Here is a 115,343-nt window from a genome sequence, read left to right as displayed (position 1 = left end):
CTTCTGTTTATCTGCTTCCTCAGGGAGGCGAAAAAGAACCTGAAGTGATCGCGAAGGCCATAGAAGAACAAAAGATCACAGCTATGCATTTTGTGCCTTCAATGCTCCATGCATTTTTAGAACATATAAAATATCGCTCTGTACCGATTAAGACAAACAGACTCAAGCGAGTGTTTTCTGGGGGAGAACAGCTGGGGACCCATCTTGTCTCCCGATTTTACGAGTTGCTTCCAAATGTTTCAATAACCAATTCCTATGGGCCAACGGAAGCAACCGTAGAAGCTGCATTCTTTGATTGTCCGCCGCAAGAAAAACTTGAACAGATTCCAATTGGAAAACCTGTTCATCATGTCAGATTATATATCCTGAATCAGAATCAGCGGATGCTGCCTGTTGGATGTATCGGTGAACTGTACATTGCCGGAGCGGGTGTTGCCAGAGGTTATTTGAATCGGCCGGCATTAACGGAGGAGCGTTTTCTTGAAGACCCGTTTTACCCGGGTGAACGCATGTACAAAACAGGGGATGTGGCGCGCTGGCTCCCTGACGGGAATATTGAATTCCTCGGGCGCACGGATGATCAGGTAAAAATCCGCGGCTACCGGATTGAGCCGGGAGAAATTGAAGCGGCACTAAGAAGCATAGAAGGAGTAAGAGAGGCGGCCGTTACCGTACGGACAGACAGCGGGGAGCCGGAATTATGCGCTTATGTAGAAGGGCTCCAAAGAAACGAAGTGCGGGCACAGCTTCAGAGACTGTTGCCGGGCTACATGGTCCCAGCCTATATGATAGAGATGGAACAGTGGCCGGTTACACCAAGCGGAAAACTTGACCGAAACGCCCTGCCAGTTCCTGGTGGAGCGGCAGATGCGGAGACCTACACGGCGCCGAGAAACGTGACTGAGATGAAGCTTTCTCAGCTGTGGGAGGACGTGCTGAAAAATGGACCTGTCGGGATTCACGACAACTTTTTTGACCGCGGGGGACATTCCTTAAAAGCAACCGCGCTTGTCTCACGGATCGCCAAAGAATTCGATGTACAGGTGCCGCTAAAAGATGTGTTTTCCCATCCGACGGTAGAAGGACTGGCTACTGTTATCCGTGAAGGAACGGACAGTCCATATGAAGCGATTAAGCCCGCTGAAAAACAGGAAACCTATCCGGTTTCCTCTGCCCAAAAGCGGATTTATGTCCTTCAGCAGCTGGAGGACGGAGGGACAGGCTACAATATGCCGGCTGTGTTAGAGCTCGAAGGGAAGCTCAACCCTGAAAGGATGGACAGAGCTTTCCAAGAGCTGATCAAGCGCCACGAGTCGCTTCGAACCGCCTTCGAACAGGACGCAGGAGGCGATCCGGTGCAGCGCATCCATGACGAGGTGCCGTTTACGTTACAGACTACAGTTCTCGGCGCACGAACCGAACAGGAGGCCGCAGCCGCATTTATCAAACCGTTTGATCTCAGCCAAGCGCCGCTGTTCCGTGCCCAAATCGTAAAGGTATCAGATGAGCGGCACCTGTTGCTGGTTGATATGCATCACATCATTTCAGACGGTGTTTCCGTCAACATTCTGATTCGGGAATTCGGCGAGCTGTACAATAATCGGAAGCTTCCGGAACTGCGCATTCAATATAAAGATTATGCCGTATGGCAAGAAGGATTCAAAACAGGAGACGCGTACAAAACGCAAGAGGCGTACTGGCTGAAGCAGCTCGAGGGCGAGCTGCCTGTGTTGGATCTCCCCGCTGATCATGCCCGCCCGCCGGTGCGAAGCTTCGCTGGTGACAAGGTCTCATTTACGCTGGATCAAGAGGTTGCATCAGGCCTTCACAAGCTGGCACGAGAAAACGGAAGCACACTGTACATGGTGCTCCTTGCGGCTTACACCGCGTTCTTGTCACGCTTAAGCGGACAGGAGGATATCATCGTCGGCTCGCCAATCGCCGGCCGGCCGCACAAGGATCTTGAGACGATACTCGGCATGTTTGTGAACACGCTGGCGCTTCGGACGCGCCCGGAGGGCGGGAAGCTATTCGTACAGTATTTGCAGGAAGTGCGTGAGACAGCATTGGAAGCCTTTGAGCATCAGGATTACCCGTTCGAAGAACTTGTCGATAAGCTTGAATTGACACGGGATATGAGCCGGAATCCAGTGTTTGATGCGATGTTAGTTGTTCAAAATAATGATTACGAGCCATTGCATCTTCATGATTTGCAAATGAAGCCGGCACAAGTTTCTCATCTCGTTTCTAAATTCGATTTGACACTACAGGCATCTGAGGGCGACGGAAACATTCATTTCCTTTTTGAATATTCAACCGCATTGTTCGAGAAAACCACCATTGAACGCTGGGCATCGCATTTAACAAATGTACTTAGCATCATCGGCAAAAACCCGGAGGTGACACTCAACCATATCGACATCCTGACCCAAGAAGAGCGGCACCAGCTGCTTAATGAGTTTAACACCAGGCAAGCGAATCAATACGGAGTTCAAACAATCAGTCAATTGTTTGAGCAGCAAGCTGCACGAACACCAAAAGCTTCTGCACTTGTCAGCGGAGACAAAACACTGACGTATCAAGAATTGGACGAGTGGTCCAATGGAATCGCACGTGCATTGCGCAACAGAGGTGTTAAGCCGGACACACCAGTAGGCATCATGATGCATCGTTCGTTCAGTATGATAGCAGCCATACTTGGTGTGTGGAAAGCAGGCGGCTGTTACGTTCCCATTGATCCTGAATACCCGAAAGAACGGAAACGCTATATCCTCAGCGACAGCGGAACGAAACTGCTGATGACAATAAATGAAGCGGATCTGGGAGTACTTGCTGACTTTGAAGGAGAGATCTTGACGATAGAAAGCGTAGAGGCAGACGACAAATCGCCGCTGCCGCAAATGTCGTCTGCCCATCATTTGGCTTATATCATTTATACCTCTGGAACGACGGGCCGTCCAAAAGGGGTAATGGTCGAGCATAAAGGTATTGCTAACACTCTTCAGTGGCGGCGAAACGCTTATGCATTCAACGAGACAGATACCATTCTGCAGCTCTTTTCTTTCTCATTTGACGGCTTTATAACTAGTATGTTTACACCGCTTTTGTCAGGTGCAAAAGCCGTTTTGCTTCATGAAGAGGAAGCGAAGGATATTCTAGCCATTAAGCATCAGCTGTCTCGTCAACGGATTACACATATGATTATTGTGCCTGTTTTATATCGAGCCCTTTTGGACATAGTGCAGCCGGAAGATGTAAAGACACTTAGAGTCGTCACACTGGCGGGAGAAGCGGCTGACCGCGAATTGATCGACCGCAGCTTAGCTATATGTCCGCATACCGAACTCGCCAACGAATATGGACCGACAGAAAACAGCGTGGCGACTACCGTCATGAGACATATGGAAAAGCAGGCATACGTAAGCATCGGCCAGCCGATTGACGGGACTCAAGTGCTGATTTTAAATAGCAATCATCAGCTTCAGCCAATCGGTGTTGCGGGAGAGCTTTGTATAGCAGGCACAGGGCTTGCAAGAGGGTACGTCAATCTTCCAGAACTGACAGAGAGAGCATTCACGCAGAATCCATTTAAACCCGAAACACGAATGTACCGAACAGGAGACGCCGCCAGATGGATGGCCGACGGTACACTCGAATATCTCGGAAGAATCGATGATCAAGTCAAAATCAGAGGATACCGTGTAGAAACGAAAGAAATTGAATCGGTCATCCGGTGTATAAATGGTGTAAAAGACGCCGCAGTAGTTGCTCATGAAACAGCGTCAGGACAAACCGAATTAAGTGCTTATGTGGTGACAAAACCAGAGTTGAGCACAAATGCTGTACGCTCAGAATTACAAAACAAGCTGCCGGTGTTTATGCACCCTGCGTTTATTGAAAAACTGGACTCACTTCCATTGTCACCAAACGGCAAGCTGGATCGCGGAGCACTTCCAAAACCTGTATACAACCACGAAGGTGAACGTCCATTCCTCCCGCCAGCCAGCAAAATGGAGCAAATACTGGCAGATATATGGAAAGAAGTACTGGGGGCAGAAAAGATCGGAACAGCTGATTCGTTCTTTGAACTTGGCGGAGATTCAATCAAAGCGTTACAGGTATCTGCGCGGCTTCACCGGATAGGCAAGCAAATGGCAGTGAAAGATTTGTTTAGCCATCCGACCATTCAAGAATTGGCAGCTTATATCCGTGATTCAGATACAAGTTCCAGCCAAGCTGCGGTTGAGGGAGACGTACAATGGTCGCCTGTTCAAAAATGGTTTCTTTCTCAAGATATAAAAGAAAAACACCATTTTAATCAGTCCGTAATGCTGCATCGAAGCACCACTGTACAAGAAGACGCACTGCGAAAAACGTTAAAAGCAATAACGTGTCATCATGATGCGCTGCGAATGGTGTTTACACAGAATGAACAAGGAAAGTGGGATCAGTATAATCGGCCGCTCAGTCATTCGGACGACGCGTTGTACGGCCTTCAGATGATTGATTTATGCACTGATGGAAATAGACCGTATGAACCTCTTATCAAGCGCCATGTACTTGATATTCAGCAGAAAATGGATTTGAAGAATGGTCCGCTGCTGCAAGCCGGTCTTTTCCACACAATTGACGGTGATTTCTTATTTTTATCTGCTCATCACCTCGTCGTTGACGGCATCTCATGGCGGGTTCTGCTTGAAGATTTGGCTTTAGGGTATCGCCAAGCTGCTGGCGGGGAGGATATCAAACTGCCGCCTAAAACAAGCTCATTTAAAGCGTATGCGAAAAAGCTCTCTGACTACGCTGAAAGCCAGCAGCTAATGAAACAGCTCAAGTATTGGCGCGAAGCCGAAGAGTATCAAACAGAGGCATTGCCTTTTGATCAAATCGATGGAACTAGAGCACACGAGGGACAACGGTCCACAATTTCGTTTACCTTAAACGATAAAGAGACAGCAGCACTCTTAAAAGACGCCAACAGCGCATATAACACTGATACGCAGGACATGCTGCTCGCTTCTGTCATTCTTGCGCTGCGCCATTGGACCAATCAATCCGCCTTCAAACTATCATTAGAGGGCCACGGGCGAGAGGATGTATTAAAAGGAATAGATGTGAGCCGGACGATTGGATGGTTTACCGCCATTTATCCGTTATTGATTAAACTGAACGCAGACTTGCCAGATTCGGAAGAAAGCATGGTTCATGTGCTAAAAACAACAAAAGATACACTGAGACGTGTACCTGACAAAGGATTCGGCTACGGTGTCATCAAATATTTGACGCCTCCTGGCAAAAAAGACATCAATTTCACAGGTGCACCAGAAATCAGCTTTAATTATCTTGGTCAATTTGAAAGCGGCCGCTCAGCTGAAGTACCTGAGGAGGACGCCTTCTCATTCTCTCCGCTTGGTGCCGGAGGTGATATCAGCACAACATGGAACCGTGAACAGTCGCTGGATATCAGCGCAATCGCTGCAGAAGGAAAATTGACTGTCAATATGACTTATGACAATGCCCGCTTTCAGCGCAAAACCATTGAACAGCTTAGCGAAACATGCCGTCAATTTTTATTACAGCTGATCGAACACTGCCAGAACAAAAGAGAAACAGAAAAGACGATCAGTGATTTTGATGATCAAGAACTAACCGAGGACGCGCTGCAAGAGATTGCTGATATGCTCAGTTTTCACTAATAAAACCGTGAAGAAAGGTGCAGACACTATGGATAACATCAAAAAAATCAAGAACATTTATCCTCTGAGTCATATGCAGGAGGGAATGCTGTTTCATTCCTTCCTCCGTAAAGAGGAGGGGGCGTATGTCGAGCAGTCGCTCTTCACCATTAAAGGAAGCCTCAGCTATGACTGGTTCCAGCGCAGCATTCAAGCCATTATCGACCGCCATGATATTTTCAGAACCGTGTTTTTGCCGCACGTCCCGCATTTGTCGGGACCTCGGCAAGTCGTGATGACAGAACGTGAATTCCATTTGTACAGCGAAGACATTTCCCATCTGCCAACAAACGACCAGAATGAGTATATTGAACGCTTTAAAGAGAAGGACAAGCAAAAAGGCTTTGATCTGCAAAAAGACATGCTGATGCGGATTTCTCTGTTCAAAACAGCTGAAGATGAGCATGTCTGTCTTTGGAGTCACCATCACATTTTAATGGACGGATGGTGCCTAGGTATCGTTATGCAGGAATTTATGCAAATTTATCAATCGATTCATGCAGGAAAACCGCTTTCATTAGACCCTGTCCGTCCGTACAGCACCTATATTTCATGGCTGACAAACCGAGACAAAGAAAAAGCAGCGGCCTACTGGGATACCTATTTAAAAAACTACAGCGCTCCATCACCTCTGCCTCGTGTGTCTGATAAAGAAACAAAAGAAGGTTATCACCGTGAAGATTTGATATTTTCATTAAATAAACCACTGACAGACAAGCTGAAAGAGACTGCCAAACAACACGGCGTCACGCTCGCTACCCTTATTCAGGCAGTCTGGGGTGTGATGCTGCAGCAATATAACCGCACAGACGACGTTGTGTTTGGCGCAGTTGTATCAGGAAGACCGTCAGAAATCCCAGGCGTGGAGCAAATGATAGGGTTGTTTATCAATACCATACCGATTCGAATTAAAACACACCAAGACGAAACGTTTCACGAGCTGCTCATACGCTGCCAGAAAGAAATGCTGGAAGCTGAGCCGTTTACCTGCCAGCCTTTATTTGATATTCAGGCAAACACCGCATTAAAACAGGAACTGATTGATCACATTATCGTCTTTGAAAACTATCCGTTACAGCAGAAAATCGCCGATTCCGCTGATCAAACTGATTCACCGCTGCAAATCGATCAAGTTCAAGTATCCGAGCAATCAGGATATAACTTTAATCTTGTCGTTGCTCCTGGCGAAGAGCTTGTCATCAAGTTCAGCTATAATGCATTCGTTTACGATGCTGCCTGGATCAGCTGTATCAAGAGGCAATTTACGCAAGCGCTTAGCACAGCTGCACAGCACCCTCATATGCCAATTGCTGATTTTTCTTTTCTTGATGCAACAGAAAAAGAGCAGATTGTCACACAGTTCAACAATACAAAAACGGAGTATCCAAAGAATCATACAATTATCGATTTATTTCGCGAACAAGCAGAAAAGACGCCAGACCATACCGCACTTGTGTATGGCAATATGTCTATTTCGTATAAAGAGCTTGATAAACGCTCTAATGCGCTCGCCAGAGAGTTAATTCAAAAGGGATTTCGGAAAAACGAGACAGCCGGAATATTGGCTGCACATTCTCCCGAATTCATGATCAGTGTGCTTGCCGTATTAAAAGCAGGGGGAGCATACCTCCCGCTTGATGCGGAGCTTCCGCTTGAACGAGTCAGCTTTATGCTTGAGGAAACGCAAGCAAAAATGCTGATTGTTCAAAAGGGATTGGAGCAAAACGCTACGTTCTCAGGAACATGTATCATTTCAGATGCGCAGGGATTGATGGAAGAGAACGATTTCCCTATTAATATCAGCTCCAGCCCGGATGATCTTGCGTACATCATGTATACCTCAGGATCAACAGGCCGGCCGAAAGGGGTCATGATCACGAATCGCAATGTCGTGTCCCTTGTCAGAAACAGCAATTACACGTCTGCGTCCGGTGATGACCGGTTTATTATGACTGGATCTATCAGCTTTGACGCCGTCACCTTTGAAATGTTCGGGGCACTTTTAAATGGCGCAAGCCTTCATATCATTGATAAATCGACAATGCTGACACCTGATCAGTTTGGAGCGTATTTGCTTGAAAATGACATTACAGTGCTATTTTTAACGACAGCTCTTTTTAATCAGCTGGCACAGGTACGAGCTGACATGTTTCGCGGACTCTATACGTTATATGTCGGAGGAGAAGCACTCTCTCCTGCTCTGATGAATGCTGTCAGACACGCCTGTCCAGATCTCGCGCTTCATAATATTTACGGGCCTACGGAAAACACGACTTTTTCAACCTTTTTTGAAATAAAGAGAGACTATGCGGGGCCGATTCCGATTGGAAAACCAATCAGCAATAGCACCGCTTACATCTTAGATACAAAAGGACGTCTTTTGCCAATAGGCGTTCCCGGCGAGCTTTGTGTTGGCGGTGATGGGGTCGCTAAAGGCTATTTGAACAGAGATGACCTGACAAATACTGTTTTTTCTCCTCATCCTTTCTTGCCTGGAGAAAGAATATACCGTACCGGTGATTTGGCGCGCTGGCTGCCTGATGGAAACTTAGAATACATCAGCAGAATTGACAGGCAAATGAAAATCCGCGGAAAACGAATTGAGCCTGCCGAAATAGAAGCGCGCCTGTTAGAAATGGAAGGCGTTCAAGAAGCAGCAGTGACATTGAGAGAAAAAGATGGAGAGGCGCAGCTGTACACTCATTACGTCGGTGATCACAAAAAAACAGATACGGATTTTCGCGCCGATTTGGCGCGTGTGCTTCCAGACTATATGATCCCGCAGCACTGGGTGCGTGTGGAGCGGATGCCGCTTACCGGAAACGGAAAAATAGACCGCAGCGCGCTGCCTATTCCAGAAAATAAGCCTGCCAAACGACAGAACATCATATTGCCAAGAAACTTGGTTGAAGAAGAATTGGCGAACATTTGGAAGCAAGTCCTCGGTGTTAACACAATCAGTATTGATGATGACTTCTTTGCTATTGGCGGACATTCACTAAGAGCACTGCAAGTCATACATACACTAAAACATCAGCAGAACATTGACATACCGATTGATTTCTTGTTCGAACATCCGACAATCGCTCAGCTTGCCGAAAAACTTTATTCTAAACAGCTGACAGCAGCAAATGAACAGCATGTGATCAAACTGAACCAGCACGGCGCGCAAAATCTTTTCTGCTTCCCGCCGATATCGGGATTTGGCATTTATTTTAAAGACCTTGCTTTATTGCTGAATGAGAAGGCAGCCGTATACGGGTTTCACTTTATTGAACAAGACACCCGCATTGAACAATATGTTAATTGCATGACGGACATACAGCCTGAGGGCCCATACGTTTTATTAGGCTACTCTGCAGGCGGAAACCTGGCTTTTGAAGTGGCACAGGCTATGGAGCGCAAAGGATTAGAAGTCAGCGACTTCATTATCGTGGACGCTTATCTAAAAGAACAGCCTTTGCCTATCGATACCGGTAATGACGAATCTGCAGCATATCTGCCTGAAGCAGTCAGAGAAAAGGTGATGAAGAAAAAAAGAAACTATCAGGAATATTGGGCACAATTGCTGAATGAAGGGCACATCAAAGCAAGCATTCATTTCATCGAAGCTGGAATCCATCCCGAAACCAGCAAGAATACAGGCTTAACGAAATGGGAAGGCGCCTGCGGAAACTATAGTGAGTACACGGGTTTTGGCGCTCATAAAGACATGCTGGAAGGAACATATGCTGAAAAGAATGCTGACATCATCCTCGACATTTTAGAAAAGATCACTTCAAATAAAGCAATCCCGCACAAACAATAGAGCGGATTCGCGGACAGAGGCATTCTCTGTCCGCTTCTTTTTGTATCAAAGAATGGATCGATGACACTAGGGAATGATAACATCATCCTTTTTCTTGGAGGCTTGTCATGGATCATCTATCTTTTCTTACGTTTATCATGCTGATTCTAGCCAGTTACAGGCTGACACATTTGATTGTATTCGACAAAATCACAGAATTTATCCGAAAACCTTTTATGAAAAAGAAAAGGATTGTTGATCAAAACGGGCATGTAGATGAAAAAAGCGTGCCGGCTTCTAACTTTGGATACATGCTCAATTGCTACTGGTGTGCCGGTGTTTGGTGTGCCATCTTGATCGGACTTGGCTATCTATTTTTGCCTCGTATTGCAATACCGCTGATCTTTATTTTAGCCATTGCCGGAGCACAAGCGATCCTTGAAACGGCTGTCGGTGTCGGCGTAAAACTTATTGACGTGTTAAAAAGTCTGCAAACCATGATGAATGATAAAAAGTCCTAAAAGCGGTTCACAACATGCTTTAGGACTTTTTTCGTTTATTTAGTGAGATAGACATTCTGTTAATCACCCTTTTATAGCCCGGGAATACCGTAATAGCGAATAGTGAAAGTGATGTAATGGGGGAGAAGAAACAGAATGAAGGTTTGCCAAAAGTCGATTGTCCGTTTCCTTGTCAGCTTGATCATCGGAACGTTTGTCATTTCCGTTCCGTTTATGGCCAATGCGCAGTCTGACAGGGAGCTGAGAGCCGTATGGATTGCTTCCGTATTAAATATTGATTGGCCGTCCAAAAAAGGGTTAACTGTGAAAGAGCAAAAACAGGAGTATATCAAACTGCTGGACGATGTGCAGAAAATGGGAATGAATGCCGTTATTGTTCAGATTAAACCGACGGCTGATGCCTTTTATCCGTCAGCTTACGGGCCTTGGTCGGAATACTTAACCGGTGTCCAAGGGAAGGACCCGGGCTATGATCCTCTTGCATTTATGATTGAAGAAACCCATAAACGAAATTTGGAATTTCACGCGTGGTTTAACCCTTACCGTATTACAATGAATCATACAGATCTTAATAAATTGTCTGAGAGTCACCCGGCAAGAAAACATCCAGATTGGGTTGCCGCCTACGGAAACCAGCTGTATTATCATCCAGGCATTCCAGAAGCGAGAGATTTTATCGTCAAAGGCATTGAAGAAGTCGTAAAACATTATGATATCGATGCTGTTCATATGGATGATTATTTTTACCCTTATAAAATAGCAGGACAGGAATTTCCTGATCAAGCACAGTATGAACAATACGGAAAAGACGCTTTTTCTAATATCGATGACTGGCGGCGGGACAATGTGAACCAGCTTGTCAAACAAATCAACCAAACAATTAAAGCTGCAAAACCGTATGTCAAATTCGGCATCAGTCCCTTTGGAGTATGGAGAAACGCCGCAGATGACCCGACCGGATCGAATACAAAAGCAGGCGTCAGAAATTATGACGATCTATATGCAGACACAAGGCATTGGATCCAAGAAGGCGACATCGATTATATTGCTCCGCAAATTTATTGGAGTATCGGCTTTAACGCAGCGGCTTACGACGTGCTGGCTGATTGGTGGAGCAATGAAGTCAAAAATAGGCCTGTTCACTTATATATTGGCCAGGCAGCATATAAAATCAATAACAATTTTGATCCGCCTTGGTCCGACCCTGAGGAATATGTGCGGCAAATCACTTTGAACCGCCAGCTTGAACTGGTGAAAGGAAGCATGCATTTCAGCCTCAAGGACCTCAACAAAAATCCGCTTGGCATCAAAGAAAGGCTCAGCACTGATCTTTACAGCAAGCCTGCACTGGTTCCGCAAATGCCTTGGCTGGACAGTACCGCCCCAAAAAAACCGAAGCTTACGAAAGTCACCGAAGACAAAAACGGCAATCTTCTGCAGATTAAAGATCACCCATCAAATCAAAAAACGAAAGAAACAGCCTATTATGCGATATACAGAGCCGAAGGGAAAAAGCAGAGAACATTGCTGGCAACGCAAAGAAAAACACATGAGCAGCAAACCTTCTTAGATAACACGGCAGATCCCAACAAGAAATATACGTATTATGTCACTTCAGCAGACCGGCTTCATAACGAAAGCAAAGCTTCCAAACGAACAACAAAATAAGAAATGAGAAGGACGGCTTTCTAAGTCGTCTTTTTTAGTGATTTTGGAGACAGGAAACGATGGTAAACCGCTGTATTTTTTTAAAAAACAAAGGTGAGATTCACATGAATATGGAGGCGGTGTTTGGACATTTTCCATTATTGGAATCTGAGAAACTAGTACTAAGTAAAATCGAAGAGAAACACGTACAGGACGTGTTTTACGTTTTCATTTCTAGTCTGGTTAGGTGCCACATTATTTTTTGTGCTGTTCGGAGATGCTGTGTTGACTGATCCGGCTGAAGAAGCCTTTTTGCCGAACTTTCTTCTCTTGGGAGCGGGCACTGCTCTAGTTTTATGCCTTGTGTTCTTTCTCTATCAAAAACTCGATCAATCACAGTTCGCGGTGATCAAGCTATATATGGGGATCAGCGGTCGGTTTATTGATGGATACGATTTCCCTTTGGAATCTTCCCCTCATCTTCCCGGCTTTATCAAAGGGCCAAGTTATTGCGTTTACGATATGGATGGTATGCGCCTACTGCATGTATTTGCTCATCCCGCTGATATTATCACATAAAAAATGATTCAGTTTTAATTTTCAGACTTTTCTTGTCAGGGAATGATTATAGAACTCGCCTAATAGGATGTTACAAAGATGTGAAGGAGGAAACGATGTGAATTTTGAGCTGACAAAAGAACAACAAATGGTGCGTGAAATGGTAAAAGATTTTGCGAAAAAAGAAATTGCTCCTCACGCTGAACATGTAGATCAAACAGGCGAGTTCCCGATGCATACATTTAAAAAAATGGGTGAACTCGGTCTGATGGGTATTCCATTTCCAGAAGAATACGGCGGATCTGGCGGTGATACGATTTCATATGCCTTAGCGGTTGAAGAAGTCGGCAAAGCCTGCGGCAGTACTGGATTAAGCTATGCTGCAGCGGTCTCGCTAGGCGCAAGCCCTCTTTACTACTTCGGAACAGAAGAGCAAAAACAGACGCATTTGACGCCGCTGGCTTCAGGCACAGCACTCGGATCATTCGGCCTGACGGAGCCAAATGCCGGCTCAGATGCAGGAGGCACTCAAACAAAAGCGATTTCAAATGGTGACGAGTATGTAATCAACGGCGAAAAGTGCTGGATCACTAATGCAAGCTACGCACGCACAGTTATTGTAACCGCCGTAACAGGCAAAAACAAAGACGGAAAAAACATCATCTCCGCATTAATCGTGCCAACTGACACACCAGGACTTACGATTACGAGCCCGTACGATAAAATGGGCGTCCGCGGTTCGAATACAGCGGAAATTTTGCTTGAGGATGTAAGAGTGCCTGCGGCCAACTTACTTGGCGATCCAACAAAAGGGTTTAAACAGTTTCTATATACGCTGGACGGAGGGCGAATCTCCATCGCTGCTCTTGCAGTCGGCATTGCCCAAGCGGCCCTTGATGCATCATTGGCATATGCGAAAGAACGAAAGCAGTTTGGACAGCCGATTTCTTCCTTTCAAGCGATTCAATTTAAGCTTGCTGACATGGCGATGGAAATTGATCTGGCACGGCAAATGGTGTTAAAAGCCGCCTGGCTGAAAGACCATAACCACCCGTTCACCAAAGAAGCGGCGTACGCCAAGCTATTCGCATCTGAAATGGCGACAAGAGCTTGCAATCAAGCCATTCAAATCCATGGAGGTTCAGGCTATATGAAAGAGTATGGGGTGGAACGGATGCTACGGGACGCAAAATTAATGGAAATCGGTGAAGGCACATCTGAAATTCAGCGTCTCGTGATCGCCAGACAGCTTTTAAAATAAAAATGTAAACGCTTTCCTATCATTAAGAAAGGAGGAACAATGAATGGCTGAACTCATCCATTCCACAATCGGCAGGCTGCTGGAACAAACAGCTGATGCGTATCCCGATCGAGATGCTGTTGTGTATCCAGACCGAAATATCCGCTATACGTACGCCCAATTTGACAGTCTGTGCCGTCAAACCGCTAAAGGTCTTATGCGGATGGGGATTGGAAAAGGAGACCACGTCGCCATATGGGCTTCTAATATCCCTGAATGGCTTGCCGTCCAGTTCGCAACTGCGAAGATCGGAGCCGTGCTCGTAACCGTCAATACCAATTATCAAGCACACGAGCTGGACTACTTGTTAAAGCAATCGGATGCCGCCGCGCTTATTATCATGGATTCATACAGGGGCACTTCTTATCCAGACATCGTGAGCAGTTTAATTCCAGAACTGCAAGAAGCAAAGCCCGGCCAACTGAAATCTGAACGCTATCCCTTTTTAAAAACGCTAATCTATATTGGCAATAAACGGTTGCCTGGCATGTATCATTGGGACGATACAGAGAGATTGGCGAAAACAGTGACAGATGCTGAGCTTGAAGAGAGAATGAACAGCCTGGATAAAGACGATGTGATTAATATGCAATACACATCAGGAACGACAGGGTTTCCAAAAGGCGTGATGCTGACCCATTTCAATGTCATCAATAACGCTGCTAATATCGCTGAATGTATGGCTTTAACCTCTCAAGACCGCATGTGTATCCCGGTTCCGTTTTTTCACTGCTTTGGATGCGTCCTTGGGGTTTTGGCATGTGTATCCGTCGGGGCAGCCATGATACCCGTGCAAGAATTTGATCCCGTTACCGTCCTTAAAACGGTAGAAAAAGAGAAATGCACAGCGCTCCATGGTGTGCCTACCATGTTTATCGCCGAGCTGCATCATCCGGATTTTGATGCATATGATCTATCGACGCTCCGAACAGGAATCATGGCCGGCTCTCCCTGCCCAAGTGAAGTGATGAAAGCTGTGATTGAAAGAATGGGCATGAAAGACATTACGATCGCCTATGGACAAACCGAAGCCTCGCCAGTCATTACGCAAACGAGAGCAAATGATTCCTTCATAAGAAGAGTCGAAACAACCGGCCGCGCCCTGCCACATACTGAGGTGAAAATTGTAGAACCTGGGACATGTCAAGAAGTTCAAAGAGGCATGCAGGGAGAACTGTGCACCCGTGGCTATCACGTCATGAAAGGCTATTATAAAGACAAAGATGCGACCAGAAAAGCAATCAATCATGACGGATGGCTGTTTACCGGAGATCTTGCTGTCATGGACGAAGACGGGTACTGCCGCATCACCGGAAGATTAAAAGATATGCTCATCAGAGGCGGCGAGAACATTTATCCGCGGGAAATTGAAGAATTTTTATACCGGCATCCCGCTATTTTAGATGTACAGGTCGTTGGTGTGCCTGACGCCAAATTCGGGGAGGAAGCTGCAGCCTGGATTAAACTGAAAGACGGTAAAAGCGTTTCACCTGATGAGCTTAAAGCCTATTGCAAAGGGAAAATCGCCCGCCACAAAATTCCGCGTTATGTTATTTTTACGGATGACTATCCGATGACGGCCTCAGGCAAAATTCAAAAATATAAACTGCGAGAAAAAACGATTGAAATGTTCAACCTATCATCAAGTCAATGAGGTGAAATCATGTTTACAAAAGTACTGATCGCCAACCGCGGAGAAATTGCAATGAGAATTATCCGAACATGCAGCCGTCTCGGCATTAAAACGGTCGCGGTTTATTCAGAAGCAGACAAGGACGCGCTCCATACAAAAGCCGCTACAGAGGCTTATTTGATCGGAGAATCGAGAGTCAGTGAAAGTTATTTAAATATAGAGAGAATCATAAAGACGGCGAAAAAAGCAAATGCCGACGCGATCCACCCGGGATATGGATTGTTATCAGAAAACAGCCGGTTCGCTGAACGCTGCAAGCAAGAAAACATCGTGTTTATCGGACCTTCCCCTGATATCATCGCAAAGATGGGCAGCAAAATTGAAGCGCGAAAAGCAATGGAGGCTGCAGGTGTCCCTGTGGTGCCGGGCGTTTCTGAATCCCTCGGAGATATAGAGGCAGCCTGCCGCACCGCAAGTCAAATCGGCTATCCTGTCATGCTGAAAGCTTCAGCGGGCGGAGGCGGCATCGGAATGCAGCGTGTTGAAAATGAAGAAGCATTAAAAAAAGCGTACGAGGGAAACAAAAAGCGCGCAGCAGATTTTTTCGGTGACGGGTCTATGTATATAGAAAAAGTTATTGAACATGCGCGCCACATCGAGGTTCAGCTTTTGGCCGATCAACACGGCCATACAGTACATCTGTTTGAACGTGATTGCTCTGTTCAGAGGCGCCACCAAAAAGTCATTGAAGAAGCACCGTCTCCATTTGTAGACGATGAACTAAGAATGAAGATCGGTCAAACAGCGGTAAAAGCAGCGAAGGCAATCGGCTATACGAACGCAGGCACCATCGAATTTATAGTTGACCAGAAACAAAATTTTTATTTCCTCGAAATGAATACGAGACTGCAAGTTGAACACCCCGTGACTGAAGAAATAACAGGCCTGGACTTAGTTGAGCAGCAGCTGCGGATTGCTGCGGGCCATACACTCACATTCTCCCAAAAAGACATCAAACGGAACGGGCATGCGATAGAGGTTCGAATATACGCGGAAGATCCCAAGACCTTCTTCCCGTCACCAGGTACGATCACTGCGTTTTCACTTCCTGACCAAAAAGGAGTCAGACACGAATGTGCGGTAGCAAAAGACAGCACCGTTACCCCTTTTTATGACCCGATGATCGCTAAGATGATTGTCAAAGGCCAAACCAGAACAGAAGCAATTGAAAAACTAGAGACAGCGCTTCGCGACTATCGTGTAGAGGGAATCAAAACAAACCTTCCGCTTCTCATACAGGCTGCGGCAACAAAGGCATTTAAAGAAGGGGATGTCACGACTGACTTTTTGAAACAACACCTATAAAGGAGGCAGTTGTCATGACGGTTAGCATACAAATGGCAGGAAACCTGTGGAAAGTCCACGTCAAAGCCGGCGACCAAATCGAAAAGGGCCAGGAGGTAGCCATTTTGGAATCGATGAAAATGGAAATCCCGATCGTTGCAGATAGAAGCGGAATCGTAAAAGAAGTCAAAAAAAAGGAAGGCGACTTTGTAAATGAAGGAGACGTACTGCTCGAACTGAGCAATTCCACTCAATAATTTGGAGGAAGACCATGCCATATCCTAAAAAAGTGACAATCAAAGAAGTCGGCCCGCGTGATGGCTTACAAAACGAGCCCGTTTGGATCGCAACAGAGGATAAAATAACCTGGATCAACCAGCTTTCCCGGACAGGGCTGTCGTATATTGAAATCACATCCTTCGTTCACCCGAAATGGATTCCGGCGCTTCGAGATGCTATCGATGTAGCAAAAGGCATCGACCGTTTAAAAGGGGTAACGTACGCGGCACTTGTCCCGAATCAAAGAGGACTGGAGAATGCACTTGAAGGAGGCATTAACGAGGCTTGCGTTTTTATGTCCGCCAGCGAGACGCACAACAGAAAAAACATCAATAAATCCACTTCTGAATCCCTTCATATACTCAAACAAGTAAACAACGACGCACAAAAAGCAAACCTCACAACAAGAGCCTACCTCTCGACTGTTTTCGGCTGTCCGTACGAAAAAGATGTCCCCATTGAACAAGTCATTCGCCTTTCAGAAGCTCTATTTGAATTTGGGATTTCTGAACTGTCGCTTGGAGATACGATTGGAGCGGCTAATCCCGCCCAAGTGGAAACTGTACTTGAAGCTCTTTTGGCACGATTCCCGGCTAATCAAATTGCCCTGCATTTTCATGATACGAGAGGAACCGCTCTGGCCAACATGGTCACAGCACTCCAAATGGGCATCACGGTGTTCGACGGCTCGGCAGGCGGGCTTGGGGGATGCCCATATGCGCCAGGTTCATCAGGAAACGCCGCAACTGAGGATATCGTGTACATGCTTGAACAGATGGATATCAAAACAAATGTAAAGCTCGAAAAACTGCTATCTGCGGCCAAATGGATTGAAGAAAAAATGGGCAAACCGCTGCCGAGCAGAAATTTACAGGTGTTTAAATCATCTTGATAAAAGGGAGGACGCATACAATGGGAGATTCTATTCTTTTTACTGTTAAAAATGAACATATTGCGTTGATCACCTTAAACAGGCCTCAGGCAGCAAATGCTCTTTCAGCGGAAATGCTTAGAAACCTGCAAATGATTATCCAGGAAATTGAATTTAACTCAAACATCCGTTGCGTCATCCTCACAGGCACCGGTGAAAAAGCGTTTTGTGCAGGGGCAGACCTAAAGGAACGGATAAAACTGAAAGAAGATCAGGTTCTGGAAAGTGTATCTCTCATTCAAAGAACGGCGGCTTTACTTGATGCCTTGCCGCAGCCGGTCATAGCTGCGATAAATGGAAGCGCATTAGGCGGCGGACTAGAATTGGCATTGGCATGCGACCTTCGAATCGCAACTGAATCAGCTGTGCTGGGACTTCCGGAAACAGGGTTAGCTATTATCCCGGGCGCTGGAGGGACCCAAAGGCTGCCCCGGCTGATTGGCAGAGGAAAAGCAAAAGAATTCATTTATACAGGCAGACGCGTGACCGCACACGAAGCAAAAGAAATCGGTCTTGTAGAGCATGTCACGGCTCCTTGTGACCTTATGCCAAAAGCAGAGGAACTGGCCGCAGCCATTTCTGCCAACGGACCGATCGCTGTCCGTCAGGCTAAATTTGCAATCAATAAAGGATTGGAGACAGATCTCGCTACAGGCCTTGCGATTGAACAAAAAGCGTATGAACAAACCATCCCGACAAAAGACAGGAGAGAAGGGCTTCAGGCCTTTCAAGAAAAAAGACGGGCCGTATACAAGGGAATATAAAAGGGAGGCAATGCTGATGGATTATGAAAAGGAACGAACAGAACGGGCTGAACGGATTCGAAAAGGCGGAGCGGAAAAGTATCATCAAAGCAATCGGGAAAAAGGCAAGCTCTTTGTCAGAGAGCGACTTTCCCTTCTCTTTGACGATGACATTGAGCTAGAAGACGCTTTTTTTGCGGAATGTATGTCAGACGGGCTTCCCGCTGACGGAGTTGTAACCGCTATCGGCAAAATCGGCGTCCAAACTGTTTGCGTCATGGCGAATGATTCAACAGTGAAAGCGGGGTCATGGGGGGCTAAAACAGTTGAAAAAATCATCAGAATTCAAGAAACCGCCGAAAAATTAAACTGTCCGCTCATTTATTTAGTCGATTCGGCAGGCGCCCGAATTACCGACCAAATCAATGTCTTTCCAGGGAGACGCGGTGCAGGAAGAATTTTTTACAATCAAGTCAAATTATCGGGACGCATTCCGCAAATCTGTCTGCTTTTCGGACCATCTGCAGCAGGTGGCGCTTATATTCCGGCCTTCTGTGATATCGTCGTTATGGTAGACGGTAACGCCTCCATGTATTTAGGCTCGCCAAGGATGGCGGAAATGGTTATTGGCGAAAAAGTGTCTCTTGAAGAAATGGGTGGCGCCCGTATGCATTGCTCAATCTCCGGCTGCGGAGATATTCTTGCAGAAACTGAAGAAGAAGCCATACAGCTGGCGCGGGCTTATTTGTCTTACTTTCCGGCAAATTTTCAAGAAAAAGCGCCCATTCATAAGAAACGCCCGCCAAAACACTTCGACACTCCGCTTGCCGACGTCATTCCGCAAAATCAAAACGCACCTTTTGATATGCATGAGCTGATTGAGCGGGTCATAGATGAAGACTCATTTTTTGAGATCAAAGCCTTATTTGCACCGGAATTATTGACGGGCCTCGCACGAATCCACGGACAGCCTATCGGCATTGTTGCAAACCAGCCGAAGGTAAAAGGAGGCGTCTTATTCCACGATTCAGCAGACAAAGCGGCTAAGTTCATTACCTTATGTGACGCTTTTCATATCCCATTGCTGTTCTTAGCCGATATCCCCGGTTTTATGATTGGCACAAAAGTAGAACAGGCTGGGATTATCAGACACGGAGCGAAAATGATTTCTGCGATGTCGGAGGCAACTGTTCCAAAACTCTCTGTCATTGTCCGAAAAGCTTACGGGGCGGGGTTGTATGCAATGGCAGGGCCGGCATTTGAACCGGATTGCTGTCTAGCGCTCCCAACCGCCCAAATCGCCGTCATGGGCCCTGAGGCAGCTGTAAACGCTGTCTACGCTAAAAAAATCGCCGAGCTGCCAGAAGAAGAGAGAGCCGCATTTATCAGCAGCAAACGGGAGGAATACAAAGAGGACATCAATATCTACCGTCTGGCTTCAGAAATGATCATTGATGCTGTTATCCCAGCCAATTCGCTGCGTGATGAGCTGGCCAAACGGCTCAAGGCATACATGACAAAGGAAATGACATTTACCAATCGAAAGCATCCGGTTTATCCAGTGTAAAAGCAAGAACTTAGGAGCGCAAAAAAAGCGCTCCTTTATATATTTACAATAACAACATTATGTAAACTAATTACCATTGCATAAAACGCTTGGTTTTTTAGAATAGTAAATAAAGGCTGCCGCACCTCTAGCGGCAATTGTCAGTTTATCATAAAAAGGGGCCCACATTATGTATCATTTATATTCACATAACGACTTGGACGGAGTAGGATGCGGAATCGTAGCAAAATTGGCGTTCGGAAAAGACGTAGAGGTCCGGTATAACTCTGTCAACGGCTTAAACGCACAGGTGCAGTACTTTTTAGAAAAAGCGAAGGAGAGCAACAGACAGGACGCGTTATTCATCACCGATCTCGCCGTCAATGAAGAAAACGAAGAGAGATTGAATGAGTATGTTCATGCAGGGGGCAAAGTGAAGCTCATTGACCATCATAAAACAGCCCTTCATTTGAATGAGCATGAATGGGGATTTGTCCAGGTGGAATACGATGATGGAAGGCTCACATCCGCGACATCGCTTTTATATGGCTATCTCGTTGAAAATGGCTTCATGAAACCGACAAACGCCTTAGATCAATTCACAGAGCTCGTCCGCCAATACGATACATGGGAGTGGGAGCGGTACGATCAAAAACAGGCGAAGCGGCTTAATGATCTTTTCTTTTTGCTGTCAATCGATGAATTTGAAGCAAAAATGATCCAGCGCCTTTCCGCGCATGACGAATTTTTCTTCGATGATTTTGAAGAAAAACTGCTTGATTTAGAAGACGAAAAAATCGAGCGCTACCTCCGCAGAAAGAAAAGGGAAATGGTACAAACCTTTGTTCACGAACACTGTGTAGGCATCGTTCACGCTGAATCGTACCATTCAGAGCTGGGGAACAGGCTAGGGAAAGATAACCCGCACCTCGATTACATTGCGATTTTGAGCATGGGGTCAAAACGAGTCAGTCTCCGCACCATTCATGATCACATCGATGTGTCAGAAATCGCCGGCCGATATGGCGGCGGAGGGCATGCAAAAGCGTCCGGCTGTTCAATAACCGATGAAGTATTCGAGTTGTTTGTAGCTGAAGCTTTCCGCATTGATCCTGTACGGCCGGATGCTTTCCGTAACATCTATAATCTAAAGGGATCTGCGAATGGATCATTATATGAAAATCGAGCACAAATGAGATTTTTTCTTTTCCCTTTAGACAACGAATGGAATATTCAAATTAACGGAGAAACCCAAGACGAAACATTCGCAGCGTTTGAAGAGGCAGAATGGTTTATTAAGAGAAATTATGCCGCATCGCTCGTGCGGGATGAAGTGTTTGTCGCATTTTTAGCGGAGAATCTGAAGCTGGCAAATCAACATCGCAAGTAAAAAAATATGCATAGGGGAGCGTCAGTCACCCCCTATGCATATCTGCTAGCTATCGTTTAAATATGGCTGTACGTTTCTTAATCACAAAATAAAGGGCTATCACGACAACAGCCAATATCATAATCGGTGTTGTATAAGTGCCCGCTATATTCTCAACATCATCCCACTGGCTTCCTAGCTGTATGCCTAAATAAACAAACAGAATAGACCATGGAATGATAGCAAGCACAGTCAGTACCACAAATTTGAGAAAAGGCATTCTGGCAATACCTGCCGGAATGGATATGGCATGTCTGACAACCGGTATAAAACGAGCCGAGAAGACAACTCCGGCGCCGTATTTCTGAAACCAGTTTTCCGACATGTCGATATGATGCTTTTTAATCAATAAATACTTCCCGTATTTGTCCAGAAATGGCCTGCCGCCATAGCGACCGATCCAGTAAATAAAGATCTGGGCAATGGTACCCCCGATAACACCCGCAATAATTGCGCCAATAAATCCAATCGTGCCTTCCGATACCATATAGCCGCCATAAGCTAATACAATCTCACTCGGAATGATTTCAATCATTAACCCAATCGCAATACCCGCATATCCCATGTTCGTCAGCCATGTTAAAATTTCGCTTATCAAACTGCCCACATTCTTCACAACCTGTCCTAATCTTTTTCACTATTATATGACTGATTGACGAGCAAGATGGTTACAATTTTTTTACCGCAGCATTTCTTTCGTTTCCCGTTTGATCACATCTTCTAAATAGGCCAAAAGCTGAGATCTCATTTCGGAACGCATTAAGCCGATTTCGGTGCTCGCTTTAAAACAGCCTAGCTTATCGCCAATGTCATATCGATTTCCTTCCAGCAGCCGGGCGTGGATCGGCTCCTTACGGCAAACCTCACGAAGCGCATCTGTCAGCTGTATTTCGTTGCCCGCGCCTCTGCCAATTGTCTTCAAAACGGAGAAGATCGAAGAATTCAGCACATAACGTCCCATTACTGCGATTTCCGAAGGTGCTTCTTCAGGAGAAGGCTTTTCCACTAAATCGTTCACTTCATATACATGCCCTTGAGACCCTGATGTATTTATAATACCATATTTGCTGACATCCTCAGGGAGAACTGACTGTACACCGACAACCTCTGTGCCATAAACGTCATATACATCCATTAATTGCCGAAGAGCCGGTGTTTCAGACACCATAATATCATCACCTAAGAGAACAGCAAAAGGCTCATCTCCGATAAAATGCTCCGCACACAGCACCGCATGGCCTAATCCGAGCGGTTCTTTCTGGCGGATGTAATGAATGTTGGCCAAATCGGCAATCTGCTGCATTTCCTTAAGTGTCTCCGTCTTGCCTTTTTCCCGGAGATTGAATTCCAATTCCGCCGACCGATCAAAATGATCTTCAATCGAGCGTTTGTTTCTCCCTGTAATAATCAGTATATCTTCAATTCCTGACTCTGCGGCCTCTTCTACAATATATTGGATTGCTGGTTTGTCGACGATTGGGAGCATTTCTTTAGGCTGCGCCTTTGTCGCCGGCAGAAATCTCGTTCCTAAACCCGCTGCGGGTATAACCGCTTTTCTCACTTTTTTTCTCATTCATCTTCACTCCTGATCCTGTATGTTTTTCTGCGAATCTCCAAATACCCAGATTCGGTTTCCGATAAAATTCATCATCATTCCGCCGATAGTGGCGGCGAGCTTACTCACCAAAAGCGAGCAGCCGCAATTTTGAAACAAATAAAGCAGCAAAAAGGTGATCCCCGACGCGGCAATATTAATCATGAGAAAACGCACGATCTCTTTCCCGTCAGCCTTACGTTTCACACAAAACGTCCAATTCCGGTTCCACACATAGCTGTTGGCGATACCTGCAGTATAGGAGCAGATCTGCGCCGGCAGATAAGAGACATGACAAGCGGTAAGAAGAAAGAAGACACCAAAATCTATCAGCGTATTGCCGACGCCTACGGTGCAAAAACGGCCTAAGGTCTTTATTTTTTCTTTCAGCGTAACGGACCTCCCTTCATAAAAGATGCGAGTGGCAGTCATATTTGTTGATATGGATTACTATAGCGGACAGTGTTGAATAAACAATTAATAAAATATGAACAAAACATGAAAAAGCGGGTATACCGCTCAATAGTCTTATACTCTTGAAAAAAACAGCCGCATTGAACGGCTGTTTTTTGTGTCTGAAAACATACAAATATAAACGGAGTGTTAGCCCCATCTTATCAATGAATAAATGTATCCAGTTCCTTTGTAGAATCGAACACTAACTCCTCCAAAAGTTTCTATACACAATTTTTTTAATGATGTAGGATGTTAGATAAAGGGATATCTTGGATAATGATGTAATCTCCGTTCAATGTGATTAGTGGGAGGCCATGAACAATCCTGTCTTTTTATTTTCTGGACAATGGTCGCTAGGAATGGGGAAGTTTTTTTGAACAATTTTGAAGGAGTGGTGCGATCTCCTCGAAGAAAAGAGAGAATGGAGACACATGAAGATGAGCTTTCAGAACAACTGGGAACATTGCTAAACAGCTTCCGGCTACTTTATGCGTGCAATCTTCGTGACCTGTTGTCATCAAATTCCAAAAGAAAATCCCCCATTTTAAGGAAAAAGGAGGATGTGAAGTGATGAGGAAAAAGTGTAGCGTATGTTTATGGATTCTAGTTTTATTATTGAGCTGCTTATCTGGGAAGTCTGCGTATGCTGCCACAAGTACTACAATTGCAAAACATATAGGGAATTCAAACCCGCTTATCGACCATCATTTAGGAGCAGATCCGATTGCGCTGACCTATAACGGAAGAGTCTACATTTATATGTCAAGTGATGACTATGAATATAATAGCAACGGAACGATTAAAGATAATTCATTTGCCAATTTGAATAGAGTATTCGTCATATCTTCAGCGGATATGGTGAACTGGACAGACCACGGAGCCATTCCGGTAGCAGGTGCCAATGGAGCTAATGGAGGCCGTGGAATTGCAAAATGGGCAGGTGCATCCTGGGCACCGTCAATCGCAGTTAAAAAAATTAATGGCAAGGATAAATTCTTCCTTTATTTCGCAAACAGCGGCGGAGGTATCGGGGTTCTCACCGCAGACAGCCCGATTGGTCCATGGACCGACCCAATCGGAAAACCGCTCGTAACGCCAAGTACGCCAGGAATGTCAGGTGTTGTATGGCTTTTTGATCCGGCAGTATTTGTAGATGACGACGGAACCGGTTACCTATATGCCGGCGGAGGCGTTCCTGGCGGTTCAAATCCAACGCAGGCACAATGGGCCAATCCTAAAACGGCTAGAGTCATAAAATTGGGATCTGATATGACGAGTGTTGTTGGAAGTGCATCTACAATTGATGCGCCTTTCATGTTTGAAGATTCGGGATTGCACAAGTATAACGGAACATATTATTACTCCTATTGCATCAATTTCGGCGGCACACATCCGGCCGATAAACCCCCGGGTGAGATCGGCTACATGACCAGTTCAAGTCCCATGGGCCCCTTTACATATAGAGGGCACTTCCTGAAAAATCCGGGTGCATTTTTCGGAGGTGGCGGAAACAACCATCATGCTGTTTTCAATTTTAAAAACGAGTGGTATGTGGTGTACCACGCGCAAACTGTCAGTTCCGCTCTGTTCGGGGCCGGCAAAGGATACCGTTCTCCCCATATTAATAAGCTGGTGCATAACCCAGATGGATCCATCCAAGAGGTAGCAGCAAATTATGCAGGTGTAACACAGCGTTCCAATTTGAATCCTTATAACCGGGTAGAAGCTGAAACGTTTGCTTGGAATGGACGCATTTTGACAGAGAAGTCCACGGCACCCGGCGGGCCAGTAAATAATCAACATGTAACAAGCATTCAAAATGGAGACTGGATTGCTGTAGGAAATTCAGACTTTGGAGCGGGCGGTGCCAGGACATTTAAAGCAAATGTAGCATCCACTATAGGCGGGAAAATAGAAGTGCGCCTCGACAGTGCTGATGGTAAGCTTGTTGGAACCCTAAATGTACCTTCCACAGGTGGAGCGCAAACGTGGAGGGAAATAGAAACTGCGGTAAGCGGGGCAACCGGCGTGCACAAAGTATTCTTTGTATTTACCGGAACAGGTACAGGAAACTTGCTTAATTTCGATTACTGGCAGTTTACGCAACGATAGCACGGATAATGGGACCGTTTAAAAACAGACGGGTTGATGCACCGGCCAACATACCGGAGCAGCCCGCCATTATGGATATGCCGGTCAGATTTTCTAATACAGTAAAAGACACATTACGAAGGAGAGGAATAAATGATTCCACGCATTAAAAAAACAATTTGTGTATTATTAGTATGTTTCACTATGTTGCCAGTCATGTTAGGGCCAGGCGCTACTGAAGTTTTGGCAGCAAGTGATGTAACAGTTAATGTATCTGCAGAGAAACAAGTGATTCGCGGTTTTGGAGGGATGAATCATCCCGCTTGGGCTGGGGATCTTACAGCAGCTCAAAGAGAAACTGCTTTTGGCAATGGACAGAACCAGTTAGGATTTTCAATCTTAAGAATTCATGTAGATGAAAATCGAAATAATTGGTATAAAGAGGTGGAGACTGCAAAGAGTGCGGTCAAACATGGAGCAATTGTTTTTGCTTCTCCTTGGAATCCTCCAAGTGATATGGTTGAGACCTTTAATCGTAATGGTGACACATCGGCTAAACGGCTGAAATACAACAAGTACGCAGCATACGCGCAGCATCTTAACGATTTTGTTACCTTCATGAAGAATAATGGTGTGAATCTTTACGCGATTTCGGTCCAAAACGAGCCTGATTACGCTCACGAGTGGACGTGGTGGACGCCGCAAGAAATACTTCGCTTTATGAGAGAAAACGCCGGCTCGATCAATGCCCGCGTCATTGCGCCTGAGTCATTTCAATACTTGAAGAATTTGTCGGACCCGATCTTGAACGATCCGCAGGCTCTTGCCAATATGGATATTCTCGGAACCCACCTGTACGGCACCCAGGTCAGCCAATTCCCTTATCCTCTTTTCAAACAAAAAGGAGCGGGGAAGGACCTTTGGATGACGGAAGTATACTATCCGAACAGTGATAACAACTCGGCGGATCGATGGCCCGAGGCATTGGATGTTTCACAACATATTCACAATGCGATGGTAGAGGGGGACTTTCAAGCTTATGTATGGTGGTACATCCGAAGATCATATGGACCTATGAAAGAAGATGGTACGATCAGCAAACGCGGCTACAATATGGCTCATTTCTCAAAGTTTGTGCGTCCCGGCTATGTAAGAATTGATGCAACGAAAAACCCTAATGCGAACGTTTACGTATCAGCCTATAAAGGTGACAACAAGGTCGTTATTGTAGCCATCAATAAAAGCAACACAGGAGTCAACCAAAACTTTGTTTTGCAGAATGGATCTGCTTCAAACGTATCTAGATGGATCACGAGCAGCAGCAGCAATCTACAACCTGGAACGAATCTCACTGTATCAGGCAATCATTTTTGGGCTCATCTTCCAGCTCAAAGCGTGACAACATTTGTTGTAAATCGTTAAGAGCACAAAGACACACATAAATAATAGAGTGTCTGAATTGGCGATTTTCCGATTGGGAAATCGCTTTTTTATTTTGTTGCTGAATTACAGGAAGAAGAAAGGATGTACATAAAAACAGCAAAGCTTTATTCTTCATCTTTTCTAGTTTACATAATATATATTCTAGGAAGTAAAGAAAATAAATAAATTCCCGTCTCAATATAAAAGTATACTTAAGTTAGTGAGACAGAAATTAAAATTTTTCTGCTGAATGACAAATCAAAAAAATGGCGTTGTCAATCCATAATAAACGGCTTCTAAATCCTCCAGCGTCATATCGCCATATGCGCATTTGATAACAGAATCAGCAAACACATCATAGTCATAATCTGTAGAAAATCCTTGCTGCAGCTGTTTTTCGTAAACTTCGATCTGATCTTTTTGATGCTGGATGTCTTTTTCCTTACCTGGATAGTCGGGACCATTTATCATATTACTCATTTTTTTATACAGCACCATATACTGTTTCAGTATTTCATCCACAACGCAAACCTCCTATTAGATGATAAAAACGGACATCGTTACTGATGTCCGCCAAAAAAAAGCTTAACTAATTTGGTTCTGTTCCCCAAATCAGTTTTCCTTGATCATATAATGTGATTTTTTTCGTTGTTTTAAACGTATTTGATTTGAAAAAGGAATAATCGCCGCTTTGTGCATAATTGCTCCAGTCATCATTGTGAAGACGGAGCTGAATATTCCCTGTGCTTGCTCCCGGTGCCAACGTTCCGTTTTTAAATCCAAGTTCCAGATAGGTATCTGCACCTTGCTTTGGTTTATGCAACGTCACAAACTTGTGTGTCACATTGCCGCATCCAATCTGCGCGTAGTCACAGTCAACGTTTTGGCCTTTGTTTTTCGCTTTATACCAGTAACGGGCAGTGACATCTTTTAAATCAACCGTGGTACTGCCGTTATTTTTTATTTGAAGCTGCGGACGGATTTGGTTGCTGTTCATACTCCCATCCCCTGCTCTGTATTGTACAGAAATACCGTTTTCCTGTGTGGGTTTATCTTTTGCTGGCGTTTCAGGAATGTCCTTCGTCGAATCTTTGGTGCCGAGAATGTTTTCTCTAACGAATGTTCCTGAAGCAGATAAATCTGACAACTGCCAGCCGCCTGTTTTAGATGCCCCCGGCTTTAAAGCTGAGGATGATTCCTGTTTATCAGAAAGATTCCAGTTCACCCAGCTAATGGTCTTGCTATCGAGATATTTCAGCCATTCCCGCGATTGATCAAGGAATACACCGCCATTTCCGGAAGCATCACTTGTCCCCCATTCTGTCACAAAAATAGGCGCTCCTTTGCTGAGTGCATAGTTTGCTTTATCCCGTAAAAACTGGCCGTGTGTGCCGGCATAAAAATGAAGTGCGTACATAACGTTTGCATCTTTTAGCTGGTCATCGGCTGCATCATTCACATCCTGGCTCCATGTACCGGTTCCGACAATGATGATGTTGTCTGGATCATTTTTGCGGATAACGGAAATCACTTCTTCCGCATAGGGTTTAATATCACGCTTCCAGTTCACATCACCGTTTGGTTCGTTTGCAATTTCATAAATGACGTTTGGCGTGTTTCCGTAAAGACTTGACATTTCCTTGAAGAATTCTTTTGCCTTCTCTTTATTTTGGTTTGGGTTACCGTCATTTAAGATATGCCAGTCAATGATGACATATATCCCAAGCTCTTTTGCCGCTTCAACCGCTTCTTTTACTTTATTTTTCACGGACGGGTTGTCAATATAACCGCCATCTGCCGTATACATCGCTGCACGGAAAACGGTGATACCCCAATCGTCCCTCAGCCATTTTAAGCTGTCTTTATTGACATATTCTCCATACCATTGCAATCCGTGTGAACTGATCCCCTTCAGCTGTACCGCTTTACCGTCTCGGTTAACGAGCTGTGTACCTTTTATGCTAAGCTGGCCATTCTTGGCTACTGGCGTTTTTGTCCCTGCTGCTGATGCCGGCGAAGCCAGCATGCCGCCCATTGTCAATAACGTAATCAATAAACACGTAATAAAAATCGAGATTGACCGTTTCATATCTGATCTTTTCCTCCTTCGCATCATTTTGGCTCTACACTTCTTATGAGCACGAACTCATTGTAAAAATCTTTCTCATGATTGTCTATCAACCTAATTTCTTGTTTTTGGGAGGTTTAAAAGCCTGTCAATTTGCTCTACCTCCAATGAATAAGACACACATGACACATATAGAACAAAGAAAACTGGACTGAATTGGGACTTTACACGTCATTTTTCATTCGAGTCGAAAAATTAAATTTATTTCCAATAATGAAAAAGCTGCATTCAACTATTGAATGCAGCTTTGTTTTATATTTATATTATGCTTCTTGCTTCTCATCTTCCCATGTTTCAGCGTTTTTCAGCCCTGGGATGTTTTTCGCTTTAAACACAGGATCAAGTCCTTGCTTACGCTGTTTCGCGTAATCTTTATACACTTTGTAAGCAACGTTTGACAGCAGCGTAATCACAATTAAGTTGATCAGCGCCATGATACCCATAAAGAGGTCCGCCATATCCCAAACGATTTGGAAGCCTGATAAAGATCCATACACAACCATAGCAATTACAGCGATACGGTAAATGTTCAGCCATGTTTTGCTTGTTTTAATAAATTCAATGTTTGTCTCGCCATAATAATAGTTGCCGACAACTGAACTGAATGCAAACAAGAACATTGCGACTGCGATGAAAGTCGGCGCCCAGCCTCCAATATGATGGTTAAGAGCAGCCTGTGTTACTTGGATGCCGTCGCCTTTTGGTGTTACACTGTACAGCAAAATAATAAATGCTGTGGACGTACATATGATAAATGTATCGAAAAATACACCTAATGTTTGAATAAAGCCTTGCTTTGCCGGATGGGATACATGAGCCGTCGCAGCCGCGTTTGGTGCGCTCCCCATTCCTGCTTCGTTTGAAAAAAGTCCGCGTTGCGCACCGATAACGATGATGCCGCCTATTCCGCCGCCGACGACTTGTTCAAAACCTAAAGCATTTTTAACAATTGTAGCGATAACGCCAGGGAAAGCCGTAATATTCGTGATGACAACAAATAAAGCGATAAGAATATAAATGCCTGCCATAACCGGCACAATTAGCTGTGAAACAGCGACAACACGTTTTAAACCGCCGAAAATGATAAACGCAGTTAAAACCGCCAGAACTATGGCTACAACTATTTTATTCACATGGAATGCGCCATCCAATGCTCCAGCAATTGTATTTGTTTGAACAGCGTTAAAAATCAAGCCGAATGAGACGGTAATTAAGATTGCAAAAACGATGCCAAGCCATCTGGCACCAAGACCCTTTTGAATATAGTAGGCCGGCCCTCCGCGGAAATCCTCCCCGTCTCTCACCTTATAAAGCTGCGCTAACGTACTCTCAACAAAGCTTGAAGCCATGCCTACTGCAGCCACTACCCACATCCAAAATACAGCGCCTGGTCCGCCTGTCGCAATTGCTAAGGCTACACCAGTCAAATTCCCTGTGCCGACTCGGGATGCGGCCGAAATAAAGAATGCCTGCATAGATGAAACACCTTTATTTCCTTCCGGCTTCTCCCCTACTATTCTGAACATTTCAATAAAATAACGGAATTGGATAAAACCAAAACGTATGGTAAAAAATAATCCAAGCCCTATTAAAATATAAAATAGGTATTTCCAGATGAAATCACTTGGAATATTAATCAAACTATTGAAAAAAGACTCCATATTTACCTCCCGTTTTCATCAATTCAATACGAATTCGATTTTGATGTTAGATTTTTTAACATAACGAGTTTTATTATATCACAATATGACGAATTAGGAAGTTTTTTCGAGAAGAATATTGTCGTAGCCAGATGTTACTCTGTCGACCCCTTCTCTATTATTTTCCTACGAATAAAAACATTCCTTGCAAGCTGGCTTTTATAAAAGAGTGCCCTATTAACAATGTAATCATTTCTTCCCATTCTCTTGCCTTTCTCTTTGATTTAGCACATAAATAAAGTAATAAACCCTAAACAACAAACATATCATTTAAAATATGTTTTTATTCACACCATAAACCGGGTATACATACGCTAATAAAAGAAGTTTTCTCTTTCAAAAACTCTTTCAAAAATAAGCAAAAAGATATATACTTAACAAAGTTAAATTTATTTTTAAATTTAATAAATCAGGTTTACTTTTAGGATGGATTGGGGTATTATTATAAAAATATTCAGTAATATTAAAGGAGGGGGGAGATCATTTGAAAAAAGTAACGATATTGAAAGCATCCATCTTATTCTTGGCGATTGCCAGTTTTCATTTGTTCTCAATTCCCCACGCCTTTGATATCGGCCATCATTATAAAGCCGTAGCCGACCAGCAGGAAATGCATGAGATGAAAGCCGGCCAAAATGCTGATGATGAGAAGAAATCCATCACAGGGGCATTTACGCTGACCGCTTTATGGGCAATGGCTGTTCTGCTGCTGACCGCTGAAAGCAAAAGTACGGGATACTCCCGCAGACGTCAGCGGAAAAAAAGCTTTATACTGGCCAAATTTTATCAATCGTCTTATTTCGGCAAACTTCATGTTCAACATCACCCGATTATGTAACGAAAATATGAGGAGGCTGTTAAACATGTTGTTTATCTTAAGAATGGTGATTTTAGGCTTATTTTCTTTCACAGCGCTGAATTTATTTGTATGGCAGGGGATTGAAGTCATTCATGCTGTAACAGATCTATTCACCAACCATGAAAGCTGATAAAAAACAAACGAAACCCGCTCATATAGTATGAGCGGGTTTTTTATTATTGTTCTGTATGAAGGCGCCAAACAGCTGTAACCTTGCCTGATTCCTCTTCATCAAAAAAGAAAGAGCCATTGCTGTATCTGTCGTTTGTCCGCAACTCTTTTGCCTGCAGTTCTTTTCTGTCGCCTTTTTCTGTTTCTGCCATTAGTCGCTGTTCAAGACCGCAAGCGAACAGTGCTACAACTCGGTGAGGATTCTTTTTCAGTTCCCTTAGCATTACGACACCGCGTTTTGCGCGGGATGTCTTCTCGAACTCAGAAAGACTCATGCGTTTTACCGCTCCCCGCTGTGTGAACAAGACAATTGAATCAGATTGCTGAAGGATCTCACCGGAGACAACAAAGTCATCCTCTTTTAAGTTAATCCCTTTGACACCTGCCGCACGTGCGCCAACTACATTCACTTCGTCTTCTCCAAACCATAGACCGTACCCTAAGTGAGTGGCCATAAAGATCTGGCTTTCCCCATTTGTTACATGTACATCAATCAGTTCATCTTCACCCTTCAGATTTAAGGCCACAAGCGCCTTAGAATAACGCTGTGCTTTATAATGGGTGAGCTCTGTCTTTTTCACCATCCCGTTTTTCGTAAAGAATAGAAGATATGCCGACGGATCAAATTCTTTTATCGGTATGGCCTTTACAATCGTTTCATCACGGTCAATAGTGATCAGATTTGAAAAATGCTGGCCCATGTCCTTCCATCTGATATCAGGCAGCTGGTGAACAGGACAATAGATGTAGCTCCCTTTGTTCGTAAAGAGCAGCAGCACGTCTGTCGTATTCATTTCAAACTGATGCAGCATCCTGTCCGTATCTTTCATTCCGAAGTCCTGTCCGTTGGAAGCGGCAAATGAGCGCTGGCTCGTCCGTTTTAGGTAACCATCCTTCGTAACGGTTACATATACATCCTCAGATGCAACCATGACTTCGAGATTGATTTTAATTTCTTCAATTTTTTCTTCAATCACGGAGCGTCTCGTATCTGCATATTTCTTTTTCAGTGCTTTTAAGCTGTTTGTAATCACTTTTAGCAGTTTTTTATCATTGCTCAGAATAGATTCGAGCTCTTCAATTTTTTTACCGAGCTCTTCTGCCTCTTCCTTAAGCGCTGTGATATCGGTATTGGTTAAACGATATAGCTGCAATGACACGATGGCTTCAGCCTGAGGCTCTGTAAATTCATATTTCGCGATCAAATTGTTTTTAGCGTCACGTTTATCGCTAGAAGAACGGATTGTTGCAATCACTTCATCCAAAATAGACAAAGCTTTCATGAGCCCTTCTACGATATGATGTCTGTCTTTTGCTTTTTGAAGCTCGTAAACGGACCGGTTTGTGACAACTTCCTTTTGGTGTCCGATATATGCATCCAAAATAGACGGCAGGCTCATCAGCATCGGACGGCGGTTATGGATAGCCACCATATTGAAGTTATATGTGATCTGCAAATCAGTATTTTTATATAAGAAATTCAAAATGCCTTTGGCATCAGCTTCTTTTTTCAGTTCAATGACCACTCTCAGCCCTGTTCGATCCGTTTCATCACGAACCTCTGAGATGCCTTCAACCTTTTTATCAATACGGAACTCGTCCATTTTTTTTACAAGGTTTGCTTTATTTACTTCAAATGGAATTTCAGTAATGACAATTTGTTCTCGTCCGCCTCTGATTGTTTCAATTTCAGCCTTTCCGCGAATAATGATTTTTCCTTTTCCGGTTTCGTAAGCTTTTCTTATCCCGTCAATGCCCTGAATAATACCGCCTGTCGGAAAATCAGGCCCTTTAATGACTTCCATGAGTTCATCAACAGAGCAAGATGGCATTTGAATACGCTTAATGACAGCATCAATGACTTCTCCCAGATGATGAGGGGGAATGTCGGTCGCGTATCCTGCTGAAATACCGGTAGATCCGTTGACCAATAGGTTAGGAAACATCGCCGGGAGTACGACAGGCTCCTTGCTTGTGTCATCGAAGTTCGGCACAAATTCAACCGTGTTTTTGTCAATATCCCGAAGAAGCTCAGATGCAATCGGAGATAATCGTGCCTCTGTATAACGCATGGCTGCCGGGGGATCTCCGTCGATACTTCCATTGTTTCCATGCATTTCGATTAACACATTACGAACTTTCCAATCCTGGCTCATCCGCACCATTGCTTCATAAACCGAGCTGTCACCGTGCGGATGATAGTTACCGATGACGTTACCGACCGTTTTGGCCGCTTTTCTGAAGTTTTTATCAAACGTGTTTCCATCTGTATGCATTGCATACAGAATTCTGCGCTGTACCGGCTTTAATCCGTCTCTCGCATCGGGCAGCGCCCTGTCTTGAATAATATATTTACTGTAGCGTCCAAAACGGTCGCCGATCACCTCTTCTAATGGTAAATCATGAAATAATTCTGGCTGTGACAATCATTAAACCTCCTCAGCGACCGATAAGTTTTCATTTTCTAAAATATTGCTTTCTTCATCTAAGCCGAAAGCGACGTTTTTCTCAATCCACTTTCTGCGCGGCTCTACTTTGTCTCCCATTAACGTCGTCACACGTCTCTCTACACGTGCCGCATCGTCAATTTTGACCCTAACAAGTGTGCGGGACTCCGGATTCATCGTCGTTTCCCACAGCTGGTCTGCGTTCATCTCTCCAAGACCCTTATATCGTTGAATGGTATAGCCTTTGCCGACTTTTTTCAGGACATCACCCATCTCTTCATCAGACCATGCATATTCAATGATTTCCTTCTTCCCGCTTCCTTTACTGACCTTATATAAAGGTGGCAGCGCAATGAACACCTTGCCATGCTCAATGAGCGGTTTCATATAGCGATAGAAAAAGGTAAGAAGCAGCACTTGAATATGGGCGCCGTCAGTATCGGCATCAGTCATAATGATGATTTTGTCGTAGTTGATGTCATCGATTGAGAAATCTGCCCCGACTCCCCCGCCGATCGCATGAATGATCGTATTGATCTCTTCATTTTTAAAGATATCAGCAAGCTTAGCTTTTTCTGTATTAATGACTTTACCGCGTAAAGGCAGAACCGCCTGGAATCTGCGGTCTCGTCCCTGCTTGGCTGACCCGCCTGCTGAATCTCCCTCAACGAGATACAATTCATTTTTTGCCGGGTTTCTTGAACCCGCAGGCGTCAGCTTTCCGCTTAAAGTCGCTTCTGATTTTTTTCGTTTTTTGCCGCTTCTTGCTTCTTCACGGGCTTTGCGTGCCGCTTCGCGCGCCTGGCTCGCCTTGATTGCTTTTTTGACAAGAAGCGTTGCGGTGTCCCGATTTTCCTCTAAAAAGTAAGCAAGCTGCTCTGAAACAATCGCATCCACCGCTGATCTTGCTTCACTGGTACCGAGCTTTCCTTTTGTTTGTCCCTCAAATTGAAGAAGCTCCTCAGGTATGCGGACAGAAATAATGGCTGAAAGCCCTTCCCTTATATCGGTGCCTTCAAGGTTCTTATCCTTTTCTTTCAGCAAAGCCACTTTTCGCGCATATTCATTAAAAGCACGCGTCATCGCAGTTTTTGCACCTGACTCATGTGTCCCGCCGTCTTTTGTTCTGACATTGTTGACAAACGACAAAATATTTTCAGAATAACCATCGTTAAACTGGAACGCAAAGTCCACTTCTATAGAATGATGCTCACCCTCAAACGAGACCACTTCAGACAAGACGTCTTTTTCTTCATTTAAATAAGCAACAAACGCTTCTATGCCGTTTTCATAATAAAAGACCTCATGCTGGTCATTGCGTTCATCAATCAACTCAATTTTCAATCCTTTTAACAAAAACGCAGACTCTCTTAAGCGCTCAGAGAGCGTTTCAAAATTATAAGTGGTTGTGCTGAACATCGTTGGATCTGGCTTAAAGTGTGTAAGAGTTCCCGTCTTTTTTGTTTTGCCGATCTTTTCGAGAGATGTAACCGGTTTTCCTCCATTTTCAAATCGCTGCTGATAGACAAAACCGTCCCGCTCAATGGTAACCGTCAGCCATTCAGATAAAGCATTCACGACTGATGCACCAACTCCGTGGAGCCCGCCGCTTGTCTTATAGCCGCCTTGGCCGAATTTTCCTCCGGCATGAAGCACCGTTAAAATCACTTCAGGGGTTGGTTTGCCGAGCTTATGCATTCCGGTCGGCATGCCGCGGCCTCTATCCTGTACAGAAATACTATTGTCTTTATGTATTTTGACGATTATGTGATCTCCATGGCCGGCAAGCACCTCGTCGACAGAGTTATCTACAATTTCATAAACCAAGTGGTGCAAACCCCGCGCGTCAGTAGAGCCAATATACATACCCGGCCTTTTCCTGACAGCCTCAAGGCCTTCGAGCACCTGTATGGCATCTTCGTTGTAATCAAATTGCTGTTTTCTAGCCAAACGTACAAACCCCTTTCAAAAACTAACATTGTCTTTCTCTTTTCAGTGTTACACATCATTTGTATATAAGATATTTTTTATAAACCTCGCCTCGAGCCAGTACTGCCTTGGACTCCTCATTATAACCAATATGTTTGCAATCGCAACATAGAGCTAACGAATCAGTTCTTCTCAAAACATCGGCTAGTGCTGTTTTTACACTATGAGAACGTATGTTTGTTTATTATATATAAAGCAGCAGACCTTCGCAAATCGAACGGCCGAAACCCAGCTGGACAAGGTATTCAAAAAAAGCTGTTCAAGCTTTATTGTATCTGTTTCACCGTAATACGCAAACAATATCTTAAAATTAAAAAGCAAAAATCCTTGAATTTACAAGGATTTTTGCAGTTCTGCACCTATTTTGTTACAGCGTGTGCCACTTTTATGCACAGATCCATGATAACCGTTCTGCCTTTTTCTTTTAGCATCTGGTATGCTTCCTCATTAACTAGCCCTTGCTGTGCCCAAAATACTGGCGCATCTGTCTCTAAAAACTCTTCCGCCACTCCAGGAAGCTGTTCTGAGCGCCGGAATACATTTACGATGTCAATCGGACCGTCTATCTCTTTTAAAGATGAAACGGCTTTGACACCTAGCGCCTCATCAATTGTAGGGTTCACAGGGATAATTTCATAACCCGCGTCCTGCATTGCTTTTGAAACCATATGTGACGTTCTATCCGGACGGTCTGAAAGCCCTACTACCGCTATACGTTTGCTTCTTTGAAGAATCTCTTTAATTTCCGCTTTAGAAGGGTTTTGCATCGTGTGTCACTCCTTTTTCACTTATTTTACACGATCAAAACAGGAGAAATCAAAATATGATGCATGTTTGATTAGATTTGTAAGCAAACTTTACAAAAAAACTTATCATCAGATCATGACATCTCATGTTAAAATAAAAAGAAGGGAATTTGAAAAAGGAGAAATGTAGATGTTAATTGCTTTATTGATTATTTTGGCCTACTTGATAGGCAGCATTCCATCTGGCTTAATTGTGGGCAAGCTTGCCAAGGGAATTGATATTCGGGAGCACGGAAGCGGCAACTTAGGCGCTACCAATGCATTCCGTACATTGGGTGTAAAAGCTGGTTCGGTCGTCATAGCCGGAGATATTTTGAAAGGGACACTGGCAACTGCATTGCCTTTTCTCATGCATGTTGATATTCACCCGCTTCTTGCAGGAGTCTTTGCGGTTTTAGGCCACGTGTTTCCCATCTTCGCCAAATTTAAAGGCGGTAAAGCCGTGGCGACATCAGGAGGCGTTTTGCTGTTTTACGCACCCCTGTTATTTATCACGATGGTTGCGGTATTCTTCATCTTTTTATACTTGACTAAATTTGTTTCTCTCTCATCGATGTTAACAGGGATCTATACTGTTATATATAGTTTCTTTGTCCATGATACGTATTTATTGATTGTCGTTACCCTGCTCACTATTTTTGTGATATACAGACACCGAGCGAACATTAAACGAATTATCAATAAAACAGAACCTAAAGTAAAATGGCTATAAGCTTAAAAAACTTCTCTTTTGACACAGAATAGCCTAATACGTTTATAATAGAGAAAATTCAAATGAAGAACAAAGGGGTGTTCTGTTATGAATATGACAATTAACGAAGACGCATTGAACTGGTATAAAGAAGAACTCGATTTGGAAAGCGGAGACCAGGTTCGCTTTTTCGTCCGTTATGGAGGCTGCAGCAACGTTCAAAAGGGTTTTTCTCTCGGTGTAGCGAAAGATGCCCCACAAGAGGCTGGAGTCACTGCAGAAGCTGATGGTATTACCTTCTTTATTGAAGAAAGTGATTTATGGTACTTTGATAACCACGACCTTCTTGTCAGCTATTCAGAAGACGCTGATGAACCGGTTTTTGAATACCAATAAAAAAGAACGCACTTCATGTGCGTTCTTTTTTTACAAATGAAATCGTATAAGATGATCGGTTAGGTTTTCTTGTTCCAAAACATATTTTTGTGTTTCACCCAGCAGATCAAAGTGGGGAAATTCACTTTTCTTATGGATCCATTCTTTTTTTAACCCGTACGCCGCTCCCCACTGAACCAGCTTATCAATGTCTGCACAACCGGCTTTTGTTACAGTCCTTGCTCCCGGAAATCGGTCATCCAGCCAGTAATGTGTTAAAAATGCGATTTCTCCTCTTTTCACAGCTTGTTTCCACCGGTTAAGTTCCTCCCGTTTCACACCAAACGCCATATCCCGTTCACTTCCCTATTTTTTGGCCTTTTCATATGCTGTGTGCCAATCAGGAAAAGCTTTGCGGAATTGAATTGGCTTAAAGCTTTCTTTATCCACACAAATATGAGATGAGGTGGCTTTGATGGAAAGCTCACCGGCCGGATTATAAATGTGATAACCATAGACGGTTTTAAAGCCGTTATATTCCTCTATCCATGTATGTACAACCGCGGTTTCTCCGTAATGAAGCGGCTTTTTATAGGAAATATTGATATCAACGACTGGGGACAGAACGCCTTTTTTTTCCATATCACTATATAAAAAGCCTAAGTCCTTAATCAAGGCCGTTCTGCCGACCTCCATCCACACAAGATAATTTGCGTGATAGACAATCCCCATTTGATCTGTTTCTGCATAACGCACTTCTATTTCTTTTTTTGATACATGCAAGATTACTCTGCTCCCTTAACGTCAATTTAGCCCCATTTTACCATAATCAAATCAGAAAGAAAAAAACCAGGTTTCCCTGGTTTTTTAAGAACGGTATCCGTTTTGTCTCGCTGCAGATTCGTCCTGTATTTCATTACGAAACGCTTCAATGCTCTGTTCGCGCCTTGCATTTTTTTCTTTGATACGCTGTTTATCTTCTCCTGAAGCAAACTCCATTGATGCTTCTGCTTCTTCTATATTTTCAATTGTATTTTGAACCATATCCTGCAATTTTTCCACATTGTCAGAACGATCATCAGGATTAGGCTGCTGATATTGATTTTGGTTCTTTGTCATTCGGATGTACCTCCTAGAAATAAACTCGAATTTTCGCTACTCGCCTTTTGTCTGCATGATAATCGGCCGCTGTCCTGAAGTATCATGCATTTTTTCCCCTTTATTGGCTTTATATTTTACAGGCTTTGTACCCAAGTGGCTTGGAGCATATTGAGGCTGACCGTTTTTCTTGTTGTTTCCCATGTTTATCCCTCCTCAACAGATAGGTTTCTCAAAAGGAGGGGTAAACATGAATACAAATTAAAGGTTATTTTTGCTTAAATCGCTGTTCAAGCTTTTCCTCAAGCTGATTTAAATACTCTGTATTGGTCATCAGCTCTTTTTTGTTTTCCATGACGAGCTCATGAAAAGAACGTTTTCTCATCTTCTTCACGCTTCTCACCTCCGCATATTCTTTTATTTTTTCCAATTCTGAAAACTTGTAAGCATATCTGAGCATAAAAAAAACTGAATCTAATCAAGATCCAGTTTTTGTTCCATTTCTTTTTTTGTCATGGTGCCAACGTGTATGTCTTGGATAACACCTTTTTCATCTAAGATATATGTCGTTGGATATGACATCACGTTATAGTCAGCATTGATCCCTTTTTTATCAATCAGAATGGGGAATGTTAAATCATACGTATCAGCAAACGCTCTGACCTGTTTCTCACTTTTCTCAGCTGAAGTGAAATTTACCGCAACAACCGCAAGTTTGTCGGCGTACTCTTTTTGCAGCTTTTCCATCGCAGGCATTTCCTGACGGCACGGTTTACACCAAGTTGCCCAAAAATTGAGCAGCACTTTTTTGCCTTTTGCATCCTGTAAAGAGCTTTTCTTCCCTGACAGCGTTTTCAAAGAAAAATCAGGTGCTTGTTGCCCCTCTTGAATTCCGACTTCTTTTTTGCTGTATGTTTGATATAAATTCCATCCCGTATAACCGGCAAGCATGATAAGCAGGATCCCTGCGAGCCATTTTTTCAGCATATGCCACCTCCGCAGCACATTGTGTCATAAAAAGAAGAGAAAGCGAAATGCCTTCTCTTCCTATTGATTCATCAGGACTGCTTCATTTTTTCACGAAGCACCATTTGAAGGATGCCGCCATGGCGGTAGTAATCAATTTCAACTTCACTATCAAAGCGGACGACTGCTTCAAAAGTTGTTACATTGCCGTCTTCATTGATTGCTCTTACAGTCACAAGGTCACGAGGACGAACTGTTTCATCAACATCTACCTCGATGACTTCTTTACCCGTTAAGCCGAGCGTATCCGCATTTTCACCTTGTTTAAACTGAAGCGGCAGCACACCCATGAATACAAGGTTGCTTCTGTGGATTCTTTCAAAGCTCTCTGCAATGACCGTTCTGATGCCGAGAAGGTTTGTTCCTTTTGCAGCCCAGTCACGTGAAGATCCCATACCATAGTCTTTTCCTGCTAATACGACAAGACCGGTTTTATCTTCTTTGTATTTCATGCATGCATCATAGATGGATGTTACTTCACCAGTCGGCCAGTACGTCGTAAATCCGCCTTCTGTACCCGGTGCGATTTGGTTTTTGATGCGAATGTTGGCAAATGTTCCTCTCATCATGACTTCATGGTTTCCACGGCGGGAGCCGTAGGAGTTAAAGTCACGAGGTGAAACACCTTTTTCTTGCAAATACTTTCCGGCAGGCGTATCTTTTCCGATTGCCCCCGCAGGAGAAATATGGTCAGTTGTGACTGAATCGCCGAATTTACCGACAACTCGCAAACCTTTTAATGGTTCAACCTTGCCTGGCTCAACAGACATTTCTTCGAAGAATGGCGGGTTTTGAATGTAAGTTGACTCGCTATCCCATTTATATAATGCTTCATCTGTTGTTTCAATTTCGTTCCAGCGCTTGTTGTCATCAAATACTGTTTCATACTCTTTGCGGAATAGCTCTGGCGTAACAGTTTGCTTAACAAGTGCATTGATTTCGTCCATTGACGGCCAAATATCATTAAAGTATACGTTTTGACCATCCTTGCCCACACCGATTGGATCGGTTTTCAAGTTAATGTTTACCGTTCCAGCCAGCGCATATGCCACAACAAGCGGCGGTGAAGCAAGATAGTTGCCTTTAACAAGCGGGTGAATACGTCCTTCAAAGTTACGGTTTCCGGAAAGGACAGACGTAATCAGAAGATCATTTTTCGCAACCGCTTCTTCGATTTCCGGTGAAAGCGGACCTGAGTTCCCGATACATGTTGTACAGCCGTACCCAACGAGGTTAAAGCCAAGCTCTTTCATGTATGGAAGAAGGCCTGAATTCACAAGATATCCTGTAACAACTTTAGAACCCGGTGCAAGTGACGTTTTCACGTAATTAGGCACCTTAAGCCCTAACTCAACCGCTTTTTTCGCTACCAGTCCGGCGCCGATCAGAACGTATGGGTTTGATGTATTTGTACAGCTTGTAATCGCAGCAATGGCTATCGCACCCGTTTTCATAACTGTTTCTTCGCCGTTAAGGAGTTTAAACTTAATTTCTTTATTTTCTTCCTCAGCATTTAAACCGAATCCTTGGTTACCTGCAGGGCTGACTAATTGCTTTTTAAACGTTTCCTGCATAGCAGATAGCGGGATCAAATCCTGAGGACGCTTTGGACCCGATAAGTTTGCTTCAATTTGAGACAGGTCAATTTCAACCACATCAGTAAATTGAGGGTCTTCCGCATCTGGAGTGTAGAACAAGCCATTGCTTCTGCAGTATGCTTCAACAACATCAATATGTTCAGGATCACGGCCAGTGAGGCGCAGGTAGTTAAGCGCTTCTTCATCTACTGGGAAGAATCCGCATGTAGCACCGTATTCCGGAGCCATATTCGCAATTGTTGCGCGATCTGCAAGCGGCAGTTCAGCAATTCCCGGTCCGAAGAATTCAACAAATTTACCGACAACGCCTTTTTCACGCAGCACTTGTGTTACTTTTAACGCCAAGTCAGTAGCTGTTGTTCCGTTTGGAAGCTTGCCGACAAGTTTCGCGCCGATTACCTCTGGAACTGGGAAGTAAGAAGGCTGTCCAAGCATTCCCGCTTCAGCTTCAATTCCACCGACACCCCAGCCGAGAACACCGATACCGTTAATCATTGTTGTGTGTGAGTCTGTTCCGACAAGCGTATCAGGATACGTTACAAGCTCGCCGTCTTCTTCAATGGCATGGACAACACTTGCCAAGAACTCAAGGTTGACCTGGTGCACAATACCTGTTGCAGGCGGCACTGCCTGATAATTATTAAACGCTTTCTTTGCCCAGCTTAAAAATTTGTAGCGCTCTGCATTTCTTTCGAATTCCAAGTCCATATTTACTGCTAATGCATCTTCTGTACCCGCTTTATCTACCTGTACAGAGTGGTCGATAACGAGATCAACAGGAATTTCAGGGTTGATTTTATCAGGATCTCCGCCGACAGCTGCCATTGCTTTACGCAGTGAAGCCAGATCTACTACTGCCGGAACCCCTGTGAAGTCTTGTAAAATAACTCGAGACGGTTTGAACGGAACGTCGATATCCTTTAATTCGGCAGTTCCCCATTTTGCCAAATTTTCCACGTGTTCTTTTTTGATAACGAAGCCGTCAACTTGACGCAATACTGATTCTAAAAGAACTTTGATGGAATAAGGAAGCTTCGAAACCTTTCCTATACCTGAATCTTCTAACGCTTTTAAAGAGTAGTAATGATATGTTTTCCCATTTGTAGTAAACGTTTTTCTCGCTTGGAAAACGTCTTTTGCTGCAGTTTTTTGCTCGTTTGCCATTCTCCAAAATCCCCCTTCAGATCAGATCATTCTCAGATGAACATTACATTCCATCACAATTTTCTCACAATTTCATATTAAAACAAAATCATACATAAGTAAATATCAATGTTTTTATTAAATACAATAAGTTCGACTTATGAGAAAAAATGTACCGGTAATTTTTACTGTTTACGCTCTCTCATATAACACAATAAAAGAAGCCATATTATGATTGAGGTGATAATGATGGTCAAAAGAAAAGCGAATCACGTCATTAACGGAATGAATGACGCAAAAAGCCAAGGCAAAGGCGCCGGCTATATTGAAAACGACCAGCTTGTACTGACTGAAGCAGAACGCCAAAATAACAAAAAAAGAAAAACCAATCAATAACACCGAACTCTTTTAAGGAGGTTCTCATTTTATGACCAATAAGAATACAAGTAAAGATATGCATAAAAACGCTCCTAAAGGACACAATCCCGGCCAACCCGAGCCTCTAAGCGGAAGCAAAAAAGTAAAAAACCGAAACCATACAAGACAAAAGCACAACTCAAGCCATGATATGTAAGAAAAGCAGACCTTAGTGTCTGTTTTTTTATGCGTTCACCCATTTATAATCCACCGCATATGATGTAAAGCAAGGTTGATATGTGGAGGAATGCTTCCATGGACCATTCAAAACGCAACGATGCAAATGATTTCGATAGTATGGATGAATGGCTTCGGCAATTTTTTGAAGACCCCTTCGCCTGGTACGACGAAACATTGCCTATTGATTTATATGAAACAAGTCAGCAGTATATTATAGAAGCGGATCTGACTTTTTTACAGCCTACACAAGTAACAGTTACCCTTTCTGGATGCGAGTTCATCTTAACTGTCAAATCGTCAGGACAGACTTTTGAAAAACAAATGATGCTTCCTTTTTATTTTAATGACAAAAACATTCAAGCCGAATGCGAAAATCAAATACTCACAGTCGCCGTCAATAAAGAAACAGAAGATGGCTCTTCTTTTTCTCTTCAATTTCCTCTCAGCTAAACATAAAAAGTCACTTTCATCCCCTATTATGAAAGTGACTTTTTTTCCGTCCATTTATCGTCAAATACCCTCTAGTGACTCTCCCATGGCCAAATAGCAGATTCACTATACAATAGAATATGATCTACTATCTCTTTTGACTAGACGTCTATCACTTTTTTCTATTCTTTTTTTTACTGTGTTCTTCTAATCTCTCTTCGTATACAATATGGTTAGAATAAGGGGGAATGATTGATGCTGGAAGGATGGTTTTTATGGTTTATTCTGTTTTGGGTGATCATGATGGTAGTCTTATTATCAATCGGCGGTTTTTTCATGTTTCGAAAGTTTTTAAAGCGTTTACCAAAAGAGGACGGCAGATCAGAGCTTGATTGGCAGGATTACTATATTGAAAACAGCAGACATTTATGGAACGATGAAAACAAACAGTTTCTAGATGAATTGACTGCGCCGGTGCCAGAGCTGTTCAGAGATGCAGCAAAAGCTAAAATCGCAGGCAAAATCGGTGAGCTTGCAATAAAAGAAAAGGTAGCAAAGATTGATCAGCAACTTATGATCAAAGGCTATATTCTCGCAACTCCTAAAAGAGACCATACCTTCTTAAAAAGGCATCTGCGGGACAAAAAAATCGATTTGGAACCTTATCAGACCCTTCTCAAATAAAAAACCTTTCCTGAAAAGAGGAAAGGTTTTTTAATTCATTTGAATATTAGATGACTGTAGCTCGTTATGAAGTTTTCGATATGATAAATACATGGCGATTCTCCAAGGCACAATCATACCGAAAGCCAGAATCCAAAACATTCCGCTCAGTGCACCATAATCAATTGATGTGCTCAAGATCGATTTCATCACGATTCTGATCACCAAAAGACCGACTAATATAAAAACAAATGCTTTAGAGCGTTTCATGTAAATTTCATTATTTTTAATTTCGAACTTAGAAGTTTTGATTAGAAAAATAGAGAAAATCACACCTAAAGTGAATGCTTCCAAAAACTCTGCACCAGTTACCCAAAATACCGGAAATAAAAACATTAACGCTCCCGTACTCATAAAAATCGGCGGAAGAATGATTTTTTTTGGTGAAACAGGCTTGTCAGAGGACTTTATTCTGACCACCATCACAGCTACAGCCATTAACACAGCAATAATCGATGAAACTATAATCATCATACTTATCATTCCTTTGTTTCTCGGAGTGTTGATACTATATACTATACTCCAAAACAATAAAAAAAACCATTTTGAAAAGAAATGACTTTAATGTCCCATAACGCGGCTTACAGCTTCCAGCACTTTTGTTTCCTCAAACGGCTTAACAATAAAATCCTTTGCCCCCAGCTCAATTGCTTCCGTTACAATTCTTTGCTGGCGCATGGCGGTGCACATGATGACCTTCGCTTTAGGATCAAAGGTTAAGATATCACGAAGCGCTTTTATGCCGTTTTTCACCGGCATTGTAATATCCATTGTCACAAGGTCCGGGCGCAGTTTTTTATACAGGTCCGCTGCTTGTTCACCGTCCGCCGCTTCGCCTGCGATTATGTAATTTGCCTCTTCCAAGATCTCTCTGATTTTCACTCTCATGAACTTGGCGTCGTCTACAACTAAAACTCTTGTCATATTCCCCTCCAACAATCGATTTCCACAGATAATAGTCTTATTGTACCAAAAACAAAAGGATTAGTAGTAGTACGAAAGTAATTTACCGTCAAAAACCAGTAAAGCCTCCAAAAAGATCTGACAGCAAAATAATGATCAGGCTCATCCAATTAAAGAATAACAGCACACCAATCACAATCATCAAAACGCCGCCAGCTTTCATAATGAAAAGCTGGTTCTTCCTTATCCACTTCAGCTTTGTGATAAAAAAAGACAATAAAAGAAACGGTACCGCAAAACCGAGTACATATAACATCATGTATGGCACCGCTGAGCCCGGATTGGTGCCTGCAAGTGTGATAACAGCAGCTAATATCGGACCGGTACATGGTGTCCATCCAGCTGCAAATGCCATTCCGATTAAGACCGACCCTAAAAACCCGCTTGGTTTATGCTTAAAATGGATTCTCCGCTCTTTCATCATAGCCTCAGGCCGGAACACACCGAGTGTAATGAAACCGAACAAAATAATAAGCAACGCGCCAATATGCCGAATCGCATCGTGATAATCCCTAAACAGGCTGCCAATAAAAGATGTTCCATAGCCTAAAGCAATAAAAATGACTGAAAAGCCAAGCAAAAAACACAAAGTATGAAACAAGCTTCTTTTCTGCAGCAGCAGCTTTTCAGTTTTTACATCGTCCATGCTGACCCCTGTAATATATGACAAAAAAGCTGGGTAAAGCGGCAGGCAGCAAGGCGAAATAAAGGATAAAAACCCCGCTCCGAATGTCAAAAAATAATTCACGTCTCCCATGTCATCATCCCTTCATGATTTGACATTCCTTCAAGTTATGACAAAATCATTTCATTTTTTTAACACTTTCACTTGAAGGATTTCTATTTTCAGAAAAAACTTATATAATTTAATTTGACATTGAGACATTATACTCCTTCTCATTTGAAAATTAGTATAAATATGGATATAATATAAACATTCACTTTGAAGATCTAATGTATGAAAGGATACATCCCTGTGATTAGAGAGCATCTATTAAAAGAAATTGAAAAAAAAAGAGCAGAGCTGCTGCAAATTGTCATGGCGAACGGAATGACATCTCATATTACGATAGAGCTCAGTCAGGAGCTTGACCATCTTCTCATACAATATCAAAAGCAGCGCCTTCGAGCAGTAGCGGGTGATGAATGATTGCAAAATAAAAAACCCGTATAAGGGTTTTTTATTTTATAACCATGTTTCTCTATATCATAATCTTTACGTATTATTTCGTTTGATTATTCATGGCTTTCATCATTTGATTGATTTTCTTTTGAGAAGGTTTCATTCCCATTTGCATCATCATCATGCGTAACATTTGTTCATTAATAGGCGGATTCTTTTTCAGGTAGCTCATCATATATTTACGAGCAATAAAAAACCCGAGTGCAACACCTATGAGCAATGCAACAACGCCCACTAGGATGCCAACCCATAAAGTCATTTTATTTCCTCCTTCATGTTGTCTAGTTTAAAGTGTACTAAACCAAAAGCTATTATACAACATTTACATCTCTTTTTCTTCGGTTTTAGACAAAATTTCTTTCTTTCACCGGATTTAGCCATCCGTAACGCTTCGAATTGAAATCCATTGCTAAAAAGCAAGGGCTTACTTTTCTTAACACTTCAAAGAATATCGTTTCTGCCTCGTAATCTCCCGAAGCCACAATTTCTATCATGTGCTCCTTCATCATAAACGTCGCGTGGCCTTTTGCTTTCGGCAAAGCTATTCTATAAATATAATCCAGCTGCCTGTAATCCGTCTTGTTTAAATTCATTTTTAACCGCTGATGCATATGTAAAATCGGGATTGGTTGTGTAATATATTGAATCTGTTTCTCTGTCATTTCATACTGCTGCTTTTCAAGGCTTGTCCAATGATAGTCTTGAAACAGCTCAAACATAACCGATTCCCGGCCGAAATAGTGATTGGCAAATTCCTCTTTGATCAGGTACGTATAGTAGTGACGTTCCATCTTTTCATCCCCTTTTCCAGCAGCATTTCATTTGCTCTCTATTATACAAAAGAAGAAAAGAAAGAATTGTCTATTACTGTTAAACAGCCAATACTATTTTTGTCGGATAAACAAGAAAAAGAGGATGATTTGACTCATCCTCTTTCAAAAGCTTACTTATTGATTAATGCCTTAACTCGATTCACTACGTTCGGAACTGAGAAGCCGTATTCGTTAATGATGGTTTCACCTGGAGCAGATGCACCGAATCGGTCTATGCCGAGAACGTCACCTTCAAGCCCTGTGTATTTGCCCCATCCAAATGATGAGCCCATTTCAATTGCAAGACGTTTTTTCACATCTGCAGGAAGGACTTCGTTTTTGTATTCATCAGATTGTTTCTCAAAACGGTCCATTGAAGGCATGCTGACAACAGAAACATCGATATTTTCTTTTGCCAATTCAGCCTGCGCTTCAATTGCAAGACCTACCTCGGATCCGGAGGCAATGAGAAGAGCGTCAGGTGTTTCGTTTTTAGATTTAGAAACGACATATGCACCTTTTTCTACTCCTGCCAATGCTTCTTCAGCTGTTTGATCGATGGTAGGAAGGTTTTGACGTGTAAGCACTAGCGCTGTTGGGTGGTCAGTGCTTTGCACTGCAAGCTTCCATGCTGCTGCTGTCTCATTGCCGTCTGCTGGACGGATCAAAGAAAGGTTAGGCATCGCACGGAGTGAAGCAAGCTGTTCAACAGGCTCGTGCGTCGGACCGTCTTCACCAACCGCAATACTGTCATGTGTGAAGACATATGTCACAGGAAGGCCCATTAACGCTGCAAGGCGAATCGCAGGACGCAGGTAATCAGAGAAGACAAAGAAAGTTCCGCCGAATACACGAAGACCGCCATGAAGCGCCATACCGTTTAAGGCTGCACCCATCGCAAATTCACGTACACCAAACCAGAAGTTTTTGCCTGAGTAATCAACCGCTGTAAAATCACCGGCATTTTTAATAGTCGTTTTGTTCGATCCCGCTAGGTCAGCAGAACCTCCGACAAAGAAAGGAATTTTTTTCGCAAGTCCGTTGAGAACTTCACCGGAAGATGCACGGGATGCCAGGCTGCTTCCTTTTTCATACACAGGAACCTCTTGATCCCAGTCCTTCGGAAGCTCTCCTTTGATTGCCAGTTCAAGCTGTTCAGCAAGTTCAGGATAAACTTCTTTATATTTAGCGAATTGAGCATTCCATTCTTGTTCTTTTTTCTCACCTGATTCTTTAACAGCTGCAGCGAAATGCTCATAAACTTCTGACGGAACGTAGAAGTCTTCTTCATATGTCCACGCGTAAGCTTCTTTTGTTAATTTGCTTTCCTCTTTACCAAGCGGCGCACCGTGAACACCGGATGTACCGGCACGGTTAGGTGAACCGAATCCGATTGTCGTTTTCACTTCAATTAATGTAGGTTTCTTTTCATTTTGGCGTGCTTTTTCGATAGCCGCTGTTAATTCTTCAATATTGTTTCCATCCTCAACATAAAGAACTTCCCAATTCATTGCTTCAAAACGCTGTTTCACGTTTTCAGAGAATGAACGGTCGAGGTCTCCATCAAGAGAGATGTCATTAGAATCGTATAGTACGATCAGACGGCCAAGCTGAAGATGGCCTGCGAGTGAAGCGGCTTCAGAAGAAATACCTTCCATTAAATCACCATCACCGCAAATACTGTATGTATAATGATCGACTACGTTAAATGAATCGCGGTTGTATGTTTCCGCTAAATGGCGTTCAGCAATTGCCATACCGACTGCCATGGCAATTCCTTGGCCAAGCGGACCTGTTGTAGCATCAACACCGGCAGTATGTCCGAATTCCGGATGTCCTGGTGTTTTGCTGCCCCACTGGCGGAATCCCTTAAGATCTTCAATACTAAGATCAAACCCGCTTAAATGAAGCATGCTGTATAATAGTGCTGACCCGTGTCCAGCAGATAAAACAAAACGGTCACGGTTAAACCAGCCAGGGTTTGCCGGACTTACGTTCATAAATTTTGTCCACAGCGTGTATGCCATTGGAGCGGCTCCCATCGGCATCCCTGGGTGACCAGAATTTGCTTTTTCAATAGCGTCTATTGACAGTGTGCGAATGGTAGCAACTGATTTCTTTTCAATTGTATCCATAAAAATCCCCTTCCTTATGTGTTGTACCCTTACATCATAAATGTCTGACGACTTTTTCTCAACTGTTTCAGCTTAAATTTGAGAGAAACTTGTTGAATTTTGTCACATAAGAGTTTTGATTATAGTATATGCAAAAGAGGAATACGATATTGCCGTATTCCTCTTATATTAGTGAAGTTTGTTATTTCTTTGTTCTCTTTTTAGCTTTTCTGGTGTTACATCATTGCCTTCTGGGTCAATGATTTTCACGCTTTTTAACGTGTTCTTCATAGAAGAACGAAAACCTTTCAAATACTCTTGACGGAGCTTTTGCTGTTCGGCTTTTTCTTCTTCTGTAATAACGCCAGCTTTAGCTTTGGCAGCAAGTTCATTAATTCTGGCAATTTTCGCGTTTGAAATCATGTTAAACTCCTTTATTGCATTTTGTCTATATAGTACTAGATCAAAAAAAGTTTTACAACTGATTCACTCTGCTGTCTCTTCATTCTCTATGTATTCCTGAAAACGCCGGTGAACGGTTGCTTTAGAGACATCATAGCCAAACCCTCTTAGAGTAGCCGCGATTTCAGCAAACGTCAGTTTATTCGCTCTCAGGCGGACGATCTCAGAGATTGGCACCTCTATTTTTTCTTTTCCACTGTTCTCATGTTGGTTTTTTAAGTTTTTTTGCGGTTTAAAACCGTTTTTTACTGCACGTTTCATTCCCCGTCTGATTTTCATGTTGTGAATCTTTCGCTGATACTCTTCCACAATGCTGACGATTTCCAAGACCATTGAGTCAGCCTCCGATAACTCCAGTTCACCTCTATGAGCCGTTGTATAGACTTTCACACCTTCTCTATAAATACAATGAAGCAGTGCGATTTTTGCGTTTCCCCGTCCGAGCCTTGTCTCATCCTGAACCAAAATGACATCAATTCCAGCGTTCTTAATCTCATCAAGCAGCTCAAATACACCATCCCGATCCATTTCATATCCGCTGGCTTTTTCTGAAATCACTTTGACCACTTCCATGCCGTTCTCCGCTGCAATGGCCGTAAGCTCCTCCTCCTGCCGCTTTAATGACGTTTCCTGCTGTTCTTTATTTGTGCTTACACGGGCATAAATGAGTGCTTTCATTTTATCTCTCTTTCCTCTCTATTTTACAGTTGCTAATTCATATGCATCCTGATGCTTCTTTTTCAATGGGATCACTAACTCATCACCCGGCTGGATATCAGAGGTTTGAAGTTGATTTTTATCAGCTACCCATTCAATAAAATCATTTTTGTTTATCTTTTTTGTATCTGCTACCTGATCAGCAATTGACCAGAGTGTGTCGCCTTGCTGGACTTCTATTTTAACATACTGATTAAGCTCTTGGCCGCTGCTTGTATATGACAGCATAAGGATAACCGCGCTCAAAATCACTGTGAACAGACCGACAAAAATAATAGATTCTTTACTCATGATCATAACCTCCAACAGGAATGTTTGTTCGCATTTTTATAATTTCAGTATATACGAACAAACGTTTCTGTCAATTGTTTTTTCGAACCTATGTTTGTACTGTAAGGAAAATCATGCTATAATCTTCTTAAAATCGACGTTTTGAGGTGCGAAAAATGACGAAGCTATCAAAAAGGCAACTTGATATCCTCCGTTTTATTAAAGCAGAGGTTAAATCAAAAGGATATCCGCCTTCCGTGAGAGAGATCGGAGAGGCTGTCGGGCTTGCGTCCAGCTCTACTGTCCACGGCCATTTGGCCCGCTTGGAAACAAAAGGGCTGATCAGACGGGATCCGACAAAACCAAGAGCAATAGAAATTCTTGATGAAGAAGTAGACATTCCGCAAAGCCAGGTCGTTAATGTACCGGTCATCGGGAAAGTCACGGCGGGATCTCCTATTACAGCAGTAGAAAATATTGAAGAATATTTTCCGCTCCCAGACCGCATGGTTCCTCCAGACGAGCATGTATTTATGCTGGAGATTATGGGAGACAGTATGATAGATGCTGGTATTCTCGATAAGGACTATGTCATCGTTAAACAGCAAAACACAGCGAACAATGGGGAAATTGTAGTTGCGATGACAGAAGATGATGAAGCAACTGTAAAACGATTCTATAAAGAGGATACCCACATTCGCTTGCAGCCTGAGAACCCAACGATGGAACCTATCATTTTGCAGAATGTCAGCATTCTAGGGAAAGTGATTGGCGTGTTCAGAACCGTCCATTAATCTATTAATCTATCAGATGAATGAAATAACCCCCTTTTCCTTTACGGAGAGGGGGTTTGTTGTTCAAAAAAAGCAGGCTCGCCCTGACTTTTGGGTGCGAGCCTGAATAGGAGGAAAAAGAACATCATGTTTACACCATAATTATCCACCAAAAGATTGTTGAAGTCAAGAAATTTTCTTTCCTTCAGGAAACTTTTATCAAAATATGAACATTTAAAATATTAGACGCCATCTTCTTAAAAACGTTTCATTTTTTAGGTCGTGGAAGGATACGGTTTCATATTTCTTAAGGGGCGAAGCAATTGAAATATACTGAAAATTTAGTACATAGTTTAATTAGTTCAACATTCTGATAAAACAGCTCGCTTTCTTCATATAAAATGTAATATGTATTTCAATTTCACCTTCACCCAATCACTTGTGCAGTTCAAAAGATATGGCATCGTTGAACAAGTCGGGTAGAAACCTTCCCCAAACATAAAGTCTCCACCAACACCCTTCTTTAAATTTAACCTTATATGAAATATGGTTGTGATATCAAAAGTTTCATCATAAAAAGTGCATATGCGTTTTTTCTTGTTTGTAATATCGAAGCCTGTCTTGAAGGGTTCCGGTATGAAATTCAAATTTGTGGCCGTCAGGGTCGGTAAAATAAATTGATTTTCGATCGCGTTCATCTCGTTCTCTGCCAGGCAGAATATTGACATGAAGTCTTTTTAATTTAGCTGATACCTCCTCAAATTCATGATCTTCAATTGTAAAAGCAATATGGGTATAAGAAAGCTTAATGTCATTTCTCGGGATGTCTGGTTCTTCATTAAGCGCTAGCCAGATGCCGTTCATGTCAAAATATGCAGTTGTTCTTCCCTTTACCAAAAGCTTTGCATCAAACACTTTTTGATAAAAATCAATCGATGTATCCAAATGCGAAACTGAAAATAGCAAGTGATTGATTCCTTTTATCTCCACAAATCATTCCCCCCCCTTGATAGCTGATCATCCACATATACGACTTTTTTCATAAGAAAGTTTCATACAGCTGAAAAAAAATACCAGTGTAAACAAAAACGGACTGTTTAAAATAGTAACATGACCATTATGAATGGTTTTGAATTGCATTATTTATCATTTGTTTACGCCCAAGAATTTTCTTCAAAAAATAACAATTTAGGTGGTCAAATGAAACATATCATTGCGCTTGCTTCAAAGATTGCTTTCACTCTCGCCCTTTTATATGTGATTTTGGACAGAGTCTATCACGCATCCTTTTTAAGTGTGATGTTTATTGCACTTTTCTTAGGTTTTGTTTCCTATCTTTCTGGTGACATGCTCGTCTTACCCAGAACAAACAATATTACAGCTTCATTGGCTGACTTTGGCCTTTCATTCGTTATTCTTTGGGTATTTGTTTTAACCCAAACAAGAAACGATTTCTCACCATTTGGAGCGGCTCTCCTTTCCGCTGCCTGTCTTACTGTTTTTGAATACTTTTTTCATCGGTATTTACTGAAAAATGTGCTTGATGAAAATTTCCGAAATGAACTGTCAACGAGAGATAACGCGTTGCAGTATCAAACGGAAGCCGCGGACGAGCTGTTTCCCGAAACGAAAGAGAAACATAAGGAATAGGAGGCTGTCTTATCGCCTCCTATTTTTCAGTAGCTATTTTTGAGAAAACGGAACATCACTTCTGTAAACTCATAAAACCTCTCATTTTGAGTAACAGCTCTGCTTTTTAAAGAAAAGATGCCGAACAAAGACTTTCTAAAGCCTGTGCTCATTTCTATCTGGATACTTAAACCTGTTTTTGATTTATTTGCAATGTTATTCGGACTAACGCCCGCATGCGGATGGTCTATATTGAGCAATACAGCAGGAAAACCGGCATGCTGCAATTTCTCAACTAAATCTGCCGCTCTTACGCGATCTGTACCGCCGACTTCGATCTGCTGATCTTCTTCTGCGTACCCATGTAATGAAATGACATATTCATGATTTCCCGTCATTTTAAGGGCCCGAGGTTCATCAAAGTGCGTGCTCGTAATGTGCAGGACTGAGTTTCCTGCCGATTTTAAGCCTTCAAATAAATACATCGAGTACTCTTTGCTGAGCTCTCTCGCTACTTCACTTGTCCCGCCTTCAATACCTCCTCCGTGAATGGCTAAAACAAGAACAGGGCTTCCGGTTTCTTTCGTAACAACGCCGTAATCAGAAGGATCTTCATTGCTTTTTAATTCCTCAAAATTCTGATATACATCTTCAGCATAAATTGAAGAAATCGGAGTAAACACCATAAAAATCAACAATAATTTTACAATTTTAATAGTTGATGGAAAACGTTTGGCTATGTTACAATCAACATGCTTCAAGGAATGGAGCAAACGGCGGAGCAGGGATACTTTGGCCGGTTTCATCTACTCCGCCTCTAAGTCCAAATCAACAGGATGTAGGTCTCTTTGAGGCTTTAGCACGAATTCTCTCGTCCTCCTTGTTAAATTTTTGTTAAATTCACAATATTATATACCATTAGCCCGGGCGCTGTTCTTCTCATTTTTGAATTTATGAAAAGTAAGCTGGCACCACCTCTCCCATTTCCATACAAAACAAAAATGCACCTGCCCTTTGGCCTGTGCATTTTTTATTTTCTCTTCATTCTTCGTTTTTTTGCTTGATTTAATTTCATGATGTTTTTTTCAATTTTTCTTATGTTTCGCCTTTGCGGGATTGTTTTCATTTCATAATAAACAGAAATAAACCCGCTTACTGTCACTGCTGCAATATAAAGGACGCGCTGTTTGATCATCCGGTCAGCGTGTCCATGATCATTCGCTTCTTTTTCCAGTCTTTCGATCACAGCTTTATCAAACAGCTGATCGACATACACTTGTTTCATTCCCACTGCAAACCCCGCAGCCAGCCAAAGAATCAGAAATAAACTGATATAAAACACCATAAACCCTTCCTTTCCTGTCTTGATGCGGTGCAGAATTTTGAAATGCAGCAACTGGCAGACGAAGCTTCTTCTTTGTGTTAGGTTCTTTCAATAGGCTGGTTAATATGTGTAATGCTGTAATGAACAGTTAGAAATTTTAATCCAAACAGCCACATATGATGAACAGCGGTTAATTTGTTGTCATGTGCAGCTTCTATCAGAAAGGTTTCAGATAAAGGAAGCGGACAAGTTCCCGCTCTTGTTTGCAGATAAATCCCCTCATCCCCCGCTCTGCTTTTTCTCCGGCTGCTTGTTAAAACCAGCTTCTCCTGATGATGATATGGTTTTAAAACACCTGTCATGCTGCTGAATGGAAGCGGTAAAGAAATATTCATATACCCCTCTCCATTTGAACGATACACTGAATAAAGAGCGGTAAAAATGGTTTCGTTTTTTTCATTTGTTCTAATCCAGGCACGTACTCTTTCCCTTCCGTCTTTTTTCGAATGAACACCTTTTATCTTGCTGTACATCCTATACCAGTCAGGGTTCGTCGAAAGATGTATTTGGCCGATTCTTCTGCTGAACCATTCGTAAATAATTGCAAGCGGCCGAAACCACGTGCTCCATGTTACTTTTGCTTTAATATTGTATTCGATGGTTTGTTCATAAAACGAAAGAATGAGCGGCGCCAGTTTTTCTGGTGAAAAATCTTTTGAACGCAGGCTGCCCATATCATCCACAAGTCCGCTGTACCGAGCGTTATTTTCAGCTTGAATGTTAGCTAAAAATTCTTCTCCAATCTTTCTTTTTCCGTAGATACGGCTGAATGTCTTTACACTGTCTGCATCAAAAGGTTTCGCATCCTCTATTCTCCACCCTATGAGAGCGGGCAAGATAACACCAAACGCGTTGACAAAACCGTGAATCCAAATCATCTGATTGATGGTCAATGTAACTTCTTGCCGAAAGACACCAAATGAATAAATCATCGAGAAAGCAATCGTTATCATTAAAACAGCGGAAGAAAGCCGAATAAGAAATGTCCCCGTCTTGGTGCGAAAAGCTGCCGTGAACACCAAAAATGCATGAAGATAAATCGCCGCCATATAAATGCTAACCGCAATGACATCAAGTGTTTTTGAATATGTGATGCCCAGTGCGATAAGAAGGGGCGAAAGCAAAATCACCCATGTTATCCAACTGTACAACATCCGATGTTTTCTAATGGTTCTGCCGAGTAAACCGTTGAAGATCGGGATCAGAAAAGCAGAATAGTGAAAGTGGACAGCAGTCAGCAAAATGATGAGAGGGCCAAATTGCATGATCTGCAAATGGGCAGCATAAGCAAAAAACCAAAATCCTCCTCCCGCCAAATAAATAAGGCCGAACAAAACTGATGTCTCTTCGATTCTATGTATCTTTGTTTCCCAAAGGCGGAGGATCGCATACAATGCAATAAAAACTGTGTACATCCACCAGATAAGTGCGAAACCCCCAACCTCCGTCACTAGAGCCAGCACCGCAAAGAATGCGGCTGCCGGATACCACTGGATTAGCCCATATTCCATAAACTGAGCAGCACGAACCGGAGATTGACGAAAAACAAAAGGAAAAATTCCCGGCACGAAAAATAGAATGGATAACAAAACGAGTGCCTCTGCCACTGAAATATCCGGTGCTTCTGCTGCAAGAAATCCAATAAAACAAAGCGCACTGACTATGCCATTTCGTTTCATGATTCTCTCTCTTCCTCCTGAAACGTTCCTTTATAAAAGAAAAGAGTGCCAAGAATTGTATTTTGCACATGCACTTCAATGGTGAAACAATTCTTTTTTTCATCAAACGTTTCGCAAACTACGGATGTACCGGTCAGCCATTTCGGCAGCGGGATTCTTTTTCCGCATATTAATAGCCATTGCTTTCCCGATGTGATCGTAAGAGAGCCGTCATGAGATGCCTCGAACGTCAAAACAGACAGCAGCAGATGAGGTTTGCCGAAGAAATCAAGTATTCTATTTTCTTTCTCGTCATATATCATTAACGCATCAAAGAAACGTTTTTTGCCTTTAAAGAAAAATGTACGATTCCATTCTATTCCTGTATGTTGCGATTTCAAAAGACAAGTTCTATTTTGTATTGTAAATGGAATGTCTTTGCCTCTTTCTGAAAAGAAGCATCTGAAAAAAACACCCAGCTTTAACAGCATTCTAACCAGAAAAGAGCCTCCGCTTATTTCTGACATCGTTCCCGTCCCGCTGAATGTATGAGACCCGTCTAATTGGTACCGTTTCCGCAGCTTGGGATGCAGCAAATGATAGTTAATAATTGATTTTTCATAAATCGAACTCACAATGTCACTTCTTTCTCTTTCGTTTTGTGCGCCTGGCACTGGGGAGCTGCAGGCTAAGAGCGCCGCTTGCAGCAGAAAACACACTCAACAGAACCCACATGAATATTTCAGAACCTAGACAAGCAAACCCAGCAAAAATACAAGCCTGGACACCATGAATGATCCATTTTCTTTTTAAAGGAAGCAGCCATAAAATAGCTAAGCCTATCTCCGCTGTTCCTGCCAATATGCTTGTCTTAACACCTGCAAAGCCTTGATAGAACCAAAACAGGCTGAAAAACAGACACATGAACACATAGATGATAGCAGATCGAATGAAGCGCTTCGGATGTTTATTTTGCTCTACCCAAAGCCTTAATGCATCAAAGCTCCAGGCAGTCGCCCAGCCAAGCAGCGGCCGAAATAATAAACGATCAATCCATCTTCCCAGCAGTCCGTAGGCTGTTTTGTATTGGTACTGTGTTAAAAACGTCATTTTCCCATTTTCTCTCTGTATATACTTCCAGTAGCCGCTTCCATGCCGAATCAAAGATAATGGATGATCAGAGCCAAAAGCCAGTGAAGAAGACCTTTCAGATGAACATTTGTTGAAAACACCGACGGTTTCTCCTGTACCTGACACCTTTAATCCAAAGCCTACCCTTGTTTCGTAAAGAAACTTCTGTTTTTCGCATGGCTGACTATTCAAATGCGTAATATTTGAAAACCGGAGATCCCATTCCTTATGCAGTGATGGGTTTTGTGTATATTCCCAGAGTGTATCCAGATCAGATTTCATTTCGATTTCTACATAAATCGGTTTCTGCCTCACAGCCCCTTCTCCCTTCTATTTCAAGCAATTCCTATATTAGCATATTGGTCGATTCGAAAAGGAAAAGTGTATATCTCTCCAAAAAAAGTATCTTTATCCTAAAAAATGCATAAAAAGAGAAGAGAGGTTTCCTTCTCTTCCTTGGGATTCATTACTGAGTTTTAACCGTGCCGAAATGAGTAATTGTGATGTTCACACTGTATGTGATGTCGGCTTTACTGAAGGTGTCATCCCAGTTATTTTTCACCCTTTTCCATAAGTGAGGATATGTAAGTCTAAAAGATTCATCAAAACCCGCAACATCTGCTTTATAATCATGCTGAATTTTTTTTAATACCTGACCAACTATTTTCTTTACCTCGTTTTCAATAGTCGTTTCGAGACGATCTATAAACTGGGTGTCCAACGCCTCTTTTGTGTTCCAGTTTTCAACCAAATCGCCTTCTGATTCAATATCGACATGGAATGAAATATCTTTCCCTTTTACGATTGGCTGAATTTTGCTTTTGATTTTATTGATATCGTACGCTAATGTCTGTTGGCTCTTTTTATCATGGCTTTTGACAACTCCGCCTTTCCCTTCTCCTCTAATCCATGTAATCCCCTCAGTTTCATATTCATTTAAAGTGCCGATCATTTTTTTCGATTTTCCGTTGATTACAGCTGCTCCGGAATACTTGACCGCTCCATTGGCCGCAACCACATTTTGCAGTAAAAAGCTGCTGCCAGAATGCAGTTTTCCAATTAGTTTCGCGAGTGTCATAGGGGGAAGAATTCTGGAAACTTTATGTTCATTTTCACCTAATCCAATCAGCCGAAATGCCGGAATTTCTCCGTTCTCTTTCAGCTGGAGAGCGTCTCTTGCTTCCCCTTTAGCAGATAAAACAAGACAGCTCAGCCTGATTTCATTATCACGAAAAAATTGATCCAGCATTTCGTCGATTGGAAATGTGTGCAGCACATCTTCACTCATGACAACAACTTTTAAATGCGGGCTAAACACTTCTCGGTCCCGTCTTAATGCAACCTCACTTCCGATCTGCTGTAATGAATCCCCTGTTTCACTTATATTAATGTACGCTTTTTGCGCTCCTTGTCCGCTACCGCCTCCCCCGCTTGTGCCCGCGCCTGCCGCTTTTTCATTAACAAATTGATAGGTCAGCGTAATGTTGTCTTTTTTCGGATAGCTCCCGCCCTCTTCTTTTAACTCTTTTTCAGTGTTCGTTTCTTTTCCTTTATCAATTGCGATAGCGAATGTGAGACCCAGATCTTCTATTTCCCGACTGCTCCAGCATCCTGTTACGCAAATCATCAGCAGACATACTATGACCATAGCAGGCAATTGACGTTTTAGTTTACTTTTCACCTCTTTTCCTCCATTTCGAAATGACTAACAGCAAAATCGGCAAAGCGCCAAATATATACAAAGCGATATGACTGACCGTATCGCCTAATATAAAGACGTCATTTTCATTTTTCGGCATGCAAGAGAGGATATATATAACAGGAAGCAGCCCAAACATACATGAAAGGGGTTTCTTTTTAAAAACTTGTGAGACTCCCAGGGAAGCTGCATAAAAAGTGATAATAAACGTGGCAAAAAGCTGCATAATCCAAATCACAAGCAGAAATGATTCAAACCGTTCAAATATTAAACCAGGTATTTCAAAACTTCTCATCAGGTCAAGCCCCGGCCATGTTCTCGTCACAACTCCCTCAACTGATAGTGCACCGATGACCATAATCATCGTAATCATATAAAAACTGGTCACAACGCCTGTCCCGATCACAACTGCTTTCACCGCATTTTTCGGCTTTTTCATAAATGCTACTAAAATGAACATAATTTCTGAACATGTAAATGAAAGGTTCGTTGTCTTTACACCTCTAAGAACCGGCATGATTCCATCACCTAATACAGGGCGCAAATTGTTGATCTCAAATATGCCTAAACTCATGAGGGCTATCGTTAAAAAGATGATGACCGTAATCGGAAAAATCATTTCAAAAAGCCGTGCAATCGGATCTAGGCCTTGTGTAATTGAATAAAGCCCAATCCAAAGAACTGTCATAATGATGGCCCAAGAAGGTGTCCCTTCGAGGAGAAAAAAATCCACGATTTCGGACATGACTCTGACTTCAAATGCACCGAGTGCCAGAAAATAAGTAATAAAAACAATACTGATCAGATGCCCGAGCCATTTTCCTACAATATGTCGGGAGTATTCATAAAAGGTCTCCTTAGGATACTGCTGGCTTAATTTAGCTATCATCATCCCGGCTATTACCGCTAGGACCCCGCCTAATAAAACTGAAATCCATCCATCAGGAGATTGTGTTTGTTCTGTTACTGTCCGAGGGAGCGTAAGAACTCCGGCAGCAAGCATATAATTAATGATGATAATCGTTGCCTGAGCGGTTGTGATTTTACTGGTTGGGCTGAACATGAGACTTTATCACCATCCTGTCGAGTTCATCACTTCACCCGTTTTGTATTATCTGTATTCATCAATTTAGGCCGGCGCTTCATGACTAAAAGAGGCATTCTGATAACAAAGTCTTTCCAATCTTTTAAGTGATAGGGCACTGCCGGACTTGCGTATGGCACACCAAAGCTCTTTAGCTTTACGACATGGCTGCTTAGCAGCAGATAATACATAATGACTCCAAACAATCCAAACACCGCCGCACAAAACATCGCGCCAAACCGAAGCATCCGAAGTGCTATACCTGTGCTATAATGCGGGATGGCAAATGAAGAAATTGCTGTGAGCGCAACAACAATGACCATGATTGGACTGACAATCCCCGCCTGCACAGCTGCTTCCCCGATGATTAATCCGCCAACTATGCCTATTGCGGGTCCAATTGGTTTTGGCAAACGAAGCCCCGCCTCTCTTAAAATTTCAATCGCGACTTCCATAAATAAGGCTTCAATCAGAGATGGGAACGGAACACCTTGGCGCGTCCCGGAAATTGAAATCGCCAGCTTGGTCGGAATTAACCCAGGATGAAAAGAAATAAATGATATATATAAAGCGGGTGCGAATAACGTTATCATTGCTGCGATGAACCTCAGCAATCTGATGAGCGAGCTCGGGAACCACCGTTCATAATAATCTTCAGGCGATTGAAGCATCATGCTGAAAGTGACTGGAACAATCAAAGCAAACGGAGTGCCGTCAAGCAGAATGGCTACTCTTCCTTCCATTAATCCGCTTATGACGCGATCAGGACGTTCTGTACTCTGTACTTGCGGGAACGGGCTCAAATAATTATCCTCAATTAACTGTTCAACGTAACCTGACTCCGGCAAATGATCGATCTCAATCCCTCTCACTCTTTTTCTTACTTCCTCGACTACTTTTGGATCTGCAATGTCATTCATATAAGCGATGATTAAATCCTTTTTTAATCGTGTTCCTACTTCAAATCTCTGCAATGTTAATTGATCATTTTTTCCTTGCTGTCTCAAAAGAGCTGTATTCGTACTCAACTCTTCTGTAAAGCCTGTGCGCGGTCCTCTGACAAGCGCTTCTGAAAGCGGCTCCTCGATACTTCGATTTTGTTTTTTTACAGTTCCCAGAAGAAAGGCCTGCGGTATTCCATCGATGAGAAGCGCTGTCGAACCCATGAACACATTCAACACGATATCACTGATTTTCTCTGATTCTATGACATCACCGATTGATATGATTTGATTTTTTATCTGTTTCGAAGTTAAAGTACCTTTGCCGGATTGAGAAATTTCATCGCTTACCTGATTAGGTTGATTCATGACTAACACTGATAGACCTTTATTAATCAATTCCTGATCAGACAGTCCTTCAACAAAGATCAATGCCGCTTTTACATGTAAATGAGTGATTTCAAACTCACGGAAGTGAACGTCCCCGTTATGTCCTATTTTTCTTTTTACATGTTCTAAATCGTATCCGATGTTACCGGTTAACACATCCTGATCCTTTTCAGCTGTTGAATGATCTGATTTATGCTGCTTCTGTGTTTTGTACTGATTGCTCCGCCACCTCATCATTGCACCTTCTTATACATGAATCCAAGTAAACACTTTATAGATTGCATATGGAACGAGAAATACTACTAACGCTTGAAACCACACATTCCAGTCAGTAAGTGTTGATATCATGTTATCCATCTGTCAGTTCCCCTCTCTCTAATAGGATTATTTTTCCCGTATACCTATTTTTTATGTTCGTCTTTTTTCTCAATAAAAAAGCATGATGAACATTTCATCATGCTTTTAAAGAAATCAACCTGACCATTTTGCATTATTAAACACAAAATGAGCCTTTTAGCAGTCTGGGATAAACTAAAATTCCAGCTTGAAGCTTTCTGCCTGATCTGAAACTTCCACAGGAATCCCCATTATCGTTTTCGGTTTGGAAACGTAAACAAAGCGCATTTCTTCCTCTAATTGCTGAAACACTTTTTCACTAACTATAATTCTGGCCGGCTTCCCTGGACTGTTATCAATGGCTGCTTTGATTTTTCCAAGCATAAAAAACCTCCTGTTTTAGAAAATGGCACATTTACTATTAAAACAAAAATCGCAAAATAAATTGGCTGAACAGGAATTCCGGTTCAAACATAACAGTTGCGGCTGAGCAAACAAGAATGAACGAAATGACAATATACACATCTCTCTCTTTTTCGTGCATGCAGAATTCTCCCATTCACAGATCAGACTGGCGACTGACACGCTGTTCAACAGCAGCTCTAGCATAAATAATGCACGCTATGGACATGATCTTATTAGTTATTATATGATTGAATTGAAAAAACATCATATGTCAAGAGGTAAACGAAATGGCTCAAAACAACGAAAATGCATTACCGGATATTACAAAAAGCATTACTCTGGAGGCTCCCATTCAGAAAGTCTGGGAGACAGTCTCTACTTCAGAAGGCATTGCCAAGTGGTTTATGCCCAATGACTTTCAGCTCAAAGAAGGACAAGAATTTCACTTACAATCGCCGTTTGGGCCGTCCCCTTGTAAAGTTTTGGCTGTTCAAGCTCCAACTGAACTTTCTTTTGAATGGGATACAGAAGGATGGGTCGTTACCTTTCAATTAGAAGACTTGGGGGAAAAGACAGGGTTTACCCTTATTCACAGCGGCTGGAAAGAGCCGAATGAAGTGATCGGCAAAGCAAACGAGAAAAGCTCCGTCGTTCGCGGTAAGATGGATGGCGGCTGGACTGGCATTGTAAATGAACGGCTTCGTAAGGCTGTCGAAGAATAAAAAAGAGAGAGGTATCTCTCTTTTTTGTTTTTTTCCAAGGGTTATACTTCACAATTTGAGTCCATCAATCATAAAACGTAACAGTTTTAGATTTACCAGAGTAATCGGTAACAAAGAACTCGGCCTTGTTATTGCTCCCATCTACAAATTTTCCAATACTGCCAAAGGTGTGGCATTCTCCGGGTGAAAAATAGTTTGCCCCTACATAATCATCAGGATTGTCACCGGGATCATCCTCATATAAGTGCAGTGAAACAGAAAAAGGAGTGCTTCCTGAAAGGCACACTCTAAAATCTCCTCCGGTCGAGTATACCGTCGGACTTGAGTAAGTATATGTGTAAGTCCCCAACTTATCCCACTCTCCAGCCCCCGCAGTTCCGGCTTTTTCTGCTTGTGCCGTTAATGGAAAAACCGCAGCCAACCCTAAAACAGACAAAAATCCAACTACCTTAGTGAATCTCATCAGCTACACCACTCCTCTATGTCAATGATAGCCGCAGATACGTTTGTATCATTTCCGGCAGAGCTACATAATTGATCCAGCCTGCCTCCTGCTTCTTAGGCAGGTGGCATTGGACATTATATTCAGCAGCAGCCGTTTTATGAATCCGTCTTTGTGCTGGTTTTAAAATGTTCAAAATAAATGCATTCCCATTTGTACTGCTATCTCTTATAATTTGTTTAAAAGGTTGTACTTCAATCAGGGGGAAAAGGATATGGAATTAAGCTTCACAAAAATACTCGTTATTTTGTTTGTGGGTTTTTTAGTATTTGGGCCTGATAAACTGCCGGCGCTTGGCCGTGCAGCAGGAAAAGCCTTATCAGAATTTAAACAAGCAACAAGCGGACTGACTCAGGATATCAGAAAAAATGACTCAGAAAACAAAGAAGATAAACAAATGTAGGATAAATCGTTTGGGCCGATGAAAAATCGGCTCTTTATTTTGATTTGTTTTTGTGTCATCTGTCTTTTTCTATCATTTGGACAGCCCTTTTTTCCTTCTATGATTTTAACTGTCCAAGCCGCAAAATCTACTCGCCGTATAATAAAGCGTAGTAAAAATAAAGGAGGAGTATATATGGGTTATTACAAAAAATACAAAGAAGAGTATTATACGGTCAAAAAAACGTATTATAAGAAGTATTACGAATATGATAAAAAATATTATGACTGTGATTACGACAAAAAATATGACGACTATGATAAAAAATATTATGATCACGATAAAAAAGACTATGATTATGTTGTAGAGTATAAAAAGCATAAAAAACACTACTAAACGCCATTAACATCTCCTCGTTTTTACTTTCCCCCGGCTATTGCCGGGTCTTTTTTGTTTGTGCACTATATGTATATTTCTGAAGCTTCCCTTTCTATGAAAACCTTGGTGACTGAATCTGAAAAAGAATAGTGAATATTTAGTACATAGTTTAGTTAGTTCATAAGTGAGCGCATTCAGTTTATTGCAGTTACAAAGAAACTTTTATAAACTCTTTGTGGATCATACATAAAAGGAGAGGTTTTTTGTATAGAAACATCGTATTTTATCTCATTTTACTTTGTCTATTTATATCAGTTGTCATGAAAAGCTTTGAGGTGATAAGCACAATAGCCAATGTTATCTGCTTTGTTTTCGTATTGCTGTATTTTAAAGATGAAATGAAAACATACTCACGTAAAGCGTTAGCAATCCTAAGTATTTGTTTTCTTTTCTTAGTCGGTATCTGTGCTTTTATCATTTTACAAGGACAGACATTGATGAAACGTCACCTCTTTTTTACAGGCTTGGAAACGATAGCGGGCATTCTTTTAATAATCGTTTCTTTAAGCATTTGTACTTTTATTTTGGGGAAAATTTCAAATCGGCTAAAACGATTGTGATCTCATTCTTTCCTCTGATAAAGGTATATAGCTTTCAGATTGGAGAAGCGTTTCGTCCCTTACATCACTCAAAATGAAATATTTTGTTTATTTATATACATCAATCCAGTTCCAAAATAAGGTATAATAAATGACGAAATCACTATCAAAAGGGGGAATTTGAGTGAAAAAAATATTGATTGCAAGTGCAGTAGGAACAGCCATTCTTTTCGGAACACTTCCATCAGTTATACCAGGTTTACCCGCGGCAGACGCTCAAGTCGCAAAAGCAGCATCCCAGCTGCCTAACGGAATCGGCGGCCGTGTCTACCTGAACAGTACGGGCGCCATTTTTACAGCTAAAATCACGCTTCCTGAAACTGTCAAAAACAACGACTCGGTCTCTACTCCCTATATTTATTCTGGCTTTAGAGCAACAAGCGGAACTGAAGCCGATATCGGGCTTCAGTACAGCAAACAATACAACGTCTGGAAGCCCCTCATGAAGGTTGGATCCAAAAATGAAGAAACGTACATCGAAGGAAAAGACAAATTCACATACAATAAAGGCTTCCGCCCTGGAAGCACAGTCCAAATGACAATCTATAAAAACTTAAACGGCAATACGCGCATGACCCTTTGGGGAACGAACAATGACGGCTACACCGGACGGATTATCACAGAAATTCAAGGAACCAACATCGGTACGATTTCAAAATGGAAAACACTTGCTACCGCGGCTGTTTCGTATGAAAGCCAGCGTGATGCGATCAAAGCAACCTTTTCGACATCTTTTAACAACATCACAATCGACAATAAAGCCGTCACTCCTGTAATAGATACACAGGATTTCGCAAAGGTTTCTGTTGCCGGAAATAACGTTACGATCTCTGTTCATAAATAAACGAAGCAGCAAAAAGCCGCCAGCATTGTCTGGCGGTTTTATAATTAATTTTCCATCTCCATAAAAAACCGTGTCGGAATCCACTCCCTATATAGATTTACGAACATCAATCTTTTCATTTTTAAGTTGAATTTTAGCCAGGGACCAAAAAGTTTCATAATAAAAACAAATAACCTAGAACTGCACAAAGTAATTGTATTCATTGCACGATGCTGGTCTTTTAAGGTGAAATATTTATATGTTAATATTAGGTTTACAATTAAGCTATTCAAGTGTTTAAAAAACCTAGAAAGGTTGATGAAAATGAACCTTTATTTAGTTATAGCTCTTGTTATTTCAGTTTTTTTTAATGTGATCTTATGTATCCAGTTAATAAAATACAAAACCAATCGATCCACTAATATAAATTGGAAAGAAAGGATGGGACTCAACAATCCTTTTACAGCTATAGTATGGGCTTTTCTTTTCATTACAATTTTCTTGAGCCTTATGATATTAATAGGAGGAATTAACACCTTATAAAACCAATGGCCTTTTCATATCGTTCGTTTAATTTTTCAGACCACGCAATCGTTGTTCACTTGTACTAAGAGAACCCAACGCTTCTAACAATCCTTTTGTTTCGCGTTGGGCTCCAATTTTGTTTACTATTTGTTTATAGAAATATGAAGAAGAAATTTCTTCATTTTTAGCCTAATGCCAGCTTATATTCTGAAAAATAACAATAAAAAGGCAGCATTAAACCGCTACCTCAAATAAAAGCTTGTCCCCATGTTTATAGTTGATTAATTTGAAATCATCAATGGTAAAGTTATAAAAATCTTTCACTTCAGGATTGATCCATAGTTCAGGTGCTTCAAACTGTTCTCTTTCCATTTGAATTTTCAAATTGTCTATATGACGTGTGTACACATGGCAATCCCCAATGTTAAAGATATATTCACCAAGCTCATAACCAGTCACTTGAGCAATCATGCGCTGCAACACATTGTACTGGAATACATTGAATGGATTCCCCAACGCCATATCATTGCTCCGTGCTCTTACCTCGAGGTGGAGCTTACCTTGCTTCACATACCATTGAGTTTCGTATACACATGGCGTTAAGGTCATTGCGTCTAAATCATCAGGATTCCACAGCATTGTAATGTGTCTGCGTGAAGACGGATTGTTTTGCAATTGATGAAGAAGATAATCAACCTGATCCACTTTTTCTCCATTTAGACTTCTGTTTTTCTTCCCCAGCTGAAATCCATATGCATGTCCGATGGTTCCGTCTTCTTGTTTCCACTGATCCCAAATATGTACGCCCATCTTGTTTAAATCATTAACATCATTAGATTTCAGCTGCCAAATCCAGAGCAACTCTTTAATGGCTGTTTTCCAGGCAACCTTTTTTGTCGTTAAAATCGGAACCTCTGAGTTGTCGAATCTCATTTGCTTACTCATTACACTTAGAGTATGTGCCGGTGTTCCATCTGAGTCCCACTTGGTTCTTACATCAAACTCTTCGTCTGAGATTCCATTATTGATGATATCCTTTATAATTGAATTGTATTGTTTATCGAATTGCGTCATGACTATTCATATCCTTCTTTCATTTTCAGTTGCTAAGCATAATTTATTACGAATGCAATATTATCGCAAATACTAAGCACTCGCAGATAAAATGAGATTCTTATTCCAATCACTGTGTGTTTGAAGAGGAGTTAATCCCCCCTCTTTTACACCTGTATTTCTCCATAACATAGTCTGTCACATAGCTCATAGTTACCGCCAGTTTGGTACATACACCGTTGATAACATTGTTGAGGATTATAAGAAATGGTTTGATATTGCGGCACATAAAAATTCAAATAGTCAGGTGTTTGTGTATACCAAATTGGAAATTGTCTAAACACATTAAATCCTCCAATAGCTTTTTCTGATTTAATGCATTGTATTTTACCTCAATATCAATTGTCATTTGTCCATGTGCAATTGGGCTTTCTTTAAAATAAATTCTCTCTAATTTCATTCATTTGATCATTAACAACTTTTTTATGATATTTGGCAGCGGTTCATGCCTTATATGATCTGTTTCTAACCGGTTTTGCTGCTTGTTGACGTCTAACTTTAAATCCTTCAAAAGCAGTGTGAAAAATCACATTATAGAGCTCTTGAATCTTAACCATAACGTTCAAATATTCTTCAATGAGAAAGTCCCTTTTTACGTATATTAATCCTCTCTATACACTTTACTATTATTTTACAGTGATTGAGTGCTTTCTCTCGCTCTTGTTTTAATAAACAGCTATCCGTTTTGTTTTTCAGAAAGTGTTTTAAACAGCCTCTTTTTACTATTCTTATTTCATTTGACCATACCATATCATTTAAACTTCATAAATTAAATTCGAATAACATAAAGGAGGAATTTAATTGGGTTATTATAAAAAATATAAAGAAGAGTATTACACTTGGAAAAAAACATATTACAAAAAGTATTACGACAATGATAAGAAGCATTATGATTGCGACAAGTATTATGATCATGATAAACAACATTATGATTACGACAAAAAGTATGATGACCATGATAAAAAGTATTACGATGATCACGATTATCATTACGAAAAAAAGTATTATGATGATGATGATCATTATTATGATTTTGTCGAATCATATAAAAAACATCACTAAATCTCTTAAACGTCTATTAATTCCCCGGCGACATACCGGGGGCTTTTTTATGATATTTATCGACGATACTCAGATTTTTTTGTGAAGTCTTATGTCTCATTTCATCTTATATTTTGAACTTGTCTCAAGGCTGCTGTAAATTCAATTATTAATGAACACATGTCATTTAACTTGGCTTATTATTAGTGGCATTACTAGTTTTTAGTTGCCTTCCCCTATTTATAAAAATTTAGATAAAAGTATTTCTTTATAGAGATGCTTGTTTCATCGACAACGCAATCCTAAATGTGGTAAAATCGATAAAAATGTAAAAACTGTAAATATAATAAAAGGAGCATCTTTATGTATATAAGTATTATAATTTTAGCATCCATGCTTTTATGGGGGGCAGTTATCCACGAGCTAAGTAAACCTTCAAAAAAGCAAAGCACCAGAAAAATTGTTTCTTTGACATCTTTAGGTTCTTTATCGACTTTAGTTATTACTATTTCACTTTTTCAAAACTTCCCTTTTTAAACTTTGTTTTTAATTAAATCCTTCGTATTAAAATATTCATTTTATACATAATATTTATATGTACCTTGGCTGAAACCTCCATTGATCAATCACACAGCATGAAGACAGCCAAGGATTTATTTTGTTTACTTCGTACCTGTTGAACCGAGTCCTCCTCTATCCTCGTTTCCCAAATGCTCGACTTCAACCAATTCAACCGCCGGCATTTTCTTCATGATTCTAAACTGGCAGATACGATCACCCTTCTTAATTTCAGTATCACGCAATGCATAAGCAGGAAAGAACCAGAAATCGTTGTCTCCCTTATATGACTCATCGATAACACCCATTGAATTTGTTTGAATAACGCCAAAGTTCTTATATGTACTTGAACGAGGGACGACATGTGCTTCGTAACCTTCAGGCAGCTCCATTGCAACACCTAATGGGACAAGCTTAAATTCATCTTTTTTGATTGTTACATCTTCAGCTGCCCGAAGATCAATCCAGTCTCCCTGCTCAATTTTGCTGATTCTTGTTTGTGTTTCATCTAGATACTTGATTTTAATTTGCATTGTCATGTACTAGCTCCTTTAATTTTTATTGAGTATCATACAGTAAGGCTTGTTCTTGTGTCATTTTCATCAGTTATAAATTGAACGTCTTCAAAATCATTCTGTAAAGCATTGAAGTAAAGTTTTTCAATGATATTTTTGTTTTTACAGTAAATCGAAACGTAGCTATTATCTGCTATCAAAAGGACAAGTTCGCAATCACTGTCAGCAAACTCTTCATATGTATTGACTTGATTAACCATTTTTCCATATGGAAATGCTTTCAGTTCAACGAAAATGGTATAGTACTGATTCGTTTTTAATTGTTGCTCAAAAACTGCCCCTTCAACAATTGCGTAGTCATGAAAAAGCTCCTCATCATCGAGCTCTCCTTCTACAACAAAATAAGATTCCCCACTCGTTTGCCACCTATAATTAGCTATTTCTACCGGTTGCAGTATTCGCCATAGAAAATTTCCATATTCATTCGGTATTTGAAAACTAACTCCCCTATTCATGTATACCCCTTACTTAAACGATTTTTGTGAATACGAGTTTAATTATATACTCTAATGTTAGGTTTATGGAACAAGGAATCGACTGCCTTTTCAACCGATTATCTTTTACAGAATTTCCTCAGCCCTTCTCATTTAAAAGGTTCTTCCAATGTTCATAACAACGGTAAGTATTTCCTGATTAGATTTCTCGTTATCATCTACCCTTAGAAAAAAATGTCCCAAAACAAATAATCATTTTTGTAATCCTCGGTCGCCGTACCCATTAACACCCCACTTACAAGCCTCATGTATCCCGTACTTGCTATTATTCGAACATTGATAGGCACCTTCTCGTATCACATGGATTTGCTGTTGAATGATTTCAAATAAAGTTGAATAAAATAAGATCGAATCATCCAACAATTAACATTTATTCTTGCGGCAATAGGTGGTATTTACAATCCATAAGAAGGAAGGAAGCGTTGATGATAAAGCTTTGCCGAGAAGTTTGGATCGAAGTCAATCTTGATGCCGTTAAAAAGAATTTGCGAGCGATCCGCCGTCATATTCCACATAAGAGCAAAATTATGGCTGTCGTAAAAGCGAACGGTTATGGTCACGGGTCTATAGAAGTGGCACGCCATGCACTGGAACACGGGGCGAGTGAGCTCGCTGTTGCCAGTGTGGAGGAAGGAATCGTTTTACGAAAAGCTGGGATTACAGCACCTATCCTTGTGCTTGGTTTTACATCCCTTAGTTGTGTAAAGAAGTCAGCAGCTTGGAATATAACATTATCAGCATTTCAGGTTGATTGGATGAAAGAAGCAAACGAGATATTGGAAAAAGAAGCGAGTGCTAACCGGCTGGCCATTCATATTAACGTGGATACCGGCATGGGACGATTAGGTGTACGCACAAAGGAAGAACTTTTAGAAGTAGTGAAAGCCTTAAAGGCAAGTAAATTCCTCAGATGGACAGGGATTTTCACACATTTTTCGACAGCTGATGAACCGGACACAACACTCACAAAGCTGCAGCACGAAAAATTCATCAGTTTTCTCAGCTTTTTAAAAAAACAGGGGATTGAGCTGCCCACCGTGCATATGTGCAACACGGCTGCAGCTATCGCATTTCCGGAATTTAGCGCTGATATGATCCGTTTAGGTATCGGCTTATATGGTTTATATCCTTCAGCCTATATTAAACAACTAAATCTCGTTAAGCTTGAACCTGCGTTAAGTTTAAAGGCACGCATCGCTTATGTGAAAACCATGCGGACAGAACCCCGAACCGTTAGCTATGGTGCTACATACATCGCAGAACCTAATGAAGTAATTGCTACACTCCCGATTGGCTATGCTGACGGCTATTCTCGTGCCCTTTCCAATCGCGGGTTTGTTCTTCATCGCGGAAAACGAGTGCCAGTGGCGGGAAGAGTAACAATGGATATGATCATGGTCAGTTTAGGAGAAAACGGTGAAGGTAAACAAGGAGAAGAAGTCGTGATTTACGGTAAGCAAAAAGGAGCCGAGATTTCCGTTGATGAAGTGGCTGAAATGCTCAATACGATTAACTATGAAGTCGTGTCTACATTAAGCCGCCGCATCCCTCGTTTTTATATAAGAGATGGCGAGATTTTTAAAGTATCAACTCCAGTATTATACGTGTAGAACATCTTAAAATGCTGAATCAAAATCCCTCTACCAGAGGGATTTTGTTTTTTCTGAAACTAAAAAAATCCCTCCTATAAGAAGAGAGATTTTCAACATATTTATAACTCAATAACTGATTGTTCAGGAGTATTATGATCGTGTCGAGAACGAAAATGCTCTTCTAATTCTTCAAGTGTACGCCCTTTTGTTTCCGGCATGAATTTGTACACAAAACCGATTGCCAATACACCTAAAGCCACAAATATAAAGAATGTAAAAGACAAACCTACAGAGCTAAGCAAGATCGGGAAAGCAAAACCGATCACAAAGTTTAATATCCAAAGGAAAAAAACACTTATCCCAGAACCAAGTCCTCTTAACCTTTGAGGGAATATTTCCGCTATGACAAGCCAAGTCACAGGTCCTACACACCCTTGCATAAAGGCAAGAAATAAAACGGTCAAAGAAAGCACTACATAAGGAAGTGCCATAGATCCATCAAGCACAATTGAGAAAATCGCAATCAATAGGAGAGCTGTAGTCGTCCCCGCCAAACCAATCAATAATATTGGACGCCGTCTCACTTTTCCGACCAGCCAAATCCCAAATATAACTGCAATAACTGATATCAGCCCATTTCCAATATTAGCGATTAAAGCCGCTTTTGTACCAAAACCAGATTCTTTAAGGATTTGTGTGCCATAATACATAATCGAGTTCACACCTGTAATTTGATTCACGATGGCAACACCAATTCCAATCCATAAAAGACGGCGCAGCCATGGTGTAGAAAAGTCCTTGAGTGATGCCTTTTCTAGTGCTGTATCTTTTTCTACCGCTTCTTGAATTTTTCTACATTCAGCTTCTGCACGTTTATCTTCTCGAATTTGTTTAAGAACTCGCAGCGCCTCACTGTTTTTGCCTTTGGTGATTAGCCATCGGGGGCTTTCTGGGACCTTAAGCATACTGGCAAATAACATGATAGCCGGAACAGCACAAATGACTAGCATGTATCTCCAAACATGTCCCGTATTTGCCATTGTTACACCGAGGATCGCATTAAAAACATATGCTAAAAATTGCCCGCCAACAATCATTAGTTCATTTTGGGTTACCATACGCCCTCTCTTTTCATGCGGTGCCATTTCTGCTAAAAAGGCCGGCACCATCGCCGAGGCTCCTCCAACAGCCAGCCCCAGTAAAAAACGAAAGACCGCCATGATGAAAACGTTAGGTGCTAACGCTGTTCCCAGTGATGCCAGGAAAAATAAAAAGGAAAGATTAAGGATCATTTTACGGCGGCCATATCGATCAGCCAATCTTCCGCATAACAACGCTCCAAACGCGGCACCTAATAAAAGAATACTCGTAACAAGCCCTTCTGTAACCGGTGTTAAATCAAGCTGATCTGGCCTTGCCATAAAAGGTAAAGCTCCATTTATAACTCCGGTGTCATATCCAAAGAGAAGCCCTCCAAAAGTTGCTGAAATCATTATTAATTTCAACCTTCGATTTCGATGTTCATTCATATCCATTTCCCCTGCCTTTATTAAGAATACTTAATAAGCTCTTTCAGTGTGGATATTGAGTCAAAACTAAAGTCATCTCTATCTTAGATTTTCGCCTCTGGATTTGTAACCGTTTACATTTTTAGCCAATAGAATAAACCTAAGCTATCAGTTGTTATGTTGTAGTAATGTTTTTGTCACATTATTGTCATTTCTCATATTATCATAATTCCAAAAGCATTTTCAGTCAATATTATTTTCAGGATTATTTATTTCCGCTATGTGATGGTGATGTTTTGATCATCTCGTTGTAAAGTTAACTATTGGCAATTTGGAGTGTTATAAGTTCCCTTGAAGTTTTCCATTCACAAAAAATGTCCATATCGTTATAATGATGATGTTTAAACGCAAAAAGAGAAAATGATAAAGAGGGAATCAATATGAAGAAGATTTTGATCAGTATGATCGCAATCGTTTTAAGTATTACTTTGGCAGCTTGCGGATCAAATCACGCAGCCAAAAACCATTCAGATTCTAATGGGACGGAGCAAGTCTCTCAAGATACTCAATCTAATAAATATAATCAGACAGAACAAAAGGCCGGCACGCCTCATTCAAAAAATCAGAAGAAATTGGTCGATGTTACATTAGATAGAGCAATAGATGGAGATACGATTAAGGTTATTTACAACGGAAAGGAAGACACAGTGCGCTACTTGCTCGTTGATACACCTGAGACGAAGAAACCAAATTCTTGTGTTCAACCATACGGTGAGGATGCGTCGAAACGAAATAAAGAATTGGTCAACAGCGGTAAGCTACAGCTGGAATTTGATAAAGGCGATCGCAGAGATAAGTATGGAAGACTGTTAGCATACGTTTATGTTGACGGCAAATCTGTTCAAGAGACATTATTGAAAGAGGGATTGGCCAGAGTAGCATATGTATATGAGCCTAACACAAAATACATAGACCAATTCAGACTAGATGAGCAAGAAGCAAAATCAGATAAACTGTCAATTTGGAGTAAGAGCGGTTATGTGACGAACAGAGGATTTAATGGCTGTGTGAAATAGAAAAACACTGTTTGTTAAAAAAAGCAGCAAACCTAGCAGAATGCAGTTTCCAAAGAATTAGAAAGAGATGATGGAGAGTCTAGTTCCATTCTGCTTATCAAGCTAAAATCATGCAACTAGCCTGTAAAATTTCCGCTGTATAGTAACAATAAAAAACACCCCTTCACGTCAATGTGAGGGGGTTATTTGTGTGTAAACATCCTTCCTATTTCATCATAAATCAAGAGATCCCTCTACCGTCGTTAGCGCGGTTTCATACATCTTACCCATTGGCATTCCTAAGCTTTCTCACTTCTTGAAGTGTTCGCTGACAGAATACGGTTCCGCTCGTTCGTTTTGTCTGCTGGACACTCCAATACTGTTTAAAGGTTGCGATACCTTATTCTCACCATCTTTTCAAAAGAAGGCAGCCATGTCATCAAAGGCCTTTGATGATTAATCGTTAATTGTTCTTTCGTTGATCTCCAGACAATAACATCATTAGTTTTTTCGAAAGCTCTTCAAAGCTTGATTGAGATCCTTTGTGTGAGTATAAATGTTCTTATACAAATCAAATAGTGTTTTATATTTTTGAACATTTTGTGCCTTTGGATAAAATGCAGCAGCCTCACGAATGAACTGCTCTGCACATTCTTCAAGGGATTCAAACCATCCGCTTCCAAAGGCAGCCAGCATTGCAGCCCCCATAGCTGGCCCTTGTTCATTTTCTAACTTAATTACCCTCGTATTGAAAATATCAGCTTGCATTTGCAGCCACGTATCATTTTTAGCTCCCCCACCAATAGAAACAACAGTATGAACTGATTTTCCCGCTTTACGGAATAGCTCAATTGATTCATGTAAAGAGAATGTGATACCTTCCATTATTGCCCTCAAAAAATGCTTTCTATTATGGGCTCCATCCATTCCGATCAAGCTTCCCCGAATAGAAGAATCAGCATGCGGCGTTCTTTCACCAACCAAATAAGGAGTGTATAGCAGTCCATTGGCTCCTATCGGAATAGCTTCCACCCCCTGCAATAATTGCTCAAACGATTCGTTTGGTGCAAACGTTCTTTTAAACCAGTCCAAGCTGTATCCTGCAGCGAGCGTGACGCCCATCGTATAAAAAGAATCCTTTTTTCCATGATTAAAAAAGTGGACTTTCCCTTTAAAGTCTCTTTCTTTTTCTTCTTCGTAGGAAAGTATGACCCCTGACGTCCCAATACTGCATAATGTTTTTCCGGAAGAAAGGATACCTGCTCCAATAGCGCCGCAAGCATTATCTGCTCCCCCAGCGTACACTTTTGTTTTTTCTAATAGCCCGGTCTTGGCGGCAACGTGCGGAAGCAGCGACCCTACACAATCATGAGATTCAACAAGCGGAGGACAAATATCTGCAGAAATACCAATTTGATTGCAAATATCATTGCTCCACTCCTTGCGAGTAATATGTAAAAGTAAAGTTCCTGCTGCATCGGAGTATTCGGTGTGAATGGCACCGGTCATCCGGAATCGCACGTAGTCTTTCGGAAGCAAAAACACAGCAGTTTTTTTAAAAAGTTCAGGTTCATGTTCCTTTACCCATAACATTTTAGGTAATGTAAACCCTTCTAAAACACGGTTTTTTGTGATGTCAAGAAGATGATCGCCAAATTTCTCGGTCATCCTTATACATTGAGGCGTTGTTCTGGTATCATTCCAAAGAATTGCATTACGTAACACCTGACGATCTTGGTCAAGCAGTACTAATCCATGCATTTGTCCCGAATAGCTTATCCCGTCAATATCCTTGGCTTGAACATTGGATATAGAAACCAATTCAGCCAATGCTTCAATTGTTTGCTGCACCCAGTCTTCAGGATTTTGCTCACTATATCCCGCCCTCTCTTGGATGAGCGGGTACCTTTTGGACGTTTCTGCACAAACCTTGCCGTTTTGATTAACTAAAATGGTTTTAACAGCACTCGTTCCAAGATCTATTCCAATGACATACTTCATTTTTTCACTCCTTGCCCTTTTAAAAAACCATTCACTCTAAATAAATCCTAATTATAAAAGTTACCCGTCATAACAACAAGCAATAGGAAAGGAATCATGACGGGTAATTCAGTGACTTGGTATTGATAGCAGGATCTGGAGCTTATCCTGTTATACTTCTAAAATGTATTGGTTCAATATCGCTTTTAATTTTTCCTGTCTTCCAGATTCGTTTTTAATTGATTTATGATTTAGCGCATATTGCTCAAGTGTGTGGAAATTAGCTCTTCCTTCTATAATTTCAAGACCAATCCCTTCAGTAAAGCTGCGGTAACGATGTTGAATCACATCTTCAAACACACGATCTTCGATTAATTTGTGGGCAACTTTCAATCCTCTTGCAAATGCATCCATCCCTGCAATATGGGCATATATTAGATCATCAGGCTCAAAAGAAGATCTTCTGACCTTCGCGTCAAAGTTTAATCCGCCGCTTCCTAAGCCGCCATTTTGCAGGATTTCGTACATTGCTAATGTCGTAGAATATAAATCCGTCGGAAATTCATCCGTGTCCCAGCCTAAAAGAGGATGACCCTGGTTTGCGTCAACAGAGCCAAGCAGACCATGTACTCTTGCCATACGTAATTCATGTTCGAATGTATGCCCAGCTAATGTGGCATGATTGGCTTCAAGATTTAATTTAAAATGATTGTCTAAGCCATATTGCTTCAAAAAGGCAATGGTTGTTGCTGCATCTGTATCGTATTGATGGGTGGTCGGCTCTTTTGGTTTTGGCTCAATCAAAAACTGCCCTGTGTACCCGATTTCCTTCGCATAATCCACTGCCATATTCATAAATCTAGCCAAATTATCAAGCTCAAATTTTAAATCGGTATTTAACAATGTTTCATATCCTTCACGGCCGCCCCAAAATACATAGTTCTCAGCGCCAAGCTCTTTTGCTGTTTCTAACCCTTTTTTCACTTGTGCTGCAGCATACGCAAACACATCTGCATTGCAAGAAGTCGCGGCACCATGGACGAAACGGGGATTCGTAAACATGTTTGCGGTATTCCATAATAGCTTAACGCCGCTATTTCTCATGTAATCCTTAATCATGCCCACGATCATATCTAAATTTTGGTTTGTCTCTTTTAGCGTACTGCCTTCTGGTGCAATATCCCGGTCATGAAAAGCAAAGAATGGTGCATCTAGTTTTTCAAACATCTCAAATGCTGCTTCTACTCTCATCTTCGCTAGATCCATGCCTTTATAGTGATCCCATGGTCTTTGCATCGTAGCTGCTCCAAAAACGTCTGTACCATCAGCAGTAAATGTATGCCAATAGGCAATAGAAAATCGCAAATGCTCTTTCATCGTTTTTCCGCCGATTACTTCTTGAGGATTATAATATTTAAATGCTAAAGGATTAGTCGAATCTTTCCCTTCGTAAACCACTTTGTTTGCGCTTCCAAAAAAGTTGGTTGAACTGGAATGAGATTGAGCCATGTGATTTCCCCCTTAAAAATAAATTCAAAACATGATCATTCAAATACAAATGCATTTTATTTCATATTGTAAGTTACCTATTAGTTTGTTGTTTAAACAAACTAACTTATTTTCATCTTATATAACCTCATCAGTATTTTCAATATTTTTTTTAGTTTTTTATGAACACATTAGATATAATAAAGGGAAGATTCGCTATGTACTATGTTCATACTTAATTTAAAGATTAAACAAATGGAGTGGATGAAGTGGATATCGCTGATCAAACCTTTGTCAAAAAAGTAAATCAAAAGTTATTATTAAAAGAAATTCTTAAAAATTCACCTATTTCAAGAGCAAAATTATCTGAAATGACTGGATTAAATAAATCAACTGTTTCATCACAGGTAAGCACGTTAATGAAAGAAAATCTGGTATTTGAAATAGGTCAAGGACAATCAAGTGGCGGAAGAAGACCTGTCATGCTTGTTTTTAATAAAAAGGCAGGATACTCCGTAGGAATAGATGTTGGTGTGGATTATATCAATGGCATTTTAACAGACCTAGAAGGGACGATCGTTCTTGATCAATACTGCCATTTGGAATCCAATTCTCCAGAAATAACGAAAGACATTTTGATTGATATGATTCATCACTTTATTACGCATATGCCCCAATCTCCGTACGGGCTTATTGGTATAGGTATTTGCGTGCCTGGACTCATTGATAAAGATCAAAAAATTGTTTTCACTCCGAACTCCAACTGGAGAGATATTGACTTAAAATCTTCGATACAAGAGAAGTACAATGTGCCTGTTTTTATTGAAAATGAGGCAAATGCTGGCGCATATGGAGAAAAAGTATTTGGAGCTGCAAAAAATCACGATAACATTATTTACGTAAGTATCAGCACAGGAATAGGGATCGGTGTTATTATCAACAATCATTTATATAGAGGAGTAAGCGGCTTCTCTGGAGAAATGGGACATATGACAATAGACTTTAATGGTCCTAAATGCAGTTGCGGAAACCGAGGATGCTGGGAATTGTATGCTTCAGAGAAGGCTTTATTAAAATCTCTTCAGACCAAAGAGAAAAAACTGTCCTATCAAGATATCATAAACCTCTCCCATCTGAATGATATCGGAACCTTAAATGCATTACAAAATTTTGGATTCTATTTAGGAATAGGCCTTACCAATATTCTAAATACTTTCAACCCACAAGCCGTAATTTTAAGAAATAGCATAATTGAATCGCATCCTATGGTTTTAAATTCAATGAGAAGTGAAGTATCATCAAGGGTTTATTCCCAATTAGGCAATAGCTATGAATTATTGCCATCTTCCTTAGGACAGAATGCACCGGCATTAGGAATGTCCTCCATTGTGATTGATCATTTTCTGGACATGATTACAATGTAATTTTTTAAGGAATGGACAGCTCATCTTTAAAGATGAGTTTTTTTATTCTAGGAGTATTTCTGAAGCAATAGTGACATAGGCACCTTCTCATATGAAAAAGGAGTTCTAAAATAGAAATCTCCTTTTTCATGTGCAAATTATTTTTCTTTATAACGAAAATATCTAAAGTCGGCCGGAATATGATTACCACTGGTATCTTGGCATTGCATCCCTACAAAGGCCCCTGTGAAGAATCCTCCCCCACGGATGTAATCATCTGATAATTTTTTCGATTCCAGTGCTATGTCAATTTTGTGCCAATCTTCTTTGTTAAAAGAATAGAAATAATAATATTTGTCTTTTTCAATATTTACTCTTAAATATACATACTTTACTTCACGAGGAATAACAATTTTATTATTTAATGGCTGTGAAAAAGAAAAGTTGTCACATATTGTTAATTCAAGAATGCGGCCAAGTTCTTCATCATGCGTGACTTGAAGAGCCGTCCAGTTCTCTGTATTGTAGTAATTCACCAATCCAGCGGCTTGTTGAAAATTTTCCGGATAAAACTCAACAGCAGTTTCGGCTTCAAAATGGAGACTTTGCCAGCGTCTGGCTACAAATGCCTGAGTAAATGTCGAGGTCAATGATTCATGACCGAATAATCGTAAATGATTTGGCGCTTGAGTCAATGAACCTAATTCATTCGTGAATGGAATCCTTAAAGTTTGAAAATTTATATTTAATGTTGAATCCTCAAATTCATCAACTTCCGGGTACGTTGCTTCAAATATTGTTTCGGGTATAGTAGGTGCATCTACCTCCAAGCTTCCTTCTTTTCCACCTACTACATAGGGCCATTCATCTTTCCAGTAAAGTTTTTGAATAGCTGTTTCTCTGCCCAAAGGACAGTATCCTCTCTGCTGAAAAATTGAATCATCGTCAGGATGAATAGGACGTCCCGTTAAATGAGCTAAATACCACTCATCTGTATGTGTTTGAACAATGGATGCATGACCACATTTTTGCAATGGATTTCCTGGGTCATGCCATGACGTTAAGATTGGATTATCGGGATGAACTTCATATGGCCCCTCAATATTTGCAGAACGGGCAATTGTAGCAGCATGTTCGTACCGTGTTCCTCCTTCTGCAGTTAATAAATAATAATAGTTCCCGATATGATAAAGGTGCGGAGCTTCTGTCAGTTTTCTATCAGTTCCTTCAAATATAATTTTTGGTTTACCGATTAATTTTTGCTCTTTATCAGAATATTCCTGTATAACAATTCCTCCAAATGAGTGCCGATCAATACGGTGATCCCATAACATATTTAATAAATACTTTTTTCCATCCCTATCATGGAACAAAGAAGCATCAAATCCCGAGCTATTTAATGTAATCGGCTCACTCCAATCACCATTAATCGTTTCACAAGTAACTAAATAATTGTGACAATCTTTCCATGCGCCATCTACTACCTTAACATCCGTATAGATCAGCCAAAACTTCCCATCACTATAGCTTAAACATGGTGCCCAAACCCCACCTGAATTTGGATTTCCTTTCATGTCTAATTGTGAAACTCTCTGTAATGGATGTGCAACTAAGTGCCAATTTACTAAATCTTTTGAGTGGTGTATCTGGACTCCCGGAAACCACTCAAATGTAGATACAGCGATATAATAATCCTCTCCTGCCCTACAAATACTTGGATCGGGATTGAATCCTTTAAGTACTGGATTGGTAATTTTCATTTGGGACTCCTCCTCAGTTTATTTTCTTTTTAAGCTTTGAAATCATCAATATGATCTAAATAAACTTTGTCTCTATTCTCTAATTCTCGAACCATGTTTTTATATTTTTTCTCATCTAAGTTATAGAAATTAATATCAATTAAAGCTAGAACCAGCAAGAACACGGGAATAATGGTTGTTGTAATTAAAATCCCCATTAATGCCGTCGGGGTTTGTGCCTGATTTGCTACATATCCAAACTTATCAAGAACCAGACCCGGAACAACTCCTCCTAAGGCCATACCAAACTTAAAGAAAAATCCGATTATAGCGTAAATGAGCCCACCCATTCTTTTCCCAGTCCTGTACTCTCCATATTCAATTGTTTCAGGAATAAGCGCCCACATATATCCCCCGGCAGTGAGACTTCCAGCAGCAGCGATTAATCGACAGACAAGTATGAGGTAAACATTACTTGGCGGAACAAACAGTAAAGCTAAGAGGCCGATAATATTCAGTAATAATGCATAGTTTAGTAATTTCTTTTTCCCCAAAAATTGATGAAGCCTTGGAATAAACGGTAAAATGACCAAAGCGGGCAAACTTCCTATCAAACCGTACCACTTCACCAAATCCTCTCTTTCTAAGTTATACGTTACGTAGTAAATGCCAACCGAATTACTGATGGAATTCACTCCAAAAATAATAATAAAGAAAATACTTAATACAACAAGTGGACGATTAACACGAAACTGCTCAAATATATCCGTAAATTTAATTTTTTCTTCGGATTTTTGAAGAGTGACCCGCTCTTTTGTGCTTTTAAAACAAAAGATTAAAAGGCACCCGCCTATCATTCCCAAAATACCCATGGTTAGTTGCCAGCCAAGAGACTCGTTGCCGGAAGTATCGCTTAAATAAGCAGCCAGTAAGGGAACAAAAAATGCAACGACAAGTCCCCCAAGATTCGCAAATAACATGCGAACAGAAGTTATACTAACCACTTCTTGATTATTTCTAGTCATTGCAGAAGTTAACGCGCCATATGGAACGTTTATCGTTGTGTATGTAAGCGACAAGCCAACATAGGTTATATAGGCATATATTAATTTCCCCATATCCGAAAAGTCTGGTGTTGTAAAACAGAGTATTGCCAGTATGACAAATGGAAAAGCTCCGAATAAAAGATACGGTCTAAAGCGTCCAAATCTGCTGTTCGTTCTGTCAACTATTGTTCCGATAAAAGGATCAGCGAGAGCGTCGATTATTCTAACCACTAAAAACATAGTACCGGCTGCTGCTGCCGATAAACCAAAAACATCTGTATAGAAGAACAAAAGATACGTAGACACTGTTGCATAAATTAAATTACAAGCAAAATCTCCAGACGCATATCCAACTTTTTCAACCATGCTAATCTTCTTTACATTTTCACTGAGCATGATTTCTCCCCTTTTCGATCCTTTAATATGGAACAGTGTGAAACGGTATAACAATTTCTCGAATTTACGGTCAGTAAACTTTTATAAAAGCGCTTTCAAAACAGTGCAAAAAAATATGGTGATCAGCAAGCAGAAAATTCATCTTTTTTCGTCATACCTTATATACCTGGAAAAGGATAAAAGCCTCATTCTTTCGTTTCTTATATTGTTTAGCTCCATTAAATCGATCCTCTTATCCCCCTTCCATCCATATTCAGTAAGACCTTATCTTGTGGATAATAAAAGTTCATCTTATTAGTTTGTTGATCGAACAAACTAACTTGACTTAATATTATAAAATCCTTTCAACTTTTTCAACATCTTTTTCAGAAAGTTTAAACAGAATGAATTAAATATTGATTTTTGACTGTTTCGTTATATTCAGTGTCTCAAATATTTGCGAATGTCATGTATCAGTTAACGACGATTAGTCCAAAACAGATTCTTGTGTAAACACATGACAAAGATGATCTATGCGAAATAAGAATTGGTTAGTGGTAAGTTGCATTTAAGAGTTTGATAAAGGTGATCACAGGCTGTATGGAGACTGTTAGCCTAGATTTATGCTGATGGCAAACCCGGTCATGAATTGAAAGAACAGGAATGGCAGAATAGTTTATGTTATAAGTCCTACCCTACATACATATATCAATACAGGAAAGATAAATAAGAAGCAAAAATTGAGACGCTTTCAACCGGAGTAGAAATGGCTATTTGACTGTCTGAGGATTAATGGCTGTGTTAAACACTATGATTTATCCTTTCAAACTTATTTTAATCTTAAAAATTTTAATTGAGACTGGAAACAAAAGAGAATACAAAAATTAATTCCGTATTAATTTATTCAATATGTTAATTTTACTTTGGTCTTTATGATTCTTCTTCCTTCTTCTATAACCATCTAATAAAGACTTTTTATAAACCTTGAGGTAATCATCAATCGTTAGCAAATGATATTTCGCTCCGCCATCTTCAAAAACCTCTAGGTTATTATAGTCTACATCTGCAAATGGTTTTAAATCCTCAATGTAAGCAATGCCTATTTTTGTATTAGTTTTCTTAAATTCATGCTCATGTAAATCAACCATTTTGTATCCATGCAGTTCCATCACTTTTTTTAGTTTTTCCCACTTTTCCTCTAAAAAAATTAAAGGAATAAGGATATCAATATCTTCTGGGGAAAAGTCTAACCCAGTTACCTTTTCAAGACCTAAAGATCCATATAATAATGGAATTATGTCTAACTCTTTATTAAACGTTTTAGCTATATTGATAAATTCATTATACAATTTCATTTTACATCCCCATTATTTGGTGATTAATTATTACGATTCAACTAGCTCTTGAATTTTCATAAGTCCTTCAATACTTTCATGTGGTATATATCTCAAAGGGTTATTTTTTCAAACATCCTGAAAGTCATCTGTACAATATCTAAAAAGCCTTGAAAACCGAATTAAAGAAAAACATCAAAATGATAATGGCTAGCACAACAACAATTTCAAAAGTATGTGAACTGCCATCTTCTTTTTCTCGTTCTTTCTTCTCCCTCATTTGCTCCCTATACTTTCTTTGTATTTCATCCTTTTTTTTATCCATCTTACTCGACCCCTTTCATCATAAAGTAAAGTCAAGCAATTCTGAAATTTCCCATCCCTTTCTGTTGACACTTAATTTAATCCAATCCTCATCATCAGCATATGGTTTTTTGAAATGGACAACTAATTGAATCATTCATTTCTCAGCCCGACCTTTAGAATCCTTCCCTAATTACGTAAAACCATTTTAGCTGTTGTCCCATGGCTTGTCGAACTGAACTAGAGCCATATAAAACTTAGATTTTTTCAGTTTCTATTAAAAAAGAGTATTACATGTACTTATACTCTTCTACCCAGTCGTGATATTTTTCATAAAGTGGACGTATTCGTTTGAAATCAAGAGCTATGACTTCACATCCACGATCATCATAGATAAAGAAAATAATGTCTTTTGTAATGTTCACAAAGAAAACATCAGGGTAATCAATAGAGTAACCTCCGAATTTCGGTTTTAATGGAAAATCCTCGTTACTGGCTGCTTTAAGTAATTCAGTTACACGTAAGTCTCGAGGTTTGCATAACAAGGAAAATTGTTGCATCTCGTATTCTTCAGCTTTATTGATTTCGAAAGGGTAGGGATATGTCTTCACCAGAATTTGATTCAAATGATTTTTACACTTTAGAAACGGTTGATAGACCTTTAATTTTCTTATACATTTCTCTTTCTTGTGCTTATACATATTCGTTACGAGGAATATGTCATCATTTTGTTCAAATAATTCATTAAAAAGGATTGTTATTTGCTCATATACAACTTGGAACCTCTTAAGATTCAATTCTTCATTTTCTTTGAGTTGATAGATATTTTTCCCAAGACAAAAATGGATTCCTATGCCCCATTGATTATAGATGCTAGGAATGAATTCGAGGTTTTGAAACCTTTCCTCCATATACTCCATTATCTTCATTTAGACATTCTCACTTTAGGAATATGATCTTTTTGGAATATCAACAACTCATGCAGTTCGATGTTTTGATAGGGACAGACTTTATCAAACAGCTCTCTCGGATACCGCTCCATTTCGTCATTATATAGCTTTCTGACAGTTGGATACTCATGATCAATATCTCTGGAAAGTTTCCGGATACTGATCTTTCTTTGGTCTATAATCGTTTTTAACTTTGATTTAATCATATTCTCACCTTTTAGTTATTTTTGATCAATTAAAATGATCATTAAGTTTATAATGGATCCTTGACCTCGCTGAATTTAATAATCCCGCTCTTCATGTTCAAATCCATAAATACCTTTTATCCACACATCGCCGCAGCCTGAACTTTTTGTTATTTCCAACTGATCACCTTCTACTCGATCTGCTGCACTGTAGTCCAAATAACTTCCTGGAATTCTTTCTCGCTCCTTGATAATATCCATCAGTTAGAGCTATTCTGCTAAGTTTCATATTAGAGTACAGTCTTTATTATTGTGTATTGTGAATTTAACCAAGTGAGGTCAAAATTCCGGTCGATTAAAACAAAGTCTACATTTGTTTAATCCACCGTTAGCTTTGCTTCAGCATTCGGAAGAGTAAAACTTGAGACTAAGCCTAAGCAAACCAAAGTTAAACGATTAACCCTTTTCATCCCTCTCTCCCTTCACCCTGTTGTGTAATAATTTGGTAAATGAAAGGGATTTTTGACCGTGCATAAGGAAAAAGATTGTGATGATTTAAGCTACGCTGCTACCCTCCCAATGTTTTGCAGAAAAACCGAGTCCCAGATCCAAAATATTACAGAAAGTGAGACACTAAACAAGTATATTTCATATCCCATCAGAAAGTTTAAGGTGTTTTTTGGATCAGTAATGAAAGCGAAGAATAACCATACTAAGAAGGAAAAGAATATGTATATGAGTAAATATTTCGCGTTAAACCTTTTTGGATTGCGATTTAAGAAATATTGAACAGGTGCAGCAAAGATTAAATAAAAGATAAAGAGAAGAACACTTATTAGGAAGTATGGTATGTAGCCGTCATAACCAATGCCAAAAACATAAACAACAGCAGCTGATAACGCGGACAAGACATGAACAAATATGATCCTTAAAACTTGCATGTTCATAACCTCTTTCTTAATGAATGCTTCTTCAACATTGTCTAGATCCTCCTTAAAATCACTTTAAAACTACTGTTCTACTCAGAAATTAAACATCTTGGTCGCATTTCTCATTCTTCCGCCATTGAATAGTATTTCGGCGAGTTATTGCAACAGGTATTAATAATAGAGTACCGACAATAAGCAACATAAAAAAGATCACAAACAGCGCACCTGTTCCCGGAACAATTTCTTCATAGGTAATAAAGCGCTCCTTCCCCTGCAGGACGAAGAACCGAGAATTTTCGAGAAAGGATAGATGAAAAGCGATAGACGTCCATAAGCTTCCTGTTACAATACGCAGGAGTTGAAGAATGAATCCAAAACCCAACAATAAAACAATGTAATCTAATGTGATAGCAGATGATTCAATTCCAACTATATATTGCAAGCCACTTACAGTTATTGGTGCAAGCACAAACAGGATCGGCTGTAGGAGTAAGGCCATAAAACAGTTCCAACGCTTATTTAGAGCATAGTACACCGTCCCCCGAAAAGTTAATTCCTCTGGAAAAGCTTCATAAAAGAAAGCGATAATCATATTTAAGAGCAATGCTGTCACTAAATGGACAGAGAAGTGAAATTGTGTAACTTTGATCCAGCCTAATAAATGGGCGATAGCGAAACCAGACCCGGATAGTACAATCACATATATTGCTCCTATTATGGCTTTCGGAATGGCTTGCCGCCACCCAGACAGTCCTATAAAATAAAAGGGTCTACTAGACATCCGTTTAAGAAGAATGTAGAGCAACGGGACAGTTATTAATGTGACTAAACCTGCTTGGATGCCTTGCTTCAAAAGCTTGGAAGCTCCTGCTTGGCTAGCCATTGAACCGACTAAAGTAGCAAAAAACAAAGCAAATACGAATGTTCCCCAACTGAGCAAGACAGTTCCTAACCATTTATGATGATTGTCTTGTTTTCCGCTTTTGGTGAGATGAATTTGCATTTTGATACCCCTCTCACATCATTCATATTAAGCATTATAAGCCTTACTATAAACTATACGTTCTATAGCTGTTATGGTTTCAAATTCCTGCATTACCCCTCTTACAATTCCACTCTTCCTCTAAAATAGCGTAATAATATTCATCCCACCATTCATTGCCTTTTGGAATACATTTTTTAAAAAAGCCTTCTCTTCTCATTCCAATCTTCTTCATAACTCGGTATGAGGGAATATTCTCAGGTTGACACGTAGCTATAATCCTATGTAAGTTCATTTCTTTAAATCCATATTCCAAGATAGCTTGGGCTGCCTCAGAAGCATACCCTTTATTTTGATAATTGGGATTAAACACCCACCCAATTTCATATGTATGTTCACCAAAATACTTATAAAAAACAATATGGCCTATAAGACAGTCTTCATCTCTTAGTATGACAGGGAATTTTTCAGCGTTATCACCTTTGTTTTTATTTACAAATGCCTTTGCATCTTCTTCAGTAAAAACCCCTTCAGGTATATACTTCATTACATTACTATCAGATGTATACTCATATACTGCTTGCCAATCTTTGAATTCAAATTCACGTATCAATAACCTTTTTGTTGTTATATGCATTAAAGCAACTCCCCTCTAATATACTTAATCTTTATTTCAATATGAAGACAACAATAACCTCTTTAAAACTATTCTTATTCAACAATATTGCCTCTTGCTAGAACAACTCAAGGATTTCTGACTGTGAACAAGCAATGGAATATGATTCTCAAAAATAATTCCCTTACCCTTCTCATAATTTGCAGGAGGCTTTTTTGTTTTTTAAGATAACATTAATCTTCCTTATTCATTTAAATATGATAAAATATTACATATTTAATATAGGAGGGCTTGTGTTGGAGCAAATGATCTCTTCTTCTAAAAATATTGGATATTTTATTGAGAAAGGCTCATTTGAAGTTGCAAGTAGAGGTCACACTTCTTAAATATGTATTATTCCCCCTCAAAATTTTTTTTGGGGGGATTTTTATGATTTGTGTCCTCCAGTAAGCTTTACCGGCTTATAAGAGACTTAAATGAATCACTTAAATTGATTAACCATATTAAGAATTAAACATTTCTCAAAAACAGATTTTATTTGTGGATTTACGACGCATCTCAAATAGTCTCGATAGCAATTCTTTGTTAAATTCAAGTGCCTCATAGACTAGAAGATCCATCTCTTCAATATGTTGCTCATCTAAGGACGGTTTTTCAATTTCTGATACGTCAATCAAATCTTATTTAAACTACGTTAAATGTTCTGGAAACATCATTGATGTCCATTTCATTAAATTATGTTGTCTCATTGTTTATATGTACACGATGATTCTTTCTAAAGTAGTACTCAACTAGTTTCAGTTACAAAAAACATTCTATAAATCATAATTGATCCCTTTAAAGTCACGAAACCTATATAAAAATTTCTATCTGACCGATATTTCGTCCTTCTCCCCTGCTATAAACGTATTAAATAAAATAATACCCTCATCGGTATTCTCCTTTAAATATATAACTCCTAATTCACGATTTAATACAGAAAGAATTAAATATAACTTTCATACAAACTGGTTAAGGCAACTTCTCATCCCTATTCCCCTGAATTCCCCAACCTTGTTGATCCCCTTAAGGGAAAACTAAATGTAAAACAAATTCATCGACTTTTTCTTTAAAAAACCATTCACATTTTTACGTTTAAGCAGCATTCTCCTTTTTACAGGAAAGAATCATTCCGTCTGAACATTACGATATACATATAGTATCCGAATGATATTGGCGAAGGGCGGAGGTTATAGTGAAAACGAGTATTATTGTTCTGACTTATAATCAATTAGCTTTAACAAAACAATGCTTGGAGAGCATATGGAAGCATACGAATAATGACTGTATAGAAGTAATTGTTATAGATAACGGCTCTCATGACGGTACACGTGACTACCTCAAACAGATAACTTCAATTAAGGCAATTTTTAATAAAATGAACGAAGGCTTCGCAAAAGCCTGTAATCAGGGCCTTGAAGTTGCCTCAGGGGACAATATTCTTTTTTTAAACAATGATACTGTTGTAACAAATCAATGGCTGGAGCCAATGATCAAGCTGCTTTATCAGGATGATAAAATCGGCATGGTCGGGCCTGTAAGCAATTATGTCAGCGGTCCGCAGCAAGTTCCCGTTAACTATACAAACGTTGAAGAAATTGAAGATTTTTCTCGTCTTTACTGTTTGCAGCAGCGAGGCAGGTCAAAAGCTGTATTGAGACTGGTCGGATTTTGCCTGCTTGTCAAAAAGAAGGTGTTGGATCAAGTCGGCGGTTTTGATGAACGTTTTGTAGGCGGTTCATTTGAAGATGATGATTTAAGCCTCCGCGTACTGCAAGCGGGGTATCAGCTAAAAATCGCTCTTGATTCGTTTGTCCACCATCACGGTCATGCCACGTTTACAGGCAATCCAGATTTAAGCATCAGTCAATCATATGAAGAAAACCGGCAACGCTTCATCGATAAATGGAAGGTGGATGTAACAACATTCTTTGACTCCCAGCCCCAGCTGACAGCACTTGTGCCAGCGGAAGCCGACTCTATCTTACATATCGGTTGCGGCACGGGAGCTGCGGGGACAGAGCTTTTGAACCGGCAATCCTGTTTATTGTATGGGATTGAAAAGGATGAGTTATTGCAGACCATTGCAAGCCCCTATTACGAACAAGTCATTTCGGCAGATGTGGAAACATGCGACCTCCCTTACCCTGAGTCCTTTTTCGATGTAATTTTGATCGGTGACCTTTTAAACTGCTCAAAAAATCCCAGACATACAATTGAGACTCTTGCCGTTTATCTAAAGCCTTCTGGCTCGCTGATTTGCAGCATCCCAAATACTGCCTATTCAGATACATTTTTCTCTTTATTATGTGGTGCATCGACGTACACACATTTCATCACACCTCGCAACGTAAATACCCTATTTCCTGAATATCTTTATGACATAAAATCCATCACCTCCCATTCCTCCGATACTGAATCAAACATACAGCTCTTTTTACAAGAACTTCAATTCCTTGCCGGACAATTTGGTTTGTCTTTGGATCACTTGTCAAAACATGCCCATATTGATTACATGTTTGTCCATGCCATAAAGAAAAAACAGAATAAAGCGGAGGTGGCGATGTGATTTCAATCAGTTTATGCATGATTGTAAAAAATGAAGAGGCTGTTATTGGCCGATGCTTAGATTCTGTGCAGGAGATAGCTGATGAGATCAATATTGTGGATACCGGGTCAGTTGACAAGACGAAAGACATTGCTGCTCGCTATACAGACCGAATCTTTGATTTTAAATGGATTGACGATTTTGCGGCAGCCCGAAATTTTTCGTTTCAGCAGGCGACATCCGACTATATCTTATGGCTTGACGCCGACGACGTGTTTACCAAGAAAGATCAAGAGCTGTTATTGGATTTAAAAATAACGCTTGACCCGGATATAGACGCGGTCTCAATGAAATACCATTTGGCTTTTGATGAAGAAAATAACGTCACATCCAGCTTAAGGAGATACCGGCTCGTAAAACGGGAAAAGAGCTTTAAATGGATCGGCGCGGTTCATGAATACCTAGAAGTATATGGGAAACTTCACCACAGTGATGCAGCGGTTTCTCACCTGCCACTTAGTCATGACGCAGATCGCAACCTCCGAATTTATGAAAAAATGGCCTCGTCAGGAAAGGATTTTTCTCCAAGAGATTTATTTTACTATGCGAACGAGTTGTGTGATCACGGAAAAATGGAGCAAGCGATTGAGTACTATTTACGTTTTTTACAAACGAAGCAGGGATGGGTAGAGGATAATATCAGAGCGTGCAATAAATTAGCAGACTGCTACCATTCACTGGGGCTGAAGGAAAAAGAATTAAGCTGGGTGCTCCACACGCTCGTCTATGGACCGCCTAGAGCAGAAACCTGCTGCAGGCTGGGATACTCTTTTTTAGAAAAAAACGATTTTCAAAGTGCGGTCTATTGGTATGAAAAAGCAATAGAAAACAAAGGAGCAGAAAACCTGGCTTTTCAAAACCGCGCCTGCGCGACCTGGCTTCCCCACCTGCAATTAGCCGTCTGCTACGATAAACTCGGCCAGCATCATCTTGCCTATCAGCATAATGAATCGGCATTGCAATACCGTCCCCATGATTCAAGAATGCTAGCCAACAAAAAATATTTTGAAGATATTCTAAAGATGCAGACCGGCTCCGGGGGTGAACATCATGGAAATCAATAAAAATTCACTTGCTGATTCTATGAAAGAGTATGAGTTAAAAGATAAAGAGTATTACAAAGGCATCAACTGGCAGCTATTTGATCTGATAGAACCGCATGCGAAAACCATTCTTGAAGTCGGATGTGCTGAAGGCTTGTTTGGCGCAGCTGTGAAGGAAAAAACGAATTGCTCCTATTATGGGATCGAGTCTTATCCACCAGCTGCCGAAAAAGCAACACATTATATTGACGAAGTAATAACGGGAGACATTGAAACACTGAAGCTGCCTTTTCAAAAAAACACATTTGATCACATTATCTTCGGTGATGTTCTGGAGCACTTAATAGACCCGTGGGCAGTTTTAGGTAACATCAAGCCTTACGTAAAAGAAACAGGGAGTATCTTGGCAAGCATCCCGAATATCGGACATATCTCGATTTTCGAAAGTCTGCTGTCCGGCAAATGGACGTATATACAGGCAGGGCTGCTCGATAAAACACACTTCCGTTTTTTCACCTTGGAGGAAATGAAAAAGATGTTTCATGAAACAGGCTACAAGATCAACCAAATCGAGCCTATTGTTTTTACGACTCATTATTATGAAAAAATGATCAGCAAACTTGCTTATGTCAGATCATGCATGGGAATTCACCATGCAGATCTTGAGGAGGAGGCCAGAGCCTATCAATATGTCATAAAGGCAGAGAAAAGATGAATCAGCATACAAACGAAAATTCAATTAGCTTCATTACATGTGTGAATGACGATACCCTTTATGATCTCTGTCTAAGACATATTCAGTCTCTTTCTGTACCGCCGCATATGAAGGTAAAATTAATCAATATCCGAGACGCAGACAGTATGGCGTCCGGCTACCAGGCGGCAATGGAGGACTCTGACTCAAAATATAAAGTGTATTTACATCAGGACACATTTATCATCAATCGTTCCTTTATTTATGATATTCTCCATGTCTTTCAGCACAATGATCAGCTTGGCATGATAGGCGTTATAGGAGCTGAAGAAGTGCCGCAAAGCGGGATTTGGTGGGAGGCTTCTAAAAAAGCCGGAAAAGTCATTGAATACCGCAGTACGTACAACTATTTATTATTTGATGAAATTGATGAAACTGTGAAAGCAGTTCAAGCATTAGACGGTTTATTACTGGCGACTCAGTACGATGTTCCATGGCGAAAAGATATTTTTAACGGATGGCATTTATATGATACTTCTCAATGTTTTGAGTTCAGAAAAAAAGGATATATAGTGGGCATCCCTCATCAGAAAGAGCCTTGGGTCTTACATGCATGCGGCAACGAGTTTGATACAGACCAGTATTCTTATTACCTTAAAAAATTTTTGGAGGGATATTCCGAGACATGATAAGGTTTCAATACCACGACAAAGAAACCTACTGTTTAAAAGTAGGTTTCTTGTTTCATATGCTTGAATTTTTTTAAAAAAGTGATTTTTTAATTCTCTATTATTAAGGGAACCTAATAGCATTTATATCTAGGTTTAGTGCGTTGCTGCCACTCACATTACTTACTGTTGTGAAGATTATCCTAATCTCATAAGAAGTCGTGCCTGTGACCGTGGTAGCATCTACATACGTTGTAGCAATTGGAAATCTTGACGTAATTGCAGCGCTGATATTTCTTTGGACGGAGCGTGTATCTACTAATACTCCGTTTCTATAAATTCTGGTTTGAAAAGTAAAGTTTGAGTTAGCTGTCGTTGTAACATCTACGGAAATGGCAAGGTCTAATTTTATTAATTGTCCTGCGACTGTTGGCACACTTAAAGTACCAATCGACGTTTCAGTACCGTTAATAGCAAGCGGAACGGGGCCTGCTATTTCACTGTAAAACAGCTGTGGATTTGCCCCGGTTGAACCGGTTGGTCCTGTTGGTCCTGTTGCACCTGTTACTCCGGTTACTCCGGTTACTCCGGTTGATCCGGTTGGACCGGTTGCTCCGGTTGATCCTGTTTCTCCTGTTGCTCCGGTTGCTCCGGTTGCTCCCGTTGATCCGGTTGGTCCTGTTGATCCTGTTTCTCCTGTTGCTCCGGTTGACCCAGTTACTCCCGTTGCACCTGTTACTCCCGTTGATCCGGTTGGTCCTGTTGATCCTGTTACACCTGTTACTCCTGTTGCTCCCGTTGATCCGCTTGGTCCAGTTGATCCTGTTACTCCTGTTGCTCCTGTTGCTCCGGTTGCTCCGGTTGACCCAGTTACTCCCGTTGCACCAGTTGCTCCTGTTGCGCCTGTTGGACCGGTTACTCCGGTTGATCCAGTTTCTCCTGTTTCTCCTGTTGCTCCGGTTGACCCAGTTACTCCCGTTGCACCAGTTGATCCTGTTGCGCCTGTTGCTCCAGTAACTCCTGTTGGACCGGTTGGTCCTGTATCTCCAGTTGCACCAGTTACTCCTGTAGCTCCTGTTGCTCCGGTTGGACCGGTTACTCCGGTTGATCCAGTTTCTCCTGTTTCTCCTGTTGCTCCCGTTGATCCGGTTGGTCCTGTTGATCCTGTTACTCCTGTTTCTCCGGTTGGTCCTGTTGGACCTGTTTCTCCTGTTGCTCCCGTTGATCCGGTTGGTCCAGTTGATCCTGTTACTCCTGTTTCTCCGGTTGATCCTGTTGATCCTGTTACTCCAGTGGCTCCCGTTGATCCGGTTGATCCGGTCGCGCCAGTTTCTCCGGTTGACCCAGTCACTCCTGTTACTCCTGTTGCTCCGGTTGCTCCGGTTGACCCAGTTACTCCCGTTGCACCAGTTGCTCCTGTTGCGCCTGTTGGACCGGTTACTCCGGTTGATCCAGTTTCTCCTGTTTCTCCTGTTGATCCGGTTGGTCCTGTTGATCCTGTTACTCCTGTTGCTCCGGTTGGTCCTGTTGGACCTGTTTCTCCTGTTGCTCCCGTTGATCCGGTTGGTCCAGTTGATCCTGTTACTCCTGTTTCTCCGGTTGATCCTGTTGATCCTGTTACTCCAGTGGCTCCCGTTGATCCGGTTGATCCGGTCGCACCAGTTGATCCGGTTGGTCCTGTTGATCCTGTTACTCCTGTTGCTCCGGTTGGTCCTGTTGGACCTGTTTCTCCGGTTGATCCTGTTGATCCTGTTACTCCAGTGGCTCCCGTTGATCCGGTTGATCCAGTTTCTCCTGTTGCTCCCGTTGATCCGGTTGGTCCAGTTGATCCTGTTACTCCTGTTTCTCCGGTTGATCCTGTTACTCCTGTTACTCCAGTGGCTCCCGTTGATCCGGTTGCTCCAGGGGCTCCGGTTACTCCCGTTGATCCGGTTACTCCTGTTACTCCTGTTGATCCCGTTGATCCGGTTGCACCTGTTACTCCTGTTGCTCCTGTTACTCCTGTTGCTCCCGTTGATCCTGTTGATCCTGTTACTCCTGTTACTCCTGTTGCGCCTGTTGATCCTGTTGGACCGGTTACTCCGGTTGATCCTGTTTCTCCAGTTGGACCGGTTACTCCTGTTGCGCCAGTTTCTCCGGTTGCACCAGTTTCTCCGGTTACTCCGGTTGCACCTGTTGCTCCTGTTGCTCCTGTTTCTCCTGTTGGACCGGTTGGTCCTGTATCTCCAGTTGCACCTGTTACTCCAGTTTCTCCAGTTGATCCGGTTGATCCAGTTAATCCTGTTACTCCAGTGGCTCCGGTTTCTCCCGTTGCACCAGTTGGTCCGGTTGCACCAGTGGCTCCAGTTACTCCCGTTGCACCAGTTGATCCGGTTGATCCAGTTGATCCTGTTGATCCTGTTGATCCTGTTGTGCCAGTTGCTCCGGTTGATCCAGTTTCTCCTGTTACTCCGGTTACTCCCGTTGCTCCTGTTGCTCCTGTTGTGCCAGTTGCTCCGGTTGCACCAGTTTCTCCTGTTACTCCGGTTACTCCCGTTGCTCCTGTTGTACCAGTTGCTCCGGTTGCTCCGGTTACTCCAGTAGCTCCCGTTGATCCGGTTGCTCCGGTTACTCCCGTTGCACCAGTTGCTCCTGTTGATCCTGTTGATCCTGTTGGACCGGTTACTCCTGTTGCGCCAGTTTCTCCTGTTACACCAGTTGCTCCGGTTACTCCGGTTGCTCCGGTTACTCCGGTTGCTCCGGTTTCTCCCGTTGCACCAGTTGCTCCGGTTTCTCCTGTTACTCCTGTAGCTCCGGTTGCACCTGTTACTCCAGTTGCTCCTGTTTCTCCTGTTGCTCCAGTAGCTCCCGTTGATCCGGTTGCTCCAGTGGCTCCTGTTGATCCGGTTGCTCCAGTGGCTCCTGTTGATCCGGTTGCTCCAGTGGCTCCTGTTGATCCAGTTAGTCCGGTTACTCCAGTGGCTCCGGTTACTCCCGTTGATCCGGTTGGTCCTGTATCTCCAGTTTCACCGGTTGGTCCTGTTACTCCTGTTGGACCGGTTGGTCCTGTATCTCCAGTTGCTCCTGTTGATCCGGTTGGACCGGTTACTCCTGTTGATCCTGTTTCTCCAGTTGGACCGGTTACTCCTGTTGCGCCAGTTTCTCCTGTTACTCCGGTTACTCCTGTTGATCCTGTTGGACCGGTTACTCCTGTTGCGCCAGTTTCTCCTGTTGCACCAGTTTCTCCGGTTACTCCGGTTGCTCCGGTTACTCCGGTTGCTCCGGTTTCTCCCGTGGCACCAGTTGCTCCGGTTTCTCCTGTTACTCCTGTAGCTCCGGTTGCACCTGTTACTCCAGTTGCTCCTGTTTCTCCTGTTGCTCCAGTAGCTCCCGTTGATCCGGTTGCTCCAGTGGCTCCTGTTGATCCGGTTGCTCCAGTGGCTCCTGTTGATCCGGTTGCTCCAGTGGCTCCTGTTGATCCAGTTAGTCCGGTTACTCCAGTGGCTCCGGTTACTCCCGTTGATCCGGTTGGTCCTGTATCTCCAGTTTCACCGGTTGGTCCTGTTACTCCTGTTGGACCGGTTGGTCCTGTATCTCCAGTTGCTCCTGTTGATCCGGTTGGACCGGTTACTCCTGTTGATCCTGTTTCTCCAGTTGGACCGGTTACTCCTGTTGCGCCAGTTTCTCCTGTTACTCCGGTTACTCCTGTTGATCCTGTTGGACCGGTTACTCCTGTTGCGCCAGTTTCTCCTGTTGCACCAGTTTCTCCGGTTACTCCGGTTGCTCCGGTTTCTCCTGTTACTCCTGTAGCTCCGGTTGCACCTGTTACTCCAGTAGCTCCCGTTGATCCGGTTGCTCCGGTTACTCCCGTTGCACCAGTTGCTCCTGTTGATCCTGTTGCGCCAGTTTCTCCTGTTACACCAGTTGCTCCGGTTACTCCGGTTGCTCCAGTTTCTCCCGTTGCACCAGTTGCTCCGGTTTCTCCTGTTGCTCCAGTAGCTCCCGTTGATCCGGTTGCTCCAGTGGCTCCTGTTGATCCAGTTAATCCGGTTACTCCCGTTGATCCGGTTACTCCCGTTGATCCGGTTGGTCCGGTTGCTCCAGTTTCACCGGTTGGTCCTGTTACTCCTGTTGATCCTGTTACTCCTGTTGGACCGGTTGGTCCTGTATCTCCAGTTGCTCCTGTTGATCCGGTTGGACCGGTTACTCCTGTTGATCCTGTTTCTCCAGTTGGACCGGTTACTCCTGTTGTGCCAGTTTCTCCTGTTACTCCGGTTACTCCTGTTGATCCGGTTGCACCTGTTACTCCCGTTGCTCCTGTTTCTCCGGTTGATCCTGTTACTCCTGTGGCTCCTGTGGCTCCGGTTACTCCCGTTGATCCGGTTTCTCCTGTTACTCCTGTAGCTCCGGTTGCACCTGTTACTCCAGTTGCTCCGGTTTCTCCTGTTGCTCCAGTAGCTCCCGTTGATCCGGTTGCTCCAGTGGCTCCTGTTGATCCAGTTAATCCGGTTACTCCCGTTGATCCGGTTACTCCCGTTGATCCGGTTGGTCCGGTTGCTCCAGTTTCACCGGTTGGTCCTGTTACTCCTGTTGATCCTGTTACTCCTGTTGGACCGGTTGGTCCTGTATCTCCAGTTGCTCCTGTTGATCCGGTTGGACCGGTTACTCCTGTTGATCCTGTTTCTCCAGTTGGACCGGTTACTCCTGTTGTGCCAGTTTCTCCTGTTACTCCGGTTACTCCTGTTGATCCGGTTGCACCTGTTACTCCCGTTGCTCCTGTTTCTCCGGTTGATCCTGTTACTCCTGTGGCTCCTGTGGCTCCTGTGGCTCCTGTGGCTCCGGTTACTCCCGTTGATCCGGTTTCTCCTGTTACTCCTGTAGCTCCGGTTGCACCTGTTACTCCCGTTGCTCCCGTTGATCCGGTTGCTCCAGGGGCTCCGGTTACTCCCGTTGATCCGGTTTCTCCTGTTACTCCTGTAGCTCCGGTTGCACCTGTTACTCCCGTTGATCCGGTTGCACCTGTTACTCCCGTTGATCCGGTTACTCCTGTTACTCCTGTTGCTCCCGTTGATCCGGTTGCACCTGTTACTCCTGTTGCTCCTGTTACTCCTGTTACTCCTGTTGCGCCTGTTGATCCTGTTGGACCGGTTACTCCTGTTGATCCTGTTTCTCCAGTTGGACCGGTTACTCCTGTTGATCCGGTTGCTCCAGTTGGACCGGTTACTCCTGTTGCGCCAGTTTCTCCGGTTGCACCAGTTTCTCCGGTTACTCCGGTTGCACCTGTTGCTCCTGTTGCTCCTGTTGTGCCAGTTGTGCCAGTGGCTCCGGTTACTCCCGTTGCTCCTGTTGGTCCGGTTGATCCTGTTACACCTGTTACTCCTGTTGTGCCAGTTTCTCCTGTTACTCCGGTTACTCCTGTTGATCCGGTTGCACCTGTTACTCCCGTTGCTCCTGTTGATCCTGTTGGACCGGTTGGTCCTGTATCTCCAGTTGCACCTGTTACTCCAGTTTCTCCAGTTGATCCGGTTGATCCTGTTGCACCAGTTTCTCCTGTTGGACCGGTTAATCCCGTCGCACCAGTTTCTCCTGTTACTCCCGTCGATCCGGTTACACCAGTTGCTCCTGTTACTCCTGTTGCTCCAGTTGGACCGGTTAATCCTGTTTCTCCTGTTGATCCTGTTGCGCCAGTTTCTCCTGTTGGACCGGTTACTCCCGTCGCACCAGTTTCTCCTGTTACTCCCGTCGATCCGGTTACACCAGTTGCTCCTGTTGCTCCAGTTACCCCAGTAGCTCCTGTTGATCCTGTTGATCCTGTTGCGCCAGTTTCTCCTGTAGCTCCGGTTGCTCCTGTTGCACCAGTTGGTCCTGTTGATCCTGTTGATCCTGTTGATCCTGTTGCGCCAGTTTCTCCTGTAGCTCCGGTTTCTCCTGTTGCTCCAGTTGGTCCGGCTACTCCTGTAGCTCCGGTTTCTCCTGTTGATCCTGTTGATCCTGTTGCGCCAGTTTCTCCTGTAGCTCCGGTTTCTCCTGTTGCACCAGTTGCTCCAGTTGGACCGGCTACTCCGGTTGCTCCGGTTGCTCCGGTTGCTCCTGTTAATCCTGTTGCACCAGTTTCTCCTGTTGGTCCAGTTACTCCGGTTACACCAGTTTCTCCTGTTGGACCGGCTACTCCTGTAGCTCCGGTTTCTCCTGTTGGACCAGTTGGTCCTGTTGGTCCTGTTAATCCTGTTACTCCAGTTGCACCAGTTACTCCCGTCGCACCAGTTTCTCCTGTTGGTCCTGTTAATCCTGTTACTCCAGTTGCACCAGTTGCTCCTGTTGGTCCTGTTAATCCTGTTACTCCAGTTGGACCAGTTACTCCCGTCGCACCAGTTTCTCCTGTTACTCCCGTCGATCCGGTTACACCAGTTGCTCCTGTTGATCCTGTTGCTCCTGTTGATCCTGTTGCACCAGTTTCTCCTGTTGGACCGGCTACTCCTGTAGCTCCGGTTTCTCCTGTTGGACCAGTTGGTCCTGTTGGTCCTGTTAATCCTGTTAATCCTGTTACTCCAGTGGCTCCAGTTACTCCGGTTGCCCCAGTTACTCCCGTCGCACCAGTTTCTCCTGTTGGTCCAGTTACTCCGGTTACACCAGTTTCTCCAGTTGGACCGGTTACTCCCGTTGGACCAGTTGGTCCTGTTACTCCTGTTACTCCTGTTGCGCCTGTTGATCCTGTTGGACCGGTTACTCCCGTTGATCCTGTTGCACCTGTTGATCCGGTTGGTCCTGTTACTCCAGTTGATCCTGTTACTCCAGTGGCTCCCGTTGATCCGGTTGGACCGGTTGGTCCTGTATCTCCAGTTTCTCCAGTTGATCCGGTTGCACCTGTTACTCCAGTGGCTCCGGTTACTCCCGTTGCTCCTGTTGGTCCGGTTGATCCTGTTACTCCTGTTGATCCGGTTGATCCTGTTACTCCTGTTACTCCTGTTACTCCTGTTGCTCCCGTTGGTCCGGTTGCACCAGTGGTTCCAGTTACTCCCGTTGCACCAGTTGGTCCGGTTGCACCAGTGGTTCCAGTTGCTCCGGTTGATCCTGTTTCTCCTGTTGATCCTGTTGATCCTGTTACTCCTGTTACTCCTGTTACTCCTGTTTCTCCTGTTACTCCTGTTTCTCCTGTTGATCCTGTTGATCCTGTTACTCCTGTTGCTCCTGTTGCTCCTGTTGATCCAGTGGCTCCGGTTACTCCCGTTGATCCTGTTGGTCCGGTTGCTCCAGTTTCTCCGGTTGATCCTGTTGATCCGGTTGGTCCTGTATCTCCAGTTGCACCAGTTACTCCCGTTACTCCAGTTGGACCGGTTGCGCCTGTTGCTCCTGTTGATCCTGTTGCTCCTGTTGCTCCTGTTGCTCCCGTTGGTCCAGTCGGTCCAATTCCCCCAGCAGACTCTATTAAAGAAAAATCATCAATTAGAACAGACCCAAAAGTAGTTTTGCTTATTACCACTACTGCGTTTACTGCTTCAGCGGGGGTTTCAATTGTTCTATATATTTCATTCCATGTATTAAATGAGACATTTGGAAAATTTCCGGAAGCAATGATAATTTCCTGTCCGCCTTCAATCTCTTCGCCTTCACTGTTAACAAATAAAATTTGTATAGTTACTTGGGGACTTGAATTGTTTCCAATTCTCCCAAGCGAAACGATGAATATCAGAGATTGTCCAGAAACGACAGGCACGATCTGCCCTAAAAAAGCATACGGCTGGTTACTGAAAAACTGTGCGGAATATCTTCCAGAATGGGCAAAAGTATTAATAACGGACGTATTTGCAGAAGCCCAGCCCGTCAGATTGCCTGTTTCAAAACCTCCATTTACAATCACATCATTCACTCAACTTCATTCCCTGCCTTTTTGAATAGTTCCAGCTATTATATGCAGGAAAAATGCCATCGGTCTTTCACTTCGCTAGCTGAAATAAAAAAAGATGAATGCCCCGAATCACTTTTTCTCCCAGACACTGTAAAGACCGGTACATGGAACCTGAAAAGAAGAAGCAGTAAATTAGCTTCTTAGACGGCCGAGAGAATGAAGTTTGGACTTGATTTAAAGACAGAAAAAGCTTTTCGGGAATTTGCAATGCGATTGAGGATTTCACATATCCTAGATTGAGAAGCGGACGCTAATGAAGAAGTTTTATCAGACTAAGAAAGAGCAACTAAAGTCAAAAAAACGTTTTATAAAAGCTGCTGGCAAGGGTACCAACAGCTTAGCTACTATTATCACAAGATTGCTATTTTATTTATTTAATTAAAGTTGCGCCTAACAAATCTTTGCTTGTCCCATTTCTTATATATTGGTGACTAGGAGATATCATAGTTCTTTCCCCTATTAAACGGGACATTAAGGTTTTCTCTCTGGATTATCAAATGGATATAATTTTAAGTATAGACATAGTTATCACTAAACCTGAAAACAAATACTTAAACATTCATTTGGATTTTTAAATCTTTTGCAAGCGTTTTGGAGCCTAATAGCCCTTTTAAATATTTCAATTCCTTTGACCAATTCACTTTTTTATCCTCTTAAGATATTTATTCAAATCTTTCATCGTTTTCTTTTGTTCATACATATGAATTTTGATTTTGTGTAATCGTTGGCCAGCTCATGTTTTAAAAATGACTCTTCTATGTAAGTATCTTACATCTTTGCATCTACAAGTTTTGCAGAAATGATGCTTAAGAAAGCAATTTCCATGTCAATCCGATTGATACATTGATCTGTAATGCCGGCATGATCATGATAAAATGCTTTAATGTTGTCTGCACCCTTCCCGGAAAACTCGCTGTCACCCAAGTCAGCTAATTCTTAAACGCTTTTCTTAGCTTCATCAGTTGATTGAAAGCGCTTTGCGGCCTTCTTTTTTATTTCTCGAATTGTTTGTCATTGAGCAAAAATATTAGCGTCTCTTCAATTTCTTTTTCTAAGTCATTATTATTTAAATCGAATAATGTTCCACAACCCGTCCCTTTATATCCACCGTAGTAATACCACAAATCCGTTGTGAAACAGTCTAATTCTTCATCACAGACTATTGCAGGTTGATAGTAATTAATTGCTATTTGTGAACGGTATTCTTTTTCAAAACATCTCTCAGCTGTAAAATCATTTAGCACATCTCCATCTATGTCTCTACAAATTTTGATGCTAAGGTTTGGTTTACCCTGTGCTTCAAAAACATCTATATACTTATTCTGCAGCTTTTTCGATACTACTTCCCCCAGGCTCTCCAATTCAAATATCATTTGTTTTAATTCTAGATTAAAATCCTTTTCTGGAATCTGTATATAATCTTCATCGCTTGGACTTTGATTTTTCTGTTTCTTGAGTAATTGACTTAAAGCTTTCCACACAGTGTTGTCCTCCTATGATAGCTACTTTAGACGTGCCTCTATGGAAATGGTCATTTGGTGATCAGCTTCACGAAATGCCTCAGCAAATGTTTCAATTCCGGTATCCTAGAAACATGGCGTTAGATAATTATGCCCACCGATGCCCCCGCTGGTGGATTAGTTGCAAGCATAAACATTCTGCGATTTATCACCGACCTTGTCAAAGGGATGTTAAATAAAAAAAGAACCTTAATTTTCCCATTGGCTTATTGGCTTACTTTTGAAAATTTATAAATTATTATTATATTGAACAGTGTTGGTATGATGTATACAAGACCAGTTCCAAGTAGACCTATTACTGAACTAGCAATTAATAATATGTTGAAGACTGGTTTATTATTTGTCTGGATTGAAGCAAGCATGGTTATAATTCCCGCCAAAGCACCTAAAAACCATAAATTCCCGAAAGTGTAAGAGTCATCTATAACCGCAAACAGTTGAGCCAGTACAGAAAAAACTGCTCCTAATCCCCCGGAGAAGATAGTCAATTTTTTCATAGAAATCTCCTTTTTGAAAATTGATTTAGATTTCAACGTAATTATGGATTCATTTGGTTATGATGTCAATGATAAACATCTACCTTACTCATCTTATTATTGCTGGTAGAAGTATTGAACAATGGAATTATCACAGAGTTTGTCGAATTATTTATGCGTATTGCTTTCCTTAAGTGTGGAATTATTTCCCTAATTGAAAATTTAGTACATAGAATTATTAGTGACATAGATAAAAGTGACCCTGCTTTTTAGCAGTGCCGCTCCATAATTTATTACCTATTAACATAAAAAATCCCTTGACACCAATAGTGCCAAGGGATTGAAAGATTAATACTGAGACATATACTGTTCGCGTTCCCAAGGATGTACTTGCGTGCGGAACATAATTTTCAATTTAAATAAATAATGTACAGCACTGAAAACCCTTGAAAACAAAGGATTTTTCAGTGCTTTATTACCTTTAATCTGAAATAGAATCTTTATAATTCTCAATATTTTTTGGTCAAATTTTGGTCATGATTTTGGTCAAAAATTTATATCCCTTAACAAAAGAGCTGATGGTATAATATAGTAATGTTTTTTAAAAGGGACTATTACTCGCATAAACCTTAGCAAAGTTTAGATCTGTGTTTTATAAATCGGTCAAAATTTTAGGAGTTATAAACGATGCAAGAACGCAACTTGTCAGAAATACATTCAAATAAGGAGAAACAATTTATATGACTGAACTTCATAATTTTAAAACATTATCCGAACAACAGCCAGAAATATTGGATAATTTGTTAACAGGTAATGGATTTTCTAGGCACTTTTATGATAAATTTTCTTACGGTAGTCTTTATAACTTTATAAAAGAGCAAGGAAAATTGGAAGAAAAAGAGTCTAAAATTTTTGATGATTTTAAGACTGCAAATTTTGAATTTGTATTAAATTCTCTTCAAAGCGCAATGAAGATTAATAATATTTTCAATTTGTCAACACATGAATTAAATGAGAGCTATAAAAAAATAAAAAACCTCTTAATTGAAGCAGTTAACGGTATTCATCCTAGAAAGTATAGATTAAAAGATGCTAATGAGTTGGCATGGAGTTTCTATATTTTCAAAAAAAATATCTTTACTACAAATTATGATTTGCTATCGTATTGGGCGATAACAGAAATATTTGCAACTCAAGAACAAGAATACATAGGTGATTATTTCAAAGGGTACCCATTAGTTTTTAGCCCTGAACAGTTTAATGATTTCAAAATGAAGGTTCACTATTTACACGGTGCATTACACCTTTTTGATTTTGATGGTGATATTGGGAAAATAAAAACTAGCAGTCAAGACGATATCCTAACAACAGTTACAAAAATGTACTCAGATGATAAATTCCCTATTTATGTTGCTGAAGGCTCATTTCGAGAAAAACTTATTCAAATTAAACGAAACAGATATCTCAACTATTGCTATGAACGTTTACGAGAGATTAGTGGTGGGATTACCATAATCGGACAAAGTTTGAGCGAAGATTATGATAAGCATATTATTGATGCAATTAATACATCTCCAGTAAAGCATATTGCATATGGAGTATATGCTACTGAAAATGATCCAGATACTTTTATAGTTGAGAAAATAAAAAGGTTATTTAGAAAAAAAGAATTACATTTTTTTGATTCTCACACATACTTTGACGAATTAAGAAAAATTGCAGAACAACAAAAAGACTACAAAACATTTGGTTATCATGATACCTTCCCAAAGTTGCCTAGACCGAAAACAAAAAAGATATTAAATCAATCATCAACAGTTTGATAATAAAAATTATACAAATCACACTCATCAATAAAAAGCCCATCCATATGAATGAGCTTCAATTTTTTGTCAATAGTTTTCATTTGCTTACAATTCATCTTTTAATTAAAATATGTCTGGTTTTCACCGGTTTTCTCTTCGGCTGGTAAAAAGAGTTGAATTACTTATTTTCTATTTGAGTAAGGATTCAAGTTTTGCTTTCGTTTTTTGGTCCTTGGTTTCTTTTTTATAAACAAGGTATATAGACATGGTTCAAATGAATGATTTTCCTCTAATACGAAGACTTTTCAATTATTTCTCTTATCTTCATGGTAAAATTTCAGGTGTTAAATTCCAAAAGAAGGGATATGATCATGAAAGTATTTGAAGCCAAATCACTGCTTTTAGAAGCAGATAGACGCGCAAAAGAATACAAGGAATTAAGAAGTCAGATGGTCAATCTAAAAAAGGCTTTTAAAGCTGTAGCTGATTTAGATGACAGTGAGTTTTCCGGCAAAGGCGCCGACAACATTAAAGCATTTTATCAAGACCACGCAGGTGTAGCTGACAATTGGATTGACTTACTTGATATGAAAATTGCTTTCTTGACGAGCATTTCAGGCACTTTTGAGGACGCCAGCTTATCTGATGCATATATAGAAGAATCCTTCTTAGAACACGAGCTGGCTAACGCCTACACAAAATCAAAATCAATTATGTCTGAACAAAAGAAAGCCATGAAAGATATCTTACATGATATCGACGATATTCTTCCGCTTGATTTGTTCTCGACAGAAAACTTCAAAGACGAACTTGCTGATGCGGAAAACAAACGTAAAAAAACAGTTGATAAATTAGGCGGCGTGGACGAAGCACTTGTTACAGAATACGCCCAGTCAGAGCCAAACGAACAATTCATCAAGAAAGACTTCCAAAAGCTTGAGGAGTCCACAGGAAAAGGGAAAAACGCTACGCCCATTCACTACAACGCTAAGGCGTACCGTGAAAGTGACATACATAAGAAAAAAGACGATATTGAGAAACAGACTGAAGCTTATTTGAAGATCAAGAAAGACGAAGCGAAAGAACGAGAAATCAAAGATTTAAAGAAGAAGCTAGCTGGCGGAGTGACGGATCCAGATGAATACTTAGAAATTGCCAAGAAGGTCGGCTATGAGAATCTTACCCCTGAACAGCTTGAATTTGTTTCATTTCTTGAACAGCGTAAAGCTTTCATGGATAACGGAAAAGAAGTGTTGCAAATCATAGGTGATGGCGCCAAGGGTGCGATTGTTGGTATATACGATCTTGCCAAGGATACCGGTGAAGGAGCCATTCAATTTGGATGGAATATCGGTTGGACGATTGATAACTTAAACAAGGATCCTCAAAAAGTGCTGGATACCGTTTTGGAATACGACTATCAAGCTGCCTTTCAAAGTATGGTTGACACATTGAAGGATAATTGGGATACAAAAATGATTCACGGGGATGCATACACACGGCTACACTATGTTACTTATTTGGGCGGAAGTCTCCTGTTGTTGAAAGGTGGAAAGTCTTCTGTCTCAACAGGCTCGAAAGATCTTGCTAAAGTTGGGAAAGCAACTGGTGGCACAATTAAAAAAGGCGGAAAATCTGTAAAACAGTTTGTCAAATCTCCTGTAAATCGGTATACTCCTGCATTAGAAGGGATCCTTCAAGATGCTGAGAATACCATTAACGTGAAAAATACTCCGCTGCTAAAAAGTATTGCGGAAGATAAAAAAGAGAGTGTTCTCAGAAAATCTGAAACTTCTAACAACATAGGTATAGGTAATGTCAAACAAGGTGATAGTACCCCTCTCGCACCTGGTGGAGGGTTAGCTGCTCATGAAGCAAAAGGCGGGCACCTTATTGAAAGACACGTTGGGAAGACTGATGAAGAATTATTAAAGAGGCTACAGATAAACAAGAAAATACGTGCCTCTTCTAGTTTCACTGATAGGCCAACTGCAGAAAGAGTCGCTAATGAAACATTGACTAAACATAAAAAGGAAATTGAAGAGTGGTTAAATAGTGATATAGGCGATCCATTACCGTTACCTTATAGAGGAACTGAAGTTATAGGTAGAGGAGTTCGTAAAGGTTCAAATGAAGTTAAAGATATGACTAATGCTAGAATAGTATTAAAGAAAAATGAAGATGGTAGCTTTATATTAACAGGCTACCCAACGAGGTGATATATAATGATTGAAATTAAAGTTTCTGATCCTGTATTTAGATTTCTCGGCGGACATTTCCACCAAGATATAGAATCTCCTGAAGATGCTCTTAATGAATATCTAAATGAAGCATCACAAAAGCTAAAAGAAAGAGATTTAATAGCACTAACTGAGTTTGTAAATAGTAATTATTCTGAAGCAGATAAGAATGAATTTATAGAAGAAGCAGCTGATGGTATATACTTTCCTGAAGATGATATAACTCCATTAGAATGGCTTAAGCAAGTCACTGAACAAATTAAAGAACACCTTAAAACAATATAGTTTAGAAAAGGAGCCCCTCTTTTAAGAAGGGCTTCTTTTATTATTTCAAGAACTCTTCAAGTTTCGCTTTAGTCTTAGGCCCATAAATGCCGTCAGCAGTCAGTCCACTTACTGACTGGAACCGTTTGACCGCGTTGGCTGTTTTCGGGCCGTACACGCCATCAATACCGTTATTCTTTGCCCCTTTATCTGGGTAGAAATAAAGAGCAGCCAGCGCTTTTTGAATCCGCTTTACGTCATTCCCTTTTCGCATAGGGCTTGTTACTTTAATGACGCCAGAGGGCAGCGCATATGACGTTTTTTTGCTGCTTGGTTTAGGGCTCGAAGTGCTTGAGCCTTTAAGCTTTAATACTTGGCCGACCTTGATCAAGTTCGGGTTCTTAATACCGTTCAAGCTTTGCAGGGTTGCCATACTTACGCCTGTTTTCTGTGCTATTACAGAAAGAGCATCACCTTTCTTGACGGTGTACGTCTCCCCGCTGATCTTTGTTCCTGTTTTCACCGGAGAAGATGCTTTTTTACCTCCAATGCGTTCTAATTCTGCAGCAATAGCTGCCTTCACTTGTTCCCATCTTCCCTCTGCCAAAATGCGGTGCGGGCAATACTTGCCGTTCCAGTCTTGATGCTTACGCACACGATCAATGCCCCATCCGCGTTCTTTCAGAAGCTGAGCAACAAACTTAATAGCCAGCTTTTCCGCTGCTTTATATCGTGCCCCACCTGATTCGCTATAACAAATTTCGACACCAATTGACTTACGGTTCCCGGTGCCGTTTGTGCCGTCTCCTGTGTGCCATGCGTTACGATTTGTAGGGATGCCCTGCCGCACCTCTTTGTCATCGACTGCAAAGTGAAAGCTTGTTGAACTGGTGTTTCCAATCATGTAACTGATCTCATTGGCAGCTGACGCATCGTTCGCTGTATTGTGGATGGTAATATATTCAGCGTCCATATAGTTCGGGCATTTTAAAGCGTATTTTGCTTCTGATACAAGATTCTTTTTCACTGTGATTGTCATAAGTGTTCTCTCCTTTATTTTTGCTTTATTTTTGATATAGAAAAGCTGCCAGTTTTATCCAGCAGCTTGTTCGTCTTTTTCATTCGTTTGTTCGTTGTCGTTTTCAATTACGTGAAGCCGGTCTGTAATGGCAGTCGGAATCTTCACGCCGATCTGTGCCAGGTTCTCCGTAATGGAAAGTCCCTCATTGGCGATATAAAAAAGAACGGTTCCATATGTCAGGACCCCGTTCAGATTGAGAATGGTATCTATGATATTTGCCACGATGACCACCAGAAAACTAAGCATTTTTCGGACATAACCAAACCAGGCGCTTCGGCTCCGTATCTTTTTAAATTTCCAAGCCTTAATCACGCCTGTTATTACGTCAAGAATGCTGAGAACAAGCAGTAAATCAAGGTACTTCACACCCCCGAATAGATAAATTCTCGCTAAATCCAACGTATCAAAGTTAATGAACACAGTCGTATCCTCCATTTCTTGTTATCCACCTCCTTAGAGGCAAAATAAAAACACCTCTCTGGGTGTTGGTTAACTTCCTAAATCTATGACAACCGGCTCTGTGGCTGGATAGGTCAGGCCGGTGATTTGTTTATATTGGTCTTCTGTGATTCTCTTCAAGACAACAAAACGGGCGACATCATCGTTTGTGTAATACTGTCTCCCCCATCCATAAATGGTTTTGATATTTGTAAACCAATCCATCACGCTTCCCCTCCTTCAGCCAGCATCAAAAACAAGTCCGCAATCATTTTAGCTTGAGACTCTATTAAATTTTGAGCTTCGGCCAGTTGCACCATTGTTGCTGCACTTTGCGCCTTTAGTTGATCTACAGCAGATGGAGGATCGGTCGGACCTTTCAAACTATCTTTATATTTTTGATCTGCTTTTTCAATCCACTCCTGTTTTTCACTGTCAAACCAAGGGCGCCACATACCTTGTCCATCTTTCACAGGAGGGATGCTTGTTGAGTTTTCAGGGATTTTATACTGTCCCGTTCCAGGATCAGGATACAGAGTCTCCGGCTGACCAAGGAAAAAACCTTCTGAGTCGTATGGGTATATTTGAATCAATATACTCCCTCCTTTAGTTTAATGGGATAACTTCATCAATGTAGTATCCAGTCACGCTGTTTGTTTCATTTGATATAAGTCCTGTGAGCTTAATGTCTCCTGATGAGAAAACAATCAGTTTGGCCATTCCTGTTGTCCCGCTAACTCCCACCATTTTCACTGCGCCCTTTGACGGTGCAAAACTACTTGGAATAGATGCGCAAACCACTTCACGATCAGTTACAATGTGACCAGTAAGATGAAGGGCACCAGCCTGTTTTTTATATTGAAGTTGCCTTTCTCCCGTCTTTGCTCCGTTTTTGTAGGTCGCATTTAACCAGGGCACACTGTCAGTATCATTTTCAGTGAGAAGTCGCTTCCAACCTGACCAGCCTAAATTGCCGTCAACATAGTTTGAATACATATTATTCTTATAATCCATGGCCACAACATAGCCGAAAGTGCCGTTACCATTACTATCAAGGGATGTGAAGTGGAAAAAACCTCTTGTCGATAATGTGGAAGGTGCATTTGTCGGCTTTCCTGTTGAATAAAATGTCCCGAACGTCTTGCCCGCTTTCACAATTCTGTCCAGAAAATCGTCTGTATCAGCGATTGAAACCAAGACCCCTCCAACATCATTTGTGATTTTGAAAAGCTGAGCACCGTTCCATTTTGTACGTTCTGCTGCAGATATATGGACAGTCGCATCTTTTACATGCGTATCAAATTCTGTTTTGGTTGCCTGTTTGTCATTGGTAACATTCCCAAGCCCGACTTGACCTTTTGTCACCCCATGGGGATTGCTTTTATTATTAATGTGTTGATCAGTATACGTTTTTGCGTTTTTTTCGGCTGTATCTGCCTTGTTTTGTGCTCCCGTCGTCGTTTCCTTCGCATTCCAGTTTGAGCGCTCAGTGGACGTAATATGGCGTGTAGAATCGTTGTTGTGTGTGTTGAATTCTGCTTTTGTTGCTTGCTGCACGTTGTCCACGTTCTCCAACCCTAATTGGCTTTTTGTAACGCCGTGAGGGTTGGTTTTGTCACTTGTATGTTGATCTAAATTTGACTGGACAGCATCAGCCTTTTTCTGTGCCCCATCTTTTGTTTCAATGTTCTGTAAGTCCTCAAATTTTCGCCGCAGTTCTTCAACTGTCTGAATGGTCTCGTTATAAAGCTCGTTGATCCTATGTTTTAAGGACTCAAAATCATCTATATAGTATTCAACGCTTGGCAAAATATCGGTGTCAATCAGTGCCTTCTTAATCTCAAAAGAAAATTCATGGATCGACATTGCCTGTTGATTGGTGTACGAAACATCCAATTCCGCCTGAACTATCCCAACGTGTCTAATTTCTTCATCAGAGAGAACATACGTCAGCCGGCCGTTCAATTTATCAGTGATTTCAATATTTCGGACAAACCGGCTGCCGTCAGACATTAAAAGGACGAGCTTCACCCCTGCCGCGGATAACGGAAGGGGAACCCCGTCTTTCATAAGCTGGAATGACAGTTTTGCTGTCCCTTTGTCTTGAGTTGTATATTGGATGTTTGTTTGTACCGGACTTTTGCGCCGGCCATTGATCGTAAAGCTAAGCGATTCATCTTTGTACGGCATATTGTCCCTCCTTTACTCTTCTATAGAAGGAGATCCTTTGTCAGCCTGTCGGAGCCTTTTGATCTCATTCATTTCCTCTTCTGTTATCTTACCTTGATCGACAGCCATAGAAAGAAGCTCCTCCTTGCCGTCCCAATATCCTGATAGATAACACGTCTTGATGGCATTATAAAAAAGGCTGCTCATCCCGCATCACCCCTTACCATTGTTTCAAGTATATCCGCAACAGCTTTCAGCGCCTTTGCCCCGTCGCTTTCTTCATCTGAATCAGCTGTCTCAAGAGCCTCGATGTATTCAGCCGATGCGCTTTCTATCCACTCTGTTCCCGTCCATTTGGCCTGCACCAATTCACCCGGACTGATCTCGGTTGCATTTTCCGGAACAACACGCTTTACGTTTCCATCATCATCTTCGATGTATTGAATTTCAACCGGGCAATCATAAATATAGTTTTCATCATATTGATAAGCCCACATTTGTTTATATTCCATATGAGACACCCCTTTTTAATCCAGCTTGATGATTTCATCAATATAGGTGTATGTTACATTCGATGCGCTTTTTGCAAACAGCCCGAGTGCAGAGATATTTCCATTTGATCGAAAAACAATCTTTCTATCTCCTGTTGTACCGGCTACAGGGCAGCTTTTATAGGTATTCTTTTTAGGCCGGGCGCTGGCAGGCAATGTCGCAAAATCAACGCCGTCTTTCTCCGGAATGGTAACTCGGCCCCTTACAAAAAGAAATCCTCCCTGTACTGCAAATTGTAGACGATAGTTGCTGTCAGGATTCTTTGCACCATTCTTTAAAGGCAAGTCTGCCCAGGGCAGCTTTCCACTCGCTGAAATCTCTGACCAATCGCCTACATTACCTGTATTTGTAACAACTCTGGTTAAAATTTTAATTGGCCGCGCTGTTGCGTTTCTGGTTAACGTTTGAATGACTGAGCCGGCGCGATCTGCTGGCGCAATGTTTAACCACCAGCCGGCGTTACCGCTGTCCGGATGATCCGAAAGAGTCTTTGTTTCTGTAGTCAGCATATAGTAAAAACCGGGTTGCCTGAATTCTTTTAAGGACTTTAAGCCGTCCGGTAGCCGCTTTGAATAGCCATTGTTTTGGGTGAGTTTATACCCTTGATACCCCTGGGCTAAGTCAATACCGAATTTGGCTGCATTCTCTTTAGAATGGTAGGCGTAAACCTTGGCAAGTCTTTTTCCGACGGCTCCCGTAGCCACACCTGCGAATAGCGATTTCTTCCCTGTCTTCGGGTCCTTGTATAAAAAGATTGACTCAGGCTCTCGGAAACCATCTTCGTATTTGCCATCTGGCCCATAGCCAAAATTACAGGAGATACGCTTTTTCAAGCTTCCATCCTTAAAGCTAAATTGAGTGATTTCACATGGATATGTTTTGTTGTTTGTATCTCCGGTGTACCAGTACAAATCATAGCCATCTATTGTGAAACCTTGGAGATAAAACAAGTCACTCGGAATGATTACCTTCCCCAGCACTTTATTTACGCCGTTTTTTACATCACTTAATTTCCTGAGCTCTACCAAACTATTATCATCTTTTAATTTAATTCGGAACGCAATCAAGCCATTTTCTCTGTCAATGACAGGAACGGTATAATAATCGTTGAATTTGTTATAGCGTTTAATGCCTCCGCTGCCGCCGTTTAATGTGGCCCCTGACGTATAAGGAAAACGCACAAGATCGTTGCCAACAGTGTTTCCGTTTGAATCGACAACATTATAGTTGGACCAGATATACACTTTCCCATTTTCCCGTTCCAATCCAATTGTGGTGCCGTGGCCGCCGTGAACGAGTGTCATGCTGTCCAGCATCACTCCGTTTTGATTCATCCGGGTAATGGTGAAACTTTCACTTTTATCTTGGTTTCCGCTGGCAACCTGTGTGGCGTAGATATCGCCAGTCAATTCATCAATGACAAAACACTGAAGCACCGTCTTATCTGCTAAATTCAAGTTTGTATGATAAACCGGCGGAACGGTTGTAAAGTCAAAAGACATTTCCTTCTGAATCATTGAATCCAAGTTCTCGAGATCAGTTTCGTTTGCGACAAGGTGATCACGTAAAGACGGATAGACTTTCCCTCTTTTATCTACACGAGCATCTATGGTTTCTTTTATATTGGTCCCATCTGCTTCTAACACAATGTTGCGGAGCCGCGCTTTCGCTATTTCAATTTCCTCGTAAACTGTCAGCCCACTGCCATGGGCCACCTGGGAAGACGTATGAGCAGTCACAGCCGATTTATGATTGGCAATGGAATTGGATAGTCCATTTAATTCATTTTCAATGCTTTCCAAGTCATCCCGCTGCTGTGCAAGATACAGTGAGTCTTTTGTAGAATCATAATCTTTTATTAATCTGATCACCATGAGATCACTCTCCTTTCAAGAACAAAACAAAAAGCACCCTGGTAAGAGTGCTCATATCATCATTCTAAGTTTTTGCATATATCGCTTTTGATCTTTCAATCTCTTCTCTTGCTCCATCCGAATGTCTTGAATATCTTTTCGGAAATTGGCAAATGTCAGTGTCGGTTTTGCGTAAGGATTCAATGGTTTATATTGAATGGCCAAAAGACGGACATCATCTTCGTAAGTCACGCCATATGATGTGTCAGCCAAAATATGCAGTGTGTCGCCCTTCCAGAAATCCTCTTGTATCTTTAAAAGCTTCGGCTCATAGATGTATTCATAATCTACTTCTATTTCCGTCTGTGGATATGGATTGACGTACTTTTTCAACGCGGCTAACATACTGGACTCTTTTTTATATTTTTCATCCCGCAATGGTTCTGCCCATCTTGGCATACCATCAATCAAAAATTTATCTTCGTCAGGATGCTTGTACAATACCGGTTCAAAAACATACTCCGTTTTTTTGCTGTCTGTGCTGCTGTTTTCTTTAATTGCACCAAAACCCCTCGCTCTTGTGGAACACCCTTGAGTAGAGGTTTTGATTGTGATACCAGGCATATTATATCGAGTATCAAGTGTATGATTTATTCGTTTGCCCATTTTCTTATACACGTAGACTTTATAATTATCGACATCTAATTCTAAGCCATAGTCTTCCACAATTTCATCCATCAGATCATTTCCGAATCTGTCACCAAAATTCTCTTGTTCAACGCTAGAGAACTCACTTTCTTTGTCCATAAAGATGTACCTTAATTTTGTGCCTTTAAAAACAAAATCAAGCATCTTCCTGACGGTAAACGTCCCACTGATCGTATCTTCCACATAGTGATTGTTTAGTGTCACAACGTAGACGTGGCTTGCCGTTACTTTTTTCGAAAGTGTTCCTTCCTGGTTAATTGCAATATCCGTGATGAAATACTTTTGATGATTGAATTTTTTTTCATCAAGATAAAGAATGTTGTCATTCACAAGCAAATCATATTCTGTACCATTATCAGCTGTCCGTGTGATTGTGAATTCAATGTCCTTTTTCCCTGTCGTATCGTCTAATAAGTCCGGGTCAGCGCCGATGACTTCAATAGCTTGTGAATCGTCCTGACTCGCCACATGCAACTTTGGTAAATATACATCTTTAGGGAGACTCTGATTTAGCGTAATATCTTTTCCGTCATACTCTTTGCTCGGCAGGTCTACGATCGGATCAGAATTACTAGGTTCATCCGGATTGTCAGGCAGTCCCTCAGTTGTATCGTATTTGGTTAATTTATACGTGAAAATAATGCTATTGAGCTTTGTTGCATAATTTGGATCAGTTGCATATCCAGCTTTTACGAGCGCAGCTGTAGCTTTTTGATAATCTGTCTCTCCGACAACCGCCCTGTAATGATTTTTATCCCAGCTTACGCCATTGAGATACAGGTTAGCTAAGTCGTCAATCGACTCTTTCCAAGAGGGGTATTTTCTAAACTTTGCCGGAACCTGAACATTTTCACCGTTAATGACTTCCCAGGTCATCATAGTGACATACTGTCCCTTATACTCGCCTTTCATGCCGAAAAGGTTGTGCCCTTTTGTCGCAAGTTCACTTGTTCCCCATGCGCTCTCAAGACATCCCTGGGCAATGATTAACGAAGCAAGAATTTGATGGTTTTTATAAACTCTTTGAGCGTCGGCGGCTATTTGTTTAATGAAATCCTCTTTAGCCAAAAAACCACCACCTCTTACAAATAATAAAGCCGAGTATCGAATTGGATGGTAAAGTCACTTGTGTTCTGAACTTCAAACTCATTCCATCCTATTTCAAGACTCGGCAGCCGGCCAGATGTTTTAATCGGCGTGTTATTAATGATTGTATATTGTTTGAGAAAAGAAACCTGCTGACTTTTCTTTAATTCCTGTTCAATCGTAAGCTTTTCGTCATTTGTATGATTGATC

At 41.5% G+C, this 115,343-nt stretch carries 111 protein-coding genes and 6 pseudogenes (2 of these 117 cut by a window edge); 44 read left to right on the top strand and 73 right to left on the bottom strand.

Annotated features, from left to right (window positions below; genetic code table 11):
• The 14 genes and pseudogenes from ppsD to nrnB form a co-directional block, all read left to right on the top strand.
• Window positions 1-5,696: the 3' portion of a plipastatin non-ribosomal peptide synthetase PpsD gene (gene ppsD, locus NST79_RS10300; protein ID WP_339225833.1), read on the top strand. It extends 5,104 nt beyond the left edge of the window; the window shows 5,696 of its 10,800 coding nt (coding positions 5,105-10,800); its start codon lies beyond the left edge, outside the window; its stop codon occupies window positions 5,694-5,696.
• Between the two features lie 7 nt (window positions 5,697-5,703).
• Complete coding sequence (ppsE, locus tag NST79_RS10295) at window positions 5,704-9,543, top strand: plipastatin non-ribosomal peptide synthetase PpsE (protein ID WP_212060983.1); 3,840 nt, start codon at window positions 5,704-5,706, stop codon at window positions 9,541-9,543.
• 107 nt (window positions 9,544-9,650) lie between these two features.
• Window positions 9,651-10,043 (top strand): DUF1360 domain-containing protein, encoded by a 393-nt coding sequence (locus NST79_RS10290; protein ID WP_014476970.1) that lies wholly within the window; start codon window positions 9,651-9,653, stop codon window positions 10,041-10,043.
• A gap of 135 nt (window positions 10,044-10,178) precedes the next feature.
• A complete protein-coding gene (locus NST79_RS10285; protein ID WP_212060955.1) occupies window positions 10,179-11,711 on the top strand; it encodes a glycoside hydrolase family 10 protein in 1,533 nt (510 codons plus the stop codon).
• 104 nt (window positions 11,712-11,815) lie between these two features.
• Entirely contained in the window at window positions 11,816-11,983 is a 168-nt protein-coding gene (locus NST79_RS10280) for a hypothetical protein (protein ID WP_032729029.1), read from the top strand.
• Window positions 11,973-12,276: pseudogene (locus NST79_RS10275) on the top strand (DUF5367 family protein). Before NST79_RS10280 ends, NST79_RS10275 begins: the two are co-directional and overlap by 11 nt.
• A gap of 90 nt (window positions 12,277-12,366) precedes the next feature.
• Window positions 12,367-13,509, top strand: coding sequence for an acyl-CoA dehydrogenase family protein (locus NST79_RS10270; protein ID WP_212060958.1), 1,143 nt, complete (start codon window positions 12,367-12,369; stop codon window positions 13,507-13,509).
• Window positions 13,510-13,552: 43 nt separating this feature from the next.
• A complete protein-coding gene (locus NST79_RS10265) occupies window positions 13,553-15,202 on the top strand; it encodes an AMP-binding protein (protein WP_015251986.1) in 1,650 nt (549 codons plus the stop codon).
• A gap of 9 nt (window positions 15,203-15,211) precedes the next feature.
• Window positions 15,212-16,546, top strand: coding sequence for an acetyl-CoA carboxylase biotin carboxylase subunit (locus NST79_RS10260; protein WP_212060961.1), 1,335 nt, complete (start codon window positions 15,212-15,214; stop codon window positions 16,544-16,546).
• Window positions 16,547-16,560: 14 nt separating this feature from the next.
• Window positions 16,561-16,782 carry an acetyl-CoA carboxylase biotin carboxyl carrier protein subunit gene (locus NST79_RS10255; protein WP_003245519.1) on the top strand — a complete coding sequence of 74 codons (222 nt, stop codon included), beginning with the start codon at window positions 16,561-16,563 and terminating at the stop codon, window positions 16,780-16,782.
• 14 nt (window positions 16,783-16,796) lie between these two features.
• Window positions 16,797-17,696, top strand: a complete 900-nt coding sequence (gene ldeG / locus NST79_RS10250; RefSeq protein WP_088326132.1) for a hydroxymethylglutaryl-CoA lyase — start codon at window positions 16,797-16,799, stop codon at window positions 17,694-17,696.
• A 20-nt stretch (window positions 17,697-17,716) separates the two neighbouring features.
• The gene (locus NST79_RS10245; protein WP_070549077.1) at window positions 17,717-18,499 is read left to right on the top strand and encodes an enoyl-CoA hydratase; all 783 of its coding nucleotides are present in this window, start codon (window positions 17,717-17,719) and stop codon (window positions 18,497-18,499) included.
• A 10-nt stretch (window positions 18,500-18,509) separates the two neighbouring features.
• Entirely contained in the window at window positions 18,510-20,045 is a 1,536-nt protein-coding gene (locus NST79_RS10240) for an acyl-CoA carboxylase subunit beta (RefSeq protein ID WP_212060963.1), read from the top strand.
• Window positions 20,046-20,214: 169 nt separating this feature from the next.
• Window positions 20,215-21,414, top strand: coding sequence for a DHH family phosphoesterase (nrnB, locus tag NST79_RS10235; RefSeq protein ID WP_212060966.1), 1,200 nt, complete (start codon window positions 20,215-20,217; stop codon window positions 21,412-21,414).
• Between the two features lie 49 nt (window positions 21,415-21,463).
• Here the strand turns inward: nrnB and NST79_RS10230 are convergent, their stop codons facing one another.
• The 3 genes from NST79_RS10230 to NST79_RS10220 all read right to left on the bottom strand — a co-directional run bounded on the left by NST79_RS10230 (window position 21,464) and on the right by NST79_RS10220 (window position 23,479).
• Window positions 21,464-22,060, bottom strand: a complete 597-nt coding sequence (locus NST79_RS10230) for a DedA family protein (protein WP_003231529.1) — start codon at window positions 22,058-22,060, stop codon at window positions 21,464-21,466.
• A gap of 72 nt (window positions 22,061-22,132) precedes the next feature.
• Window positions 22,133-23,026 (bottom strand): UTP--glucose-1-phosphate uridylyltransferase GalU, encoded by an 894-nt coding sequence (gene galU, locus NST79_RS10225; protein WP_014479952.1) that lies wholly within the window; start codon window positions 23,024-23,026, stop codon window positions 22,133-22,135.
• Window positions 23,027-23,032: 6 nt separating this feature from the next.
• Window positions 23,033-23,479, bottom strand: coding sequence for a GtrA family protein (locus NST79_RS10220; RefSeq protein ID WP_212060968.1), 447 nt, complete (start codon window positions 23,477-23,479; stop codon window positions 23,033-23,035).
• 594 nt (window positions 23,480-24,073) lie between these two features.
• Between NST79_RS10220 and xynD the strand changes: the two genes are divergently transcribed.
• Window positions 24,074-25,615 carry a glycoside hydrolase family 43 protein gene (gene xynD / locus NST79_RS10215; protein WP_212060981.1) on the top strand — a complete coding sequence of 514 codons (1,542 nt, stop codon included), beginning with the start codon at window positions 24,074-24,076 and terminating at the stop codon, window positions 25,613-25,615.
• 132 nt (window positions 25,616-25,747) lie between these two features.
• Window positions 25,748-27,016: a glucuronoarabinoxylan endo-1,4-beta-xylanase XynC gene (gene xynC / locus NST79_RS10210; RefSeq protein WP_128992923.1), complete on the top strand. Its 1,269-nt coding sequence runs from the start codon at window positions 25,748-25,750 to the stop codon at window positions 27,014-27,016.
• Between the two features lie 258 nt (window positions 27,017-27,274).
• Here the strand turns inward: xynC and NST79_RS10205 are convergent, their stop codons facing one another.
• The 3 genes from NST79_RS10205 to NST79_RS10195 form a co-directional block, all read right to left on the bottom strand.
• Window positions 27,275-27,538 (bottom strand): YnfE family protein, encoded by a 264-nt coding sequence (locus NST79_RS10205; protein ID WP_003231535.1) that lies wholly within the window; start codon window positions 27,536-27,538, stop codon window positions 27,275-27,277.
• Window positions 27,539-27,605: 67 nt separating this feature from the next.
• Window positions 27,606-29,105 carry a cellulase family glycosylhydrolase gene (gene eglS, locus NST79_RS10200; protein WP_212059479.1) on the bottom strand — a complete coding sequence of 500 codons (1,500 nt, stop codon included), beginning with the start codon at window positions 29,103-29,105 and terminating at the stop codon, window positions 27,606-27,608.
• Window positions 29,106-29,407: 302 nt separating this feature from the next.
• Window positions 29,408-30,805, bottom strand: coding sequence for an alanine/glycine:cation symporter family protein (locus NST79_RS10195; RefSeq protein WP_021479777.1), 1,398 nt, complete (start codon window positions 30,803-30,805; stop codon window positions 29,408-29,410).
• A 523-nt stretch (window positions 30,806-31,328) separates the two neighbouring features.
• Between NST79_RS10195 and NST79_RS10190 the strand changes: the two genes are divergently transcribed.
• Window positions 31,329-31,682, top strand: a complete 354-nt coding sequence (locus NST79_RS10190; protein WP_003245190.1) for a hypothetical protein — start codon at window positions 31,329-31,331, stop codon at window positions 31,680-31,682.
• A gap of 25 nt (window positions 31,683-31,707) precedes the next feature.
• Window positions 31,708-31,833 (top strand): hypothetical protein, encoded by a 126-nt coding sequence (locus tag NST79_RS10185; protein WP_003231548.1) that lies wholly within the window; start codon window positions 31,708-31,710, stop codon window positions 31,831-31,833.
• A 46-nt stretch (window positions 31,834-31,879) separates the two neighbouring features.
• On the opposite strand, the gene parC is transcribed toward NST79_RS10185, so the two are convergent.
• The 3 genes from parC to NST79_RS10170 form a co-directional block, all read right to left on the bottom strand.
• Window positions 31,880-34,300, bottom strand: coding sequence for a DNA topoisomerase IV subunit A (gene parC, locus NST79_RS10180; RefSeq protein WP_015714017.1), 2,421 nt, complete (start codon window positions 34,298-34,300; stop codon window positions 31,880-31,882).
• A 3-nt stretch (window positions 34,301-34,303) separates the two neighbouring features.
• Window positions 34,304-36,271 carry a DNA topoisomerase IV subunit B gene (gene parE, locus NST79_RS10175; protein ID WP_014479944.1) on the bottom strand — a complete coding sequence of 656 codons (1,968 nt, stop codon included), beginning with the start codon at window positions 36,269-36,271 and terminating at the stop codon, window positions 34,304-34,306.
• Between the two features lie 398 nt (window positions 36,272-36,669).
• The gene (locus NST79_RS10170; protein WP_003245606.1) at window positions 36,670-37,077 is read right to left on the bottom strand and encodes a CoA-binding protein; all 408 of its coding nucleotides are present in this window, start codon (window positions 37,075-37,077) and stop codon (window positions 36,670-36,672) included.
• A gap of 169 nt (window positions 37,078-37,246) precedes the next feature.
• Here NST79_RS10170 and plsY point away from each other — a divergent pair, with 169 nt between their 5' ends.
• Together plsY and NST79_RS10160 are read left to right on the top strand one after the other, a co-directional pair.
• The gene (gene plsY / locus NST79_RS10165; protein ID WP_003231560.1) at window positions 37,247-37,828 is read left to right on the top strand and encodes a glycerol-3-phosphate 1-O-acyltransferase PlsY; all 582 of its coding nucleotides are present in this window, start codon (window positions 37,247-37,249) and stop codon (window positions 37,826-37,828) included.
• Between the two features lie 87 nt (window positions 37,829-37,915).
• Complete coding sequence (locus NST79_RS10160; protein WP_003231562.1) at window positions 37,916-38,203, top strand: HesB/YadR/YfhF family protein; 288 nt, start codon at window positions 37,916-37,918, stop codon at window positions 38,201-38,203.
• A 30-nt stretch (window positions 38,204-38,233) separates the two neighbouring features.
• On the opposite strand, the gene NST79_RS10155 is transcribed toward NST79_RS10160, so the two are convergent.
• From NST79_RS10155 to acnA, 7 genes are all read right to left on the bottom strand, one after another.
• Entirely contained in the window at window positions 38,234-38,533 is a 300-nt protein-coding gene (locus NST79_RS10155; protein WP_029726676.1) for a hypothetical protein, read from the bottom strand.
• 15 nt (window positions 38,534-38,548) lie between these two features.
• Window positions 38,549-38,965, bottom strand: coding sequence for a YbgC/FadM family acyl-CoA thioesterase (locus NST79_RS10150; RefSeq protein WP_212059646.1), 417 nt, complete (start codon window positions 38,963-38,965; stop codon window positions 38,549-38,551).
• Between the two features lie 84 nt (window positions 38,966-39,049).
• Window positions 39,050-39,301 (bottom strand): small acid-soluble spore protein Tlp, encoded by a 252-nt coding sequence (gene tlp / locus NST79_RS10145; RefSeq protein WP_003231568.1) that lies wholly within the window; start codon window positions 39,299-39,301, stop codon window positions 39,050-39,052.
• A gap of 36 nt (window positions 39,302-39,337) precedes the next feature.
• On the bottom strand, window positions 39,338-39,484 hold the full coding sequence (sspN, locus tag NST79_RS10140; protein ID WP_003231569.1) for an acid-soluble spore protein SspN: 147 nt from the start codon (window positions 39,482-39,484) through the stop codon (window positions 39,338-39,340).
• Between the two features lie 64 nt (window positions 39,485-39,548).
• On the bottom strand, window positions 39,549-39,674 hold the full coding sequence (locus NST79_RS10135; RefSeq protein ID WP_003244964.1) for an FbpB family small basic protein: 126 nt from the start codon (window positions 39,672-39,674) through the stop codon (window positions 39,549-39,551).
• A gap of 80 nt (window positions 39,675-39,754) precedes the next feature.
• Window positions 39,755-40,267, bottom strand: coding sequence for a redoxin domain-containing protein (locus NST79_RS10130; RefSeq protein WP_212059644.1), 513 nt, complete (start codon window positions 40,265-40,267; stop codon window positions 39,755-39,757).
• Window positions 40,268-40,338: 71 nt separating this feature from the next.
• Window positions 40,339-43,068: an aconitate hydratase AcnA gene (gene acnA / locus NST79_RS10125; protein ID WP_003231573.1), complete on the bottom strand. Its 2,730-nt coding sequence runs from the start codon at window positions 43,066-43,068 to the stop codon at window positions 40,339-40,341.
• A 228-nt stretch (window positions 43,069-43,296) separates the two neighbouring features.
• On the opposite strand from acnA, the gene sspO reads away from it, so the two are divergent.
• The 4 genes from sspO (at window position 43,297) to yneK (ending at window position 44,757) form a co-directional block, all read left to right on the top strand.
• Complete coding sequence (gene sspO / locus NST79_RS10120) at window positions 43,297-43,443, top strand: acid-soluble spore protein SspO (protein WP_003244839.1); 147 nt, start codon at window positions 43,297-43,299, stop codon at window positions 43,441-43,443.
• A 31-nt stretch (window positions 43,444-43,474) separates the two neighbouring features.
• Complete coding sequence (locus tag NST79_RS10115) at window positions 43,475-43,621, top strand: small acid-soluble spore protein P (RefSeq protein WP_003221237.1); 147 nt, start codon at window positions 43,475-43,477, stop codon at window positions 43,619-43,621.
• An 80-nt stretch (window positions 43,622-43,701) separates the two neighbouring features.
• Complete coding sequence (gene cotM, locus NST79_RS10110) at window positions 43,702-44,094, top strand: outer spore coat protein CotM (RefSeq protein WP_212059642.1); 393 nt, start codon at window positions 43,702-43,704, stop codon at window positions 44,092-44,094.
• Window positions 44,095-44,328: 234 nt separating this feature from the next.
• On the top strand, window positions 44,329-44,757 hold the full coding sequence (yneK, locus tag NST79_RS10105; protein ID WP_015251998.1) for a DynA interaction protein YneK: 429 nt from the start codon (window positions 44,329-44,331) through the stop codon (window positions 44,755-44,757).
• 30 nt (window positions 44,758-44,787) lie between these two features.
• Here yneK and NST79_RS10100 read toward each other — a convergent pair whose 3' ends face one another.
• The 3 genes from NST79_RS10100 to ccdA all read right to left on the bottom strand — a co-directional run bounded on the left by NST79_RS10100 (window position 44,788) and on the right by ccdA (window position 46,516).
• Window positions 44,788-45,279, bottom strand: coding sequence for a CcdC family protein (locus NST79_RS10100; protein ID WP_010886519.1), 492 nt, complete (start codon window positions 45,277-45,279; stop codon window positions 44,788-44,790).
• 78 nt (window positions 45,280-45,357) lie between these two features.
• The gene (locus NST79_RS10095; protein ID WP_003245707.1) at window positions 45,358-45,720 is read right to left on the bottom strand and encodes a response regulator; all 363 of its coding nucleotides are present in this window, start codon (window positions 45,718-45,720) and stop codon (window positions 45,358-45,360) included.
• Between the two features lie 88 nt (window positions 45,721-45,808).
• Window positions 45,809-46,516, bottom strand: a complete 708-nt coding sequence (gene ccdA / locus NST79_RS10090) for a cytochrome c biogenesis protein CcdA (protein ID WP_212059640.1) — start codon at window positions 46,514-46,516, stop codon at window positions 45,809-45,811.
• A 219-nt stretch (window positions 46,517-46,735) separates the two neighbouring features.
• Between ccdA and ynzD the strand changes: the two genes are divergently transcribed.
• On the top strand, window positions 46,736-46,909 hold the full coding sequence (gene ynzD, locus NST79_RS10085) for an aspartyl-phosphate phosphatase YnzD (protein WP_010886518.1): 174 nt from the start codon (window positions 46,736-46,738) through the stop codon (window positions 46,907-46,909).
• A gap of 73 nt (window positions 46,910-46,982) precedes the next feature.
• Here the strand turns inward: ynzD and NST79_RS10080 are convergent, their stop codons facing one another.
• The 6 genes from NST79_RS10080 to yneA all read right to left on the bottom strand — a co-directional run bounded on the left by NST79_RS10080 (window position 46,983) and on the right by yneA (window position 51,344).
• Window positions 46,983-47,201, bottom strand: a complete 219-nt coding sequence (locus tag NST79_RS10080; protein WP_003221221.1) for a YneF family protein — start codon at window positions 47,199-47,201, stop codon at window positions 46,983-46,985.
• 85 nt (window positions 47,202-47,286) lie between these two features.
• Window positions 47,287-47,733, bottom strand: a complete 447-nt coding sequence (gene sirA, locus NST79_RS10075; RefSeq protein ID WP_003231591.1) for a sporulation inhibitor of replication protein SirA — start codon at window positions 47,731-47,733, stop codon at window positions 47,287-47,289.
• A 152-nt stretch (window positions 47,734-47,885) separates the two neighbouring features.
• Entirely contained in the window at window positions 47,886-49,889 is a 2,004-nt protein-coding gene (gene tkt / locus NST79_RS10070) for a transketolase (protein WP_014476936.1), read from the bottom strand.
• Window positions 49,890-50,057: 168 nt separating this feature from the next.
• Window positions 50,058-50,291 (bottom strand): DUF896 domain-containing protein, encoded by a 234-nt coding sequence (locus NST79_RS10065; protein WP_003231595.1) that lies wholly within the window; start codon window positions 50,289-50,291, stop codon window positions 50,058-50,060.
• A 63-nt stretch (window positions 50,292-50,354) separates the two neighbouring features.
• Entirely contained in the window at window positions 50,355-51,008 is a 654-nt protein-coding gene (locus tag NST79_RS10060; RefSeq protein WP_015383764.1) for a recombinase family protein, read from the bottom strand.
• An 18-nt stretch (window positions 51,009-51,026) separates the two neighbouring features.
• Entirely contained in the window at window positions 51,027-51,344 is a 318-nt protein-coding gene (gene yneA / locus NST79_RS10055) for a cell division suppressor protein YneA (RefSeq protein ID WP_015252003.1), read from the bottom strand.
• Between the two features lie 149 nt (window positions 51,345-51,493).
• Here yneA and lexA point away from each other — a divergent pair, with 149 nt between their 5' ends.
• Window positions 51,494-52,111: a transcriptional repressor LexA gene (gene lexA / locus NST79_RS10050; protein ID WP_003238209.1), complete on the top strand. Its 618-nt coding sequence runs from the start codon at window positions 51,494-51,496 to the stop codon at window positions 52,109-52,111.
• A 286-nt stretch (window positions 52,112-52,397) separates the two neighbouring features.
• Here lexA and NST79_RS10045 read toward each other — a convergent pair.
• Together NST79_RS10045 and fosM are read right to left on the bottom strand one after the other, a co-directional pair.
• A pseudogene (locus NST79_RS10045) lies at window positions 52,398-52,737 on the bottom strand (hypothetical protein).
• Window positions 52,661-53,080, bottom strand: coding sequence for a FosM family fosfomycin resistance protein (gene fosM, locus NST79_RS10040; RefSeq protein WP_014479937.1), 420 nt, complete (start codon window positions 53,078-53,080; stop codon window positions 52,661-52,663). The pseudogene NST79_RS10045 and the gene fosM overlap by 77 nt, the downstream one beginning before the upstream one ends.
• A 210-nt stretch (window positions 53,081-53,290) precedes the next feature.
• On the opposite strand from fosM, the gene NST79_RS10035 reads away from it, so the two are divergent.
• The gene (locus tag NST79_RS10035; protein WP_044052523.1) at window positions 53,291-53,740 is read left to right on the top strand and encodes a YndM family protein; all 450 of its coding nucleotides are present in this window, start codon (window positions 53,291-53,293) and stop codon (window positions 53,738-53,740) included.
• Between the two features lie 26 nt (window positions 53,741-53,766).
• On the opposite strand, the gene pghL is transcribed toward NST79_RS10035, so the two are convergent.
• The 10 genes from pghL to NST79_RS09985 all read right to left on the bottom strand — a co-directional run bounded on the left by pghL (window position 53,767) and on the right by NST79_RS09985 (window position 62,886).
• Window positions 53,767-54,525, bottom strand: a complete 759-nt coding sequence (pghL, locus tag NST79_RS10030) for a poly-gamma-glutamate hydrolase family protein (RefSeq protein ID WP_212059638.1) — start codon at window positions 54,523-54,525, stop codon at window positions 53,767-53,769.
• A 224-nt stretch (window positions 54,526-54,749) separates the two neighbouring features.
• Entirely contained in the window at window positions 54,750-55,064 is a 315-nt protein-coding gene (locus NST79_RS10025; RefSeq protein WP_003245621.1) for a hypothetical protein, read from the bottom strand.
• 77 nt (window positions 55,065-55,141) lie between these two features.
• Entirely contained in the window at window positions 55,142-56,782 is a 1,641-nt protein-coding gene (locus NST79_RS10020; RefSeq protein ID WP_212059636.1) for a YndJ family protein, read from the bottom strand.
• Window positions 56,779-57,396, bottom strand: coding sequence for a DUF4166 domain-containing protein (locus NST79_RS10015; RefSeq protein ID WP_101172435.1), 618 nt, complete (start codon window positions 57,394-57,396; stop codon window positions 56,779-56,781). Before NST79_RS10015 ends, NST79_RS10020 begins: the two co-directional genes overlap by 4 nt.
• Window positions 57,397-57,400: 4 nt before the next feature.
• Entirely contained in the window at window positions 57,401-58,207 is an 807-nt protein-coding gene (locus NST79_RS10010; protein WP_212059628.1) for a hypothetical protein, read from the bottom strand.
• A gap of 151 nt (window positions 58,208-58,358) precedes the next feature.
• A complete protein-coding gene (locus NST79_RS10005) occupies window positions 58,359-59,573 on the bottom strand; it encodes a Ger(x)C family spore germination protein (RefSeq protein WP_130572411.1) in 1,215 nt (404 codons plus the stop codon).
• Window positions 59,563-60,654 carry a spore germination protein gene (locus NST79_RS10000; RefSeq protein WP_212059626.1) on the bottom strand — a complete coding sequence of 364 codons (1,092 nt, stop codon included), beginning with the start codon at window positions 60,652-60,654 and terminating at the stop codon, window positions 59,563-59,565. The genes NST79_RS10005 and NST79_RS10000 overlap by 11 nt, the downstream gene beginning before the upstream one ends.
• A 29-nt stretch (window positions 60,655-60,683) precedes the next feature.
• The gene (locus NST79_RS09995; RefSeq protein ID WP_212059625.1) at window positions 60,684-62,243 is read right to left on the bottom strand and encodes a spore germination protein; all 1,560 of its coding nucleotides are present in this window, start codon (window positions 62,241-62,243) and stop codon (window positions 60,684-60,686) included.
• 294 nt (window positions 62,244-62,537) lie between these two features.
• Window positions 62,538-62,726, bottom strand: a complete 189-nt coding sequence (locus NST79_RS09990) for a hypothetical protein (RefSeq protein ID WP_014476925.1) — start codon at window positions 62,724-62,726, stop codon at window positions 62,538-62,540.
• A 37-nt stretch (window positions 62,727-62,763) separates the two neighbouring features.
• A complete protein-coding gene (locus tag NST79_RS09985) occupies window positions 62,764-62,886 on the bottom strand; it encodes a hypothetical protein (RefSeq protein ID WP_256683449.1) in 123 nt (40 codons plus the stop codon).
• Between the two features lie 148 nt (window positions 62,887-63,034).
• On the opposite strand from NST79_RS09985, the gene NST79_RS09980 reads away from it, so the two are divergent.
• Window positions 63,035-63,469: an SRPBCC domain-containing protein gene (locus NST79_RS09980; protein ID WP_003231627.1), complete on the top strand. Its 435-nt coding sequence runs from the start codon at window positions 63,035-63,037 to the stop codon at window positions 63,467-63,469.
• A 64-nt stretch (window positions 63,470-63,533) separates the two neighbouring features.
• On the opposite strand, the gene NST79_RS09975 is transcribed toward NST79_RS09980, so the two are convergent.
• Both NST79_RS09975 and NST79_RS09970 read right to left on the bottom strand, forming a co-directional pair.
• Window positions 63,534-63,932 (bottom strand): hypothetical protein, encoded by a 399-nt coding sequence (locus NST79_RS09975; protein WP_009967329.1) that lies wholly within the window; start codon window positions 63,930-63,932, stop codon window positions 63,534-63,536.
• 16 nt (window positions 63,933-63,948) lie between these two features.
• Window positions 63,949-64,107 carry a hypothetical protein gene (locus NST79_RS09970; RefSeq protein WP_033885321.1) on the bottom strand — a complete coding sequence of 53 codons (159 nt, stop codon included), beginning with the start codon at window positions 64,105-64,107 and terminating at the stop codon, window positions 63,949-63,951.
• A 78-nt stretch (window positions 64,108-64,185) separates the two neighbouring features.
• Here NST79_RS09970 and tatAC point away from each other — a divergent pair, with 78 nt between their 5' ends.
• From tatAC to NST79_RS09950, 4 genes are all read left to right on the top strand, one after another.
• Complete coding sequence (gene tatAC, locus NST79_RS09965; RefSeq protein WP_003231634.1) at window positions 64,186-64,374, top strand: twin-arginine translocase TatAC; 189 nt, start codon at window positions 64,186-64,188, stop codon at window positions 64,372-64,374.
• 174 nt (window positions 64,375-64,548) lie between these two features.
• Window positions 64,549-64,749, top strand: a complete 201-nt coding sequence (locus NST79_RS09960; protein ID WP_024573164.1) for a spore coat protein CotC — start codon at window positions 64,549-64,551, stop codon at window positions 64,747-64,749.
• 245 nt (window positions 64,750-64,994) lie between these two features.
• Complete coding sequence (locus tag NST79_RS09955; RefSeq protein ID WP_033885320.1) at window positions 64,995-65,351, top strand: YoqO family protein; 357 nt, start codon at window positions 64,995-64,997, stop codon at window positions 65,349-65,351.
• Window positions 65,352-65,514: 163 nt separating this feature from the next.
• Window positions 65,515-66,234 carry a YrpD family protein gene (locus tag NST79_RS09950; protein WP_212059621.1) on the top strand — a complete coding sequence of 240 codons (720 nt, stop codon included), beginning with the start codon at window positions 65,515-65,517 and terminating at the stop codon, window positions 66,232-66,234.
• A gap of 738 nt (window positions 66,235-66,972) precedes the next feature.
• Here the strand turns inward: NST79_RS09950 and NST79_RS09945 are convergent.
• Window positions 66,973-67,812, bottom strand: coding sequence for a thymidylate synthase (locus tag NST79_RS09945; RefSeq protein WP_212059619.1), 840 nt, complete (start codon window positions 67,810-67,812; stop codon window positions 66,973-66,975).
• 274 nt (window positions 67,813-68,086) lie between these two features.
• Window positions 68,087-68,251 (bottom strand): hypothetical protein, encoded by a 165-nt coding sequence (locus NST79_RS09940; protein WP_003231643.1) that lies wholly within the window; start codon window positions 68,249-68,251, stop codon window positions 68,087-68,089.
• Window positions 68,252-68,652: 401 nt separating this feature from the next.
• Between NST79_RS09940 and cotU the strand changes: the two genes are divergently transcribed.
• Window positions 68,653-68,913: a spore coat protein CotU gene (gene cotU / locus NST79_RS09935; RefSeq protein WP_088467220.1), complete on the top strand. Its 261-nt coding sequence runs from the start codon at window positions 68,653-68,655 to the stop codon at window positions 68,911-68,913.
• 641 nt (window positions 68,914-69,554) lie between these two features.
• Here the strand turns inward: cotU and dutA are convergent.
• Both dutA and NST79_RS09925 read right to left on the bottom strand, forming a co-directional pair.
• Complete coding sequence (gene dutA / locus NST79_RS09930) at window positions 69,555-69,989, bottom strand: dUTP diphosphatase DutA (protein ID WP_003245820.1); 435 nt, start codon at window positions 69,987-69,989, stop codon at window positions 69,555-69,557.
• 29 nt (window positions 69,990-70,018) lie between these two features.
• The gene (locus NST79_RS09925; protein ID WP_029317844.1) at window positions 70,019-70,480 is read right to left on the bottom strand and encodes a DUF2691 family protein; all 462 of its coding nucleotides are present in this window, start codon (window positions 70,478-70,480) and stop codon (window positions 70,019-70,021) included.
• Between the two features lie 464 nt (window positions 70,481-70,944).
• On the opposite strand from NST79_RS09925, the gene alr reads away from it, so the two are divergent.
• Window positions 70,945-72,129, top strand: a complete 1,185-nt coding sequence (alr, locus tag NST79_RS09920; RefSeq protein ID WP_015713988.1) for an alanine racemase — start codon at window positions 70,945-70,947, stop codon at window positions 72,127-72,129.
• A gap of 101 nt (window positions 72,130-72,230) precedes the next feature.
• On the opposite strand, the gene NST79_RS09915 is transcribed toward alr, so the two are convergent.
• Complete coding sequence (locus tag NST79_RS09915) at window positions 72,231-73,646, bottom strand: sugar porter family MFS transporter (RefSeq protein ID WP_015252019.1); 1,416 nt, start codon at window positions 73,644-73,646, stop codon at window positions 72,231-72,233.
• 413 nt (window positions 73,647-74,059) lie between these two features.
• On the opposite strand from NST79_RS09915, the gene yncB reads away from it, so the two are divergent.
• The gene (gene yncB, locus NST79_RS09910; RefSeq protein ID WP_015252020.1) at window positions 74,060-74,695 is read left to right on the top strand and encodes an endonuclease YncB; all 636 of its coding nucleotides are present in this window, start codon (window positions 74,060-74,062) and stop codon (window positions 74,693-74,695) included.
• 213 nt (window positions 74,696-74,908) lie between these two features.
• Here the strand turns inward: yncB and NST79_RS09905 are convergent.
• The 3 genes and pseudogenes from NST79_RS09905 to xylA form a co-directional block, all read right to left on the bottom strand.
• A pseudogene (locus tag NST79_RS09905) lies at window positions 74,909-75,074 on the bottom strand (glycoside hydrolase family 11 protein); the annotation flags it as partial.
• 101 nt (window positions 75,075-75,175) lie between these two features.
• Window positions 75,176-76,675, bottom strand: a complete 1,500-nt coding sequence (gene xylB / locus NST79_RS09900; protein ID WP_212059515.1) for a xylulokinase — start codon at window positions 76,673-76,675, stop codon at window positions 75,176-75,178.
• A 150-nt stretch (window positions 76,676-76,825) separates the two neighbouring features.
• Window positions 76,826-78,163 carry a xylose isomerase gene (gene xylA / locus NST79_RS09895; protein WP_029317841.1) on the bottom strand — a complete coding sequence of 446 codons (1,338 nt, stop codon included), beginning with the start codon at window positions 78,161-78,163 and terminating at the stop codon, window positions 76,826-76,828.
• A gap of 248 nt (window positions 78,164-78,411) precedes the next feature.
• Here xylA and NST79_RS09890 point away from each other — a divergent pair, with 248 nt between their 5' ends.
• Window positions 78,412-79,566 (top strand): ROK family protein, encoded by a 1,155-nt coding sequence (locus NST79_RS09890; RefSeq protein WP_212059726.1) that lies wholly within the window; start codon window positions 78,412-78,414, stop codon window positions 79,564-79,566.
• Between the two features lie 137 nt (window positions 79,567-79,703).
• Here NST79_RS09890 and xynB read toward each other — a convergent pair whose 3' ends face one another.
• The 11 genes from xynB to NST79_RS09835 all read right to left on the bottom strand — a co-directional run bounded on the left by xynB (window position 79,704) and on the right by NST79_RS09835 (window position 88,681).
• Window positions 79,704-81,305 carry a xylan 1,4-beta-xylosidase gene (gene xynB, locus NST79_RS09885; RefSeq protein ID WP_167559660.1) on the bottom strand — a complete coding sequence of 534 codons (1,602 nt, stop codon included), beginning with the start codon at window positions 81,303-81,305 and terminating at the stop codon, window positions 79,704-79,706.
• A gap of 29 nt (window positions 81,306-81,334) precedes the next feature.
• Window positions 81,335-82,726, bottom strand: a complete 1,392-nt coding sequence (locus NST79_RS09880; RefSeq protein ID WP_032725796.1) for an MFS transporter — start codon at window positions 82,724-82,726, stop codon at window positions 81,335-81,337.
• 863 nt (window positions 82,727-83,589) lie between these two features.
• Window positions 83,590-84,060 (bottom strand): hypothetical protein, encoded by a 471-nt coding sequence (locus tag NST79_RS09875; protein WP_042975853.1) that lies wholly within the window; start codon window positions 84,058-84,060, stop codon window positions 83,590-83,592.
• 139 nt (window positions 84,061-84,199) lie between these two features.
• Entirely contained in the window at window positions 84,200-84,364 is a 165-nt protein-coding gene (locus NST79_RS09870) for a hypothetical protein (RefSeq protein WP_003231681.1), read from the bottom strand.
• Window positions 84,365-84,632: 268 nt separating this feature from the next.
• Window positions 84,633-85,271, bottom strand: a complete 639-nt coding sequence (locus NST79_RS09865; RefSeq protein WP_212059271.1) for a DUF3885 domain-containing protein — start codon at window positions 85,269-85,271, stop codon at window positions 84,633-84,635.
• Window positions 85,268-85,498, bottom strand: a complete 231-nt coding sequence (locus NST79_RS09860; protein ID WP_015252029.1) for a helix-turn-helix transcriptional regulator — start codon at window positions 85,496-85,498, stop codon at window positions 85,268-85,270. Before NST79_RS09860 ends, NST79_RS09865 begins: the two co-directional genes overlap by 4 nt.
• Before the next feature lie 75 nt (window positions 85,499-85,573).
• Window positions 85,574-85,738: a hypothetical protein gene (locus NST79_RS09855; RefSeq protein WP_212060440.1), complete on the bottom strand. Its 165-nt coding sequence runs from the start codon at window positions 85,736-85,738 to the stop codon at window positions 85,574-85,576.
• 299 nt (window positions 85,739-86,037) lie between these two features.
• A complete protein-coding gene (locus tag NST79_RS09850) occupies window positions 86,038-86,418 on the bottom strand; it encodes a UPF0715 family protein (protein ID WP_212060438.1) in 381 nt (126 codons plus the stop codon).
• An 88-nt stretch (window positions 86,419-86,506) separates the two neighbouring features.
• Entirely contained in the window at window positions 86,507-87,409 is a 903-nt protein-coding gene (locus NST79_RS09845; RefSeq protein ID WP_212060436.1) for a CPBP family intramembrane glutamic endopeptidase, read from the bottom strand.
• Between the two features lie 79 nt (window positions 87,410-87,488).
• Window positions 87,489-88,025, bottom strand: coding sequence for a GNAT family protein (locus NST79_RS09840; protein WP_212060434.1), 537 nt, complete (start codon window positions 88,023-88,025; stop codon window positions 87,489-87,491).
• Window positions 88,026-88,525: 500 nt separating this feature from the next.
• On the bottom strand, window positions 88,526-88,681 hold the full coding sequence (locus NST79_RS09835) for a YolD-like family protein (RefSeq protein WP_248719476.1): 156 nt from the start codon (window positions 88,679-88,681) through the stop codon (window positions 88,526-88,528).
• A gap of 554 nt (window positions 88,682-89,235) precedes the next feature.
• On the opposite strand from NST79_RS09835, the gene NST79_RS09830 reads away from it, so the two are divergent.
• Genes NST79_RS09830 through NST79_RS09815 form a run of 4 tightly spaced genes read left to right on the top strand, consistent with a single transcriptional unit; the run spans window position 89,236 to window position 93,077 of the window.
• A complete protein-coding gene (locus tag NST79_RS09830) occupies window positions 89,236-90,612 on the top strand; it encodes a glycosyltransferase (protein WP_212059441.1) in 1,377 nt (458 codons plus the stop codon).
• Entirely contained in the window at window positions 90,609-91,715 is a 1,107-nt protein-coding gene (locus NST79_RS09825; RefSeq protein ID WP_212059437.1) for a glycosyltransferase, read from the top strand. Before NST79_RS09830 ends, NST79_RS09825 begins: the two co-directional genes overlap by 4 nt.
• Window positions 91,702-92,409 carry a class I SAM-dependent methyltransferase gene (locus tag NST79_RS09820; protein WP_212059439.1) on the top strand — a complete coding sequence of 236 codons (708 nt, stop codon included), beginning with the start codon at window positions 91,702-91,704 and terminating at the stop codon, window positions 92,407-92,409. Before NST79_RS09825 ends, NST79_RS09820 begins: the two co-directional genes overlap by 14 nt.
• The gene (locus tag NST79_RS09815) at window positions 92,406-93,077 is read left to right on the top strand and encodes a glycosyltransferase family protein (RefSeq protein ID WP_129138156.1); all 672 of its coding nucleotides are present in this window, start codon (window positions 92,406-92,408) and stop codon (window positions 93,075-93,077) included. Before NST79_RS09820 ends, NST79_RS09815 begins: the two co-directional genes overlap by 4 nt.
• Window positions 93,078-93,180: 103 nt before the next feature.
• On the opposite strand, the gene NST79_RS09810 is transcribed toward NST79_RS09815, so the two are convergent.
• Window positions 93,181-94,407, bottom strand: a complete 1,227-nt coding sequence (locus NST79_RS09810) for a hypothetical protein (protein ID WP_339225842.1) — start codon at window positions 94,405-94,407, stop codon at window positions 93,181-93,183.
• Between NST79_RS09810 and NST79_RS09805 the strand changes: the two are divergent.
• A pseudogene (locus NST79_RS09805) lies at window positions 94,337-95,053 on the top strand (DUF4573 domain-containing protein); the annotation flags it as partial. The gene NST79_RS09810 and the pseudogene NST79_RS09805 sit on opposite strands and share 71 nt — an antisense overlap.
• Window positions 95,054-97,431: 2,378 nt before the next feature.
• On the opposite strand, the pseudogene NST79_RS09800 reads toward NST79_RS09805, so the two are convergent.
• The 4 genes and pseudogenes from NST79_RS09800 to NST79_RS09785 all read right to left on the bottom strand — a co-directional run.
• Window positions 97,432-100,902: pseudogene (locus tag NST79_RS09800) on the bottom strand (NTTRR-F1 domain); the annotation flags it as partial.
• Between the two features lie 720 nt (window positions 100,903-101,622).
• Window positions 101,623-101,909 (bottom strand): annotated as a pseudogene (locus tag NST79_RS09795) (T7SS effector LXG polymorphic toxin); the annotation flags it as partial.
• 24 nt (window positions 101,910-101,933) lie between these two features.
• A complete protein-coding gene (locus NST79_RS09790; protein WP_212060442.1) occupies window positions 101,934-102,422 on the bottom strand; it encodes a hypothetical protein in 489 nt (162 codons plus the stop codon).
• Window positions 102,423-102,667: 245 nt separating this feature from the next.
• On the bottom strand, window positions 102,668-102,958 hold the full coding sequence (locus NST79_RS09785) for a hypothetical protein (RefSeq protein ID WP_131227447.1): 291 nt from the start codon (window positions 102,956-102,958) through the stop codon (window positions 102,668-102,670).
• Window positions 102,959-103,677: 719 nt separating this feature from the next.
• Between NST79_RS09785 and NST79_RS09780 the strand changes: the two genes are divergently transcribed.
• From NST79_RS09780 to NST79_RS09770, 3 genes are all read left to right on the top strand, one after another.
• On the top strand, window positions 103,678-104,760 hold the full coding sequence (locus tag NST79_RS09780) for a DUF4917 family protein (protein WP_317680294.1): 1,083 nt from the start codon (window positions 103,678-103,680) through the stop codon (window positions 104,758-104,760).
• 353 nt (window positions 104,761-105,113) lie between these two features.
• Window positions 105,114-106,961, top strand: coding sequence for a T7SS effector LXG polymorphic toxin (locus NST79_RS09775; protein WP_212060513.1), 1,848 nt, complete (start codon window positions 105,114-105,116; stop codon window positions 106,959-106,961).
• Between the two features lie 6 nt (window positions 106,962-106,967).
• Complete coding sequence (locus NST79_RS09770) at window positions 106,968-107,267, top strand: contact-dependent growth inhibition system immunity protein (protein WP_038427712.1); 300 nt, start codon at window positions 106,968-106,970, stop codon at window positions 107,265-107,267.
• Between the two features lie 40 nt (window positions 107,268-107,307).
• Here the strand turns inward: NST79_RS09770 and NST79_RS09765 are convergent, their stop codons facing one another.
• The 10 genes in view from NST79_RS09765 to NST79_RS09720 are tightly spaced (at most 54 nt apart) and all read right to left on the bottom strand, a layout consistent with a single transcriptional unit that may run on beyond the window.
• Entirely contained in the window at window positions 107,308-108,285 is a 978-nt protein-coding gene (locus NST79_RS09765; RefSeq protein WP_212060514.1) for an N-acetylmuramoyl-L-alanine amidase, read from the bottom strand.
• Between the two features lie 54 nt (window positions 108,286-108,339).
• A complete protein-coding gene (locus tag NST79_RS09760) occupies window positions 108,340-108,762 on the bottom strand; it encodes a phage holin family protein (protein ID WP_019260056.1) in 423 nt (140 codons plus the stop codon).
• Window positions 108,763-108,816: 54 nt separating this feature from the next.
• The gene (locus NST79_RS09755; RefSeq protein ID WP_019260057.1) at window positions 108,817-108,990 is read right to left on the bottom strand and encodes an XkdX family protein; all 174 of its coding nucleotides are present in this window, start codon (window positions 108,988-108,990) and stop codon (window positions 108,817-108,819) included.
• A complete protein-coding gene (locus tag NST79_RS09750; protein WP_212060515.1) occupies window positions 108,990-109,358 on the bottom strand; it encodes a hypothetical protein in 369 nt (122 codons plus the stop codon). Before NST79_RS09750 ends, NST79_RS09755 begins: the two co-directional genes overlap by 1 nt.
• A 13-nt stretch (window positions 109,359-109,371) precedes the next feature.
• Entirely contained in the window at window positions 109,372-110,955 is a 1,584-nt protein-coding gene (locus NST79_RS09745) for a phage baseplate upper protein (protein WP_212060517.1), read from the bottom strand.
• Window positions 110,956-110,967: 12 nt separating this feature from the next.
• On the bottom strand, window positions 110,968-111,141 hold the full coding sequence (locus NST79_RS09740) for a hypothetical protein (RefSeq protein WP_212060520.1): 174 nt from the start codon (window positions 111,139-111,141) through the stop codon (window positions 110,968-110,970).
• Window positions 111,138-111,446: a hypothetical protein gene (locus NST79_RS09735; protein WP_212060526.1), complete on the bottom strand. Its 309-nt coding sequence runs from the start codon at window positions 111,444-111,446 to the stop codon at window positions 111,138-111,140. Before NST79_RS09735 ends, NST79_RS09740 begins: the two co-directional genes overlap by 4 nt.
• A gap of 15 nt (window positions 111,447-111,461) precedes the next feature.
• Complete coding sequence (locus tag NST79_RS09730) at window positions 111,462-113,360, bottom strand: teichoic acid biosynthesis protein (protein ID WP_212060528.1); 1,899 nt, start codon at window positions 113,358-113,360, stop codon at window positions 111,462-111,464.
• Window positions 113,361-113,411: 51 nt separating this feature from the next.
• Window positions 113,412-115,115, bottom strand: coding sequence for a phage tail spike protein (locus tag NST79_RS09725; RefSeq protein ID WP_212060530.1), 1,704 nt, complete (start codon window positions 115,113-115,115; stop codon window positions 113,412-113,414).
• Between the two features lie 14 nt (window positions 115,116-115,129).
• A protein-coding gene (locus NST79_RS09720) for a phage tail family protein (RefSeq protein ID WP_072693023.1) crosses the window boundary here: on the bottom strand, window positions 115,130-115,343 show its 3' portion. The gene runs 626 nt beyond the window's last position; the window shows 214 of its 840 coding nt (coding positions 627-840); its start codon lies off the right edge, out of view — the gene reads right to left on this strand; it ends in the stop codon at window positions 115,130-115,132.

The sequence above is a fragment of the Bacillus sp. PS196 genome (assembly GCF_037963555.1).
Lineage (GTDB): Bacteria > Bacillota > Bacilli > Bacillales > Bacillaceae > Bacillus > Bacillus subtilis.
This window is presented reverse-complemented; position numbering and strand designations above follow the sequence as displayed.

Coding starts and splice junctions, on each gene's coding strand:
- NST79_RS09915 (WP_015252019.1), bottom strand. CDS start 73,646: ATGGATATGAATGAACATCGAAATCGAAGGTTGAAATTAATAATGATT.
- NST79_RS09840 (WP_212060434.1), bottom strand. CDS start 88,025: ATGCATATAACAACAAAAAGGTTATTGATACGTGAATTTGAATTCAAA.
- plsY (WP_003231560.1), top strand. CDS start 37,247: ATGTTAATTGCTTTATTGATTATTTTGGCCTACTTGATAGGCAGCATT.
- NST79_RS10020 (WP_212059636.1), bottom strand. CDS start 56,782: ATGAAACGAAATGGCATAGTCAGTGCGCTTTGTTTTATTGGATTTCTT.
- sspO (WP_003244839.1), top strand. CDS start 43,297: ATGGTCAAAAGAAAAGCGAATCACGTCATTAACGGAATGAATGACGCA.
- NST79_RS10240 (WP_212060963.1), top strand. CDS start 18,510: ATGCTGATGGATTATGAAAAGGAACGAACAGAACGGGCTGAACGGATT.
- NST79_RS09845 (WP_212060436.1), bottom strand. CDS start 87,409: ATGCAAATTCATCTCACCAAAAGCGGAAAACAAGACAATCATCATAAA.
- NST79_RS10035 (WP_044052523.1), top strand. CDS start 53,291: ATGAAACATATCATTGCGCTTGCTTCAAAGATTGCTTTCACTCTCGCC.
- cotM (WP_212059642.1), top strand. CDS start 43,702: ATGTGGAGGAATGCTTCCATGGACCATTCAAAACGCAACGATGCAAAT.
- NST79_RS09755 (WP_019260057.1), bottom strand. CDS start 108,990: ATGGATTGGTTTACAAATATCAAAACCATTTATGGATGGGGGAGACAG.
- NST79_RS10025 (WP_003245621.1), bottom strand. CDS start 55,064: ATGGTGTTTTATATCAGTTTATTTCTGATTCTTTGGCTGGCTGCGGGG.
- NST79_RS10060 (WP_015383764.1), bottom strand. CDS start 51,008: ATGAAAGCACTCATTTATGCCCGTGTAAGCACAAATAAAGAACAGCAG.
- NST79_RS10130 (WP_212059644.1), bottom strand. CDS start 40,267: ATGCTGAAAAAATGGCTCGCAGGGATCCTGCTTATCATGCTTGCCGGT.
- NST79_RS09865 (WP_212059271.1), bottom strand. CDS start 85,271: ATGAAGATAATGGAGTATATGGAGGAAAGGTTTCAAAACCTCGAATTC.
- NST79_RS10290 (WP_014476970.1), top strand. CDS start 9,651: ATGGATCATCTATCTTTTCTTACGTTTATCATGCTGATTCTAGCCAGT.
- NST79_RS10245 (WP_070549077.1), top strand. CDS start 17,717: ATGGGAGATTCTATTCTTTTTACTGTTAAAAATGAACATATTGCGTTG.
- NST79_RS10195 (WP_021479777.1), bottom strand. CDS start 30,805: ATGGAGTCTTTTTTCAATAGTTTGATTAATATTCCAAGTGATTTCATC.
- NST79_RS09960 (WP_024573164.1), top strand. CDS start 64,549: ATGGGTTATTACAAAAAATACAAAGAAGAGTATTATACGGTCAAAAAA.
- dutA (WP_003245820.1), bottom strand. CDS start 69,989: ATGACAATGCAAATTAAAATCAAGTATCTAGATGAAACACAAACAAGA.
- NST79_RS09975 (WP_009967329.1), bottom strand. CDS start 63,932: ATGAGATTCACTAAGGTAGTTGGATTTTTGTCTGTTTTAGGGTTGGCT.
- NST79_RS10065 (WP_003231595.1), bottom strand. CDS start 50,291: ATGATTTCAAACGCGAAAATTGCCAGAATTAATGAACTTGCTGCCAAA.
- NST79_RS09765 (WP_212060514.1), bottom strand. CDS start 108,285: ATGACAATCACAGTGAAAAAGAATCTTGTATCAGAAGCAAAATACGCT.
- NST79_RS10155 (WP_029726676.1), bottom strand. CDS start 38,533: ATGGCGTTTGGTGTGAAACGGGAGGAACTTAACCGGTGGAAACAAGCT.
- NST79_RS09860 (WP_015252029.1), bottom strand. CDS start 85,498: ATGATTAAATCAAAGTTAAAAACGATTATAGACCAAAGAAAGATCAGT.
- NST79_RS10100 (WP_010886519.1), bottom strand. CDS start 45,279: ATGATAAGTATGATGATTATAGTTTCATCGATTATTGCTGTGTTAATG.
- tkt (WP_014476936.1), bottom strand. CDS start 49,889: ATGGATACAATTGAAAAGAAATCAGTTGCTACCATTCGCACACTGTCA.
- NST79_RS10265 (WP_015251986.1), top strand. CDS start 13,553: ATGGCTGAACTCATCCATTCCACAATCGGCAGGCTGCTGGAACAAACA.
- NST79_RS09925 (WP_029317844.1), bottom strand. CDS start 70,480: ATGAATAGGGGAGTTAGTTTTCAAATACCGAATGAATATGGAAATTTT.
- NST79_RS10095 (WP_003245707.1), bottom strand. CDS start 45,720: ATGACAAGAGTTTTAGTTGTAGACGACGCCAAGTTCATGAGAGTGAAA.
- NST79_RS09980 (WP_003231627.1), top strand. CDS start 63,035: ATGGCTCAAAACAACGAAAATGCATTACCGGATATTACAAAAAGCATT.
- pghL (WP_212059638.1), bottom strand. CDS start 54,525: ATGAAACCGGCCAAAGTATCCCTGCTCCGCCGTTTGCTCCATTCCTTG.
- galU (WP_014479952.1), bottom strand. CDS start 23,026: ATGAGAAAAAAAGTGAGAAAAGCGGTTATACCCGCAGCGGGTTTAGGA.
- lexA (WP_003238209.1), top strand. CDS start 51,494: ATGACGAAGCTATCAAAAAGGCAACTTGATATCCTCCGTTTTATTAAA.
- tatAC (WP_003231634.1), top strand. CDS start 64,186: ATGGAATTAAGCTTCACAAAAATACTCGTTATTTTGTTTGTGGGTTTT.
- NST79_RS10160 (WP_003231562.1), top strand. CDS start 37,916: ATGAATATGACAATTAACGAAGACGCATTGAACTGGTATAAAGAAGAA.
- NST79_RS09945 (WP_212059619.1), bottom strand. CDS start 67,812: ATGACGCAATTCGATAAACAATACAATTCAATTATAAAGGATATCATC.
- NST79_RS10080 (WP_003221221.1), bottom strand. CDS start 47,201: ATGACTTTATGGGTTGGCATCCTAGTGGGCGTTGTTGCATTGCTCATA.
- NST79_RS09770 (WP_038427712.1), top strand. CDS start 106,968: ATGATTGAAATTAAAGTTTCTGATCCTGTATTTAGATTTCTCGGCGGA.
- NST79_RS09855 (WP_212060440.1), bottom strand. CDS start 85,738: ATGGATATTATCAAGGAGCGAGAAAGAATTCCAGGAAGTTATTTGGAC.
- NST79_RS10185 (WP_003231548.1), top strand. CDS start 31,708: ATGTTGTTTATCTTAAGAATGGTGATTTTAGGCTTATTTTCTTTCACA.
- NST79_RS10115 (WP_003221237.1), top strand. CDS start 43,475: ATGACCAATAAGAATACAAGTAAAGATATGCATAAAAACGCTCCTAAA.
- NST79_RS09785 (WP_131227447.1), bottom strand. CDS start 102,958: ATGAAAAAATTGACTATCTTCTCCGGGGGATTAGGAGCAGTTTTTTCT.
- ldeG (WP_088326132.1), top strand. CDS start 16,797: ATGCCATATCCTAAAAAAGTGACAATCAAAGAAGTCGGCCCGCGTGAT.
- alr (WP_015713988.1), top strand. CDS start 70,945: ATGATAAAGCTTTGCCGAGAAGTTTGGATCGAAGTCAATCTTGATGCC.
- yncB (WP_015252020.1), top strand. CDS start 74,060: ATGAAGAAGATTTTGATCAGTATGATCGCAATCGTTTTAAGTATTACT.
- sspN (WP_003231569.1), bottom strand. CDS start 39,484: ATGGGAAACAACAAGAAAAACGGTCAGCCTCAATATGCTCCAAGCCAC.
- nrnB (WP_212060966.1), top strand. CDS start 20,215: ATGTATCATTTATATTCACATAACGACTTGGACGGAGTAGGATGCGGA.
- NST79_RS09995 (WP_212059625.1), bottom strand. CDS start 62,243: ATGATGAGGTGGCGGAGCAATCAGTACAAAACACAGAAGCAGCATAAA.
- NST79_RS09730 (WP_212060528.1), bottom strand. CDS start 113,360: ATGGTGATCAGATTAATAAAAGATTATGATTCTACAAAAGACTCACTG.
- yneK (WP_015251998.1), top strand. CDS start 44,329: ATGCTGGAAGGATGGTTTTTATGGTTTATTCTGTTTTGGGTGATCATG.
- NST79_RS10285 (WP_212060955.1), top strand. CDS start 10,179: ATGAAGGTTTGCCAAAAGTCGATTGTCCGTTTCCTTGTCAGCTTGATC.
- acnA (WP_003231573.1), bottom strand. CDS start 43,068: ATGGCAAACGAGCAAAAAACTGCAGCAAAAGACGTTTTCCAAGCGAGA.
- NST79_RS09780 (WP_317680294.1), top strand. CDS start 103,678: ATGACTGAACTTCATAATTTTAAAACATTATCCGAACAACAGCCAGAA.
- NST79_RS09880 (WP_032725796.1), bottom strand. CDS start 82,726: ATGCTCAGTGAAAATGTAAAGAAGATTAGCATGGTTGAAAAAGTTGGA.
- eglS (WP_212059479.1), bottom strand. CDS start 29,105: ATGAAACGGTCAATCTCGATTTTTATTACGTGTTTATTGATTACGTTA.
- NST79_RS09990 (WP_014476925.1), bottom strand. CDS start 62,726: ATGCTTGGAAAAATCAAAGCAGCCATTGATAACAGTCCAGGGAAGCCG.
- NST79_RS09875 (WP_042975853.1), bottom strand. CDS start 84,060: ATGAAATTGTATAATGAATTTATCAATATAGCTAAAACGTTTAATAAA.
- xynC (WP_128992923.1), top strand. CDS start 25,748: ATGATTCCACGCATTAAAAAAACAATTTGTGTATTATTAGTATGTTTC.
- NST79_RS10220 (WP_212060968.1), bottom strand. CDS start 23,479: ATGACTGCCACTCGCATCTTTTATGAAGGGAGGTCCGTTACGCTGAAA.
- NST79_RS09735 (WP_212060526.1), bottom strand. CDS start 111,446: ATGGAATATAAACAAATGTGGGCTTATCAATATGATGAAAACTATATT.
- NST79_RS09985 (WP_256683449.1), bottom strand. CDS start 62,886: ATGCACGAAAAAGAGAGAGATGTGTATATTGTCATTTCGTTCATTCTT.
- NST79_RS09760 (WP_019260056.1), bottom strand. CDS start 108,762: ATGGAGGATACGACTGTGTTCATTAACTTTGATACGTTGGATTTAGCG.
- NST79_RS09740 (WP_212060520.1), bottom strand. CDS start 111,141: ATGAGCAGCCTTTTTTATAATGCCATCAAGACGTGTTATCTATCAGGA.
- ccdA (WP_212059640.1), bottom strand. CDS start 46,516: ATGGGAGACGTGAATTATTTTTTGACATTCGGAGCGGGGTTTTTATCC.
- NST79_RS10000 (WP_212059626.1), bottom strand. CDS start 60,654: ATGTTCAGCCCAACCAGTAAAATCACAACCGCTCAGGCAACGATTATC.
- NST79_RS09820 (WP_212059439.1), top strand. CDS start 91,702: ATGGAAATCAATAAAAATTCACTTGCTGATTCTATGAAAGAGTATGAG.
- xynB (WP_167559660.1), bottom strand. CDS start 81,305: ATGAAAATTACCAATCCAGTACTTAAAGGATTCAATCCCGATCCAAGT.
- NST79_RS09775 (WP_212060513.1), top strand. CDS start 105,114: ATGAAAGTATTTGAAGCCAAATCACTGCTTTTAGAAGCAGATAGACGC.
- NST79_RS09870 (WP_003231681.1), bottom strand. CDS start 84,364: ATGGATAAAAAAAAGGATGAAATACAAAGAAAGTATAGGGAGCAAATG.
- tlp (WP_003231568.1), bottom strand. CDS start 39,301: ATGACAAAGAACCAAAATCAATATCAGCAGCCTAATCCTGATGATCGT.
- NST79_RS09745 (WP_212060517.1), bottom strand. CDS start 110,955: ATGCCGTACAAAGATGAATCGCTTAGCTTTACGATCAATGGCCGGCGC.
- xylA (WP_029317841.1), bottom strand. CDS start 78,163: ATGGCTCAATCTCATTCCAGTTCAACCAACTTTTTTGGAAGCGCAAAC.
- xylB (WP_212059515.1), bottom strand. CDS start 76,675: ATGAAGTATGTCATTGGAATAGATCTTGGAACGAGTGCTGTTAAAACC.
- NST79_RS10170 (WP_003245606.1), bottom strand. CDS start 37,077: ATGCAAAACCCTTCTAAAGCGGAAATTAAAGAGATTCTTCAAAGAAGC.
- yneA (WP_015252003.1), bottom strand. CDS start 51,344: ATGATCATGAGTAAAGAATCTATTATTTTTGTCGGTCTGTTCACAGTG.
- NST79_RS09850 (WP_212060438.1), bottom strand. CDS start 86,418: ATGCAAGTTTTAAGGATCATATTTGTTCATGTCTTGTCCGCGTTATCA.
- NST79_RS09815 (WP_129138156.1), top strand. CDS start 92,406: ATGAATCAGCATACAAACGAAAATTCAATTAGCTTCATTACATGTGTG.
- NST79_RS10260 (WP_212060961.1), top strand. CDS start 15,212: ATGTTTACAAAAGTACTGATCGCCAACCGCGGAGAAATTGCAATGAGA.
- sirA (WP_003231591.1), bottom strand. CDS start 47,733: ATGGAACGTCACTACTATACGTACCTGATCAAAGAGGAATTTGCCAAT.
- NST79_RS09940 (WP_003231643.1), bottom strand. CDS start 68,251: ATGAAATTAGAGAGAATTTATTTTAAAGAAAGCCCAATTGCACATGGA.
- NST79_RS10255 (WP_003245519.1), top strand. CDS start 16,561: ATGACGGTTAGCATACAAATGGCAGGAAACCTGTGGAAAGTCCACGTC.
- xynD (WP_212060981.1), top strand. CDS start 24,074: ATGAGGAAAAAGTGTAGCGTATGTTTATGGATTCTAGTTTTATTATTG.
- NST79_RS10280 (WP_032729029.1), top strand. CDS start 11,816: ATGAATATGGAGGCGGTGTTTGGACATTTTCCATTATTGGAATCTGAG.